The following is a 115343-nucleotide window of genomic DNA, read 5'->3' as shown; positions in this document are numbered from 1 at the left end:
CAGTTTTCGTGGCTTTCGGCATGCCATACGTCGCAGGAGAGGCATCTCAACCATGGATGTACCGCTCACTAATACTGCTTGTTGTCTCCTGTCCCAGCGCATTTGTGCTGTCTGTTCCAGCAACCTTCTTTACAGCGATAACAACGGCTGCTCGAAAAGGCATTATTATCAAAGGTGGCGTCTACGTGGAAAAAATGGACAAAGTCAAAACGGTCGTGTTCGACAAGACTGGAACGCTTACGCTGGGTCAACCTGCCCTTCGCGAAGTCAACTGTCTGAACCAGACAAACGATCAAAAAGCTCTCATGTATGCGGCTGCGCTAGAGCAGTATTCCAATCACCCTCTCGCCAAAGGATTTGTAAAGAGAGCAACTGAAAACGGCTGCCAGTACCATGGACTTGAAGTCAAAAACGTGAAGGAACTTCCCGGAAAAGGGATCGTGGGCTATGTTGGAGGTTGTCGCGTCTCCGTGGGCAACGCTGAATTCATGAGGCAAGAAGGAGTAGAAATAGCTTCAACTGGTTCGAAAGAAAATGAGAAGCACACTCGAGTTTACGTTTCAATCAATCAGTGTGCGCCACCATCCTTTTGTTTAGTCGACCAAGTAAGGAATGACGCTGCTGAAGCTGTGAAAGCGTTGAACGAAGCGAGCGTTCGTACCGTGATGCTTACAGGCGATAAGGCAGAGTTGGCTGAGGAAGTTTCAAGACGCCTAGGCGTAGACGAAACTCATGCCAATCTCTTTCCAGAGGACAAGCTGAAAATCGTTGATCAGCTCAAGGCTCAGAAAGGATTAGTTGCAATGGTTGGAGACGGCATAAACGACGCTCCAGCGCTGGCGGCGTCAGATGTGGGCATTGCCATGGGCAGCGGCGGAGTCGACGTAGCGCTTGAATCGGCGGACATAGTGCTAGTTAAGAACGAGTTAAGCAAGATCCCCTACTTGCAACGAATCAGCAAGCTGTCTGTCAAAATCGCTAAACAGAACATTGCTGTTTCATTGGGCGTCAAAATGCTATTAGGCGCGTTGGGTTTTCTGGGTCTAGTTCCGTTGTGGTTTGCTGTCGCCACTGGAGATGATGGCGTAACCATGCTGCTATTGCTCAACACTTTGCGCATACCCAGACTCAAGGCCTAAATTTTTAGGAACAATTTATTTTTGACCAGTGTCTATCGTATAGCCCATGCCAATCAAATATCATGAAGCTCCAGACGTCAAGGACCTAGTGGAACGCATAGCAACTCAGCTTCATTTTCATCATATCAACCTGAACGGAATCTACTGCTACAGAAGCATGAATTCAAAGTCCAGGCGTACAGTCGCGCGCATTCACAACTTAAGCAAGTTGTGGCAAAGAGCCTTGAACAGATCGGCCAGCTATTTGATAGAAGTAATTTCTGAACGCTACGACTGCCTAAGCCAAGAAGAGAAAGAGAAAGTCATAATTCACGAGCTTCTGCACATCCCACAAGGCTTCGCTGGAGGATTCAGACCGCACAAAGGCAACATAACTAGGAAGAAAATTGAAACACTTCACGAGCGATTTGCATCTGGCAAAAAGTGAGCTTCAACATCCTTATTCAGAGTTCATAATCCTCATAGCCTTATCCTGCGCAGGGAATTCTTGAAGGATACATCTTGCCAAGGTCAGCTTGTGCCCTCGTGTTCATCTTTCTCAGCGCTTACGCCTTTTTTGGCATGATTGCACCTGTTTTGGGAGACAATGCGAACTTCACAGTTCAACCTCTCAAGGAACACACAATAACGCTGAGTCTGCGTGAAACCGACAGCGTATCAGGCAGCTTCTCAGCGGTGAGCAATGATGAAACTGGGGTCAACTTCTACGTCACTGATCCATTCAACAACACGATTATGCACCACGACGATGTTATGCAGAGAAGTTTTTCATTCACGGCAAATGCCAATGGAGATTACCAACTGCATTTCGACAATTCGCTATCCAGTGCTCACCGCAAGACGGTTTCATTGAACTACACGGTCACAAGTTACATCATGGGTATGCCGCAGGAGCAATTCCTCTTTCTGTTTATCGCAGCCGTTGCATTGATCGGAATAGTACTTTACGTCGCGCTAATGCCGAAATAAGGGCTGAATACTCATTTCGGGACGTAAAGCTCAGGGTCAGCCTCTCGCACTACTGCCTCATCCACGTCGATAATGTAGACGACGTGTATTCGAGCGTCCTTAATCTCGTTCAATGTCACAGGCGGATTTTGATAGTATGTATCGCACAGAGTTTTTATCGCTTTCAAATCGTCTGTCTTTCTCATCCGTGGTGTTTGAGTGAAAGCTGCTGGGAATTGCAGCAGGTAATGAGGCGGCATACCCAAGGCGAATTTGCCTGCCCTATAACTGTATCGAATGATTTTGCTGGCTATTCTTGCGGAAATGTAGGCTTCTGGATCGAGAGCGTGGTCAGGCGGAACAAAACCTGTCTCTATCTCTACAATCAAGCTGCCGTAACCTTTGGTCGCATACAAGTCGCATGTTAAGCCGCCGTCCAATGGGTATTCAACCTTCACTTGATAGCCTTTCTCGATTAGATGCTTGGCGCACACCAACTCCATTACAGAATGATTTATCTTGACTATGTTTTCTCTGTGAAGCTGCACCAGATGCTCCTCAAGTTCAGTGAGCGGCTTCACAGTGTCCAGAGACATGCCTTGAGCAAGTCTAGATAGCAGAAAGCTAAGGTCGTCGTCGAACGCGTCAGTCTTCGTCATAATTACTTTCCTTGCCCACTTGCTAGGCATGTTCTCGCAACTGACTTCTAAAAGTAACGGCTTAAACTTTTAGGCTCTAATACAGGCGCAACGGGTGAAAAACGCCTAGAATCTCCAACTCGAAACCTGCTAGAAGTTAAATACCTTCCATGGAAATCCAGCTATCGCCTAAGGTATGGAGCCAAATGTCATCTCTCCTGTCAAAAAGATTTTCCATGATCAACGAATGTTGACGAAAGCTGTACAAACTCCTTAAATATCATTCTCACCTCTAACATCTTTGCCCAAGTTGAGAAGCACGCTTGGACGACCAACCCGAGCGGTTGATCCGTATCGATTGTTTGAGTCGCACCTCACGCGATGACATCAAATGAGAGCGACGCCGACGACATGTCACGGGTGACCGAACGAGCTGGAACCGTCTGGGCTTAGACTCAGCTTGGGCATTTTCATTTTTGGAGCCTTCTTCCAAGAAAGAGAGAAAGGAGACCGCGCCGAGTTCCCCGTTTTGCTAATGGTTGATTTTAAATGTTGATTCTGAATTCATAACCGCTAATACCCTTTTTCCACGAAGCCTAGACGCAGTCAGGAGCTTCGACAAAGTTGGGCAAAGACAACCGACGGGAAACATGGCTAAAAGAAATCAACAATGCAATAGTATTTGAACAGGCTTATGTTCGTGTTAAAGTCAAGGACAAAGAATTCGATTAGGAATTCACGCCTCAAAGCCTAGATTTTCTTTACAGTTTGTGGATGAATGAATTTGCGGCAGAATGGGCATTCAGCCCAGCCCATGGCTCGCCTAGCCTTCCATTGATTTCTGCAGTACGGGCACTGGATTAAAGTGGATTCGCCCGAAACGTAGAAAATCTGACGACTCAAAGCCAACACCGCTATTCCCAAAATTAAGAGAGCAGATCCCCCTATCATCAAGTAGACCAGTTTCAAGACTAGAAGCGACCCAAGATTTATCTGCCCGTTGAGAACTTGAGACCAAAGCGCTGAAAATACATCGGCGGAACCCGAAGCACTGGGCCAAGCTTTCCAGAAAACCAGCAGCAACGCTACAAAGCCGAGGAGGCAAAGAATGCTGCCTAGAATTTGACCAGATTGCTTGGTTCGGATAATCTGACGCATCTAACATCCAAAAAAGATTCGGAAACGCAAGCTATGTATTTTATGAACGCAGAGTCAACATTAAGCCTTAACGAAAACCAGCACATAATGATAAGGCAAATCCTTGGTTTTTGACAGCCTGAAACCTCTTTTCTCAAAAACTCTGACAGCCCTTTCCTTACTAACTCTTATACTGACTGGTGGACCGAAACCCGTGTCCTCTTTTTTGAAGTCAACAACAAGCAGCTTTCCGCCTTTCTTAAGGACCCGTCTCATTTCTTCGGTCATCTTGTCTCTGGCATCAAACTCGTGAAGCGCGTTAACTGACATTAAGAAATCAACGCTGTTGTCCCCAACAGGGATTTCATTGGGTTGAGAAAGCAGTAGTTTTATGTTCTTGATCTTGAGCTGTCTTATCTTGTTCTTAAGGAAGTCCAGCATTTCTTTCTGAACATCAATTGCTAGAACTCTCTTGACCTTATTGGAAAGCGGCACGGTGAAATACCCACTGCCGCAACCCAAATCCACAGCAACCCAATTCGGTCGAAGCTCGACGCCAGCTAGTATCTCGTCCGGGTTCTGCCACATCTTACGGTCTTCTGATTCTAACACAGCAATATGTGCTGGGTCAAAAATGCGAGATGGCTTCATTTTGATTTCAGCCACGCCTGAAGTTTGGGTTTTTCTTAACTCGGCATCTATCATTTTCGTGAGCATAGTTTTTGAAATGAGCACGCAGGGAACATGTCGCAAGCTGGCTAAATCAGCGTGTTTTTCATCCTGTGTCACGAGCAGCAGTCCGTTCCTTTCAGCATACTCAACAATCTTTCTGTCGCTGGCTCCAGCCAAGTTGGCATCGTGAACCGTTACCACATCCCAACCTAGAGCCTGCAGATATTCCTTTAATCCAGTGTACATTTCATCTAGGAGTAGCTTCACGCGCAATTCGCTCCTTTCAGGATGCAATGGCATTTGAACAAGGCGGCTATTAAGAGCATTTCACGACCTGTTAACAATGGCAACCATACGTGATAGGAGACCTTATTGCCTACAGCATTCTTACAGATGCTTTTGATGCTGACGGAGGCCAAATCGAAACGAAAGTTAAGACGATCAAACAGACCGTAGTTGTCTCAGCTTCACCTGAAGAGGTTTATGAAGCTTTCATGAATGCTGGAAAACATAGCGCCTTCACCGGCAGCAAGGCCACCTGCAACCCGGAAGTAGGCGGCAAGTTCACAGCGTGGGACGGTTACATTTTTGGAAAGAATTTGGAGTTGGATAAAGGAAAGAGAATAGTTCAAGAATGGAAGACAACGGAATGGCCGCGAGGCTATGCCTCTTCGAGATTAGAGTTGACTTTCAGGAAAGCTGAAGGCGGCACTCAAATAGTTATGGCACACTCTGATGTGCCAGCGAGTCAGGCGAAAGACGTAGAGCAAGGATGGATCGACTTCTACTGGACCCCTCTCAAAGAATACTTTGCGAGGTAGCCCGTTTTACGCCTAGTCTCGTAGTGGCTCAAAAGCGTTATTAACTTAGTCTCATAACTCGCTAAGCCAAAGATTGGAGCAAAGGAGAAAACTGAAGTTGGCTGTCAACTTAGATTGGCTCGCAATTCACATCGTCGTAAACATCTTAATACTCTCGCCGGTTCTCTGGCTCTCAGGAAGAGCAATTGTCGGCAAGGAGAAAGCTAAGCTTACAGATGCAATCTGGATAGTTGTTGTTGGCATAGTGGTTGGAACTCTTTTTGGCGCCTTCTTCACCGGTTTCATTGCTTCAATCATCCAGTTGATTCTGTGGCTGGTGATTGTGAAATACTTTTTCGACTGCGGATGGCTGAAGGCTCTTGCCATCTCACTGCTAGCGGTCATCATATTCGCAGCCATCGCAATAATACTTGGACTAATCGGCTTCGCCCTGTTCAAATTCAGCCTGACATTCTAGCCATCGACAAGGTGGACAAAATGCCAACGAAAAAAAGCTGGGCTGAAAAACTGCATGACAGCAAGGACCTGCCAAAAGTGGAAAAGATCACTGACAAAATGAGCAAACGCTGGGGCGCAGGCACGGTGGTCATTCCAGCGCCCATCGAAGTCGACAAACTCATGAGACAAGTGCCCAAGGGCAAAATCACCACCATCAACGAGATTCGCGTAGCTCTAGCGAAGAAGCACAAGGCTTCGATCGGCTGCCCGATTACTACGGGTATTTTCGCTTGGGTTGCAGCCAACGCGGCGGAAGAGCAGAAGCAGAAGGGCGAGAAGAGTGTATTGCCCTACTGGCGCACTTTGAGGGCTGGCGGAGTCATCAACGAAAAGTACCCGGGTGGAGCTTTAGCGCAAAGGAAGCTTCTTGAGAGCGAAGGCCACAAGGTCATTCAAAAGGGCAAACAGTTCATTGTAGCTGACTACGAGAGATCATTGGCAACGTTTTGATGCTTCGAGGCGTTTTCCCACCGTTCTTCTCGTTCTTTATGCAACGCTCAAATACTGGTCTGCATGACTGATTTCTTTTGAGGCCTCTAAATGCAGCGGGATGACATTTTGTTCGGTGTTCATGTTGCTCCCGAAGGTCGTAATTTTCATGAACTAAAGAGTTTGTGTTTGGGAGTTGAGAAGCTCGGTTTTGACTTGTTTACGGTGTCAGATCATTTCATGAATATGGCGAATCCTGACGGTTCCGAAAGGCATCCGCTGGAATGTTGGTCCACGCTTGCTGGCTTAGCTGCTGTCACGAGCAAGATCAGATTGGGTCCCCTTGTTTCATGTTATTATTATCGACAGCCTACCGTGCTCGCAAAGATGGCTACAACCATTGACATAATATCGAGCGGGCGCTTGATCTTCGGCATCGGCGCAGGATGGCACGAAAAGGAATTCAACGGCTACTTCGGACGATTTCCACCAGTTAAAGAACGCATGAAAGGCCTTGAGGAAACTATCCAAATATGCAAAAGCATGTTTACACGTGAGCGCACAAGCTTCAGTGGCAAGTTGTACCACGTTGACAACGTGTTGAACGCGCCACTTCCTATACAGAGACCTCCACCGATAATGGTTGGAGGCGGAGGCGAGACTAGGACACTCAAGATCGCTGCCAAATACGCTGACATAAGCCATTTCGCCTTCAACCCGTCGGAGGAAGTCCTAGACCAGAAGTTGGCTGCACTGAAAAAACACTGCACAACCGTCCAAAGGGAATTCAACGAGATAAAGAAGGCGATAGGCGTAACTCCCATTGTGGGGTTGACAGAAGAGGAGATCGAATCGAAGATACAGCAGCGTGCCCAGCGTCTAGGCATGGCCATTGATGAATACCGGAAAAGGATCGGATCGGCGGGAGGCACTCCTGAACAGTGGGTTGAGAAAATGCAGAGATACGTTGCGAAGGGTGTGAGCCTCTTTACAATGGGTTTTCTCAATCTTGAAGAAGCTAAGCTGTTTTCCGACAATGTTTTGCCACAATTAAGGTAGCGGTGTGAAAGCGGAATAACGCTGCTGAATTGGCGAAAAAACGAAGTGTGGTTACGAAAGCGTCGTCAGTGTTCCTACATAGGTATAGATTTTTGACACATTCATGGCTTTCAACAGCCAAGCTAGGCCGCTGCCTAAAAAGCGTTTGACCGATAACGGTCAAAGAGGAAGTGCGTGCACAGTTTATTAAGACCTCGAGAGAGTAACTGCAGATACTTTGGAGGGTCCAGTCTTGACTGAGGAAGAGATGGTTTGGGATCTTTCCCAACTTGTCGAGAACGCTGATCCCGCCCTTGTTCAAGGGGAATTGCGGCTCATGGTTGAAGAAGCAGAGAAGATTAGAGACATGTTTCATGGCAAAATTGAGAACCTTGATGCAAATGGTTTGCTGCAATTTCTCGAGTTGAGAGACGCGTACACGCTGAAGTTTGACGGAGTCAGATTGTACTGTTTTCTGAAGTATTCTGCCGATTCCACTGATAAGGTGGCTAAACAGCTTAATGATGCAGTGCGGGCTGCAATGACGAAAGTTGGCCAAGCGTTAGCTTTTGTACTCATCGAGTTGGGACGACTACTTGTCAAGAGTCCCTCTCTGGTCTCAGATTCAGCTTTGGCTGAGTACAAGCATTTTCTCGAGAAGATTCTGCGAAGAACGCCTTATATGCTCTCCGAGACGGAGGAACGCTTGACAATAATCAAAGACAAGAATGGAATTAGCTCGTGGCAAAAGCTGCAAAGCGACTGGCTCTCCACCCGAACGTTCAGTTTTGAGGTTGGGGGCACAGCTAGGATTCTTCCTTACGGTGAAATAATTGGTTTTTATCAGAATCCAGACCGCGATTTGAGGAAGCGGGCTTACCAAACCGTGCACCAGAACCTTGGGAAGGATGACATTGTTTGGGCAAGTGCCATCCGCGCTGTTTGCGAAGACCACTTGCAGATGTGCAGGTTGCGGAAGTATCCATCTCCAATGACTCAGAGCTTCATCTCCAACGATGTGGATCAGGAGACTATTGATTGTCTCCTAGCCACAGTCAAGAAGAACGTTGGTCTGCACCAAAAGTATCTTACACTCAAGGCTAAGCTCATGGGCTTGGACAAACTGGCCAATTACGATTTGACTGCCCCTTTGCCCAACGCTTCCAAAACGACATACGTCTGGAGTCAAGCTCGAAGGGAAGTTGCAGATGCCTACCATGGATTCGACTCTGAAGTGGGCAATTGGGTTGACGAAATGTTTGAACGAAGGCACATAGATGGCAAGGTGCGTAAAGGCAAAGCCTCTGGAGCCTTCTGCGCTTCTTGGTTGGCTGAAAAAAGCGCCTATGTCCTGCAGAGCTTCAACGGCAATATGGGAGACGTCTTTACACAAGCGCATGAGCTGGGGCACGCGGTTCACGCTTATCTTGGAGCTAGAGCGCAGAAGCCAGCCAACTTTGAAACCGGCAGCTGCCTAGCCGAAACTGGAAGCGTGTTCGGTGAACTGCTGTTGACTGAACGATTGCTTCATAAAGCTGAGACGAAAACGGAGAAGCAGGCCATACTCGCTAATGTATTGGACAGGTTCTTCGTTGTAACCTTTCAGGTTTCGGCGCGTGCATTCTTTGAACAGAGTCTGTACGACGCGTTAAGTCGAGGTCAAGCCTTTGATGGAGATTCAATTGCCAGCTTGTGGGTTGCAGCGCGCGATTCGCTCTATAGCGGTTCAGTTGACTGGCTGGATGAGATGAAGTGGGCTTGGGTTGTGTCGCCGCATTATTTCAGGGCTAACTATCGTTTCTACAATTATCCGTACGTGTATGCCCAACTTTTCGTCTATGCGTTGTATCAGCTGTACAAGGAGCAGGCAGAGAGCTTTGTCCCTAAGTTAAAACGACTTTTAGCCGCGCGAGGAAGCAAGTCCCCACGTGAACTCGCAGCTGAATTGGGCTTTGACATCACTCAGGAAGAGTTCTGGCAGAAAGGCATGAAACAAGCTGAACAATTCGTCAACATGCTTGAAGCAACATTAACTGAGTAAGCTTCCGACTTTGAGGGCCGGGACCGGGATTTGAACCCGGGCGCTAGGCTCCACAGGCCTATAGGCTACCAGGCTACCTCACCCCGGCCACTTCTTATGGAGTCTTGCTTAACTCCGTATCACATCAACTCATGTTGACGCTTATTTGCGTTTGCCGTAAGGCGAACTCTGTCCATAGCCTCAAAAGGGTTGTTTTGGAGGTGCAAAGTGTCTTTCGGAGAAATCTTGCTCCAATCGCTACTTTTCGCCCAGAAGCTATACCACGCAAAACAAGCCGTCACGGACATGTGCATTCATAAACATCTTAATATGTGACCAAGTACACTACATAGCAGGTAGAATTCTCGTAAAGAAGAATATTGACAAAAAGGGCTTTCAGCGGTTTTTTGTCATCTTTCCCGACCGTTCTACTGAAAAACATAAGAGGTGAAAACCATGGAATTAACCGATAAACATGCAAACACGTCAACTCAGTCGTGGATCAACAGAGCGCAGAGAAATCATCCGAATAAAGTAGATTACTCCTCTGAACTAGAAAGTTGGCTGCAATCTGCCATGTTGGAAGCAGAAGAGAAGAAAGACTTCAACAAGAAAGGAAAACTCTTGAGCCTTCTAAAAGATCTCTAGAATTGTCCAAAAATGGTTTCAACAGGAGATGACACGGAGAAGAGAGTAGAAAAACCGTGAGAAGCAAGCATCAACCGGCGTATACCTCGTTTCTCCTTCAACAGAATACAGCATGAGAAGAGCAAGAACCCAAATATAGAACCGCGCTGAAGTTGTTGCACATTTTCCCAAAATCAAAGAGCACACGCATCTTAAAAGAGAAACAGAGTCAGTGACAGAAATGAAGCGGAAACAAAGCTACAGACGCGGGTATCCAGTCGCACTTCTTGTGGGTTTTGAGAATGACCGAGCGGTTCTATGGCAAGTGTTTAGCCATGTCGTAAAATTGTACCTTACGTTGAAGCTTGGGGGAAAGAGGACAGGTGAAGGAGTTCTGTATAATTTTCACGAATCTGTAGTTGACGCGTTGAGACCAGCGCTTAGCGAAGGGATAAGAAGCATCGTGGTCACAGCTCCGATGAAAACAACTTATGCTACAGACTTTCTAGACCATGTGCGACGGCATCACGCATATCTGATTCAATCGAAGAGGGCGAATAGAGCAGCTTTTGCCGAACTAGTCGGCTCTGCTGACCAGCCGTACAAAGTGGCTGAACTCGTGAAAACCGAAGAATTCCACAAACTAATCGCAGAGACCACCTCAGAAGAAGTTGATCTTATCGTCGACGCGTTGGAGAAACGTCTCTACAGCATAAACAGCGACACAGCTGTCCTGTTTTCGCTCAAAGAAATCGAAGACATGGTCTACAACCGAAAGAGTGACGATGACTTGGGAACGAAACACCTGATCCTCACAGACAAGTATCTTGCCGAGAGCGAAGACAAGAACAGAATCAACAGGCTATTGCAGATTTCAAAGAACAAAAAAGTGAAAACAAGAATAATCAACGCGGAAACTCCCGCAGGCAAGCGAATCAGCCAACTCGGAGGCGCAGTTTTCTTTACCCTGCCAGACGAATAGACGCACGGGAAAAAGGAGAGCTGCACGGGAAACACTGTAGCGCAAGCCAACTTCACTGCGCGCACAGCCAATGAAGCCTCAACCAACATAGAAGTAGTTGTTGTAGCAAGGCACTACGGCTGGTCAAGAACGACTTCTCGATACGCCCCGCACACAAACACTCAGAAAGTCAGTGTTATTACTGTTTCTAAGCCGAAGTTAATAACATCTGAAACAGAAACTAGCTCCGCAAATGCCATCGGTGACGAAGCCATGCCTAAACTTGACGCAGGACAGCGCGCAACAGAACCCAACGCGTCATACAAGAATTCAAACAGACCCCAAAACACAATGCTCAAACTCGTTGATGTCACCGGGAGCAGTCTGACGACGATGTCCACACAGCCTCTGCCACACCAAGGACAGAAGAAGGTATAAGGGGCATAGCGCCTTCTTCTTTTGAAATTTCTTTTCCCGCAGAGCGCCAACATCCAAGCTCATAATAGCGCCGAGCGAGATCATTGACAAATCTTTTATTCAAACCACAACACACCACAACATGAGGCGTGAATATGGGCAGTCGCGGAAGTTTGTGGCTTGGCGCTTTCATGGGTTCCTCATAATCGCCATCCTCGGATTCATCCTACCAATAATTGGACACCTCATCGGCGGACTCATTGCAGGGCTAATAGCTAGAGGCGGCGCAGGAAGAGGCGCATTAGCGGGCTTTCTCGCAGGAATCTTCGGCGGCATAATCCTCACAATAGCAGCCGTGCTGTTCAGCGGCGCCATTGGCGGACTAATCGGAGGACCATTCGGACTATTCCTAGGTGGCTTGATTGGGTTATTCATAGGATTGGTGGCGCTTATCCTCAGCGTCCTCGGCGCGATAGTGTCAGCCATAGGCGGATTAATCGGCGGAGCAATCGCCAGATAAACCAACGCGCACAGGGGCTTCGAAACCAGTAAAAGCCTTTTAACATATTCCCCGATATCAACCCGATGAACCGTCATGTCGGCATCCGCACCATCCACAGACTTGGCACAAATTGAATCCGAGCTAAAGGGCAAAACCCTTCAAATCTACTGGTACATGCTAAGATCTCCCGGGTCCCACGTGGGCGTGCGCGAAATTCAGCGAGCACTTCGCCTATCCAGCCCCAGCGTCGCCGCCCACCACCTTGAAAAACTGGTTTCACTGGGCTTAGTTGACAAGACGCGCACGGGCGAATACTACATCACACAGGAAGTCAAAGTTGGCTTACTCCGGTTCTTCACCCGATTAGGACGCTTTCTAGTTCCCCGCTACCTATTCTATTCAGTCTGGTTCTCCACCATGCTGACTATATACCTCATATTCTACCGACACGACGGCAGCATCCACAACATAGTTGCAGTAATCTTCGGAGCCTTGGCCACCCTAATACTATGGCTAGAAACCGCCCGACTATGGAGACAAAAACCGTTCTAACCTGAGAACACACGTGTTCTAAAACATGGCTTTAAAAGAACCCAAACCTCAATATTCACCTAACAAGGCAGACGACAAAAAATGAGAAAAAAATTCGTTGCTTACGGCGCTGCTGCCTTGCTGATAGGCTTCACAGTCATGATGCTTCCCTTAGCTCTAGAAACTGGACCCCCAACATTCGAACCCAAACTGAAACCCAACTTCCTCACAAACGTCCTTAAGGACGACGAGAGCGCAGGCGAGCAACGAGGCTCAACGCTCGATACCTATGGACTCGCTTCACAACCATCCAACCTGCTGCCATCCAGCCTCATCTTGCTAGCAGGATTAATCGTTGCCTTCAGCACCTACATAGTTTTCAAAAGCCAGTTGAGACACGAATAGGCATTTTCCGTTCTACTTCTCGTACACACCGTTCGCAAGCCTAGCATTAAACACCTCTGTCAAAGCAGCAATAATACTGGGTGTCTAGGTTGAAAAAACCCAGCAAAAAAGAGCTACTCATAGCGCTTATCTTCTGCGTCATCCTCTTCAGCGCCACCATCCACGCCAACCAACCTAAGCCACGCCAATATCTGAGCCCAAACCTAACCGGAGCCTCAACCCAGACTCAAGAGCAGAAACGGACGCTAACAGAGCAATTCGGACTTTCAGGCGGACAGAGTCAGCCAGCGGTTTATGATGAACGAATCCGAGACATCAGACAATGGATCAAAGGCGACCTAAAAAAGGGCACTTTCGAGGATGTTGTCATGGGCATAGAGGATGAAACCGAAAACCTCAACGGCTACATAGAGTCCGAGGACGTAACCTTCACAGATGACGCATGGAACGGCGAAATCGTCTCAAAAATCCCCCAGAACAAATCACTACAATACGTCTTCAAAGTTAGAAACCTCATATCCGAAAACGGCAAAGTTGTCTCAATAAACACCAACATCAAAGACATCACGCCAACGAGCGGCGCAGCAACACTGAAACCACTCGCGCAAATCAGAGTCACATTAAGAGAATTGTCGGATAAGCCATGGCAACTCCAATGGCCAACGATTGACCTTCCCCTCTTCAACGCGATTGCTCCATTCCTGAGCTACTTCTTCATGTGGATAGTCACAGGCATAATCATAGGACTGCCAGCCTACTTCACAATCCTAGGACTAGTGCTATTCATAGACAGAGCATTGAAACCCATGGCAACCAAACTCTTCAAAAAAACTTGAAAACCCGTCACCCATCCTCCCTCTTTTTCAACAAAAACGGCAAAACACCACAACAAACCAAAGCTCTAAGCCAGAATTTTGAAGGTAAGAATCTTGGAGAAGCATCTAAAGTATTAAATAGAATCTATGCTAAACTCATGGTTTCGAAAAGGGATAAGGAAATGAAAAGAACACTACCTATAGCGGTTTTTGTCCTAGTCTTGGGATTGACTTCCGCCTTGATCGTGAGACCGGCAAGCGCAGACATCGAATCTGCCAGCTGGCTTGGCAGCTTCTTCAGCTGGGGAACAGACCCATACTACGGAAAAAGCGTCTACGGCTATGAGGAAAACTCCACAGCTACCCTACTAGTGGAAGTTGAAAACCACCTCTCCCAACAAATGAATGTCTCAGCAGTCATAGCTAGCCTCGATTGGAAAACAAACTACACCACAACGTACCTCAGCCCAGAAGCATTGAAGTCTGGAGAAACGCGCTTCTTCACAGTTGCATTCCAAGTGCCATTAACCACTACTGCCTCGAATCTGTACCTGCACGGATACACCGTGTACGTGAAATATGTGAACTCCACTGGGGGACTCATCGGCACTATGACAAGAGCATACACCAGCAGCGCTCAGAGACTGTTCGCAGTTTACTCAAAGGACCAGGTTGCAGCTCGAAAACTAAGCCAGGTAATATCTGGAATCACTTCTCCCATAGGAGGATTCAACAGCACAAATGCTCTCTTGGCGTGGGCAAAAGCCAGCAATGAAACTGACATCGCAGATACAATGTACAAGCAGGGAGATTTTGCAGGAGCCAAAACACATTACACCACAGCTTTGAACTATTTGAACCAAGCGTTCAGCGTCGAAGAGACCACCACTGGCGGAGTCCAAGACGCGCATCTCGAGCTACTTAAAGCTCAAGCTGAGAGTTTCAGGGCTCAGGCAGCCTATTTCAACGGTTTATCGAACATGTGGGTCCTGATAGGCGTTGCCGCCGTTCTATTCGCCATTGGCTACATAATTAGAGGACTAGGTTCTCTGCGAAAACCTGCGGTTGCATCCGCATAAACCCCTTTTTTTATTTTTGTCAAGAGTTGCGTCAAGTTCAGCCTAGAGCCTTTCGTGCGAATGTTATGTAGCCAGTGTGTCCTGTCATCAGCGTTTCAGGACGGGTTTTGCCTCTCTCGGTTTGCATCCCACGCATTATGCACTCAACAGTCTGAACGTCTAGGAAGCTATTTTGTCCAAGCGCTTCAACCGTTTTCACAACTTGATCTATCGTCGGGCTGAATGAAACGAGCGTGCCGCTACCTTTGAGCGCTGAAAAAGCGTGTGGCACCACCAGCCATGGCGTTGCAAGATCAAGTACGACCGCGTCCAAATCCTTTTCATCTATACCTTGAGTGACATCTTTGGACTTCAATTCCACGTACTCCAGCAATCTAGCCCGAACCAGGTTCTTTCTCGCTACCTCTATGAATTCGGGTCGAATTTCGTAGCTGTACACATGACCGTCTGGTTTAACGTAGTGTGCCAGCGCAGTTGTCAAAGCACCGGCACCTGTTCCTGCCTCCGCCACTTTGCTGCCAGGTCCAATGCCGCTGAACATAACTATCAAGGCAACATCCTTGGGATAGTTTATCTGCGTCCTGCGCTGAGCTTTGAAAATAAAGTCCGCCAGCAATGGCTTCAAAGCCGCGAATTCCATGCCTAAACTGCTGGCAATGCGTGTTCCGTATTCTTTGCCGATTAGGGCGTCGAATTCAATGTAGCCCTTGTGCGTGTGAAAAGTCTTCCCTTTCTCAACTGCAACTAGATAGGTTCGTCTTTGATCAAAATAGAGCAGAATTAAACTGCCTTCGCCAATGGTAACAGTCATGCCAGTCAGCTGGTCCTTTTTTCACGGCGAGTACTTGAACGGATGTTTGGCTCGTTCCTTGTTCTCAAGAATTTCCTGCATCGTTGGTCTGTTTTCAATGGCTTTTCGAACGGCGTGACGCATAGCCTTGTAGTTGTTAATATAGACGCGTTGACGATCAACTGCGGTTGGGTGCACGAACACGCCTGCAATTATCACGAGGTCATCTGCTGCAGCTTTGGGGAGAGTTCCGTCGGCGACGCTGTCAGCCACCGCCTTAGCTATGGCCGTCTGCGCTGGACCATAAACCATACTCGCTTGCCTCATACTCCTAATCGTGACTGTAGGTATGATAACTGTTATCGGCTTGACTGCCAAATTGGGCTCAAGTATGGCTAAGAGAGGTTCATGCCCAGCTGAAGGAGCGGCTTTTGCCCTAGCGTAAGCTTCTCCCACAGGTCCGTTTTTCTCGCCGATGATGAGGTCGATGTGGGCTACTTCAGCGTCTTTTCCAGCCAACGCTTCGCCTATACGAAGCTTGAAGTCTCGGATGACCTTGGGTGTGAGGTTAATTGCCATGAATCGCTCTTCCAGTTTCTTTTCAGCAATTTCAAACTTAACAGGCTTAGGTGTGATCTTGCCGATTTTTTCCAAGTCTAACCTGAGTTCTTCCCTCTCTTCGTAGGTGAGTTCTCCGCCAACGCTCAGCGGCAGCCTTACTGGACCTACTTTCATGCTCATTAGGTTGAGGGCTTCCTTGCTGCCAACGGCGCCGCTCTTGGCAATGATTCTTGCTATCTTCTGCACCTTGTACTGCAGTTCTCGAGCGGTTTTCAGGTCGCCCTTTTTGATGGCGTTTAGAACTTGCACCCATATGTCGGGGATGATGTTGGCGCTGGCTAGTATTGCACCAGAGCAACCTGCTGCTAGGGCGCCGACTACTATTTCGTCGTGTCCGCACATCACATTGATTTTGTCCCGCACTTTTTCCAGCACAGCGAGGATAAACGCGAGTTGTCCGCTGCTGTCTTTGACGCCGACGATGTTTGGAATTTGAGCCAAATCCTCAACCATTTGCCAAGGGAGGGGTACGCCAGTCGCTTGTGGAATGTTGTAGAGAATGATAGGCATGTCCACTTGACTCGCGATTGTGTCGTAGTGCTCGTAGATGCCTCGATCAGCTGGCTTCAAGTAGAACGGTGTGACGATGAGTGCGGCGTCGGCGCCAGCATCTTTGGCGTATCTTGTCATCTCCAAGGCTTGTCCGGTTCCTGATGCGCCTGTTCCAGCGACCACCTTGGCCTTCCCATTTGCTTCATCAATAACTGTGTCAATTACTTTCCTTTTTTCCTCAGTTGTCAGGTTGACGAATTCGCCTGTCGTACCGCAGGGAACGAGGCCGCTGGCACCCAGTTCGATGCAGCGTCTAACCAGACTACGCAAGGCCTCCTCATTCACTTGCTTTCCATCGTCCGTGAACGGTGTGACCAACGCGGGCATTATACCCTCAGGCTTGTACAAGTAAGTCACCGCTTGGTTAGATGAGTTTTGAGAAAGTGTGTTACCTGCCCCTACCATAAAACTCTTTAGCACTGCATTGCCACGGTGGTTAAGCCTGGGGCAGCTTGGGAAAAACGCTGTAAAAGAAGGAGGAGATGACCACTTAGGGCCTTCTTCTTTTGACTATCAGGAGTAAGAACGCCACCTTTGCTTGGTGATTGGTAGACGCTTTGCAGATAGAGGAAAGACATTTACGGTTTTGGTATGGCTAGGTCCTTTGCGCCGATCTTTGATGGTTTGGCTTCGGGGTAGTTTTTGTCGACTAGTTGTATAATGGTTTCGGCGTTTTTCACTTTTTCCCGTGCGCTGAAGGCTAGGCTTTCTGGGCTTACCCATGGTTTGTACATGGCGCTTACGCTGGGTCCTGGTTCGATTTTGAAGTAACAGGGAGCTGTTACCCGAGCGATTTCAGGTGTTTCCCACAGTCGGTTGAAGCCGCCGAAGGAGTCGAAGAGGTAGACGTGGACGTCGATGGGTATGTTGACTGCTTTTCGGATGGCTGCCAGCATGGGCAAGGTGACATCAGCCACTGGGTTGAATGTGTTTGCGCCTAATGTCTCCAATACTTTGGCGCCAGCGGGATTGGCGTGTCCTGCAAAGATGGACACTTTGAATACCACGTCCTTTGGTATGTCGCCTGCCTTGCGCATTTGAGCCAACAACCAGAGCAAACCTTCGTCTACTACGAGGAACCCTCTGAATCCGAAGTCTATTGCGCGTCTAATATCAGCTATTACATAGGCTAGGTTGTCGCTTCCTCTGAAACGAATGCCTGACAAGGCGCCTTCGGGTGTTCGAACCTGTCCGCCTAGATCCCATAACGTGCGCGGACCAGGTGTGATGATAATTTCCAATTTGGCGTCATGCGCAAGCTTGGCAAACTGCTCCATCTCTTTGTCGCTCAGCAATGTGGCGCCCATAACGGTTGAGATTAGTCTGTGCACGGGCACTTTGCGCTTCTCCATTTCATCAATAACTGCTTCAAGGGTGGAAGGGCGCTCAATACCTGAGATTTCAATTCGGTAATGGCATTTGTCTGGGAACCTTTTCTCAGAAGTTGGCAGACTATAAAGGTCTCGCCCAGGCACACCGTGTTTTTCCATCATCTTCCTGATCTTTTCTAAGCTCATTGCTTCTCCTCTCCAATGGGAATCCTACAGGTGTGCGATTTTGATTAATAAGAATTGGCTTGTGCGATACGTTTAAGAGCCGATCTCATCCCTAATCACGCCTTCCAACTATCTGGTGCCAAAAGGTGTCGAATAAAGCCATCATACAAACTTTTGATCTAACCAAAAAATTCGGGAAAGTGACAGCTGTCGACCACCTCGACCTATCAATTGATGACGGCGAAATCTTCGGCTTACTGGGACCTAACGGTGCCGGCAAGACTACAACTATACTTATGCTCACAACCGTCATCAAACCGACAGAAGGAACAGCCTCAGTAGCAGGATTTGACATCAAGAAATCACCGAACCAAACCCGCCAAACCATCGGCGTGTGTTTTCAAGAGCCCAAATTGCTGTGGGTGAGCACAGCTTGGGATGTTCTCAACTGGCACGCCAAAGTCTGCGGACTCTCAAACGAAGAACGTAAGCAAAGAGTCAAGTGGGCGCTGGACGAAGTGAACCTGTGGGATGATCGCCGCAAAAGCGTTCACGCGTTGTCCGGTGGCATGAAAAAACGCGTTGAAATCGCAAAAGTCCTAATTCAGAGACCAAAAATAGCCATTGTGGACGAGCCTACAGCCCAAATCGACGTAGTTGGAAAACACCGAATCTGGAACCTGCTCCGCGACTTGAGAAAAGAAGGCTCCACGATAATTCTCGCCACAAACGAGCTACAAGAAGCTGATGTACTTTCAGATAGAGTGGCAATCATGCACAAGGGCAAACTGCTGGTGTGCGACACACCCAAGAAGCTCAAAGACAGCATACCCGGCGGCGACGTAATGGAAGTCCACCTTGAGAAGGAGGCGCCTAGGAAAGTTCTTACCGAAATGGAAGCTATCAAGGAGATTGTAACCGTCAAAGAAGTGGGCTCCAACACATTGCGCTTGTACCTTAACCAAGTTGAGTCCGTCACTCCAAAGATAATGAGACTGTTCTTTGATCACAGTTTGCCCATAGCCAGCATACATATGAGCGAGCCATCACTGGACGATGTGTTCGCCCATTTCACAGGTCTGTCGCTGGAAGAAGCCCAGAGAACGGTTTAGGCGAGAGGGCTCTCATTGGGGTTTAGAAAAATCTGGCTCGTCATTGAACGCGACTTGCGCATGTTCATGCGGTACAAGTTCATGCTTATCATGCGGGGAATATGGTTTGTCTCGCAGGTGGCGCTTTTTGGACTCATAGTCAGCAAAATGGTTGAGATAGCAGCTAGAGAGGCAGGTATAAACTACTTCCAGTACTACGTGGCAGGCGTCACAATTATCACATTGTACTCAACTTCCATGTTCATAGGCTACGACATATTTGAAGAAGCTGAACACGGCGTTTTCGAATACCTGCTCACACTGCCAGTTAGCCGAAGAGAACTTGTGCTAGGGCGGTCGATCGGTGGTGGTCTACGCAGTTTCATTTACGTTGGGCCTCTTTTGGTTGTGGTCTTGGCTTTGCTAGGCGTCATGAACCCATTTCACTTCCTGATTGCGCTTTCGAGTCTATTCCTCTTCGCCTTTGGAGTGTCAGGCATGAGCATCACGATAGCAGTTGCCATGAAGTCTGGAGACAAATACGATATTCTCATCGGCGTCTTGGATGCGTTGATAGTTAGGTTAAGCACAACGATGTATCCAACCGTCTATATGCAACAAGCTATGCCAAGTTATGCTATGATAGCCAAGTTCAATCCACTTACGTATGCATCTGATTTGTTCCGCTGGGGCACAGGAGTTGAAGGCGCACTTCAAATCAGCCCGTTCATAGGCGTCTTAGCCTTGTTCATATTCTTTTTCTCCTTCACGTTTATCGGCGTAGTCTTCTACGAAAGGCGACTGGAAGGAGGCAGCTGGCAGTGAAAGCCATCCTGCACGTCATTGAATACGACTTCAGAAACTTCTTCCGCTACAGGTGGTTCATCATCGCGCTGTTAGCCATGAACCTCGCCGACCTCTTCATCAGCGCCATAGTCTTCACGCAGATGACGCGAGGCATAGTGGACTACTTCCGGTTCTTTGCACCTGGACTCGCAGTTATCGGGCTGTTTGCCTCAGCGTTTATGATTGGCAGAGAAATCAACATGGAAGTCCGCCGCGAAGTCCATCACTACTTGCTCAGTTTACCCATGACTCGAACCGAATTGGCAATTGGACGCGTGTTGGCAGGCGGCTTAAGGGGCATGCTTTACATGACGCCTCTGTTAATCACCAATTTTCTTTTGCTTCGATACCCAACTCTGCCTCAACTGCTCATTATACTCCTAGCGCTTTTCCTACTAGCGATTGGAATCTCAGGCGTCAGCATCTCAATCGCGGTGTCCACTACAAGTTTCGAGAAGTTTGTAACAGCTCGAGGCGTTGTCTACTACTTGTTTTTCTTTTGCAGCTCAGTCTTCTATCCAATGGTGATCATACAGACACTCGAAGAAAAAGGTCTAGCGCCACTGGTCACGTTTGCCCAAATCAACCCGTTGACAAACGGCTCAGACCTGATTCGCTCTTTTCTGCTTGGAGCACCCGAGTTTTCGTCACTAATGCTGTTAGACGTCGCGGTATTCTCCGTGATTTTTGCTTTCTGCGCCACGTTTGCTTACGCAAGAATCCTGATGAGACAATAAAGGCGCGGCGGTCAGGTTAACCATTAAATCTTGGAACAGGTATAATTCTCCATTTCCCTCACCTGCCACCATAGGCTGGACAGATAATGACTGGGATTAAAGCCATCTTCGAGCCTCAAACAGTAGTCCTAATTGGGTCGAGCAAGATCAGAGAAAGGGTGGGCATGACCTCACCGCAAATGTTCCAAAGCGTCATCTACAACATGACCAAGTTTTTCAAAGGCGAGACGCATGTCGTGGACCTAGACGGAAAGGAAGGCAGCAAGAAGCTCAGCAAAGTGTCTCACACGCCAGACCTTGCGGTTGTCATGCTACCTCCAAAAAATGTTTTGGCGCAAGTGCAAGAAGCGACAGTAGCGGGGATTAAGGCATTTGTCTTGTTGACCGGAGGATTCAAGCCTCAACAGCGCAAGCAATTGTCAGACCTTAGCAGCGAGTCCGGCGCCCGCATTTTGGGACCAAACACTATAATGGGCGTTATCAACACAGCGAACGGCTTGAACACGACTTTTGAACGCGACGTTATGCCGCCAAAAGGCGACATCTCAGTTGTTTCGCAAAGCGGCGGTGTAGGCGCATGTCTCCTCGACTGGGCCTGCTATTACGGCGTCGGCGTAAGTAAGTTTGCCTTCATGGGTGACAAAATAGATGTCGACGATGTGGATTTGCTGAGCTACTTTGAAAAAGACCCAAATACGAAAGTCATCTGCTTTTACATGGAAGGTGTGGAGAAAGGTCGAGAGTTCATCGAAGTAGCAAAAAGAGTAGTTAAGCAGAAGCCGATCTTAGCGTTGAAGGGCGGTGCAACTAAGGAGGCAGCCAAAAGGGCTTTGTCGCACACTGCCTCGGTTGCAGGCTCAGACGTGGTTTTTGATGCAGCCTTTAAGAAGGCAGGGATCATACGGGTTGACGACATAGAGCAGTTGCTGGATTCGGCGGTGGCGTTGTCGAAGCAACCTCCACTAAAAGGCGACAACATAGCCATTGTGAGCAATGTAGGCGGACCAGCGATTTTAGCTGCTGATGCAGTTGTGAGAAACGGGTTGAAACTTGCCGCTCTGTCTGAAAAGACCCGCCTTAGAATCGAGAAGCAGTTTCCTGGAGTTGAAGCAGTTAACCCAGTTGATTTGATTGCCGATGCTAGGAAAGACAGGTATTCGTTTGTCTTGGATGCGGTTTTATCGGATCCAAACGTTGATGGTTTGATGGTCATCAACATGTTGAAGTCAACGTTTTTTGAGCCCGAGGATGCCTTGGCAATAGTCGAGACTGTCGCAAAACATCCACGAAAGCCTGTGGTTGATGTGCCTGCAGGCGGCGAAGATTTCGCATTTGTTCAAAAGGTTTTGGGAAACACGAGTGTGCCGGTTTTCAATCTACCGGAGAAGGCAGCTAAGGCTTTGAAGGTTTTGAGACTGTACAGCGAGATTAGGGAAAAAGGTGTGGAGGGTTAGTGTAGCTTTCTAAAAGCTACTTCTTCAATAGGCCTAATATGCCACCTATGATGCCCAGTATCATGCCGATGATGAATCCGCCCATGGCGACGATGCTAATTATTGAGAATATCAGAACGATGATGCCGCCGATGATTTCTTTTCCAGGCATGTAGATCAAGAATGCTCCGACTATCACTATGATTCCAAAGACTAGCCCGATAGCGCCGATGGTTGCGAACACTGATTCCGCGAATCCTATTCCAGGTATTGTTACTGGCATGGGAATGATGTCGATGACTGAGTTGATGAATGACTGCAACGCAACTAACGCTAGTCCGCCGAGTATGATAAAGATGCCGGCGATAAATGATATGACGAATCCTGCCATGGCTCTTTTGGGCGCAGTAGGTGTTGTTGTCACGAGTTTTCCTCCCGCCCCTCTGTATCTTTTGACTTAAGATTAAAGCCTTTTGATGCCAGTAAGGGTTCAATGCGCCTCCGCGGTTGACAAAAGATAAATAGTCAGCAGTAGCAGAACAAAAGCTTGGTGAAAAATCTGGCAGTAAGACCTATGAGACCTTCGGGCGTGTCGGTTCTGTCTATTTTGGCTGGAATCTTAGGTGTACTTGTGTTGCTGGTCGGCATCGTCGCTGTCGTCGCTTCAGCTTTCCTTGCTGATATTATCGAGTCATATGCTTCAACGACGGTCCTACCGGTAGGAATTACAGCAGCGTTCGTCGCTGGAATAGTGGCAATCATAGGAACGGTGGTAATCATCATTGGTGCACTTTACATTCTAGTGGCTTACGGTCTGTGGGTAGGCGCAGGATGGGCGTGGTGGCTCACTGTAATACTCTCGATTCTTGGCATCATCCTTGGCATACTAAGTCTTCCAGGCGGCATCATTATGTTAATCATCTACGCGGTGATAATCTGGTACTTCTGGCAACCCTACGTAAAGGCATATTTCGGTCAAGCTCGCGCTCCAGCGCCGCCTCCAACGCCTCCACCGGTCTAAACCAATCTTTTTTCTTTTCTTTCTGTGTTCAGTCTAGAGTAGGGGTCTTCCATGCTGTTTTTGCAGGTATTCGTACAGTTCTCGCAGGTATTTGGAGACGCTGTCCAGCTTCTTGCTAACTTCATCCACCCTGCTTTCTAAACGGGCGACTTTTTCGCGCAATTCAACCAATTCATTTGTAGCCATTGAATACACCTGCTTCTTGAAATAGGCAAGAAACGCTATTTATCTTTGCTTTGGACATTATTATCAGGCCCCTCAGGCTTAAAGGAAAATACTTGAATGCTCCAACCCTCGACAGAGGAAGCGAATAAAGCTATCTTTGCTCTATGCAAGCGAATCGCCGGCAACCGTGAGATAACAGCGGTCTGCATTTATGGACCTTCAGTCAGCGGATACGGCAATGAGACAAGCGAAATCAATGTCCTGCTTGTTCTGAGAGGATTCGCATCTAGGCTCCAGTCATATAGGAAAAAAGTGGGTGAAAGACGAGCCTTTGTCCTAGCAGTTGATCAAGCCGCGTTTCAAAGAGATATTTCAGCAGGCTGGCTGGGTGAAATCGCTGCTGAGAAGCTTCTACTACCGTACGAGGCACTCATTAACAGTGACTACCTATTGCGTCAAGAGGTAACTTTGAAAAGGCGCGTGGTTTGGGAGCTTCTAGAAAGCCTAGTTTTGGAGTTTCCCGAACTCTCACACGAGCTCATGATCAAGCCTGAGTATTTCATGCATGAGACCCAAATGGAAAGAGCCAGATTGTTCCCGTTGATCGCGTATCGCTTTCTCAACATACTTCAAACCGACATAAGACAGAGGAATATTGAAGCAATGATGAAAGGCTACTGGCAAGCACTGGAAGATCTGGCGCAAGATAAATGGATAACGCTGACAAACGGGACAGTCAGAATTACCCCGAAGCTCGTAAGGGCAACAAAAAGTAAGAGAATACGAATTCCTGCTTTTTGGAGATCTGTTCAGAGAGCAGCGCTAATGCATGTTTTTAGCACTCTGCCACGAATGCTGGCGCCTCTCGCCTTTGAAGAAGAATACTATGCAAAGCATCATTCCAACGTGAAGGAAACGGAGAATGTTGTCTTGAAGCTCGAAGATTCAAAGGACCATGTGCTCATGCCCACGCCTTCAGGATTGGTGCCCTTATCAGATGCAACTGACATACAGGATTTCGTGAGGAAAGCTGTGCCAAGTGCTGCAGACGTTGCTGTTGAGACCAAGGAAATGGGCGGCGTTCTGAATTCAGTTTACCTGTTGACCCTAGGCAAAGAGCAGGGGGAACAGAAGATTGTTGTGAAGAAGTTCAGAGACTGGACAGGCGTCAAATGGTTTCCGTTGGCGTTATGGTCACTGGGCACGAAGTCTTTTGCTGTCCTAGGTAAGTCTAGGCTGGAGCGGGAATACGCATTGAACCAGTATCTTCGTAGTAATGGCTTGATTGTGCCCAGAATCCTGCATATTAGTCCGAAGCAACATCTGATCTTCCAAGAGTTTGTTGAAGGAAAAACCATGGTGGAGACTATCAAAAGCATTCTAACAGCTCAAGAAGATGTAGCAGGAAAACTTCAGTTAGTAAGAGAGGCAGGGAAACAGATAGCCAGAGCGCATCAACTAGGCGTCGGATTAGGAGACTGCAAACCCGAAAACATAATCGTCACGAAGGATGGCGAACTCTGTTTTGTCGACTTAGAGCAGGCATCAAGAGACGGAGACTACACATGGGACATTGCTGAGTTTCTATATTATTGTGGACATTACGTTCCACCTTTGGCGCCCACGAACAAAATCGAACATGTAACACAAGCTTTCACCGATGGCTATATTGAAGCAGGAGGCAAGAAAGAAACAGTCATGAAAGCCGCGTCGCCACGTTACACCAAGGTGTTTAGCATCTTTACTCAGCCTCAAGTGATATTAGTCATATCAAACCTTTGTCGAAAAGTGAAACAGCAATGAAGACAAGACTAACCTTCTATGGCGGCATCAATGAGATCGGTGGCAACAAGATTCTGCTGGAAGACGGAGACACTCGTATCTTTTTGGATTTCGGTTTGTCCTTCGCTGATGGAGACCGATACTTCTGCGGTTATCTGATGCCCAGAAATGTTAACGGTGCCGGCGACTACCTTGAATTCAACATATTGCCAAGACTGCATGGGCTATATGCCAAAGGCATGATAAGGAATACAAGCATCAAGTACGAAAAACCGAAATTCGACGCGATTTTCCTGTCTCATCCTCACATTGACCACGTTGGGCACTTGCCTTTCATCGACCCAGACATAACGGTGTACTGTGGCGAATGCTCAAAAACCATAATGGACGCCATGCAGGAATCAGGCAGGGTAGATCTTGGCGAACACGAGACTCGAACATTCAGAACAGGCAAACGAATCAAAGTTGACGGATTAACCATTGAGCCTGTCCACGTTGATCATTCTGTTCCTGGCGCTTACGGGTTCATTATCCAAACCTCAAAAGGCTCGATCATTTACAGCGGTGATTACAGGCTACACGGACCAATGGCACACATGACCAGAGAATTCGCCGAGAAGGCAGCTCGTACTGATCCGACTGTGATGATTTCGGAAGGTACCCGCATCCGCCCTGAGGAAGAACAAGTCATTCATTCTGAGAACCGAGTCAAAGCGGACAGCAACAAAATCGTTGCCAACGCTTCATCTAGGCTTGTGATTGTGGCGTTCTATGGTCGAGACATTGACAGGTTCAAGACTTTCTACGAGATTGCGAAGGAAAACGATAGGCAGTTTGTTATTCCATTGAAACTGGCGCATTTGCTCAGCAAACTGAAGAGCGATCCTATGCTGAAGATTCCAGACGTCATGAAAGATGACATCATATTGTTCTACAAGAAGAGGAAGAAGTCAGGCGAGTTTGCTGAGTCCGATTACTTCATGTGGGAGCGCCCCTTTCTAGCCAAGGCCGTCAACTACGATTTTGTGCACGAAAACGAGTCGAAACTGTTGTTCAACCTTGACCTTGCCAGCTTCACGGAGCTGATTGACGTTAGACCCTCCAAAGGCGGACATTTTATCCACTCGATGAGCGAGCCCTTCAGCGAAGAAGACATTAACGTCGAAGTTATGAACAACTGGCTACAACACTTTGGCTTACAGTTTCATCAGATTCACGCTTCAGGACACTGTCCTTCAAAAGACCTCGCCCAGATAATCAACCGAGTTCAACCCAAGAAACTCATACCTGTTCACACAGAGTACCCGATGCTCTTCAAAAAAATGTTCAAGCACATAGACGTCGAAACACCCGAGAAAGGAACGTCTTACATCCTTCAGTGATCAGGGCTTCAACAGAACGCTGAAGGCCTGAATCTCGTTAGCTGATATCCACTCCTCATTTCGCAGATCGTTTAGTCCCTTAATTATCCTTTCACGAGACTCTGCAGATTTCAATATGTTGGCGTCCACTCCGGCGTCATGAAGATCTTTTTCGAAAACCGGGTCGCGTTCAGTCAAAATGGCCACTTGACTCAGAACGTTTGTCACTGCCTTTGACCTAGGCTGGAACATGGAACCCAACTTCGACATGCCTAGCATACCTTTAAGTCTAGTTGTTGTCTTCATGCTTCCGGCAACGGATGGCGGATAAACTTCATATCTGCGTTCAGTTCCAGCTAGGAAGCAGGCCAAGTAGAACGGCACATATGCCAACGCATCTTTTCTCCGCTGATCCTTCATTCCGATCTTGTCCAGTTGTTCTAGCGATGCTCTTTTCTTCTTTGTCAGCGCGTCAAGTTGTCCCAGAATCGTCGATGTGGAATCCTCCAGCGATTTTGCCTCTTGCTGACCAAGCTGAGTCTTCGAGTCTCTGCTGGCTTCGAGTTCCCTCACGTCTTTCATTGCTTCTTCTGACTCTGCGTCAAATTCAGCTCGGACATTGGTGATTTCAATTCTCTTCCGGGACTCGGTCTGGTCAATTTCTTTGTCCGATGCTTCGATGCTTCTTTTCACAGCCGAGGCTTCTCTCTTCCATGTGTCTTTTTCGTCCTTCCATCGCCTCTCGCTCGCAGAGTCTTTTCGCATTTTGGAAGCTTGAATCTCGGAATCACAGCGTTCAATTTTGTTGATGGCGCGCTCTTGAGCCTTCATGAACTTAGCTCGATCCTGATGCAGGTCTTCGAGCTGTTTGTCAAGTCTTTGAGAGGTCTTTCGAATTCTTGCATCATACCTCTCTTGAATCTGACGAATTTTGTCCATGGCTCTAGCTTTAGCCTCAACTATTTTCTGATTTGCGTCTGCCTGCATCTCCTTGATTTCTTCTCGAATCATGTCCACGTGTTGCTTGGTAACACTGTTCGTTAATTTCATAGCTTCGCGAAGGCTTCGAATGTCACTTTCCAAAGATGTGCGCAGTTCTGAAAGCTCATCAAGCGAGGAGGAGATGGCTGCTTTTTCGATGATTGGCGTCAAACAGACTTCTTTAACGCCGGATTGGTCAGTCTCTTCGGCTTCCATCAAGAAGTACTGAAAGTCTTGGAGAAAGTCCACATTTGAGATCAAGCCAAGGATGGTCCTCTCTTCCACTCGCTTCACTGATTCGAAATAGTGCAAATGGTCTTGTAGAGCCGCGGAGTACGCTTCACGGGTTGAGCCGCTTCCTTGAATGTCGTTGATAAACGCCTCAATCTCTGGCAGCATGTCATGCAATATCGCGCGTGTTGAAACGCCTAAACCGTCGAACAAAAGAGTTTTGCCATTCCAAGGAGCAATCCATATCGGGTAACATGACTTGGTGAGAAAAACTAGCTCTTCAGCTGGTTTCTTTAAGATTAGGCCTTCACCTTTCTTGCGATCAGATTCAGCCATGATGAAGACGGCTGCCATTTCCATCTCTTCTGAAAAAGGAAGAGTACGATCTTTGGTTGAAGTCGAAAATGGAAGAGTTGATGTGGTCGCCTTTATCCTGTCGGGCGCTTGCTCAAGCAAACTGAGCACCGCTATTCAATATGCAGCGTAATTCCATAAAGAGATTATTGTTTTTGACGCGCAATTCTAAGTCAGTTTCAGAAAATAGGAGTGGAAATCCATGTTTCAGGCGCAAAGAAATAGCTTTCCAAATCTGCTAGTGTTGAGAGATTCCTGCATTCTCTTTAGCATGGCCCACAATGTAGCTGTGTTGCTGGACACCACGGGTTTCTCCAAGGTTTCCTCAAGTCTGCTAATTATACTGATTGTAGGTAGATTCGTGCAGCTTATGAAAACACCATCAGACCTACTTGAGTCCGCTTTCCTGACAAGGCTGATAAGTGTTTCAGGCTTTGTCTTCCCGATTTCAAGATTGTCTATCAAACCCAGACCAATCATTCTGTCGATAATGAAACCGCTTCGCTCCAAGAATTGGCGTTCCAGCTCATTGATAGCTTCAGTGTAAGGTGTGGCTACAGAGATGCGCGACAATCCTAAAGCCTTCATAGCTTGCACGACTGCACCTGCTGTTGCGACTGCGGGCTTCTTTGCCACCTTCTCGATGTGTTTCACGATTTTCTCATCATATCCATAGCCTGCGACTAAGCTTCCAGTGGTGCAGCCGAAACCTATAACATGAACATCGGCATCTGCAAGCTTGAGGGCTTCATCTCTGACTTCTTTCTCCATCGCCCGCAGCTCGGAGGCAACTACTCTCTTCAACCGTATTCTGGCTACATGAACCGATGCTTCTTGAGGCAACATCGCTCTAAACTCGTGTTCCATGGTGGTGTTTGAAGACGGCACAAGCAAGCCTAGTTTGAGCCGGTTCATGTGTCCACGTTTCCGCTAACGATCACGCATCATCATACTTCAAACGAAGCCTGATGCAACACAATATACTGACACGTTTCTATTATAAGAATGCACAGCCAGAGCAGACAAGAATTTAGCTGGCTATTTTTCAGAAAAATAGAATACGGGCACGCTCTGCCCTTTTGACCAAAGCCTACCGTATTCACCCTTCCCATGCACGGATCCAGTCAGCACGCGCAAGGACTGATGCATCCAAGGATGTTGGACTCTATGGCGAGGGAAGTGAGAGATTGCTGTGGTGCCCGCCGTTCACGTGTTTCTTGCCGTTTGTCAAGCCTTCAAGTGGCATGGTGTTTCCCGCCAACGGCATTCTGTTTGCGCTGATGGCGAGCTTTCGGTATATGTGGGTTAACGAGTCTTCAGTGCAGTTTAGCAATTCTGCGCCCTGAGAAGTAATGCCATAGACTTTGCGCGGTCTATCGTTTTCTAGATCCCAGTGGCTTTTGATGTAGCCGTTCTCTTCCAACACAGATAACAATGGGTATATTGTGCTGGGACCGAAGTAGACGCCGAACTGTTTGCGCAGACTGGTGATGATGTGGTATCCGTGCATGGGTTGGGCTCTCAGAAACTGAAGGACTACTAGGTCAAGGAGACCCCTCATCAGTTTCATCTGAACCTCCCGCGCTTTTGGTCCACCCAACTTTTTTCGCCCCTTTTTTTGTAGATTTGTTCTACAGTTGTTCCGTTTTACACAGATACAATATGTCTATTTTTAGACATATTCAAGACTGATAATGCCTAAACGCCGATATAAAGGTTCTCGCATACATGAAGCATATCGATACATAACACCATGAAAAACCATGCATAATCAAATAAGCTACATCAACAGCCATATGTACAGAACCAGACCGACCAGGAAAATCCTAATATGAGAAACAACCAGTCGGCTGAGATTTTGATGGATCAGATTGGGCGACGATTCGCCAAATCCTTCCTCGACATCCTCATACTTCAACTGGTCAAAGGTACACCTACTTGGGGCTACGACATCATCAAAAGAACTGAAAACCAATACAAAGTCAAACTTAGACATGGCGCGCTCTACCCAATGTTGAACGAGCTTGAAGCGAAAGGACTTCTGAAGAGCAGACGTGAACTCCAGAAAGGACGAGCCAGGAAGGTCTACGAAATCACCGAGGACGGAACCCAGCTCTTGGAGGCATACAACGATTTCATGAACACATATTTGCCCAAGCAACCCGCAAGATAAACAGCATGAAGGCTACGCCATGAAAAAACCAAAACAAACGCCAGAAGCCGCCATGATGCAAATACAGAAAATCTTCGAAAGAAAAGGGACAAAAGCCCTCAACATGGCAAGACAAGCAGTTAAAGAAGAGAGAATTAAGTCGAGAAAAGCCCAGCAAGCCCTAACATATTTCATCACGGAATATTGGCACGACACTGCAAGACCCTCCCTCATGGCCCTTTCCTGCGAAGCGGTTGGAGGCGACCCAGAGATTACGCTGCCTGTTGCCATTCCAATGATTCTAATTAGCGGCGCCATTGACATACACGACGACATCATCGACCAATCAAAAAGCAAGGATGGCCGCCCAACAGTCTATGGAAAATTCGGCCTAGAAATAGCTCTTCTCGTAGGAGACGCGCTTCTCTTCAAGGGACTCGTACTGCTAAACAAGACAGAAGTCGAGAAAATCCCCGCTGAAACGATGCTGCAGGTCAATGACATAATCAAAACCATGTTCTTTGAACTTGGAGACGCAGAAGCGCTTGAGCTTGAGTGTCGACGACAACTGGACGTTTCTCCAGAAGACTACCTCCATATAGTGAGGATGAAGGCGGCCGACGTTGAAGCCCACACGCGCATCAGCGCCATTCTGGGCAATGCGTCAAGTAGGGAAGTCGAGGCGTTAAGCGAGTATGGCAGACTGCTAGGCATGATGATAATCCTAAGAGACGACATAATAGACCTATTAGTGCCTGAAGAGTGCCGTAGCAGGATCACGAAAGAGTGCCTACCATTGCCATTATTATACGGTTTGCAGGACGCCGCCCGAGGACCTGAGCTTAGATCGCAACTTCAAGGCAAGACTATTAGTGACAGAAGAGTTCAAGAAATCCTGTCAACTGTTAGAAACTCCAGAGCGATCGCACGACATTGTAAGACTATGGAGAAGTTGGCTTCAAAGGCAATGCTAAAACTGAGGGTTTTGAGCCACAACACTAGAGAACTTCAACTTCTAGTAGAAGCTATGCTTCCAGCTACTGAAGAGGAGACCCGAGCTGCTAATCCGTCTATCTCCACCAGAGCCGAACCGGGATCTTAGCTTTTTTTCGCATTTTTGTTCACTGTATATTTGTTGCACATATCTCTGCATATAATACTTGTTGTACACATCTACAGATTTGATGATCGAGAATCTGAATTTGCCATGCATAATTCTCAACTAGACCGTTGCTCACAACTGTTCGATGACGTGCGAAGATTGCTCAATGCTCGTTGGTTAGCTGGGCTTGGCATTCCTCGGAAAGAGTTTCTTCTAGTGTTCACTTTGTTGTTCAATGCTTTCACGTGGTACTACATGACATTATTTATCTTAGAACGTATGCCCTCTCACATCGACGCATTGCGAGCGGTCTTCTACATAGCAACCATTGGAGCCAGCCTTGCAGGGGCAGTGCTGTCAGAGAAAGTGAGACAACTGCGTCTTCTTTACCTCTGGATGATCATCGGGGCCATTGCCTCACTTCAGCTGTCTTTAACAAATGTCGCAACTGTTGCCCACATATCCTTCATGTTTATCCTTGTTGGCATTTCCTTCGGCATTGGCATGCCATCCTGTCTAGCCTACCTAGCAAACAGCACCTCAATAGAAAATCGCGGCAAAACCAGCGCCCTCATATTCCTGTTCGTCAACTTAGGCGCCCTTCCGCTTGCTCTGGCTTTGTCCTCGTTCAGTCTGCAAGTAAACTCTTTGGTACTGGCATTCTGGCGAGCATTAGGTCTGGCAGCTTTTGCATTACTAAGACCATCAAGTAGTGTTTCAACTCCGCGTAAACACGTTTCCACCGCATCAGTTTTTCATGACAGATCATTCGTGCTGTATCTGATCCCTTGGCTGATGTTCAGCATAATAGATTCGCTTGAGACAGCGCTCCTCAAGGATTTCTTTGGCCCAGAATACTATGGACTTACTTTCACCGTAAAACCGGTTATCGCAAGCTTCTCGATGCTGGTCGGCGGTCTTCTGGCCGATAAGATCGGGCGAAAACGCGTTACAATGTATGGCTTCGTCTCCCTTGGTCTTGCTTACGCCATCATAGGCATCGCGCCAATGCTACAGTTGGCGTGGAATATCTATTTGGTGATTGATGCCATAGCTGCGGGCATCTTGTGGATAACTTTCATTATGATACTCTGGGGAGATTTGTCGACTCAAGACTCTAGAGAGAAATACTACGTCGTCGGCAGCATTCCCTTCCTAGTGACGGCAGCCATTCCTGTATCTCTTGTGCCCCTTTCGAGTCTGCTTCCAGCCAACACTGCTTTCTCACTAGCAAGCTTCTTTCTCTTTCTGGCCGTGTTGCCATTGATGTACGCGCCTGAAACGTTGCCACAGAAGAGGATAGAATTGCAGCGGCTGAGGAATTACGTTGAACACGCGAAGAAACTGGCAGGACGACACTCAGGTAAGCGTGAAGACGGCAAAGAGTAGTTTTGCAGGTTAAAGGGTTTCTATCGTTGTGGCCATTCTGTCCAAAGTCTTGACAAAGGGATGCTCTGGTTTTTCGTTGACAAACACTGTTACTCCACCCGCCCGAAGTATGTCACAGAAGCATGGGATCATCTCAATCATTGGCAGGTTATTGCTGCTCAACAGCTTCTTGGCTAGCTCAGCGCGCTGATTCTTTGATTCCAGTACATCAAACAATACCTTGTTCATCACTAGTCCGGTTTTCTTTTCGAAGAGGTCGTAGAGCTCGTCGATCATGCGTTGTGTTCCTTTGATGTCTGATATGTCAGTGCCTGAGACAACAAGAACTACGTCTGCGCTGACGATTGCGTTGATTGACGAGTATTGTAGGCCTGGGCTGGTGTCGAAGATGACGTAGTCTAAGCCCATCTCGCTTAGAAGGGATGTCTTCAGAGAAAGAAGTCGTCCTAGGGCTTTCATTTCCCATTTTCTGTCTTTGGCGGTCATTTCTCTGATGGCTTGGGTGCTTGGGTTGGCTAAGCCTACAAGTAGGCGGCCTCGCTTGGCGTGAGATTGCGATAGGTCGACGAGAGCTTTCTTGACGTCGCAGACGCCGTTGAGGTAATCGTTTATCCAGTATTCACTGTTCTGTACTTTGAGTATGGCTTGAAGGCTTGGTGCTCTGAAGTCTAGGTCTAGTAGAGCGACGCTTTTGCCGCGATTAGCGTATAGTGTAGACAGGTTGACTGAGAGAAGGGTCTTTCCAGTTCCGCCTTTGTAAGAGTGTATGGCTAGGATTTTTCCCATGGCTCTTTCATCTCCTCGTTTTGACTCTCTTCTCTTTCCACGTAGAAGTACGCCTTTCGTCCGCGTCTTTCCTTCTTTACATAACCCATCAAAACCAGTTGGTTCAGGTAGCCGCTTTCAACTGCGCGTGCACGTTTAGTCTGCCCAGACACTTCGTCGGCTGTGGCGTGGTCAAGTTTGCACAGGGTGACTGCGGTTTTTCTCAGATGGTCAGGCAGTGATAGGAGCGTCATGACGTCTAAGACGTCGGGTATCCCATCTTGTGTCGTGTGTTGTCCGTGCTTCTGGATTTCGATCATGACTTCCAGTTTGTCGTTGAGGCGGTCGAGTGATTCTTTGATCTTCTGTAGAAGTGTGGTTGACATGGGGTCTACTTTTCTGGGCAGGCTCATGCTGTTCAGTTATCCTGAGTTGTGTTATACGTGTCTACAGAAACAATGGTGATGTCGGTTCTATTAAGTCTTACTAAACTCGCTTATGGATTCTCAATTAAACGACAGAACATAGAAGCAACGTACAAGAATCAATAACCTGAAGCACTAATCGACTTTTGCCTCAGGCTGCGTCTGAGCCCATGTTAGGCCCCAGATGAAGATCAGCGCGAGCATCAGCCAGAACAATACCACAATCGTCTGTCCAGCTCCGGTTGAGAATTCCTCAAACATTGTAGGCGGGTTCTCCTTTCTCTCTTTCGTCAAATATATCTTAAGATGGCAGACATCTAATAAGCGATGTTTCACAGTCAACGATGTTACGAAAACTGGAATATGAAGCAGGCTGGCAGCAGTTTGGCTATGTGGCTATTCTCAGTGTGGGTTCGGGTTGGCGTTGGGCTGCATATGCGGCTAAGCTCAGTGCCCAGAGTTGATCATCGTGTATGCCCTGTGGATGACTGAAGCTGAGGTGTCCGGTTTTGTTGTACGCGTATTGTTGTTGGTTGATTTGGTTGATTAAGGGTCGGTTGTAGGACAGTTTCAGCCTGTGTTGTTCCATGGCTAGTTTGAGGTTGGTTAAGAGGGCTTCTTTTGTCTGCGTGGTGAAGGTTACGCCTTCGATGTTCTGGATGTCTTGGTTTCGTAGTTCTTCTTGTATGGGTTCGCCTACGCCTGTTTGGTCTATGCATAGTTTTTCGAATTGTATTCTTTTGTTGGCGTTTGCGATGTAGCCTATTACGTGGCTGTATGGTGTGCCTAGTGGGAATTCGTGTATGTGGACGAGTTTCAGTGTGGTTTGTTCGTGTTTGATGATGGCTATGGCGGTGTGGTCGTTGAGTTTGCCGAAGTCTACTCCAGCGTAGTATGTGCCGTCTGGTGCTGCTTGTGGATCGGCTATCTGCTCCAGTGTTGGGTCTATGCAAGTTCGTATCAAGTCCTGTGGGAAGAAGCAATGCGCTGCTTCGGTGAATTCGGCTAGGTATTCGCTGCGGTAGATTTCGTCTGGTAAGATGCGCTTCTGTTCGTGTAGGAATTCGGTTTTGATGAGTGGGCATTCGATTGATCGGGCGTGGTGTACGCTGTAGTCTGGGTTGGTGTAGGCTTTGTAGAAGTGGTTTTTGCCCCATGGTGTGCTGAGGAAGATGGCTGAGCCGTCTGTGGCGCTTAGCATGGGAAACATGACTTGTGTGATGGTTTCTTCGGGCATGAAGGCGGCTTCGTCGCAGATGATGTGGTCAGCGGTGTATCCTCGTAGTAAGTCTTCGCTGCACGGCAACGCCACGATCAATGAGTTGTTGTGTAAGTGGATTTCTGTTTTGGTTTGCTTGGCTACGCCTTGGCGTAGGATGAGGCTGTTTTCGATTAGTTCTTGTATTCGGTCTAGCATGATTATGCTTTGTCTGAGACTGGGCGACGCTACTAGTACGGTTGTGTTTGGGTTGGTGTATGCGTAGTGTATGGCTTTAACTGCGACTGTTGTGGTTTTGCCGCATTGCCTGCCCCAGCAGCTTACTATGCGTTTGGACTGGTCGGCTAGGAGTTTCTCTTGGTATGGGAAGGGATGCCAGTTTACGAGTAGCCTGGCAAATAGTGAAGGGTCTGCTTGGATGTTTAGAAGCGGGGCTTCAGGGTTTCTGTTTAGTTTTTGGTTGAGTGTCCATAGGGTCCAGAGGAAGCCGATTGGTGTGAAGCCGTTTTGGTGGTTGATGTTTTTCTTTATGCAGAGCAAGTGTGTCGGGTTGAGGTTTTCGTTTTGTTGTTGATTGTTGATGAAGTCTAGGTCGGCTGGGCAGCATTCTGTGGCTTGGTTGAAGTTGTATTTTCGTGGCCATGGTTGATTGAAGAAGTAGTCTGAGTGGGTGTTCATGGCTTGTATGATGTTTTTGAGTGTTGTGATGGGTTCTGTGTTTAGGATTTGGCTTAGGAGGCGGCATAGTTCTGTGAGGGGCGGGAGGGCGTTTTGGGGTATGGTTTTCATTTGTGTTTTTTCGCCAGCAGTGCGCGGAGCGTGTGCATTTCCTTTCGCCATTCGCTGAGTATGGTCTGGTATTCGATGATGTTTGGTGGAAGCCTCTGCTCGACAACCATGGTTGGTGTGTCGGTGTACATGGCTCCATGTACGGTTCTTCTTTCCCTCTGGACGATTATGGATCTGGTTGCTAGTCGTTCGAGTATGTCTTCGACGTTTACCATGAGTTGCTCTGTTTTTTCCAAGCCTTTGCGTTTCAGTCTGGAAACTGCTAGGTCGTTGAGGAATCCTCGCAGGGTGTTGTCTAGTCGGGTGATGTAGCCGCTTAGGAGGAGTGATTTTTGGGTTATGCCGCTGATGGCTTCGTATGTTTCTACTCTGGAGATCTTGATCAAGTACATGGCGGCTCTTTCAGCTAGAATTCGGTCTGCAACCATGTCCAGCTTGTAATGCTTAGTTAACTCCTTGACTAACTGTTCGAAAGCTTCTTTCTCGATTGTACAGACGGAGTTTGGGTTGAATTGTTCGCAGTTTGCGTTCATGGTGCAGCGGTCGCAGAGCATGAAGCCGATGCGCCATAGTCCATGTCTTAAAGCACTCATCTCGGGTCTTAACCTCAGTTGATGGAGAGGTGGCGAGAGGGAATATCAATGTTATCGGACAGTGTGGGACACCATAGAGGAAATAGATGAGATGCTTTTGAACAGCCCGTGACGATTCGGGCAATGATGAGAGGACTTTGGATAATCCAATTCAAGTAGGAGATTCAAAAGAGAAAGCGGCTGCAATATTCGGAGTGGATGTTAGGCAACATGTCATGCGTTATTGTTGAATGCTTCTGCTTTCTTCAAGATCCTCGCCTATGCTGTTGAATTGCTCAAGTGCGGCTTGCAGGTTTTCTGTTATGTCTCTTGCGAGTATGTCTGGGGGTGGTAGGTTTTCTGTGTCTTCGAGGCTTTCGTCTTTGAGCCAGAATATGTCTAGGTTAGCCTTGTCTCGTTGCATGAGTTCTTCATAGGTGTGGGGTTTGAAGCGTTCGGTCAGTTGTCTTTCATGGCGGTTTTGTGGGTTGTAGCATTTTATGAAGTCTTGTAGGTCTTCGTATCGTAGTGGGTTGGTTTTGAGTGTGAAGCGTTTGTTTGTGCGTAGGTCGTATATCCAGAGTTTTTGTGTCCATGGTTTTTCGCTTGCTGGTTTGCGGTCGAAGAAGAGGACGTTTGCTTTGACGCCTTGTGCGTAGAATACGCCTGTTGGTAGGCGGAGTAGTGTGTGTACGTTGCATTCGTGGAGTAGTTTTCTTCTTACGGTTTCGCCTGCTCCGCCTTCGAATAGGACGTTGTCTGGTACTACGATGGCTGCTTTTCCGTTGATTTTTAGTAGTGTTTTTACGTGTTGGAGGAAGTTTAGTTGTTTGTTGCTTGTGGTTGCCCAGAAGTCTTGTCTTTCATAGATTAGGGATTCTTTGTCGGCTTTGCCTTCGCCGTTTACTATGGTTATGCTGCTTTTTTTGCCGAAGGGCGGATTAGTCATTACCATGTCGTAGCGTGTGCCTGGGTCGCTGATGAGTGAGTCGCCGACTTCTATTGGGCTTTCGTCTCCACCAATACCGTGGAGGTATAGGTTCATTACGCATAAGCGAGCTACAGAGTCGACTATGTCTTTTCCTGTGAAGGTGTTGTGTTTGAGGAATATTTTTTGGTCTTTGTCTAGTTGATAATTGTTTGATATGTAGTCGTGTGTGGCTATTATGAAGCCGCCTGTGCCACAGGCTGGGTCGTTGATTGTCGTTCCTGGTTCTGGTAGCATTACTTCTACCATGGCTTTGATTAGTGGTCTTGGGGTGAAGTATTGTCCAGCTCCGCTTTTGATGTCCTCTGCGTTTTTCTGCAGTAAGCCTTCGTAGATTTCTCCTTTTACGTCGATGTCTATGCCTATCCATGTTTCAGCGTTAATGAGTTCGATGAGGCGCTTGAGCTTAGCTGGGTCTTGGATTCTATTTTGGGATTTTCTGAATATGACACCTAACATGCCCTTTTCTTTGCCCAGCGAATCAAGAATGCGACGGTAATGGATTTCTAGGGCTGTCCCGTCTTTTTCAAGTAGACTTTGCCAGTCAAGTCCTTTAGGAACTGTCGATGGCTTGTTGAAGGGAGGTTTGGTTTGTTCGTCTGCCATTTTTAAGAAAAGAAGATAGGTTAACTGTTCAACGTAGTCACCATAGCTTACACCATCATCTCTCAAAACATTGCAGTAGTTCCACGTTTTTTGGACAATCGAAGATGAGTCACTGGACATAACGCATCAGCCCCATTTTTCCCAGGATTATTTCTCTTTTACCTTTGGTTGCGGATTCTCTCTTTACCCTTTCTTGCTTTATTCGTTCTAAGAGTTTTTCCGCCGGTTCATCACTTGAGTCCTGAGAAACGAGCCTTCCTTCAAAGGCTCTTTTTAGAATACTTTGACGCATTTGATTTGTTTGTTTAAGGGTTCGCTCTACGCTCTTTTCAGTTTCATAAGCAATGGAAAAGGCTTCTTCGATTTTTGCCGCCACAATTTTCTGTTCGAGCAGGGGAGCCAAAGGTATCTTTAGGCTACGCACTTGTCCATAGTTCAGTCCTTGTCTTGTAACTCCAGATTCTGTTGAAAATATTTGGTCTTGACCATACGCCGAGTTAAGGAAGGAACTAAGATATGGCGAGACTAACCACCAACCAGTTCTGATTATGCAAACATGCTGGTTTACGTTGGCTTCTGTTAATCTCTCGGGAATGTACGTAGATCGCCCGATTGAAGCTCCTGTTATGTTAAGAAGGACATCGCTTGGATGGGTTTTTGTTCGTTTCATCTCTTCATGCATTTGGGGTGTTACGTAGGCGATGTCTTTGAGGCGAAGACCGTCTGGATGGACGTTTTGACTGCGAATGAAAGGAATGCCTTCATCAACGTAGACTTTTTTTCCACCTCTTGGCGTTATGCCACTTCCTATGAAAGTTTCAAATTCGCTTATTGTTGTCCAGACCCAAGTTTCTGGTAGCTTTGGTAAATGGTATGTGTCTATTGAGGGCATTTCCTCGTATTTTCCTTCTGCATTCTTTCTTCTTTCTTCTTTGATGCGTTCTAGGAGCACAGAGGCAGGTTCAATCTCGTCTTTGTGGGTTTTTCGCCATTCTTCGGTTAGTTTTCCTTCAAAGGCATATTTCAAAACTGCTTGACGGTAACGCTTTAACTGCATCTTAACCTTCTTAAGCGACTCTACACCAGCATCCAGATTAGTAAAAAGCTCCTCAACCTTAGCAACAATACGACACTGCTCAGGCAAAGGACAGAGAGGAAGAACAATCTCCTTTAGATCTTCGATATGGAGATTCTTTATGACTCCACCTTTGACAGATTGCTCTATGCTGATATTATTGATATAATTTCTCAATGAAAAAGCGATAAAATCAGAATCAATATATGCTTTGAAGGGCTTGATGAGAGCCACACTTACGAAAAGACTGAAAGGTCTATTAGTTCTAACAACAGCAGTGCGTCCAATTGTTCCACTCTTTGTGATAAGCACATCCAAATATTCAGGATTACATCTTCTTATCAGACTATTGTGTTCTTCAGCAGAGATATACTTACAATCATCAAAACTTATCTTTCTCTCATAAATGTCCTTTGCCGAAATAAATGGGACACCATTTTCAACATACTTGGGAGTGAAATGCGTTCCATCTGTTATCTTTGCACTTATCTCGCCTAACCTTACTCTTACCCAACCCTTTGGACGATGAAATGAATCGCGCTTCTCTGTCACTTTGCTAACACCATGTTCAATTCTTCGAGAATCTTGTTCAGTTCCTGTCCAAAGAGTTGGTATGCCTTGATCGCTCCGCCTTTCTGGTTGAAGGGCACGTTTTCAAAATCATCTATTCCAATGCTTAACGATGTGGCAATATGATCTTTAACCATAACCAGCCACTCCTTCTGCCCTGGCGTAAACTTCCTTCCTAACTTCTCTTGTCCAGCAAGCCATTCCTCAAACCTATGATTTACGGTTTCAGAAAACGGCTCCAAAACATCAACTGCGCCAACAGCAAACCTAACCAATGAAACGATATTCGTCAAAAGCTTCTGTGGACCTGCGCCTTTGACTTTCGATTTTTCTAACTGTTGATATGCCATCCAAAGAAGCTCAGGCGATAAGTTGTACGGCGGCTTCCTAACAGTCTCAGCAAGCTCTTTGATAGCCTCGTATGTCAAATGCCTCTGACCATAAGGCTTACTATAAATAATCTGTAAAGCAATCAACTCATCCTTATTCTTCTCAATGAAGTCCTTGAACGAATTAACCATAAGCCTCGCTTTCTCAGCAGCCTGAGCATCAGGACCCGCAAAAACAAGAACATCCTTGCTGACGACATCAATAATCTGCTCATTCCGCTTCTTAACATCAACAACAGTGTTCCTAAACTTCGGATCATCAAACAACTTACACGCATTTTTAACCAACTCCTCAGACGCCTTCTTCAACTGGTCTTCTGACGGCCTCTCTGTTCCAAAAAGCTCCTTCGCCTTAGCCAACTGCATGTCAGGATCAACCGCATCCAAAAGCTCGTTAACAACCTGACTCAACTTCTTTCCACCAGCAGCCGCCTCAACCTCCTTCCTATCCTTATCCCCTATCTCTTTATCCAAACGAGCAAGCCTACCAGCCAAAGAAGAAAGCGAGTCCTCATCTCTGACTCCAACAGCAACCGACATAATCAACTTTTCAAACGGAACGCTACGCTTGCGCTCCAAAGGACGAGAATCAGTCTTATCACTCTCACACACACCAACAGCATCAACAATCACAAACCCAGACTTATGCAATGCATCAGGAGTAACAGCATTCAAATCCGTAGAAGAAATAGTCCTCGTCCCGCGACCCTTCATCTGCTCAAAATAAACACCCGACTTAACATCACGCATAAACAACAAACACTCAAGAGGACGAATATCCGTGCCAGTAGAAATCATATCAACCGTAACAGCAATCCGCGGAAAATACGAATTACGAAAGCTAGCAATCAAATCCTCAGTCTTCTCACCAGTCGTCTTATACGTAATCTTCTTACAAAACTCGTTACCTTTACCAAACTCCTCTCTAACAATCTGAACAATATCCTCAGCATGAGAATCATCCTTAGCAAAAACAAGCGTCTTAGGAACCTCCTTCCTACCCGGAAAAATCTCAGAAAACAACCTATCCCTAAAAGTTCGCGCAACAGTCCTAATCTGATCGGGAGCCACAACATCTCTATCTAACTGACCAGCGTCATACAACAAATCCTCATCGAGCTTTTCCCAACGCACCTTCCTCGTCAGCTTATCCCGTTTGTCAACAAAAAAACCAGCGCTTACTTCACTACCCCTCTGCGTAATTTCAGTGGCAATGCGATAAACCTCATACCCAACGTTGACGCCATCCGCGATCGCACGGTCATGTCCGTACTCCATGACAAGGTTCTGATTGAAGAAACCAAGAGTCTGCTTCGAAGGAGTCGCAGTCAACCCAATAATGAACGCATCAAAATACTCCAACACCTGACGCCAAAGATGGTAAATCGACCTATGACACTCATCGGTTACAATGAAATCAAACATCTCAAGAGGAATATCAGGATTATAGCCAACTTCAACAGGCTTCATATCCTTAGGCGCAATCTCAAAAACTGACTGCTCTTCAAGCTCAGGAGCAAGCTCCTCATTTTTCAACATTGCATAGAGCCGCTGAATAGTCGTAATGCAAACACGACTCACGGAGTCAATCTTATTCGATGTCAAACGCTGCACATTATAAAGCTCAGTAAACTTTCGCCCATCATCAGGAGTCCTATACTGCTGAAACTCCTGCAAAGTCTGACGACCCAAAGTATTCCTATCCACCAAAAACAGAACACGCTTCGCATTAGCAAACTTAACCAACCGATAAACAAAAGTCACAGCCGCAAACGTTTTACCACTACCACTAGCCATCTGAATAAGCGCCCTCGGTCTCGCCTGAGCATGAGAAACCTCAAGATTCCTAATCGCATCAACCTGACAATCCCTCAAACCCTCAGTAATCAAAGGCGGCAAATTCCTAAGCCGAGCCCTCAATGTATCTTGCTGCGACAACCACTCACGAAACATCTCAGGCTTATGAAAAGCAAAAACCCGGCGAGAACGAGAATCAGGATCACGCAAATCCCTAAAAAACGTCTCAGAACCCGTACTCTCATAAGCAAAGGGCAACGGCTCACCAACATGCGGAATACTACCCGGCAAACCACGCAAATACTTCTCAGACTGCTCAGCAACACCGCCCAACGTAGTCCCTTCAGGCTTAGCCTCAACAGCTCCAACCGCCTTCCTATCAACAAAAAGCAAGTAATCAGCAAACCCAGACATCAAAGGAAAATTACGCACAACAACACCCAAAGAAGCCCCAAGACTAAGGTCACGGAAATCCTGAACCCGCCAACCTGCCGTCATAAGCAATTGATCAATCTTCAGCCTTGCCTTGTCCTCAGGCTTCATGCCCCACACCCCGGCTATTTAACATAGAAAACAATCATCCGAATAAATCTTGTCAGCAATAGTAGGATCAACCACTCCCACGATTCAATGATGCGTTCACAATATATGTCTAAGCCTATCTGTAACCCAGCATTGCTCTCAGCAATGATACGCGCTAGGAGTTATGTGAACTCAGGCTCAACTTCCCGACTTGATAAGTGAACGGAGAAAGGGTTCATCTACAATATTGCGCTTTCCCTGGCAGATTCCTCTTAGCCGAGAAATACCCAGAGTACGAAACCGCAATCAACGAAACAATATCATAAAGACAACATCACACAAACTAGTTCCTTCTCACTCATGGGGCTGACATCCATTTCTTGGCCCAAGAAGAAGTAATTCCCAAAACGTAACGCTCATAAATTGTGCATGACATTAGACGCTCGACTTCGAATAACAATCACTGCCCAGAAAGTGCACGATCTTCAAAGACTCTATCCAGCGCTCAGGCATAACCTGCTGCTTTGCTCATGGAATTGTTCAATAAAATCGAACATACGTAAAAATAGTGAACTTGTTCATTTCTACGGAGCCAGAGGGATAGCTGACAGCGGAGGCGACAAGGCAATGACAGTTTCAGACGTTCAGCTCATCTTGGACCTCTAACAACTACACAGATTAGCGAGAGAAGCAGCTAAGCGACTTCTGAAAGATAGTTGCAGTTCTCGGTCCAAAGATGGCACAAATGCGAAACGCGGCTGGAGACATAGGTCTTAAATAGTTGAATCTAAAGTAGGATACTTATGATTCAACTATTTGTGAACAGAGAAGAAGAGCTTCAATTTCTCGAAAACCATTTTTCCTCAAAGTCCGCTGAGCTTATTGTCATATACGGAAGAAGAAGGGTTGGCAAGACCGAACTCTGCTCAAATTTCTCAAAGGCTAAACCTCGTATATACTTTCTCGCAGATCGCAGACCCGAATCTGAGCTGTTGCAGGACCTAAAACTGAGAATGAGCGATTTTCTCAGAGATGAAAGCTTCGCAAAACTAGACATTAAGAACTGGATAGAACTCTTCCAAGAATTCTGGAAATGGAGAAAAAACGAAAAAACACTAATCATCCTCGACGAGTTTCCCATGCTAATCGAGGGAAACCACGCCATCCCATCAATCTTCCAGAAAATATGGGACCTAAACCTCAAAGACAAACACGTAATGCTCATAATACTCGGCTCATCCGTAGGAATGATGGAAACCGAAGTCCTAGGCTACAAAAGCCCCTTGTACGGCAGAAGAACCGGACAATGGAAACTGGAACCCCTAAAACTACCCCACCTCAAGCAATTTTTCCCAAACTATAACCTCGAAGAACTCATAAACGTCTACGGCTGCCTCGGCGGCATACCCGCCTACCTACAAAAATTCGACCCACACAAAGACTTCTGGCAAAACTGCGAAGACAAAATCCTGAAAAAAGGCGAATTCCTCTATGAAGAAGCCGAATTTCTCCTAAGAGAAGAACTCAGAGAACCCCGCAACTACTCAGCCATCCTCAAAGCCATAGCCCAAGGAGCAGAAAACTACGGCGAAATCCTCAACCTCACAAACATGGACAAAAGCATACTCTCAAAATACACCAGCGTACTAGAAGACCTAGGCTTCATCCAAAGAACATACCCAATAGGCATCAAACCCAAACCAAGAAAAGGACACTACACCATAGCAGACAACTACCTAAAATTCTGGTACAAATACATCTTCCCCAACAAAGCCGAACTAGAAATCGGAAACACAAACCACATCCTCAACAAAATAAAAGAAGACTACAACACCTACCTAGGCTCAACATACGAGCAAGCCGCCCGCGAACTCCTAACAGAAATGAAAAGAAAAAACCAACTACCCTTCACCTTCCAAACCATAGGAAAATGGTGGCACAAAGACACAGAAATAGACCTCATCGCACTCGACCAAGAAAAAACCACAGCCACCTTCATAGAAGTAAAATGGAGCACACTAAACAACAAAGACTGCCAACGAATCCTAAGCGACCTAGAAGCCAAAGCCTCAGCCTTCAGATGGCCACGAAAACAAGAAAACTACGCAATCATCGCAAAAAAAATCACCCACAAAAAACAACTCCAACAAAAAGAAACCCTCCTACTCGACCTAGACGACTTCAAACAACTCTAAACCCCAAGCCACCTCATCCCTACTTCAAACCCTAACTTCTCCGTCTCGCTTTCTCCTTATGCGGCTTCTTTTTGATCACTTGGCTTATGCTTACGCGTACGTAGTCGCCTTCCTCAATCCTCAACACTTCACGCACCAACAAGGGAATAGTAACTTTACCACCAACCACAACCCGAGCCACAAAAACCTCACTTGCTTCACCCAAACCCGAACCAGCCCCTCAACCTAAACCAAACCACACAAACAAGAACCCACACAACACTAAATAAAGTTACGCAAAATCACACAAAATCACGCCAAGTGATTTCCAGCAACACAGAACAACGCAGAATAACCTAGCGTCACACTAAACTACCAAATTGACGAAACCTAGACCCCTAACGAAGCTTAATAGTTTCAAGCAGACTGGGCACAAGAACATCAGTCTTGTAAGCCCTCTGAAAGAAACCAGCAAGGCTGTAGCTCTTCGACTTCTCACCATGGCACACGATTATTCTCTCTGGCTTCGGCGAAAGCCTACGAATATAATTAGTAATCTGCCTCCTATCCGAATGCCCAGAAAAGCCCTCAATAGACTCAACGCGCAACCTAACCTTGAGAATCTCAATCTTCCCCTCACTGCTCATAATCGGCGTTTCACCCAAACCCTTCTGAACCCGCCTCCCCAACGTGCCCTCAATCTGATAACTCACAAAAATCATCGTGTTACGCTCATCAGACGCCAAATGCTTAAAGTATTCAATAACCGGTCCGCCCTCAAGCATCCCAGATGTAGCAATAACAATACAGGATTCGCCTTCTATTATTTCCTGCCTCGCACTCGGATGCTCCACAATCGTAAAGTAATCGGATTGGAAAGGATTCACACCTTCATGAAGAATGCTATCACGCACTTCCCGAGCCAAATACTCAGGATAAGCAGTAGTAATAGCCGTAGCCTCAGAAATCATACCCTCAATAAACACAGGCGCCTCCTTAATCCGACCCTGACGCATATACCCGTCCAGAATCAACATAATCTCCTGAGCCCTGCCCACAGCTGGCACTGGAATCAAAACCTTGCCACCTTTCTCAAAAGTCTGATTCACGACCGAGGCAAGTCTTTCCTCAGCCTCAAGCCTAGAAGGCATAATATCCTGAGGCGCACCATACGTGCTTTCAGTAATAATAGTCTCAACTCTAGGGAACTCTGTTGCCGCAGGCTCAAGCAACATAGTCTTCGCATACTTGTAGTCGCTGGTGTAAACCACATTGTGTAATCCTTCACCGATGTGCAAATGAACCACAGACGAGCCCAGAATATGTCCAGCATTATGCAGAGTCAAGCGAATGTCCGGAGCGATGTCTGTGACTACGCCGAAGCGTATCGGGATTGTATGCATGACCACGTCGCGCACATCTTTCTGATCGTAAGGAGCCATCAACCCCTGCTTGCTCAACACGTCCAAGTAGTCAAGCTGCAACAGCGTCATGAGAGTGGAGGTGGGCGCCGAACTGTAAACCGGTCCGTCATAACCGTACTTGTACAAGAAGGGAACAAGAGCGCAGTGATCCAAATGAGCGTGACTTATGACTACAGCATCTAAAGCGTCCAAGTCGAATTGAGGTGCATCAAACCTGGGAAAAGCCTCAAGCGGATTCTGTGCGCCGGGGTTGATGCCTGAATCCAGAAGGACGCTGCTTTCTCTGGTTTGGATTAGAACGCAGGATCTGCCCACTTCTTGGAAGCCGCCTAACGCCGTTAAACGTATGTCTCCGACTCCATGGATTGCGGGTCTGAAAATCCTTTCACCCACATTGCGCAGTATGCGGTTTCTCTCTTTGCTCTCAGTGTGTAGGAAATGGCGCATGTGCATCATGATTTTAGACGGAATGGGTGGGCTTCTCAATACGCGTGGTCGCCAACGAGTCTGTTTTATGACTTCGTGGAGCACAGCGCCGTTTTTGCCTATAACTAGGCCGGGTTTTTTTGCTTCTACTATGACTTCGCCGAGGCTTGGGTCGAAGTTTATTCCGGTTATTTCGGCTTCTTTGGCGACTATTTCTTGGATGAGCTTTTCGGTTTCCTTTTCTGTTAGTCTTACTGAAGGGTCGGATCGGACTACGATTCTTTTTCGTATTATGTTTACTATTTCTGCGACAACGTGGCTTTGTTCGATTAGGACTTCTGGTTTCTTGGTGTAAACGGCGAGGGTGGGGCCTTCGAACTCTATACGGGTTACTTCAGCTTCTTTTGGAACATGTTCTAGAATTGTCTGGCTTATTTCGGCTTGGTCTTTGCCGCCTACTGTCACGCTTGTTCATTGCTCCGCTTTTTTTCTGTGTCATGAGGCTGTTGCTATGTTGCGTTTCTCTTTTTCATTTAGCTCTCGGTAGCCTTTTTTGTCTATTATTGTGATGTCGAAGCTGTCGCCGCTTGCTGCGTCTCTTCTCATTGCTGATTCAACGGCTTTCACGACTACGCTGACCATGTCTTTGACTGATGCGTCTTGTTTGTATTTGTCTTCGAGGACGCCGTAGGCTACTGGTGAGCCTGATCCCGTGGCTACCATTTTCTCTTCGGTTATGCTTCCGAATGGGTCGACTGAGTATACGTGTGGTCCTGTGTCGTCGAATCCGCCGATTAGTATTTGTGCGATCAGTGGCGCGTAGCGTGATGAGAACAGTAGGTTGGCGACCAGGCGGGCGGCTGAGCTGATGGGCATGGGTCTGGATGTGTTTAGGCGGTAGAGTTGTGCGTTGGCTTTTAGGATGTCTACGGCTTTTTGGGCGTCTGCTACCACACCTGATATGGTCATGGCGATGTGGTCGTCGATTTTGTAAACTTTCTTGCCTTTGTGGTGTGCGACGAAGAAGCCCATGGTAACGCGGGTATCGGAGGCTAATATGACTCCGTCTCGGCATGTTATGCCTATTGTTGTTGTTCCTTTCAGGACTAGTTCATTTGGGTTTTGAGTGTTTGTCATGTTTATTGTTTCTCTCCCGAAACTTGTTCCTAATTGCGGAATGGTTAAAACTCGTCGGGAACTGAGAGAATTGTATTCACGGGTGACTTGTTAATTAGCGTTACGGTAGAGTAAGTCATTACTGAATGAATGGGGGGTTACTATGAGTGCTGAAAAAATTTTTTGCGGTGATGGTTAGGCTCTTCTGTTGTGGTCTGGGCTCAGTTTGGTTTCTGGTTGGTGTTTCTGGTTCTGTTGGCTTGTGTCTTAATGGCACTTTCAACATAGTCATGCGTGACGTTTAATGTTGCCCTGCGTGGCTTTTGGGATGATGAAGCTCGCGATGTTGGCAAGCACCGCGGGAAGAGAAATTTCAAAAAGAAGAAGGGAGCAATCGCTTAGCGCCTTCTTCTACTATGTTGGAGCGTATTACTGGCTGAAGCTGTGTGGACATCGTCATACAAGTGTTCTCGGTGACATCAACGCCCAGCATGGCTACGGTGGCTTGGACAGTTGCAGGTTGAACATGCAGGCGCAGACTGTTTGTGGTCGTTGAAAAGGGCTGTGGCTGTTTTGAAGTTGTTGTTGACGTTGAAGGTTTTGCCACAACAACTTCTTGGATGTTGAAAGCGGTTTTCTTTTCAGATGTTATTAACTTTCGCTTAGGATTGGTGATAACACCGAAGCGGGTTTCTGCTTTAGAAGTAGTCTGCCTCGCGTGTTTGATGGACTACTACTTCTATGTTATAGGCGGCTGGCTGTGTGGGTGTTGATGCCCAATCGTTCTTAGTGTCATCAACAAGCATTGAGCATTGTTTCTTTGGGGTCTGTTTGGGTTCTTGTATGGTGCTTATAGGCTCTGCTAGCGCACTGTTCTGTGTCAGGCTTCGTCAAAGATTAGGCCTGGCTTTGCCAAGGACGGGGTGTAGGCTGGTTTCTGTTTCAGATTAACTTCCGCTTAGCTCAAGTAAATAATGACTTCTTGAATGTTGGGGTTTTGTTTCATTAATGGTCTGCTTCTTCTTTTGAAATTTCTTTTCCTGCAACCGCAGAGCTGCAACATGGAAACAGAATCAAGAATAATACAAACTCAGCCTAAGCCGCAGTAGGCAAGGCTCCTCCAGCAGTCGCAGTCTTCTCACGCCAAATCCGAATGAACGAAGGCGTAATTACAACCCGCTCCTCACCAAGCCTAGCAATGTCCCCGCCCACAGACTGCGTAAACTCCATAAGCTGACTCACAGCCATCTTCACGTCGTCAATGCTCTTCTTAGCCAAAGGACTCACCTTCAAAATCAACACGTTGCCCAACTTCACCTCCTGCTTAATCATCTCCACATCCTCCAAGTCTCGAAGCGGCAACGCCTTCAAATACACCTTCTCAGCAGGGGCACCCACAGGGACAACAGATTTCTCTTCCCCACCACTCGCAGACTCCCCAGCTTCCTTCCTACCCCTTCCAAAAACCTTGCCTAAAGTCTCACCCAATTTTGGCAACTTCAATTCAGCTCCACACAGGTTTTAGAGAACCTTAACCGACCTCACATATCGATTTTCCGAGCTGTTTCGAATGATACCAAATACATGATGATACACTTAATATTTGTGAATCCTTTGGTACCCCTACACAACATAAGAAAACCCGACCACACATCAAAACTGCCTTTCAAACAATGTTAAGAAATAACATCAACGCCAACAATTCAGCCGACACAAAAACCAAAAATTAACATTTTCCTTACAAAACGAGCAAAACCAACGAATCAAACGTCAAATCCGGCTTAAACTTCGCCTCTCTCCCGCTTCCTAGCATCAATCAAACCCTTACACTTCTCAGCAAACTCGCAATAATCGAGACACGACTGAACCTTACCCTTCGAAACCATGGTTCCACAACGCGGACACGAAGCACACTCCTCATCACTCCAAATCTCCACATCACCCTGACAATGAGGACACTTGAAATACGACGGCGTAGGCCTCATAAACTGAGACAAGCCGGGGCAGCTTTCAGGAGTCTTAGCCAAGTTCCCATCAGCGCCTACCGAGTTCTATGTTCACCCTTGTCTCCACAACCGTATAAATATTATTTTTGTAACACAAATAACCAAATAATCGCCTACTCTCACCCCTTCTTCAGCAGGCTCCATAGCGCATCACCCACATAATGAAGATTCCCCGCAACCTTACCCCGAGCCAATCCGCGAATAGCTTCCGAGTCAACCAGAGCGATAACCACAGCCAACGGCTTCCGATGCCGCTCATCAACCACAACCGCAAAGTCGTTTGCCAAGAAAGCCCCATCAACTTTAACCACGCCAGGCGCCAGAACATCCGCACCGTTACAAATGTGCGGCACCGCACCCATATTCACCACGATCTTAGGAAGACGCAGCAACGCCTTCTCAAACAACAAAGTTGGAACAAGCACGCCCTTGAGCCTAGCAGCCAACGGTTTACCACCAAGATAAATCAGTTCAGCATCCGGGTTCTCAGCCACTTCCACACTCGGCTTCTTCGTCTGCAGCAGCTCTTTCAAGTCGATTCTCAGTTTCCCTGAAAACTCATCCAACAGCTTTGCGGCGTCTTTCTCTCTCAGAAACTGTCTACGCATAGTCTCGGGCATAACGCTCTCATCAACCCGTGTGCAACAACCTTTAAATTATGTTGGCATCCTCTATAAAAGGCAGATTTACAACGATACATCGAGAAGGCATTGCACATGAGCGAAATGACCACACAAATACTTGAAGAAAGCCTAGGCAAAATCGTACTCGTACGGCTAAAAGGCGGCAAAAGCCTACGAGGCAGACTCAAAGGCTACGACCAACACCTCAACCTAGTCCTAGAAGAAACCGAAGACACCACAAACACCGAGAACCTACGAAAGCTCGGAGTCATCATTGTGAGAGGCGACAACGTCATCCTAATTTCTCCGCCTCCACGCTAAGAGTGAAACCCGACCATGCCACGCATAAGCAAGGGCACATCTTCATTCGGACGCCACATGGGCAAAACCGTGCACATAAAATGCCGACGCTGCGGCAGACGAAGCTACCACGTCACCAAAAAACGCTGCGCAGCCTGCGGCTACGGCGAAACCACACACATACGACGCTTCAGCTGGCAAAACAAGAAACTAACCGGTCTGAGACTCCGCTAATTTTCTGTTCGTCACCACTTGCCCCCCGCGCCACCACCGCCAGAACGACCCCCTCCACCTCTACCTCCACCTCCAGACGGTGACCGCCCTCCACCCCAACCGCCTCCACCTCGACCAGTAGACCGCCATCTCTCCGGCCTTATTCTACCTGTTCTAACCAGATACACCAGAACTATGACAACGACAACTATGACTGCGCCGACAACGACGGCAATTACAGCAATGAGCCAAAGCGGAAGCTCAATCCCCGCTGGCGGGTTAAGGTTCTCGTAAAAGTATCTGCTCCTTAATGGCAAGCCTGGAACTGGGTTAGGTATGGGAATCTCCTCTGACAAAGCAACCACGGTGTCATACAAGCCCTCGCCATAGTTGCCTTCCTGAAATCTTGGAACTAGGTAAGTTTCAGCTATCATTTTGGCCTCTATATCAGTAATATCTCCTCCTAAGCCATAGCCCACTTCAATTCGCCACTCGCGCTCCTCCATGGCGATCAAGACGAGAACGCCATTATGCAAGTCTTTCTTGCCTATTCCTACCACGTCTCCGTTCGGAGTGGGCAAAGGCACTTCATTAAAGATGTGAACACCAAGCTGGACTATCTCATTAATTTCGTTTCCATCGCTGTCCTTGATGCCGTGTCCTCGAAGCGACTGCACAATGTACACGACAATCTCAGCCGTTGTGTCATAATCCACTTGGAAAAGATAGGTCTCAATTTCGTCAACCCACAATTCATCGACGACTTGCGCGGTGGTCAGTGGTGCAGCGGCAAAAATGAGGACTATGAAAAAGGCAAAGAAGAATCGGCGCCTCGATGATTCGGGCATTCCGCGTCCTTCTTCAACGAAGCTTAATCAGATGGTACTGGCGGCGGTTCTTCTGCTCCAACTTTAGCTTGGAAATACTCTCTCCTCTCGAATCCCCAGCCACCTGCCCAGAGATTAGCTGGGAAGAGTTTGATGCCACGGTTGTAATCCCTGACAGCCTCGTTAAACCTCATGCGTTCGGTTTGGATCCTGTTTTCTGTGCCTTCTAGCTCGGATATAAGACCCACCATGACCTCTGAGGCTTTAAGTTCAGGATATGACTCGACGACCACGATCAGTCTGGACAGGCCGTCTTCCATATTCCCCGTCGCATTGGTGATTGTATCAGGGTTTCCCGATTGAAGGGCAGCTGCCCATTGGCTTCTAAGCGCAGTTATCTCTGTGAGGATTGCTGCTTCATATCCCAAGTATTGTCTTGTTACGTTGACAACCCTTGGTATCAGATCATAGCGCCTCTGAAGCGCCCCCTGCACTTGCGCCCACTTTTCGTCAACGGATGCTTCATAGCCGACGAGACTGTTGTAGGTTCCGTAGTAGAGAAAGGCGAAGATGCCGACTGCGATGACGACAGCTAATATTACTCCAACTGCCAACAATTTTCCATTCATGCTATTTTTCCGTCCTCTTTTCCCGAATATTGAACATTTGCCTAACTTGTAGATATATGTGTTGGAAGCTCACCCGCACTCTTTAGCACCAGGTCTGGTCTCATGGTGGCCAACTCTTTGCGGCTAAATAAGCCTGTCAATACAGCAATGGTCTTAGCTCCCGCCGCTTTTCCCGCTTGAACATCCACGATTGAATCGCCCACTATGGCGCATTGGCTGATGGGAACGCCAAGTTTTTTGGCAGCCACGAGCAATGCGTCTGGCGACGGTTTAGGCTTCTCTACGTCTAGGGCTGTGACCACAACTCGGAAGAATTTCCTCAACCCCAAATGCTCCAGTTCATCGATTATCTGTTCTCGGACAACGTAGCGCAGAGTTATCAAGCCTAAGGGGAAACGCGTTGAGAGAGCCGCCAACGTTTCTCTAATCTTGGGGAAAGGCTTACTCTTCGTTATGACTGCCGAATAATAGGCGTCCAAGTATGCTGGAAGAAACCTCTCCTCAGCTTCCTTTCCCATGCGAAACTTGGAAAACAACTCATCTATCGGCAAGTCCTGTTCAAGTCTGCGGGCAACCTCAAACGCTGTTTTGCCATAATCGACATTGGACAAGCCCAAAGCAATGAATCCAGCTCTGCCAGCTTCTTTAAGGGCTTCAGTAGAGTCTACCAGAGTGCCGTCCAAATCTAGGAGCAAAGCCTTCACTTTCAGTCTGGCGGGCGACAGGGGTCTCACTTCACACGTATAGGTTCGGTTTTATTCGTATCTTAAAGCATCCACTGGTTTAAGTTTTGAAGCCCGCCAAGCTGGGTACAACGCGAAAATCATGCTGACCAGCAAGCCGAAGGAAAAAGCTCCAACAAAAACCGTGGGCGTCAGAACAGGCGTTATCGTAAGATCAGTTGTATCTTGATTCATGGGTCCGCCCTGCCTGAAGCCTTGCCCTTCCATGGCTAAGAAACCGAATCGTGCAACTCCTTCAGCCAAGCCTACGCCTAACGCAATGCCGATTATTGCTCCCAAGAGACCGATGATTATGGCTTCGCTTAGGAAGATCAACAGAACGGTTCGTCCTTTCATTCCGAGAGCTTTCAGTATGCCTATTTCTCTTGTCCGCTCCATTAATGACACGATCATGATGTTCATTATGCCTATGCCAGCCACCAGAAGCGAGATGCCAGCAACGCCCGCGAGGAAAAGCTCAATGAAAGAGAAGACCGACGCAATAGTGCCCAAAACAGCGGTTGACGAAGTCACAGACACTTGACCACCGAAAGCATTTCTGATCGCTTCCGAAACATCATTAATAGTAGCGTCTTCACTGTCCTTCAACTGCGCAATAATTGAGTTGACTTCCTGACTGCCAAAGAAGTCTTCAGCCTTCGAAATTGGAATGTAAACGCCTATGTCTGAAGGCCCGCCAAAGCTGAAGCCGCCAACCTCTTTCAAAACAGCTACAACATGGCCAGTGTAGGTTTCATTCTTGCGTGTGAAACCGCTACTGAATGTGGTCCAGATGATTTCTACGGAGTCGCCTACATTGGCCAGCGTTGTGCCATTCTGCCATGGATCGTGTATGCGTGCGCCAACTACGATCGCGTCGCTTTTGGGGTTCGATGGAATGTTTCCGCTTTCAGCAATGAAGGTAGAGTCGAAAATGCCGCCGTATTCTGAAAAGTCGACTCCTGCCACATTGATTATGAAGGTTCTTTCGCCTATTTTCGCGTAGACGGTCTTCTGGATCACCGGCACCGCCAAGGTCACGTTTTCAATGCTCTCAATTGTCGCGGTGTCGTTTACAAGCAACTGGTAGCTGGACTCGCCCTGAAAGCCGCGTGGAGAAACAATCAACGTGTTCGTCGCAAAGCCTTTCTCAAACTGCGCTGTAATTGCATCTTGGAATCCTTGTCCAAGCGACAGCAAAGCGACTATTGCAGCGATGCCGATAACCACGCCCAAGGTTGTCAAACCGGCACGCAGTTTTCTCAACTTGATCGCGCTGAAAGCATACGAGAAGATGTCATTTGCTTTCATGTTCATTAACCGTCTCCTGCACTATGACGCCGTCAAGCATCTGCACCATTCGCTTGGCTTTAGCCGCCATGTGGGCATCATGGGTAACCAAGATTATCGTGACTCCTTGCTCTTCGTTTAGCCGCTTAATCAACTCAACTATTTCGCCAGCTGTTTTGGAGTCGATGTTTCCCGTGGGCTCGTCCATGATCAAGAACTTGGGATTGTTTGCCAACGCTCGTGCAATCGCAACTCTTTGCTGTTCGCCGCCACTCAGTTCAGTTGGCTTGTGACTTGTTCTTTCTTTCAAGCCCACAGATTCAAGAAGCTGGTCAGCTCGTTTTTTTCTCTCGTTTCTACCGATGTCGGTGACAGCCATGGCCAGCTCAACGTTTTCGCGGGCGCTGAATCGCGGTATGAGATTGAAGAATTGAAACACGAAGCCAATATTGCGCCGCAAATCTGCCAGTTGATTGTCGCTTAGTGTTGAAACGTCAATGCCTTCGATTAGGATCTTGCCGTTAGTCGGTTTGTCCAAGGCTCCTATCATGTTTAGTAGCGTGGATTTGCCGCTTCCAGAGGGGCCAAGGATGGCTAGGAAATCGCCTTTATCAACCTTCAAGTCAATGCCGCAGAGAGCATCTACAGGTACCTTGCCAAGCACGTAGGTTTTCTTCAGGTCAACTGCTTCAACGACTGTTGTCATTTCTGGTCACGCCTATACTACCGGGTTAGGTATTTCCATGAGAGCAATATGCCGATTGATGTGAAGACTAATGCGAATACGCCCAAGTACGTAAAGTCAAAGAGAAGTTTCTGCATGTCTAGTTCGTAGAGGATGAGTTGCCGAGTTGCATCATTAACATAGGTTATTGGGTTTACTCTCGCTACGGTTTGCAGCCAGTCAGGCATCAGGTGAATCGGAAACAACGTATTGCTTGAGAATAGCAGAGGCAGGTTGAGCAGATTCATAACAGCCATCTGAGTTTCCCATCTCGTCGAGCGTATGGCAATCAAAATGAAAATCGCAGACAAACCTATGCTGATGAGGAATAATGCTGCGAAAACTCCTAGTAGATTTATCGGACTGAACGTTGCGCTTGGTGTCAAGCCTAGGAGAGAGGCGAAGCCTAAGATTATGGCTGCTTGCAGTAGTGAGCGCATCACAGCTGACAACACTTTAGACATTATTATCGAGCCTCTAGCCACGGGTGTGCTTAAGACTTTGTTCAAGAAGCCCAAGCGGCGATCCCAGACAATTGATATGCCGCTGAACATTGTTGTGAACAGTACGACAAATGTGAGTATGCCCACCGACATGTAGGAGAAGTAATCCTGAGTACCGAATGTGTCCACAAGCAATTGCTTTGACAATTCAGACATTGCCTGCTCAATAAGGGGTCGAACTTCGACGGGAACTGTGGGTGGCAAAGTTGGGTTGAAGTTGGTAAACACCGCGCCTAAGTTCATGGCTTTTCCGAACAAGCCCATCCAGATTATGGGTTGAAGTATACTCATGAACAAGAGAAACGGGTTCTTGTACCATTTTTTCAGCTCTCGGTTAGTTAAGGCCCAAAGCCCATGTAACGGATTCCTAGAATTGCCGCTGTTCTTGTCACTCATCTTCGTTCACCTCTTGCCCGTCTCATGGTGATTCTCTGCGTGAAAATCTGTTCTTTAGCTTCCTCTTCCTCTCGCATGGTCTTGCCTGTGAATTCAAGATAGACTTCGTCCAGTGTTGGCTTTGTCAACGAAAGCCGCGTGACTGTGTATCCTTCTGCTCTCACTGCATCAATGATGGTTGGAGCTGTTTCCTCGCCGTCCTGCAATTTGATTCGGTAAGTGCCATCCTGCTTTCGCACTTCCTTCACTTTGGGAACCTTCTGAATTACACCAGTGATGTCGGCTTTGGCGTCTTTGATGCTTAGGGTCATGATGTCTCCGCCCAAGCCTTCCTTCAACTGCTCCGGAGCGCCCACTGTGACGATCTTTCCATGATCGATTATGGCTATGCGGTCGCAGAGCATGTCTGCCTCCTCCAAATAGTGTGTAGTCATGAAAATGGTCATGCCGAATTCCTTCTTGAGCAACCTGATATAATTCCATGTGGCTGCCCTAGTCTGAACATCCAAGCCAAGAGTAGGCTCATCTAAGAAAAAAACATGAGGGCGATTGATCAAACCGCAAGCAAGTTCAAGCCTTCGTCTCATGCCCCCCGAGTACGTAGCCACCTGCTTGTCTTTGAACTTAGTCAACTCAATAAGCGCTAAGAGCTCCTCCGCTCGTTTCTTTGAGACTTCGCGTGGTATCCCGTACAGGTCAGCGCAGAGCAAAATGTTCTCTAGACCTGTTAAATCCTCATCAGCTGTGTATTCCTGCGGGACTACGCCTATGCAGTTTCTGACTTCGCTAGATTGCTTGTTTATGTCATAGCCGCAGACTTTGGCGTTGCCTTCGGTGGGCTTCAGTACGGTTATGAGCATGTTGATGGTTGTGGTTTTGCCTGCCCCGTTTGGTCCGAGGAAGCCCAAGATTTCCCCTTCTTGAACGCTGAAGTTGATGTGATCTACGGCAACCAAGTTCTTGTTGAAGACTCTGGTCAAACCTTCAACCATTATGGCGTCATGCGACAATTAGCTACTCGCCTCTAAGCTTCCCTGCTATTTCCTCAATCTTTTTGGCGGTCTCTTCTAAAGCTTTCGCGGCATCTTGAACAGCTTTTTCAGAGTACTCTTCTCTAATCTTATCGCGGAGCTTCCAAATGGCCATGGCCAAGTCTTTGGTGGCTCGGCGCAGCTCCTTAGCCCTCTCAGGATAGAACTCAAACCACATTGGCCCCATGAAGCCCGGACCAGGACCAAAGTGCGGGAACCGCTTGCGCATTTCTACTTGCCTTTTGCCATGTTCGACGAGCAAAGCTTTCCCTGAATCTGAAAGTGCGTAACGCTTTACTCCTGCTTCCTGACCGTCAGCTTCTTTGATGTAGCCTTTATCTTGTAGCCACGAGAGTAGTGGGTAGATGGAGCCAGGGCTTGGTCGCCAACGACCTTCGGTCTGCTTTTCGATTTCAGCCATCAACTCTGAACCCGACATAGGTTTTTCATCAAGCAACTTCAAGACTTGATAGCGTAAGAAGCCTTTAGGGACCATCGCCATGTGTCTCATCCAATGCCTGAATGGAAACAATATCGATATCACCTCCGATATCAATATCGATATCAACAATGACATTTCCTTATAAACCTTCTGCAATTCGGACTAGAAAAGGGGCATATGCTCGTGTCCTGAAAGTCCAAAGAAGCACCTGAGAAAAATGCGCTCAGCAGTCGCATGCGGAACTTAAAGGAAAAGTATTTAAAAGGTGGGGTTGTGGAGTTAACGCAACTTAGAATGAGGAAGCGTGGCGATGGCTAGAAAAGCACGGATTCGCTTAACAAGCACTGACTTCAAGAAGTTAGAAGAGGTGTGCATGGAACTGAAGGCCATCGCCGATAAAACAGGCGTCAAAATGGTTGGACCCGTACCACTACCAACCAAACACTTGCGTGTGCCCGTTTTGAAAACACCTTGCGGTGAAGGCACACAAACATGGGACAAATGGGAAATGCGAATTCACAAACGCCTCATCGACATAGATTCTGAAGAACGAGTCATGCGCCGCATCATGCGCATCCGCGTACCCGAAGAAGTTTTCGTAAGCATCGAGCTACTGTAAAACTTGCACGTCGCCCTTCAAGAGACAATCTTCTTTTCAGAACCGGATAAAATCAGAATACAACCATAAGATTTCAGCCAGCAAAGCAACCGCGGAAAGAAAAGCCAAGACCCAGATAAGTCTGCTCCATTGAAAAACCTTCCATCCATCAAGCATCCCAAACGGAAGCAGGTTCAAAGCAGCAATGAAGGCGTTGAAAGCCGCGGAGAACAATGCCACTTCAAAGAAGGGATTGCTCCAAGGGATTATGAAAGTAAACGCGAAAGAGACAGCGCATATTGTCAGATTTGTGACGGACCCGGAAACTGCGGTTTTCCCAATTGTATCTTTACCAGCAGATCCAGCAATCATTACTGCTCCTGGAGAGATGAATTTGAAAGGCAAAACAATCGATATCAAAGTTAGAAGCGCTCCAAAAAGCGTCAAGCGAAACTCAGCCCACAACCCGTAACGTTGAGCAACAAACTTGTGCGCCATCTCATGTACAAGAAAGGAGCCAGTGAAAACAGCCACCAATACTGCCACAATGTGTGGTGGACTATCCACAAGACTCAACCCCAAAAACGAAAGCCCCACACCAGAAACCAACAACGCACTCAGCGCCAAGTCTCTAATCTCAGTTGGGCTAAACCTAAACCTCAGCGCGCCTCGCCGAGACTGGTACGTAACCTTAAACTCATATGACGGCGGTGCCTCCTCCTTCGGCGTTTTCGCCCTCCAAATCTCCGAGCAATTATGGTTTTCTGGTAAGCGATGCTCACCGCAGAAAAGCCCACTACAGAAAGGGCATTTGAAGGGTAAAACCTCTTCCTTGCCGCACCGCTGACACTTCAAATAATCCTTCAACCCACAAACTTGGAGTTATCTTGTCATTTAAGCCTGAACTAATAGGCATTTAAGCAGGGTGCTCAGCCTCCGCCAACCGGCGGCAGAATAGCCACTTGATCGCCATTGTTCAATTGTGTTCTCAGGTCATTCATGGTTGTGACGCTTTGTCCGTTAACCAAGACCTGTAAGTGCCCTCGCACGTCGCCTAACTCGTCAAACATGTAGTCGTCAAAGTCCTTTCCATACTTCTTAGACAACTGCTTCAGCACAGCGTTCACGTTGATGGGCTTGGAAAACTCGATCTGTTCCTCTTTCTTTCCAACGATCTCCCGCAGCGTGGTGAAAAACTTAACACTTACTTTAACGGTCAACTTGTCTTCCGCTGAAGCCTATTCAGCTTTGTTAACGGTTTGGTTGATGCTCTCTTCCATTGTATGTCCATGCACATATACAAGGGCTTTCTTAATGCCCGCCACCGTTTTGGCAGTTGTCTTAATGTCCAAGGCGAATTTGAAGGCAATTGGGCAGAAGGGGCTGGTGGGTACAAATTCAATTTTAATCACGCCTGGCTCCTGTTCTTTCACGCTTTGAATTAGCTCCATCTGTCCAAACGTTAAGCCGGTTTCGGGGTCGATGATTTTTTCAACTTCGCTTTTGACTTTGGTTTCCAGTTCAGTCAAAGCTCATCCCTATGCCTTGAGCCTAAACCTTAGAGGCGGCGGCTTTAATAACATTGCGATTTTGATGCATACGCCAGCTCAAAGCCATGGTTTTCGGATGCGAAGCCTTAACCTCGTCCAGCCGAGTTATAGCCGCGTTGTAGGGTGCATTCTTAACCAAGTTGGGATCAGAATAGGCTTCGTCAGAAATCTGCCTCAAAGCCTCAACGAAGCGGTCCAACTCTTCCTTTTCAATGGATTCAGTTGGCTCAATCATCAACGCCTCCTCTACAACTAACGGAAAATACGTGGTAGGCGAATGCAAGCCATAGTCGAGTAGTCTTTTGGCCACATCCGCAGCTCGTACACCCGTCTCTTTGCTCATAGGCTTCACGCTGAAAACGCATTCATGCTTTCGTGGACGACCTTTCGCATAAGGTAGCTCAAAGCCTCGAATCTCGCTTAGCTTCTTAACCAAGTAGTTGGCGTTCAACACCGAAATCTCAGCCGCTTCCTCCAAGCCTTCAGCTCCCATGCTCAAAATGTAAGCGAAAGCGCGCAGCAAGACTGCCACACTGCCATAGAAACCTCGAACCTTGCCCACACTCTCAGGTCGGTTGTAATCCAAGTGGTAACGCTTGCGCTTCGTATCATAGGCGATTTGAGGCACAGGCAAGAACTTGGCTAACTCCTTGCAAACGCCTATTGGACCCGCGCCTGGTCCGCCTCCGCCGTGAGGTGTCCCAAAGGTCTTGTGTATGTTAATGTGCACTACGTCGTAGCCCATGTCACCTGGACGCGTCTTACCCATGATTGCGTTGAGGTTGGCACCGTCATAATAGAGCAAGCCACCAGCCTCATGAATGATATCAGCGATTTCAGCGATGTCTTCCTCAAAGATTCCCAGCGTATTCGGATTTGTGAGCATCAAGCCAGCGGTTTTTTCTGAAACTGCTGCTTTCAAAGCCTTCAAATCCACTGTACCATTCGAATTAGAGGGCACGACGACGATTTTGAAGCCAGCCATGGTTCCGCTCGCAGGATTAGTGCCATGAGCTGAATCTGGCACGATCAGTTCAGTTCGCTTGTCAGAGTCACCGTTCCGTTTGTGGCAAGCTCGCATGAGCAAGGCGCCGAGCAATTCGCCGTGTGCGCCAGCTGACGGTTGAAGGCAAACTTCGTCGGTGCCCGTGATTTCGGCAAGCCACTGAGAAAGCGTGTACAGGATTTCCAGTATGCCCTGAACAGTCTCTTCACTTTGATCCGGGTGAAGCTCGCTTAAGCCAGTGGCTCCAGCCAACAAGTCGTTGATTTTTGGGTTGTATTTCATCGTGCAACTGCCCAAAGGATAGAAGCCTGAATCAACGCCATAGTTCATCTGTGAAAGCCTAGTGAAGTGGCGCACCACCTCAACCTCTGAAAGCTCGGGCAACCGGGGCCGTTGACTACGCCTAATGGATTTGGGCAATGTGTCTGCAACGTTGCCAACGAGCTTGCCCACATCATCATCAACGGTGGGCAGAGTGCATCCTCGTCTGCCTTTGCCCCCAAGCTTGAAGATGACTGGCTCGTTCCACTGCGCTTGTCTGTACAAGGGTTTCACCTCTTCCTCCCTAAGACAGCTTTCAGGCTTTTTGCTAGGCGGTCGATTTCGTTTCTGGAGTGAGTTTCTGTGATGCAGTAGAGCGAGGTTTGTCCAAGCTCTGGGAATTCCTTCGAGATGTCTTTGCCTCCGTGGATCTTATGCTGTTTCAAGAGTGCCTCATGTATGGTGTGAACTTTCTTTCCGGTTTTGTCAAAGTTAACTGTGAATTCTTTGAAGTGTGCTGAGCTGAATAGGGGCGCTTTGACGCCTGCCATCTGGTTTAGTTTGTGCATTGCGTATTGTGAGCGGGTCATTATGGTTTCGCCGAGTTCCCTTAGACCGTCTGGTCCGAGTAGAGCTAGGTACACGGTTGAGGCAACGGCGCATAGGGCTTCGTTTGTGCAGATGTTCGACGTTGCTCTTTCGCGGCGTATATGTTGCTCGCGAGTCTGCAAGGCCATGCAGAAGCCTGTTTTGTCTCCCTTGAGCGTTGTAGTCATGCCGATGACGCGGCCTGGCATCTGTCTAATTAGCTCTGTTTCGCCTTTGCAGGCGAATAAGCCGAGGAGTGGTCCGCCGTAGTTGAGGTGGTTTCCGAGGGGTTGTCCTTCGCCTATGGCTATGTCGGCGTCGTAGTCGCCTGGTGGTTTCAGGATTCCGAGTGAGGTAGGGTCGACGCCCACGATGAATAATGCTCTACGGTCGTGGGTTATTTCTGCGATCTCGTTGACTTGAGATTCGATGAATCCTAGGTAAGATGGATTCTCTATGTAGACTGCGGCGGTTTTGTTTGAGACAAGTTGCTTTAGGTTTTCAATGTTGATCAAGCCGGTTTCTCGGTTGTATTCGGCTTTTCTTATGTGCATTTTGAGTGGCTCAACGTAAGTTTGGAGAGTGGCAAGTCTTTCTGGGTGTATGAGTTTGGGCACGATTGCTTCCGTGCGGTTGTTGACGCGCACGGCCATGCGGACTGCTTCGCCTAGGGCTGAGGCCCAGTCGTACATGGATGAGTTGGCGGCGTCCATGGCGGTTAACTCGCATATCATGCTTTGATACTCGAATAACGCCTGAAGCATGCCCTGTGAGATTTCGGGTTGATAGGGTGTGTATGAGGTTAGCAGTTCGCTTCGTTGCATAATGTTGTCGACAGCGGCTGGAACGTAGTGTGGCCAGCAGCCTGCGCCTAGAAAAGTGGGCATGTCGCGTGTGCTTGTGTTCTTGCTTAGAAGAGCCTCAACGTGTTTTTTGACCTCTTGCTCTGACATGGCTTTGGGCAGGTTTAGTTTCCGTTTTAGGCGGAGTTTTTGTGGCACGTCAGAGTAGAGTTCGTCTATTGCCTTGATGCCGATTTGCTGCATCATTCCTCGTTTGGTTTCCGGCGTAGTGTTGGGTATGTATGGGTGAGCGTGCGTTTTGGGCAAGTGTGGCTTTCACCGAGGGCTGGTAGAACGGTAGTATTTCGGCTGAGCGGGTTTTAAGTTATCGCTTCATTGGCGCGGGCTAATCGGAGCGCTGTGAGTTGGCTGAGCATGGCGACCTGTTCTGTTGAGAGGTAGTTGCTGATGGTGGAGTCGAAGAGCATGTTGGCTGAGGCTGAGAACTCTGGTGACGCGGCGCGCAAGATGACAACGAGAGGCACAAGTGGTAGAGCGTGGATTTTCGCTGAGCAGTCGCCGTAGTCTAGTTTCTCGGCGTCAAAGAGCTGCGCGGCAGTCCATAAGCGCTGGACGTTTGATCCGAAGATGCGTTCCAGTGGCTGCACGGCGCGGCGGATGAAAGCTGCATTGTAGCCTACGCCTCCGGGCACTTGAGAATAAGAGATCAGCTGCTTGGTTTCTGGGGTTGGTTTGGCGTCGGCGTATCCTGAGAGTATGCAATAGATTGTTGGTTTTGCTTCGGGGTATGGCTGGTTTCTCATTTCGTCCTGCATTTCTCCAGTTTCGAGTGATAGCGCCAGTTTCAGAAAATGCAGGTTTGTTGAGTCTGGGAAGCCTAGTCTGCCTCGTAGCGTTTTGAGTTTGTTCTTGCATTTTTCCCATGTCCAAATGTCGGCGCCCATTCGACTGTGTTCCTTGCTGAGTTTAGCTTGGCATGAGTGTTTTGAAAATATTTAAGTGAAGGTGGTTGCCTTTAAAGGATGGTTCGTTAACGTTCGTGTATGATTGGATGGAGAGTGAGCTTGATGCAAAGCGATTATAGGGAGCTGCTTAAACGTGCGCATAGTCAGTTGCCGCGTGAGATTTTTGAGCATAAGCGGTTTGAGGTTCCTAGGGTGAGAAGTGGGAATATTGGTATGCGCACTTACATTGTTAATTTCAGGGAGATTGCTGAGGCGATGAATCGTGATCCTCTGCACTTACTGCGTTATTTGTCTCGGGAGATGGCTACTGCGGGTTCTATGGATAGTGCTCGCGCGATTTTTCATGGGAAGTTTAAGAATGACAGTTTGGAGAGTTTGGTTCAGCATTATGCGCAGGCGTATTTGATCTGTCCTGTGTGTAAGCGTCCGGACACGAAGATTGTTAAGGAGAAGCGTTTTTCGTTTTTAGCCTGTGAGGCGTGTGGAGCAAAATCAAGCGTTAGAACCATTTAGAACAAGAGTTCTGGGATGATTTAGAGAAAGAAGGGTTAGGCGGTTTACATCATTCGGTTCGTGTAGAAGCGAGCTTGGGCTTCCGCCTTGGCCCATTCAGCTTCCATCTGTGCAGCGTCGGGAGCTGCTTTCCATCCGTTTCGAGTTATGGTTGCCATGTTGTTTCACCTCTTTGTGTTGTTTTTTTGTCTGATTGGGTGGATGGGCGTTGGAGGGTATAAAAGGCGACGCATATGGGGAGAACGCATTTTGCGGTTACAGGTGGGGCTCATCGGTTGTAGCCACAAGTTGTTAGTTTCACGAGATTGTGCGGGAAAAGAAATTTCGGAAGAAGAAGGTGCCATTTCCCTTTAGCCTTCTTCTACCTTTGGTGTGGCAGAGGCTGTGTGGACATCGTCGTCAGAGTGTTCCCGGTGACATCAACAAGTGTGAGCATTGTGTTTTTGGGGTCTGTTTGGGTTTTTGTATGATGCTGTGGGTTCTGTTTGCGCGCTGTCTTGCGTCAAGTTTAGGCATGGCTTCGTCAACGATGGCGTTGTGGAGCTGGTTTCTGTTTCAGATGTTATTAACTCACGCTTAGAATCAGTAATAATACCGAGGTTGTTTGTCGGCGGCTGAGTTCCTGTTTGGAAGTAGTCTGTGTCTCGTGTTTGTTGAGAACTACTTCTATGTTGTGCTGGAAGGCTTGGTTGCATGGAGATAAGGGGTTCCGAAAGCTATATTGTCGCGTTTATGCGTATTTCAACATGGAAATAGCAGTGTAGATGGCAATGATGTTGACGGATGTTTACGTGAACGTGCGCAGACACGGCAACCAGATTATTTTAGCCGCTTGTGACTGCAATTTGTGTGGTAAGACGTTGCGTGATGGTAAGATTGTGTTTGAGGTTCGTGAGGATTTCTATAAGGGTATGAAGGTGACGGTTGAGGAAGCCCTTGATTTGTGCAGGCAGTCATCTATTGTGAACATGGTTGGCAAATGTATAGTGCGCCACGCTGTTAAAGCTGGGTTGGTGCATCCTGATGCCGTTCTGAAGATAAATGGGGTGCCGCACGCGCAAATAGTCAAAATATAGTGCATTGTTCACGAATCGTTCGTGGATGTTTCCTTGGGGTTTTGCGTTTTCAAGCCTGTGGTGCGGACGTTTTGGGTGACGATTATTTCTTGTTTTGTTGGTTCGTGTTGTGGCTCAGGGTTTGCTAGGTTTAGGTATTCTTTCTCGGGTAGTCCGGGTAGAATTGGTGGTTCTCTGGGTTTTTGGTGTTGGGCGGTTCGTTCTCTGTTTATTTCCTCTTGGACTGCGGTTACGAGTTGTTGTACTTCTTTTCGTTTGAAGGCGAGTGAGTATAAGTGTACTCCTATGGCGGCGATTATGTTGAACCATCCTAGGGCGAATATGATTTTTGTTAGGGTCCAGTAGGATTCTGCCCAGTTGCGGTTGAATTGGAGGCCGTAGTCGTAGAGTTCGCCGTGGACGATCTGGTCTAGTAGGAGCATGCTTATCATTGACATCATTGAGGAGGCTGCCATTAGGACGACTACCAGTGAAATTGGGCTGGCGTCAGTGGATTTCGTGGCGAACCACCTTTTATTGATACAGTTGGTTAATCTCTTTGCTTTTCTTGGTCGATTAGGGTTGCGTCTTGGCAATATGAAGTTCAGATAAGGATTGAGCTGAATGCAGGGTGCTAGGCTGTGGCTGTGTGTTTGGAGGTTGCAGCACCTGTTGTGCAATGCGTGCAGACCCTGCGCATATGATGGCAAGCCCGGTGGGACCGGTGTTTAGGTTATGTCTAGGAGTTTCTCGTTGCATGAGGCGCATGATTTGAGAACGTTGAGCATGGGTAACTTGCCGTTGACCTTTGGGATCTTGTCAGGCTTACACCATGATTCTCCGCAGGATTTGCAGATATAGACTTTGGCTTTGTCAGTCTGCTCACCTGTGTGTCTGATGGATAGGTAGCCGATGGAGGCGATGATGATCATGGTGATGCCGAGAACTCCTAGGCCGAGGCGAATGGTTGTCCAGTAGGGTTGTGCCCAGTTGGTGTTGAATGTGAGTCCGTATTCGTAGAGTGTTTTGTTCACGATGAGGTCTAGTTGTAGGAATATTAGTGCGGCGGATGCCAACAACGTGTCTGCAAGTAGGAATGGAGCGAGTGGCCAGAGCCATTTGCTTTTCATAAATTAGTAAGCATCCCCTGAGGTAGAGGTTTGCGGTCAATAAAATATGTGTTTTGGTTAACCGACACAACTGGGAACTGTGTACGGTTAGGGTTAGTATGGGTGCTGGAAAATTTTTTTGTGGTGAAAGTTCTGTTTTTCTGTTGGTGTTTTGGGTTCTGTTCTTGCTTTGATTGATGGGTTGGGGTCTGTTGGCTCGTGTTTTGTGGTGACTTTCAATGTTGGCATGCGTGACGTTTAATGTTGGTATGCGTGACGTTTGAGTATGTTGAGCGGCTCTGCGGGAAAAGAAATTTCAAAAGAAGAAGGCACTATACCCCTTACACCTTCTTCTATCATGTTGCTGGATATTTAGCTAATGTTGTATGTGTCCTTTCTCGATTAGGTAGTCTCGGAGGGCTGTTCTCCATTCTCTCATCGTTATGCCGTTTTCTTGCAGTGGTATGCTTTTCAGAGCTGAGAATCTTGGTCTTTGAGCTTTGGCTTGTAGTTGATTTGTTTTTGAAGGCGTGAGAGTGGGTTTTTGGCCGGTAGCTTTGAATATTTCTGTGGCGAATTCAAACCATGTGCAGTATCCTTGGTTCGTTGCGTGGTAGGTTTCGAATGGCAGTCTGTTCTCAATTATTTTTCTTATTGTTTCGGCTGCGTCTTTGGTGTATGTTGGGCTCATCCACATGTCGTCCACTACGCTTATGGTTTCGTTTTGTTTGGCTTTTGATATCATTGTTTCGACGAAGTTTCCTCCTTTTCCGCTTGCTCCTGCGGCTCCGAACAGGCTCGCAACTCGGATGACATAGTACTTGGGGTTTTGCTTTGTGTAGAGTTCGCCTGCTAGTTTCGAGATTCCGTACGTGTTGATTGGGTTTGGCGTGTCGTCTTCTGTGTAGGGCTGGTTTTTGGAGCCGTCAAAGACGTAGTCTGTGCTGATGAAGATGGTTGTGGCGTTGAGTTCTTTGGATATTGTTGCTATGTTTCTGGCGCCTATGGCGTTTACCGAGAATGTTTTTAGGGGTTCTTCTTCGCATTGATCTGTTTTGTGGAATGCTGCGGTGTTTATTATGATGTCTGGTTGGTGTTCCTTTAGAATTTGGCAGCTGTTGTGGTCTGTGACTTCTAGGTTTTGGTGTGTTAGGCTTGTGATTTGATGTTTATCGTTGAGCGTCTTGACGAGGTCTGTGCCGAGTTGTCCTGTTGCGCCGATTATGGCTATCTTCATAGAAGTGCTCCGTTGATTTCGGTGTTCTTCAGGAAAGCGTGCATTTCCAGCAGGTGTTTGTACCATTTGACCGTTATTGTTTTTGGGTCGTCTGGGTTTAGTTTTCCTTCTTTGAGTGCGTCGAATACTTCTTTTGCTCCTTGGTTTAGGGTGTGGTTTGGTTTGAAGTTTAGTGTTTTTTGGATTTTGTTGTAGCTTACTTTGTAGCTTCTGTTGTCCGGTGAGCCGTACCATTCGTAGTTGAAGGGCATGTTGATGGCTTCTGCTACGAGTTTGGCTAGGTCAAAGATTTGGATATTTTGTTCGTTGCTGCCTGTGTTGAAGATTTGGCCGTTGACTAGTTCTGGGTCTGATTCTAGGGCTTTTATGAAGGCGTTGGATGTGTCTTTTACGTGTATGAAGGGGCGCCATTGTTTTCCGTCTCTCATTATTGGGATTTTGCCGTTTTTGAAGAAGCCTAAGACCATGCCGTTGATTGCGAGGTCGAATCTCATTCTTCCGGATGCTCCGTATACTGTGGCTTGTCGTAGGGCAGTTACTGTGAAGTCTCTGTCTGCTAAGGGCAGGATTTCTTTTTCAGCCATTAGGTTGGCTTTTGCGTATGTTGTTAGTGGGTTGGGTGCGGATTCTTCTGTGATGAGATCTTCTTGAAATCCGTAAATGCTGCAGGTGCTGGCTAAGATGTACGTGCGAACGCCGTGTTTCTTAGAGAGTTGGGCGACTCTGACTCTTCCTTTGTGGTTTATTTCTAGGGTTTTTTGTGGGTCTAGTTCACCGGTGGGATCGTTTGAGAGTGAGGCTAGGTCGAGTACTGCGTCAATTCCTTTTAGAGTTTCAGGTTTGAACCATCTTATGTCGTCTTTTATCAGAGTTATTTTGTCGACTATGTCATTGATTGGGTCGTAGCCGAAGAAGAGCCTGTCGAGACATGTTATGTTGTAGCCTTTTTCTAGTAGGAGCTTGCATAGAATTGAGCCTATGTAGCCGGCTCCGCCTGTTATTAGAATTTTCATTTTTTGTCGCCTGTTATTTGTGAGGTGGGTAGAACCAGTCCCAGGGCTTGTTTGTGCGTGGGTCGTCTTTTTTGCCGTTTATTTCTTTTGGAACTATTGTTGGGTCGTTCCATGGTCTTCTTTCTTCGTCTGGTTGTGTGTAGTTGTATAGTTTTGTGACGAAGTATATTGTGATTGAGGGTTCGTTTCCAACGGTTTGAGTTCCGTGCCAGTAGTGTCCAGGGATTCTTATTGCTTGGAGTTTGTGTTCGCTGGCTATTATTTCATCGAGTTTTTGTGTTTTGTCTTCGTAGGCGCAGATTTTTACTGTGCCTTTGGCTACTACGAAGTAGTCTATTTGTCCTTTTAGGTGTCGGTGCCATGCTCTTATCATTTCTGGGTAACTGTAGGATAGGTTTGCTTGGGTTATCCAGTCGTTTTCGAGTAGGTCTTTCCAGTCTTGTCGCAGAATTTCTGAGAAGAATCCTCTTTCATCGGGGAATTTCTTAAGCTCGAATATTCTTATTCCGTCTTGCATAAAAGGCGCCCTTGAAGTTACGTGCATTCGGTTTTTCTTGTATCTTTGCTGAACATCATATTAAGATTGCCTATCGAACAAAATCTGTTTTCAGGCGTGCAATTAATTGCGATTTCTGGCTAAAGTTTACGCAAACAATAAAAACTTACTGTGTAAACTGTCTTTAGGGTGTTCTGATTTGAAGGGTGTTATTTTGCACGGTGGGCATGGGACTAGGCTTAGACCTTTAACTCACACTGGGCCTAAGCAGTTGATTCCTGTGGCGAATAAGCCGATTTCTCAGCATGTGCTGGAGAGTTTGCGGGAAGCTGGGATAGTTGATATCGCGATTGTGCTTGGTGATGTTTATTCTGAGATGGTTAAGGAGTATTATGGGGATGGAAGTAGGTTCGGTGTTAAGATAACTTATGTTTATCAGGGTAAGCCTCTAGGGATTGCCCATGCTGTGGGTTGTTGCCGGGCTTTTGTGGGTGACGATCCCTTTGTTGTCCATCTTGGTGATGACTTGATTAAGGGAGGGGTTTCGAAGTATGTTGAGGAGTTTAAGAATTCTTCTTATGACGGGATGGTTCTTCTGTGCAGAGTTGATGAGCCGCACCGCTTCGGTGTAGCCGAGTTCGACGGCGGTGGGAATCTTGTTAGGTTGGTTGAGAAGCCGAAGGAGCCATTGAGCGACTATGCTCTGAGTGGGGTTTACTTTTTTAGACCAGCGTTTTTTCAAATGATTGAGAAGTTGAAGCCTTCGTGGAGAGGCGAGTTGGAGATTACGGATGCGATTCAACTTTTGCTGGATAGCACGGGAAATGTAGGTCACAGGTTTGTTGAGGGCTGGTGGAAGGACACTGGGACTCCTGAGAACATTTTAGAGTCGAATAGACTGATTCTGGACGAGCTGAAGTGTGAGATCTTGGGCATTGTGGAGAATGATGCGTCAATTCAGGGCAGAGTGTATGTTGGCAAGGGCTCGGTGATCAAGCATGGAGCAATTGTCAGAGGACCTGCTTCAATTGGGATGGATTCAATCGTTGAAGGAGGCGTGTATGTGGGTCCTTATACGAGCATAGGTAACAATGTGGTCATCAAGCGGGGAGAGATTGAGAATTCAATTATCATGGACGATTGCGTTGTCGAGGTTGATGATAGGATTACGGACAGTCTTGTTGGCCCACATTCGGAGATTCTTAAGAATCAGACTCACAAGCCAAAGGGTTACAGGTTTGTGATCGGTGAACGATCGAAGATCACGATATAGGTTTGGGTCTATTAGTATGAGTGGTTCAAGGTCTTTTGTGAGCGGTAGGTTTCTGGGTTTTTGGGTTTTTTTGCTAGGTTTTATTCTGAGGGGCTTGCCTGAGTTATTGAGTGGTCCTTATCCTGTTGGCTTTGATGTTTTGGCGGGTTATGTTCCGGCTGTGATGGCGCTGCCTGATGTTTCCCCTATGAGGTTATTTGGCTGGGCTTGGTCGCCTTTAGCCTTGGTTTTGTTGTGGTTCATCCGGCTGTTAACTGGTGTTGACGTTTATCTGTTGATGAAGGTTGCTGGTCCTGTTTTTTATGGTTTGTTTGTTGCTTCTTTTTATTATATGGTTTTGAAGGGGCTTGGTTGGGGTGTTAAGAAGAGTTTTTTTGTGGCTTTGATTTTTTTGTTGCAGCCTGCGGTTTTGAGGACGGGTTGGGATCAATTTCGCGAGGAGTTGGGGTTGGTTTTTTTCTTTCTTTTGTTAGCTAAGACTAAATGCGACGTTGTGGGCAGTGCGAGATCCAAGTCTCTAACGGTTCTTGCTTTTTCTTTGCTGATTGTGTTTTCGCATCAGCTTGTGACGATTCTATTGTTGGTTGTAGTTCTTTGGCAACTAGTTGACCCGTTAATGAAGAGGCAGGGTTCTTTTTGGAAGAGTTTTGTTGTCTTCGTTCCCGCTGCTTTTGTTTTTGTTTGGCAGCTTTATAGCCAGTTCGTGAATCCGGGCTTCAGTTCTCATTTTGCTCCCATTCAGTTGCCTAATGGCACTGGCAATTTCATTTTCACTAATTATTTTCTTAGTGATCCACGTTTTCTAGATGGAGATTATTGGAAGGTATTGAGTTATGTGACCAGTCTATCGTTGTATGTTGTTGTTCCTTTGGTTCCCATTGCCTGGAAAGGATTTTCTAAAGATAAAGTTTTTACTCCAATCTTGGTTTGGTTATGTGCAGCATCTTATGGCATCGTTGTATATCCCGCATATGCCTTTTCGAACTATTGGTGGTGGACCTTACTGCTGCCGGTTCCTTTAACGGTCTACTTTGGGAAAGGTCTTGAGAATCCTAGAATTTTCAGTAACACAAAACTCTTCAAGACAGCTGCTGCAGTTTCTGTTTTGTTAGGTTTGTTGGCTTTTGGTTATGCAACATCCAATATTCGTATTGGTTATTTCCACTCTAATTCCTACATTCCTTCAGGGCTTGTTGAGTCTTCAATTTCTTTCGGGGACATTCCCAACATAAGAAATGCGATGGAATGGATAAATGATAATGTACCACTAAACTCGCAAGTAATTGTACAAGAAAAATTCCACGGATTAGCCTTTATTTTCTTACGACGCGACCTGAGAATACTTGTCGCTCCCGCTCTGATGAATCTAAGTACTGCAATCAACATTATCAGTTCAAGTGAACATTCAGCTTACGCGCTGTACTATATTGATGATATAGGAAATAATACCAGTATTGAAGCCTTGGTGACAACAGATAGGCTGGGAGTATGGTATATTAATCTTATAAAGTGATTGAATTTGCTCCTAGAAGAGTTGACCGAGGCGAATCTTCATTCACTTTTCGCGTTTCCTTAAACTCAATACTGCCCGCATGGCCTCTGACCCTAGCCACAAAAGCGCCACCGTGTTAACAAGCGTGCCCAAGGTGATAAACCAGTCGGAGATGTAAAGTTCAGTAAAGAGCCTAGTCAGTGGGTTGATGGAAGGCTGAAGCAATGATGTCGGAGGGAGAGCTGGAGGTATGCTCCCCCACATAGTTAGCAGTGTCGTTATGCTCAAGATGAGAAATATTGAATGACGTTCATATTCTTTCAAGGATTTTATAGAAATAAGCACCAGCGGTAAAGCTAATGTGAAGTGGTGCACGGAGCCACCCGTCCTTATCATCGTAAACGCCAACATCCCTGTAGCTACGAGACCAAACATGTCGCCTCTCAGCTGTCCTGAATTACGTTGCGCAAGAATCGTAATTGCTAATAGTGCAAACACGACTAAGAAAATCGCGTTAGAAACATCTAAGAAAGTTAATGATCCAAGAAAAGGAGTCCTTGATGGCAAATAAATCCGTGATGGTCCTTCGAGGCCTGGCGCTAAACGGGTTACAAGAGGCCATATGTTATATGCATCATTTGAAAGGAACATGTATCTTGAAACCGCAGCGTCCCCTGCCTGTTGAACGGCACTTTGGTGAGTGTATAAGTCCGAAGGTAATGACGGACTAAACGCCAATAAAAAGGGTGCAAGCATTATGAAGGTAGTGATAACTCCAAACGAGAACGCAAGGAAAGTTTTCCTTAACGAGAAGCTCTTCAGATATATAAGACCCAAGAGAAGTGCAGGCACAAGCATCTGAGGTCTTGTAAGTGCCGACGCGAACAAGCTTGCCCATGCTAAACTTAAAGTGCCTAGGCGCGCATTTTGTGCCAGCCAGATAGACCCAAGCAGAAAGAAGGTACTAATCGTGTGGGTTTCGCCCCACACGGAGGCCATGAACCAGATAGCTGGATTGAATAGGTACAGCATTGCACCTATCAGACTCTGACGATCGCTTCCTCCTGCATGACGTAAGATTGAGTAGATTAGCATGCTGGAAAAAAGGCCGAATAACACGTTCGTCAACTTTATGGCTATATCAAATAGGAAGCTGTCTAAATGCGTCTGACTTGGCAAAAGAGCATTCATTATCGACCCAATTGCTGTAAAAACATACGCCATTGCTGGCCCATAAGGAAAAGCTGCAGACCCGACGGGTTCTCCGGTAATGTGGTGAGGCAGAGTCACAAGACTGGACAAATGATAGAGCTCAGCAAAGCCGTATTTGGCCGTGATGTACGTCCAGATTTTGGAAGAAGTGAAATCGTAAAAGTGACTACCTAATTTGAAAAGCAAAATATTCGGAACAAGATAAGAAAACAATGAACCCAATATCAACAGTGCCCGAGCTCGGCTTCTAACGAAGAAAGGCTTACCTAACAATCCAACTATTCGGTTTTTCTTAAGCAGACGCCTAAGCGAAAGAAAGCCGTAGATCGTAATCAGTATCCCCCCTACAGCCCCAAGGATGATTACCATTGTCTGAGCCAGAGGTTCCTCTATTCTCATCGCACTCATCCTCTGCGATGGTACAACGACTTTGAAATTCTCTACGTAAACATTAGTGGCACCGGAGGTTGACGAACTGGCTAAGGTAATGCTAACTGGCAAAGGAGCAAATAGTAGAGGTGCTTGATCAATTGTTATGGAGTCGTTCATTTCTGGTAAATTATTCACTACTTGGGGTCTTTCGCTTGGTTCTATTGGCTCATTTCCAACCAGAAACCATCCACGGTCTCCTTCGAACGCAGCATTTCGCACAAAGTTAACTCCAGGCTCATTTGCTTTCCTTAGGAATACATCGCTCAACAATATGACGGTTCTACCATTCCCTGCACCGAGTCTTAATTCCGCAAAGGCGGCAGCTGGGGGCGCAGTTCCTTCAAAGGTCATTGCTTTCCACTCGGGGAGTTTGCCGAGAAGTTGCCAATCATTGGAGGAAGATAGTTTTCTACCCTCTTTGTCTAGCCAATCAACAACTAGCTTATACCAGCCCTCCCCAGACGCCAATTTCACTACTGCTCCAAATAGGTACTTTTCTCCTCCTTCGATCATCATACGCTCTGAGACAACCTCACGATAACCAGGTTCGTTGGGGCCTCCTACGAGCAAAAGAGCACCGTGCCCAGATGGGGGCTTTTCAGCGTCGGTCCCCGAAATCTCGACAGTTATTATGCCTGCTTCTTTGTGACGACTAATCTCCGCATGATAAAGATAACCTCGCGTGTAGTTGCCCAATATGCGTTCCCTGACGACCGCATCTTCAATTGTTGTACGTGCAATGAGTAAATTAGTAGGTGAAGAATCAAAGTCCAGAGAATACTTCACTCGGTCTCTCCAATTCCATAGAATAATACTTAGCGGTTTCGAGACTTGCTGGTTGTCAAGAACCTGCATATCAAACTCCGCTCTAAGATCCCCTCCATAAGAAAATGTCAGCAAGTTAACATCTAAATTAGAATTGTGTAAGGCTTTAAGCCTCACCGCATTTTCCGAAACGTCTACGACTGCATCAACTGGGGAACCTGTTTGTCTCAAAAAAATAAGGTTTGGATCAAAGCCCTCATATACCGCTTGGTTTTGCGGTAGCCGCCAAGTGTCTAAAGGCATCACTAAAAGAGCAAGCATGAGCAACGCTACGAGAATTGAGGCAACTTCTAGACCTAGGCGAAAGCAATCAGTCCTCACCTGCATTCTCCGAATCATGAGGCCCAAAGCATTCAATCCTCTTATGAATTTGTTACCATTTGGATGCTCTTCTTGAGTTCAGTCAGATATCTTGAATTCTTGAAGTTGCCTTGAAGGCACTTTCATAGACCTTTGTGAAGAAGCATTTCTCAAGTGTTTGCCATCATTTTCCTCTTTTGAAACACGATGTTGGAGGTTTTCAGCATTTACAAGTCCCCTTCTTAGCTCCCAGAGTTTGATATAAGCAGTGGACACATAGAGGGCTTGAATACGCGCCCAAATGAGTCCTATATAGCCATCCCTGAATCCCTGCAAGATTACATAGTCCCAGACAAATTTTATCTGAGGCTTAAAAGGCATGGAATTGAACAACCCCTTCAGAATCCTCTTACGCATTGAATCATCAAACTTGGCAGGATATAGCCCCTCTCCGGTTCGATACATCCTGATAGCATCTAGGGTGGTATAGAAATTCAGTTTTGCCAGCGTTTCGGACATTGACGACCGTGAAATATGTATGAACGGACTCCGCAAAAATCCGACCTTGCCCCATAATTTAACGTACTCATGTACCTCATGATGGTTCGAGTAGTACGCTTTTCTCTTTCTAAATAACCTTAGTACATAGTTGGGCCAAGCTTCACCATGCTTCAACCATTGACCCCAAAAATATTGCTTCATCGGTATGTAGTATCCATCAGCGGCCAAACGTTGCGTGGAGATGGTTCTAATTATTTCCTTCTGCAATTCAGGAGTGATTCTCTCGTCACTATCAACGAAGAGTACCCACTCGGCGCATATGGGTAGGTTATTCAGCGCCCAATTTCGTGATTCAAAGAAGCTTATGAAGGGATGCTTAACAATGTTTTGAGTATATCGCATGCAAATATCCAATGTATTATCCGTGCTACCCGAGTCTACTATCCAAACCTCATCACACCATGTCAGAGACTCAAGACAGTCTCGGATATGACATTCTTCATTGTAAGTCAGTACGATGGCCGCAATGCCAGCCATAGCACCCCTGCCTACTCTTGCCTTTGAAGTAATAGGTTGTATGTCGTTGAACTTCTGTTTGGAAAGTTTTTTGCAACGCCAAACGGCTCCATCTTGCGCTCAATTACATACCCCTTACGAAAATCCAAGCTTAAGAGTACGGCAATCAAGTCCTCGCGTGTAGTGCCGAACCGATGCAGAGCATTCAGGTTGCACTCCATAATAAGCAATATTTCAGGGTTCCTTCGACAGATTTCTCTCATGCCCTCGATAGCTGCTCTTTCTCCACCTTCGATATCGGCCTTAATCAAGTCTATGCGAGGCCATTCCTCATCTTTAAGAAAACTATCTAGTCTCACAGTTTGAACCATAACGGAGTTCTCCGATGCAATTGTTGACAAGTGACTCTGGCCATGGTATGGATCGACCGAGAAATAAGCCAGTCCAGTTCTATTGGAAACCGCCTTCCTTACAGCGATCACATTTGAACAATCATTCCTTTTGATATTCTTCAGCAAGTAGTCCATATTAAAGGGGTCTGGCTCAAATGCGTACACTTTCCCCTTAGGTCCGACCAATCGAGATGCCAAGACCGTGTAGTACCCGACATGTGCGCCCAAGTCGACGATATTCATCCCATTTTTGGCCAATCGCATGAACAAAAGCGTAAGTTCCTTCTCGTAAACCCCTGCGGCCAGATCACGAAAAACTCTGCAAGATTGCGGTATCATTAGTTTCAGTCTCAGAGGTAAAGTTGCCTCGGTTTCATGCGAAGGCGGCCTAAACGTATAATCGACGAGTTTGTCTATCATAGGATCCATTGTACCCAAGATGCCTGAGTTTCTGACGCCATCTCTTAGCTTCTTTACATTCTGCCAGAGAATCTTGCTTAACTCCACCATATTACCTCATGCCAGAGTATTTTCGGTCAAAACGTATTTTCCTCAGAATTTCTGTCACTTTCTCAAATTTTTCTTGTCCCATAGCAGTAAGGACTGCATTTTCGGGAGTTTTTCGGCTGGTCTGTATTTTGTATCTCTCTTTCATTGTGCTGGGTAAGTTTGCTATGTTCCACGCCAGAGCTTTGAGGTTGAAATAGAATGCAAGGGTTTTTCTGAATACTAATGAGAAAAGCATAGTCTGTACTAAGCCATTCAGGATGAATAACGGCGCATTTTTGCAAAGAGAAGATAGAGAATAATTTTTTCCCATTGCGCGTATTAGGTTTCTATTTGACAAATACATCTTGTACAGTCCATATGAGTGCCATGAGGCAGAAAAAATATGATGAATGGTCACCTTTGGACAATAAACAATTCTGAACCCAGCTAGTCGAAATCTCCAACACAAGTCCAAGTCTTCAGAGTAAGCAAACATTTTGCTGTCAAATCCCCCAACAGACAAGAAAATGTCACGCCGAAGTAACATTGCTCCGCCACAATTGTAAAATGGCTCTATTGGAGGTCGGTCATATTGACCAAAATCACTCTCCCGGGCTCCAATATCAGCTGCTCCACTCCACCTATACAACCTCCCTCCAACAGAATTGATTATGGAAGGAAAATTCGCAAATATGAGCTTAGCTCCGACAGCCGCTATCTTATCATCACCTTCAAGGACTTCAACAAGGTTTATCAACCAGTCCTTCTTCAAAACTTTGATGTCATTGTTAAGCAACATAACATACTTTGCATCAATCTGTCGAATGGCTTTGTTGTAACCCTCACAGAACCCATAATTTTTTCGATGTTTTATTATTTTCACCCAAGGGAAATTTTCCTGTACGTATTCAACTGAATTGTCGCTACTTCCGTTATCCACAAGATATACCTCGTAACAAGGGTATTCTGTGATTCTCAAAGACTTGAAACACTCTCCCAAAAATTGCTTGCCATTGAAGTTCAAAATCAAAACTGCAACTTTAGAAATCAAATTCTTACACTCGAATCTTCATTTAGCACGAACTCTGGCCGAATCTGCATTAACTAGCTTCAAAATTCTTTGGAACGTGAAAACTGAACGTTCCCAATTGAACTGCTGAGCCCATTCGTGGGCGTTTTTCGACATTTTGTTCCAGATAGCATCATCTTTCATCAATTCAGTAATAGCGGAGGCTAAAGCCTCAACATCGCCAAAAGGATAGACAAGCCCGTTATGACCATTGACTACAACGTCGCTTGGAACTCCATCGCTGACAACAACGGGAGTACCGCACCTATTAGCTTCCACAACAACAATGCTAAAACCCTCAACCGGAGAAGGCTGAACCAAAACCCGCGCCTTCTCTAACAATTCCAGTTTCTCTTTCTCTGGAATATTAACCTTAAACTCAACAAGATCAGCAACACGAAGCCGCTCGGCAAGATTATGCAACCCGTCAACATAGCCCCTGTCTATTTCACTAACCTTCCCAGCGATAACAAGTCTACAAGGTCTATTAGCCTGATGAACAACACGTTCAAGAGCCAAAATCGCATGATCAGCCCGCTTATATCTGCGCAGCTTCCCCAAACAAACAATCAAATCCTCCCTTTTCTCGTTTGGCATAGCATCATGAAAAATCTCATCGACTCCATCATAGACGACCTTCAAATTCTCCCTTCTAAACCCAAGCTGCATAAGCTTCTCTCTCGCACCCTTAGAAGGAGTCACAACAGTACGACTCCGATACAATCTGGCCAGAAACCTTTCAAAAAAAGAAAGAACAACCGCGACAGGAAACGGATACTGCTCACGAAAAATCTTATCATGCCTCTGATGCCAAACCGCAACCAAAGGCTCCCGAACATAAGCCCCAGCCAAAAAAGGAATCCGCTGACCACCAATCGCCTCCTCAACAACAACATCAACTCGACCCCTAAACCTCTTCACATACTCATTCAAAATCCTAAAAGGCAAACTCAGCCCGCCAGCGAATCTGACAACTTCAACACCATCAACAATTTCACTAGGTCTCGAACCTTCAAACCTACTGCAAACAAAAGCAGCACTGTGCCCTAACCGAGACAAACCCTTAGCCAACTCCCAAAGATAAAAATCTCCACCAACCGCAGCCGGATTCTTCAAATCACGAAAAGCAAGAAACAAGAAACGCAAATTCCAAGAGCCTTCCGAAAAACTGTCAACCAGTCAAGATGTGCCACAACATCTTGAGTCCAACCTTCATCGCTAGTTTTTTATTTCCTCCGGCGCCTTTCGACACTCCCACCCTTCTCCTAAACGTCAAAGGAACCTCCACTACCCTCAATCCTCGCTTAAGCGCCACCAAAGTCATGTGAGGAGAAAAATGATGGCCTCCCACCGTCAACTCATTAATTATCTCAGCCAAAGCCTCCGTTCTAATAGCACGCATCGTACACCCAACATCAGTCAAACGAATCCTCCCAAAAAACTTCAAATCAAAAAACCTAAACTGCAACACCTTAGCCAAAAACAGATTCCCCCAAATATAAAACCAATCCAACTGCGAGTCACGATCAACCAACTGACTATGCGTCCTACTCCCCACAACCATATCCACATCATCCAAATAAGGAAGCATCTTCCAAACATCACCAGCACGAAAAGTCATATCACCCTCTGCCAACACAACAACATCACCATCAGTACAACGCAAAGCCTCACGTAAACCACGAATACACGCAAAACCATAACCCTGCTTCCCCTCATGAACCACACGAGCACCAGCACCTAACGCCTCTGTGGTCGTCCTATCCAAACTATTATTATCAACAACAACCACCTCAACAACATTCTTCTGAGAAAGAAACTCCCTCACAGCCCCAGAAATCGCCTCCTCATCATTAAACGCGGTCAACGCAACACAAACCCGCCTATCCAAGAAAGAATGAGAAACCAATGAACCCTCAACTGCAGGATGCTTCCTTTCAACCAAACTCAGTTCAGTCAAGCTCTCAACCGCACAAATCAAGCAGCTTCATGCTGCACCAATCTCAAACCCAAATCACCCTTCGCCACTATCTTTCCAGTTTTGTGTGTTCTGTGGAAGTATCCTTTCCTTGTGAACAATCCTTTCAGCGCCGCATAAGCCACAACTGGAGCCATTAGCAAATTCAAAAACCAAGCATACCCAATCTTCCTAAAATCCCCCTTAGCATCCTCAAGCCAAAGAGCAACCAAAGAAGAAAAAACCCCAGATGGCACAATAGCCAAGAACAACAATAAACTAGCCTGCATTACAGGCTGAGGCAGAAAATACGCAGGAAACAGAAAAGTCATCAACCAAGCCACCATCAAGCCAGCCACCAACACATTATTCAAAAAGGAAAACCCAACAAACACAAAGTTCACTTTATCACGCAAACTAATAGAACGACAACACAAAATCTTCAAAAAATGATCCCGATAAGTCCGCGTATGCCCCTCAGCCCAACGCATCTGCTGCCTAAACAAACGACGCAACGTATTCGGACACTCACCAGACGCCGCCAAACCCGAATCAAAAACAACCCTAAAACCAGCCTCATGTAGACGCACAGTCAACTCCGTATCCTCAGTTGTCACCTCACCAAACCGAAAACGCCTAAGCACACCCGTACGAATCATGTACACACTGCCAGTTAACAAAGAAAGCAAACCCAAACGACTCTGCCCATTCAACTCAACCATATTATACAAACTATGCCACACGCGCACACCGCGAGTAACCCAATTCTCATCACCATTCAAATCATGCCGCTGATAACCCTGAACAGCCACAACGCTCTCGTCACCATTCAACTCCTCGAACCTGCCAACAAAACGACTAATCAAATCACTAGGCGGAACAAAATCCGCGTCGAAAACCAAAACATGACTGCTGCGAGGATCTAAATGATCCAAACCAACATTCAAGGCGCCACCCTTCCAACCCTTCCGAGAATCACGATGAACAACCTTAACACGACTAACGCGCATTTCCCAAGCCCGCAATCGCTCAGTAGTTACGCCATCATCCGAGTCATCAACAACAACAACCTCATACGGAGGCGAATTAAAACTCGTACAAGCATTCAACAAACGATCAACAACATTGGGTTCATTATAAACAGGCAATAGAACACTAACATAACAACCCTCACTCGACACGCGCTCGCATTCACTGCTCCCAGAGGAATTCACAACCCGACCAGCCCTCAAAGCCGCAAACGAAAACAAATACCACCGCACCGCATACAAGAACAAAACCACAGTTTCAAAAAACCCAGCGAACAGAATAAACTCAAAAAAATTCAAAGCCTAAGATAACCTACTAACCCAATATGACAAACAACGCAAACCCGACGAGAACCACGAAGTCAACTCTAACCCCTGAACGCAGCTGGCAAATTCATGTAACTCACAGCTAGAAACCTTGCAAACTGAGAGTCAGCTCCCCAGCTAGCAGCTGACTTGTTGCCCCAAGACTGGGCAAGAGAGCCAAGCCTACCCGCTGCTGTCACACCAACACCACGCATCAAACGAGCCACCCCGCTCTCCACAGCCTCCTCAAGCTTCTTCAACACCGAAAACAACACACCCACGAGAGCTTGACTACGCACTTCATCCACAACCCGAATCGTCAAATCCACACAACTCCGCTCAATTCTAGTCAAGACACGATACCAAACACCTCTCCGCACAGCCAACGTCCTCATCTTGACAATCTCCAAACGCGAAACACGAAGCTGCGCTGAACCTGTGCGAATCATTTCTTAGACTTCACCCTCTCAATCTTGCACCGCACTAGACTGCCCTCTTCAATGCCAAGCACATCTCTGACCTCCTTTGGAAGCGTTATCCTACCCTCCTTACGCACGTACGAAGTGAACTCAACAGAATCACTAGTCTCAGGCAAAATCATCACGACGCCAAGCGACATTTTTTAACGTTTTTCGACAGCAAAAGACTAGCTAACATGATGCAGTATGCCAACATAACATGAACACCCTCGAAACGCCATTGCAATGAACCAATTCATGCCTAAAACCCGAAGCAGCTGTCCGCAATTTGACACGTCAAGTAAAAGACATCAAACCTGAAACACAGAAGCTTACGTGCCTCGTAATCCGTATTGCGAGTTCATAATGTTTTAATCATTTACAGATCAAGTTGTTTCATGAATCAAGGCGAACACTATGACCATACCGATCTTTAGACCATACGTTTTTCTTCGCTGCAAGAAATGCAATCGCAAAACTGACCACGTTCTAGTGAGCAGCGCCACAGTCAAGAAAGGCGAAATTGAAGAAAAATACGAGTGCCAAGAGTGCGGCGAAACAAAGGTCATCTACGAACTGGCTTCACCTTCGCAGCTCACTAATCATTTAGAGGCGTAAACGGACTGATAAGCCCATGATAAAGCGTGTATTGCTCGCCATCATCGCGTTAGCAGCTACAGCTGGCGCAGCATACACCTTGAACCTGCTAGACCAAATCGTCCATGGCACCCTCTACTATTACGGATTACAGTTTAGCTATGACTGGGCAAATCAATACTGGTTGCTGCTAAGAGTCGTACAGGCCCTCTTGATCATCACCATCATAACCACAGTTGTAGGCATGGCATTCTCGCTTCGAGGCTTTCTCAACGCTGTGAAACAACCCATTAAGATCGCACCGATCCCAAAAACAACGAGGAAAGCCCCAGCTGTAACATATAATGTGGAGAAGCCCTCACACACGTACGCCACACCGCCCCCGCAGTCATCACCTGAGACGGTAACTCCGCCCCAACGCCAAACACAGCAACAAACTTCAGAGACCCCACAATGGCATGGACCCTCCACCACACAGACGCCAGTAGTTCCCTCGTCTCCACATATGTCTTCAGATGCAACTGAAGCCAGTAGGTGCCCACACTGCGGCAAGTCGTTTACCCAACCCCTACGCATGCTTGACTTTCAAGGTGACAGACCCCGCGTGGTAAATATCTGTCCATTCTGCAACGAGACCATGCCCTCCGGTGCACGCGTCGAAGGACGAAACCAAAACGGAGACAAAAAGCCATCGTCCAGAAACGGCAACTCATTCCCGTCGAAGACAGTGACACAATAATTTAGCGACCAACGACCATACGACAGACGACTTGATTGAACGCCTGCGGACTTGGCTTCAGTTAAGATATTTAAGCTAGATTTGTTGTTTGTGTTGTAGCATAGGCTATCACGGTTACAGTTGAGGTGACTGGTTGGGCAAAAAGAAGGTCGTAAGCGAGACTGACTTTCAAAACATGATATTGCCTGCTACGACTGATGTTCTAGGCGTGGCTGTGAAGATGCTGGGTTTCGACCGCATCATGGTCAAGTGCCAAGACGGGCATGAACGCTTGTGCCGCATTAGAGGCAAGATCAAGCGGCGTGTATGGATTCGTGAAGGCGACATAGTCCTAGTTTCGCCATGGGACTTTCAAGCTGACAGTCGAGGCGACATCATCTGGCGTTACACGAGGGGACAGGTTGACTGGCTTAGGAAGAAGGGCTACCTCGCGCTCTAAGTTCTCTTGAACGTTTAGGAGACTGGTTGTGTCTTTTCGGAAACGGGTGGATGCGAAGCTTAAGCGGAAAGAACGGCGCTACGAAACTGAGCAGTTGATGAAGACGAAGCGCAGCGAGGAATATGAAGCTCTTGAAGAGGTTTTCGACCGCTCAACGTTAATGACCGTGTACGGTTTTCTGAACAAGGGCATAATAGACCAGATTTTTGGCGCAGTTAAGGCTGGAAAAGAATCAAAACTCTACTGGGGCAAAGATAGAGAGGGCAACACTTTAGCTATCAAAATCTTCCTCACCATTTCAGCTGAGTTCAAACGAGGTATGATACCATACATTGTAGGTGATCCACGTTTCTCGCATGTTAAGCGTGACACGCGTTCGCTGGTTTATGCTTGGGCTCAGAAGGAATTCAAGAATTTGACGCAGGCTGTTAAGGTTAGCGTCAGGGTGCCTAAGCCAATAGATGTGAAACACAACGTGTTGATTATGGAGTTCATTGGAGACGAAGGCGAAAGTGCGCCTTTGCTCAGAGAAACCGAAATCAAAAATCCAGGACGCGTCTACAATCAAGTTCTCAGCAGCGTGAGAAAACTGTATCAGAAGGCGAAGCTGGTGCACGGAGACCTAAGCGAATACAACATAATGCTTTGGAAAAACCAGCCAGTCCTGTTCGACGTTTCGCAGGCTGTCCCTTTGGAGCATCCGATGGCAGAGCAGCTACTGCGCAGAGATCTGGAGAACTTGAATAGATTTTTTAAGCGGCTGGGCATAGAAGTGCTTTCTCCAGAGGAAGCTTACAGGAAGGTGACAAGTAGTGGCGCGCGCTAGCACGTTCATAAAGATTCCAAGAGACCGCATAGGCGCCTTGATCGGTCCAGAGGGCAAAGTCAAACAAGTCATAGAGAAACGACTCAAAGTTGAGCTAGCAATTGACAGCGAATCAGGCGATGTAACCATCATGCTGGCGTCTGGAGCAGAAGACCCGTCTCAACTCTTCAGGACGCAAGAGGTCATAACCGCCATTGGACGCGGCTTCTCGCCTGAACGAGCCTTCCGCCTAATCAATGATGAAGACGCGGTGCTTGAGGTAATTGACCTGCGCGAAATGTTCGGCAGCTCACAAGCTGAACTGCAGCGAGTGAAAGGCAGAATTATAGGGCAAGAAGGCAAGACAAGGCGCATAGTGGAAGAGTTGACCGAGGCTGATGTGTCGGTTCACGGTCACACAGTTGCATTAATCGCCAACATGGATGAGATGGAAGTAGCCCGAGAAGCCATCAAAATGCTTCTACGAGGAAGCGAGCACAGCACAGTCTACCGCTACCTGCACAGAAAAAGACGAGACTTGAAGAAAAAGAAACTGGAACTATGGGAAAAACTGCCTGAAGAACTTAAAAAATGATGTGTAAGCGTGTGTCCATACAAGGTTGTATTTGAGAGTTGTCCTTCCTTTTCCAGCAAGCGAAGCCCTAGTGCAGTGTTTTGAAAATTGTCGACCAGTCGTCCAGAACTGTCCAGAAACGTTTTCGCGCCATGTTCTCGGCTACGTAGGAGAGCTCCACAAAACATTGGTTTAGGCATTGGAAACAAGGGTCCTTAACCAATGGAGCATCAGCCAGATGCGTGACGTGGCATAACGGGGTCTTCTTGTTGAAGCACGCTGTAACATTGCCATTCCAGTCCACGTTTAGAACGTGGTAGCCACCGTAACAAGTTATCCGCCTAGGCTCACCCAAATAGGTACGCTTAACGTCTAACAGGTACTCCGTAGCGTTGAATAAACGATAGCCGCGTTTTTTCAAGTCAATCAAGTCGTCAACCAGCCGAATCAACTTGTTTCTATCAATGGCAGGTATCAGCGAGCCGTTCACATCTAGCGGATGCCCCAGTATCTTGTCCAAAGGGCCAACACCCCAATCAGGAAAGCAGAGGATGCTCGGAGCATCATATTTCTCGTCCAATTCAGTAATCATTCTAACATAATCGTCGATGTTATAATTGGAGAGGACAAGAATGGCAGCTCTGGGAATCCCATGTTTCTTCAGCAGCTTCAATCCATTCAATGCCTTACTTAGTTGGTCGGGGTAATGCCTAATGAAGCCAGCGGTCTCCGCCTTAAGCGAGTCAATGGAAACAAAAATCGAGTCAACATTTGCCTCCCTTAATCTCGACACATTTTTTTCATTCAATAGTGTTCCATTAGTAGGCGAATTAGTGTAGAGCCCTCTCCTGTCCAAGTACTTCATGTAATCGAAGTACTTTGGGTGCAGAAGCGGCTCTCCTCCTGTCAAAGAAAAATTGTAGAATCCCAGACTCTCGAGAACTTCCACCGTGTCATTGAAAGTCTCATCAGAAATGTAATTGGCACCTTGCCTCCAAACGCCACACATGATGCACTTGCAGGTGCAGGCGGAAGTCACGAAAAGATTCACAAAACGACTCGAGTGTAAGCACTCGCGCAGAACCTTCCTAATGTACTTGGCCTTGATTGCAAGTCACCGTTTACATTCGTGTTTGAGTCAGTTATAGAAAGCCACGTTTTTCGGATTTAAATCTTTGAGCAAGAAGAGCTATCCAGTGAGGCAGTCGAATTGCTGCAGATATCTTAGCTAAGACACACCCACGCTGGAGGCGTTTGTGGCGTTTTTAGCGTTTTTTGTGTTAAAAAGTTAAAAAGAAGCGATCTGCATATTCTTGCGGATTAACTGACGTAATGGAACTTTCACCATTCGAGCGGATACGTGTGGCTGAAACCACATTTGAAGAGATCTCAGCTGCCGACTTCTTCTACAGAAACAGAGACATCGCTGGCTTTACTAACCCCGCGCGCGCCATTTTCAGCTCAATACGTGAACTGATTGAAAACTCTTTAGACGCGGCAGACGCTACGGGCATCCCCCCAGACATCTACGTTCGACTCTCATATGAAGACCAAGAGAAATTCATAAGCGCACTTGAAAACGAAAAAAAAGGCGAAGACGAAGAAGAGGAAGAAGTAGCTGAGACCTTCGAGACGGGCGTTTACCGACTGCGCATAGAAGACAACGGCTCAGGCGTTCCCGCAAGGCACATACCAGCCGCCTTCGGCCAAGTCTTATTCGGTTCAAAATACAAGCTGAAGCAGGCACGAGGCACGTTTGGTTTAGGCGGCACCATGGCGCTGTTGTACGGACAAATCACAACGCATAAGCCCGCATCGGTGATTTCGGGCACAGGCGGAGCCAAGATCTACTTCTGCAAGCTGATGGTGGACATCCAGCGTAACCGCCCAGTGATTTTGGACCGCAAAATCCTTTTCAATAAGGAAGGCTGGCGTGGCACAGTCGTCGACTTCACACTTGAAGCTGACTACAGCAAGGCCATGCCACGCATAATCGAATACCTCAAGCAGACCGCATTAGTCAACCCATACGCTAATATCACTTTCATCGACCCAAAAGGCAGGCTGTACAAGTTCACTCGGGCAACAACAAAGATGCCGCCGCCTCCCAAAGAAACGAAACCGCATCCATACGGCGTTGATGTGGAAACGATACAGCGCATGATGCGCATAACACCGTGCCGCAACATGGTTGACTTCATGCGATACCACTTCCTCCGCGTAGGCGAAAAAACAGCACACCGATTCCTAGAATTCTCAGGCCTAGGTAAAACCAAAGACCCACGCAAACTCAAACCCGAAGAAATCGTGCGCCTAGTCCACATGCTGAAAAGATATGACGGATTCCTGGCACCAGACGCCAGCTGCCTCTCCCCGCTGGGCACTGAGCTGTTGAAGACAGGCATACTCAAAGAACTTCAGCCCGAATTCATCTCCATCAGCCAGCGGCCACCTGCAACCTATTCGGGACACCCATTTATCGTCGAAGCCGCAATCGCATACGGCGGCAACATACCGAAAAAAAACGACTTCGTTCTCTACAGATTCGCAAATCGCATTCCACTTTTGTACGATGAGGCCAGCGACGTGAGCTGGAGAATCATCAAATCAATGAATTGGCGCCGATATAGAGTATCGCCAGACCTGCCCATTGCCATACTGGTCCACCTGTGCAGCACTAAAGTGCCTTACAAAACGGTGGGCAAAGAATTCATCGCTGACCGACCCGAAATCAAAAGGGAAATACTAAACGCCATACGAGACGCCGCACGTGACATCCAGCATTTCCTGTCGCGACGGGAGAACGTGGAGCGAGAAAGAAAACGATTAAGCACGTTCTCCAAGTACCTGCCCAAAATCGCGCAGTTCTCAACTGAACTTGCCAAGAAGAAGTATCCACCTGACATAAGTAAGTTGTTGAAGAGTGTGAAAGTGTATGAAGAAACGGAATAAGTACTCAGCGGTAGATCGAAAAAAAGAGGTTTTGGCCAACCTCAAAGACTTCGGCAGTACTCTATATGGACAGATGGAGAAGGGCACGTTTCCGTGGATAAAGATGCCCAGCCGCAGCATAGAAAACATATACTACGACCAAAAACTCAGACAATACGTGCTAGGCGACAAATCAGTGCGCCGAACCAGCAGAAACATACGCCACATACGCCCCTTCACCCAACTCGTATGGGTAGCACGCTTCGCAGACGAATTGACCAAACACAGAAAAACGTCTACGTTGAGGGACGTCTATTATTCAGCCCAAGCCTACGAAATGACCTTCAAGGACCAGGCGGAATCCGACAACGTCATTACAGACCTTGAAACCGTGTCCAGATACGCCCGAGAAGACTTCAACGTGTTTCCAGAAGAACGCTCAGCCATATTTGGCGACTTGACAATCGAATACACTGTGCCCGGCTATGAGGGAAAACGCCTCAATCTAACCTCACACCCCGACGGCGTTATGATAGGCCCAGCATTAACTTCATCGGAGTTTGTCAAAACAAGCGCCGACAAAGTCATAGCCATCGAGAAAGGCGGCTTATTCACAAGATTCATCGAGGAGCAAGTGCACAAAAAATACAACGCAGTACTGGTGCTCACGGCTGGACAGGCGCCGCGAGCCACACGCCACATGATACGAAGGCTAAACCAGGAACTCGACCTGCCAGTCTTCATTTTCACCGACGGCGACCCATGGGGAATGCACATCGCCATGGTCATAATCTCAGGCTCAGCCAACGCCGCACACCTGCGGGATTTAACCACACCAGACGCCAAATGGAGCGGAGTCTGGGCCACTGACATTGTTGACTACAAACTGCCAAGTGACCCATTAACTGACATGGACATCAAACGCCTCAATGAGTTACAAAAGGATCCACGCTACGACGGCGCCCTGTGGCAACGAGAAACAAAAACATTCTTCAAGATCAGGAAGAAGGCGGAGCAAGAGGCGTTCAGCCGCTACGGTCTGACCTACATCGTTGATGAATACCTGCCCGCTAAACTAGAGGAATCTGAAAAACTTTAAAACAAAGCCTCACAACGTAGATACGCGCACAAACCCTGAGGTATGAGAATTGAGCAGTGAAGCACCAGTTGGTTTAGCTATCATGGAAAAACTCATCGGCTTAGTCATGATAGCCATAGGAGCAATCACATTTTACGTAACTTACACCAACCTCGGCAGCGCTCCTAACCCCGTGCCATTCCTAGCCGCAGGCGTAATCCTCGCAGTCCTTGGCTTTTTGCTCCTCATGGCAAGGGCTGGAGAAAAAGAGAAGTAACACACAGCATTTCGCGACCCGTTTCTCGGGGGATGGCGCCGCCGGTAGGACTTGAACCTACGACCAACTGGTTAACAGCTTCAGCCTCTCACCAACTTGGTTTGAAGTCAGCTGCTACTACCGTGCTGAGCTACGGCGGCAAATCCATGCGTTGCTAATCTTGAGAACCTTCAATCATATTTAAGTTTACTCAGCAAGCGAACATTGTTCAAAGCCTCTATCGATACTTAATATGGGCGCCCTGAATACTAGCTAAGCTCAGAGGAGCATTGTCCAGCAGTTGCCTCAACAAGCGTTTGACACCGTTATCGTCCGTTTCGGAGGCGAGATAGGCATCAAAGCCCTGTGGACGAGGAAGCAATATGAACGCCGCCTAACCAGTAACATAAAAGCAGCACTGAAACACCATGCCATCCAATGTTCCGCCTTTGTCAAGAAAGCAGGGCGACTCTACATAAAGACAGACCGGGCTGCCGAAGCCACGGAAAAGCTCAGCCAAATTTTCGGAGTTTCATCCTCGTCACCAGCAATAGAGACGTCTTCCCAACTCGACGACATTCTCACCACCAGCGCTGAACTTGCAGGCTCACAGTTCAAGCTAGGAAAGAGCTTCGCTGTGCGTTGCCGCAGAGTTGGAACACATCTCTACACAAGCCAAGATGTCTGCGTGAAAGTTGGAGAGCGCATAAACGCGTCTCTTCCAGATCTGAAACTGCACGTTGATCTGACCCGCCCAGAACAAACGCTGCAAGTCGAAGTCAGAGAAGAAAAAGCCTACCTGTTCACCAACACGGTCAAAGGCGTAGGTGGCTTACCCTTGGGCACACAACCCAAACTCGTTTGTCTGCTCAAAGGCGATGTGCAATCAACAGTTGCCTGCTGGATGACGATGAAACGCGGTTGCCCGCCTGTGCTAGTCCATTTTGGAGAGCCCAGCCTCATCCAAAGGCGTTCAAACGCCGAACAGGCTGTAGCCCTCGCTCAGAAACTGATGGAGTGGAACATTGGGTTTCCGAGAAAACTGCACGTAATAGAAAACAGTTCACCTTTTCAGAGGTTGACTCAGACTTCTCCAAGTGAGTTAGTTAGCCTTGTGCACAAGCGCCTCATGTTTCGAATAGCTCAGCGCATCGCAGAAGCAATCGGGGCAGAAGGCATAGTCACGGGCGACTCGCTTGAGAACGATGCAAAACACGCTGTGCACGCCATCAACTTGCACGATGAAGCAGTAAGAGGCTTCCCCATCTATCGCCCACTGTTAGGGTTCGACGCCGCCGTGATCGCGGAGATGGCAGTAATGGTCGGTTTGAAGGAAGCTGCGCCTAGGCGAAAAAAAAACAGAGCCAAGGTCAAACAGGTCAAGGTAAGCCAAATCAAGCTTGAAGATGTCAGGCGAATTGAGAACAAGTTGAATATTGAAATGCTGGTTGGCGACGCCGTCAAGTCACTTCGAGTTTTGAAAATCTAAGCTCATACAAGGCTACATGGCTGGTAGTTAGTCTTAAATGGTCTCGCAGAGCCTTCCCTTTTCTTGCCATGTCAAGCGCTGATACTGCGGTTAAAGCAATCCGCCAACTGCAACCTGAAGACTTTCGCGTACTGCAAGTCATCGAGGCACACATGGCTCGTCACAGGTATGTTCCAGAAAACGATTTGCCGAGACTTACCAAACTCACTAAGCGAGAGCTTGATTTCAGATTGCCTCGATTAACCAAATTCGGTTTAGTGGAACACTGGGTTGGACCCTACACTGGCTACGTACTCTACACTGCAGGCTACGACTGCCTAGCCATAAACGCTCTAGTCAAAGCCGGCGTGCTCGAAGCCTTCGGCAAACCATTAGGCGTTGGAAAAGAATCAGACGTTTACGACGCACTTGCACCAAAAGGCGAACAGGTGGCAGTCAAATTTCATCGGCTGGGAAGAATAAGTTTCCGCACAACCAGACGAACACGGGGCTACGTAGCTCAACGCCACCACATAAGCTGGCTGTATCAGTCACGATTGGCAGCTGAGAAGGAATTTGAAGCCCTAAACATAGTCTACCCTCACCATGTGGCAGTGCCAAAACCAATCAGTCAAAACCGCCACTTAGTCGTTATGGGAATGATTCAGGGCGCCGAACTTGCTGAATTCAGTGAAATCCCAAATCCTGAAAAAACACTGAAGGAAATCTTGTCAAACGTGCGCAAAGCCTACCATAAATCTGGCGTGGTTCACGCTGATCTAAGCGAATTCAACATCATCATGCAGCCCGGCTGGCACACACTCATTATAGACTGGCCACAATACGTGAGAAAGGAGGAACCCCACGCTGATCGGCTACTTGAACGAGATGTGAAAAACGTTGTCGTATTTTTCAGAAGAAAATTCAAGACTAGAACTACGTTGGAAGATGCGCTGAGCTATGTGAAGGCGTGATCTCAGCCGCACATCATTTCTTACTGACAAAAACATCCAGCACAACTTGATGCCAGTTAGGTCCAATAGACTGCACAACTCGACCAAAGGAAACTTTGAAGCTCAAGCCAAATTTTCGCAGTTTCTCCTCTACTCTGACCTTAACTTTCTCTACTGGATCCCCTGTTTTGGAAGCATGTTCGAAATCGTAGTTGTGAATCCAGCCGCCTGAAGGTTTCAGAGCCATAACGGCGTGGTCAAGATAAGCATAGGCTTTCATGGGCAATGGCATGTCGCCGACGACATCATAAGATGACGGTTTGACGTCTCGCTTAAGCGGTTTAGACTCCACTTTTCTTGGAGGTTTCAACTGGTTTTCCAATCACGTATATCCTATAAAATAAAGGACTATTTTGCTGACGCGAATCGACTTGCCCATGTCGCGACCCATTTCAGTTTGCCCGGCAGATAATCTTCGAAAATTTCTACATCGTGCTGCTTGATGGCTTTCAGCAGGACTAAACCGATGGCATAAGCCGCGGCGCCTGCCAAGACGTAAATTGGAAGCAGATGAAGTCTGATGACAAGAAACTGATAATCTGAAGGCGACAGCAACATTCGTACCAAGTCAACTCCAATAATAGCTAGAGTCAGCAAGGCTGAGGCGACAAGAGACTTCCAAATGGCTTCTCTGTCAAAAGCTATCTTGACATAGCGTGTGACAGCGTACAGTGTCACGAGTAAACCAATTATGGCAGCTAAGGTTCTTGCCCATGCAGCTCCAATCATGCCTAAACTGAGCAAAACCACTGTAGCATATGACAGAGAAAGATTGAGCGCCACGCCGATAACAGACAGCATGGAAACAACAGATGTGCGTTCCAGCGTCATCAAGATGGGACCTATGGCTAATCCTAACGTTCCAATTAGGACTCCTAGTGAAATGATAATTAAGGGTTCAGCTGCGCCGATGTACGACCATCCGCCAAACAGAATTATCACTGGAAACGCTAACGTTGCCACACCTGTCACTAGTGGGAAACCTAATAGAACTGCGTAGCGAGTTGACATGCGAAAAGCATCTTTCAAACTGCCCAAGCCTTGTTGCGCATAAAGCCCCGAGAGAGAAGGAAACAGCGCGGTGACCACAGCGTTTGAAAAAATACTTGGGACAACCGAGGCGCGTATGGCTACATAGTAGATTCCAAGTATGCTTTGAGCTTCAATTGTGCCGTGGAGCAGACTCATGTAAGACACAAGAAGAAGCTGATCAGCCCAAGCTATGAAGAACCCTAAGTTCGTTGAAATATACAACGGAAAAGAGAAGCTCAACAGAGGACGTACGGGATGAGGTTTTCCACGAAAGCCGAGATACCTATATGACAGAAATAGACTACATGCTGCTGTTATGACCCAGCCCGCTAGCCACCCGATAACCACAGCGTACAGCCGCCAACCGGCAAGGAGTAGGCCAATGCCTACAAATGTATGAGTCAGGCTTATCGTCAATCCCAAGAAGGCTACTTCGCGCATTCGTTGCAGTCCTTGGAGAATACCTGAAGCACTGGTCTGCAATATCGCAAATATGGAGCAGACGGCAACTACGCGAATGAGAAGGGCGTGGTCTGGCGTGTTGAACAGCAAGGTCGACAGCCATTCGGCTGGGAAGAACAAGGCGGAAAACGCGACAACCGATGTGAGCAAACCTATCTGCAGCACTCGCGCAGCGACTCCCTTAGCCTTCTCCATCTCGCCCTGCGCCTGATATTGAGCGATGTATTTGACTGAGGAATACTGAAGCGCAAGGGTGCCCAGAACCGAAGACAGAGACAGAATAAAGGACAATAACGCGTAGGCGCCCATCTGCCACTGCTCAGCAGGAGAACCGAAGGTGTGGGCTAGAAAAGCAAAGTACACTAAGCCGATGAAGGCTGTGGCGAATCCTTGCAGGAACAAGTATGTTGCGCCGCGAGCCACACGAGCAGTTGGACGCAGATTGGACAAGGTTTAGCTCACCTAGTTAGCGGAGTTGGCATATAGGTATCATGGGGGCAATTTAAACTCACTTATGCACAGTAACTCTTGGGAAAGCAAAAGCGCTTGGGCAATGGTTCAAGATATTCAGGATTTGGAAAGCTTATTTTCCACTCTTGCCTTTTGAAAATCAATGGTTCTTTTGACGCCTTCCTCAAGAGTTGTAATGGCTTTCCACCCCAGAATCCGCTCGGCTTTCTTACAGTTGTAGCGCATTCGTCTTATGTCCCCAAGTTTCTTCGACTCACGGATCGGCTTTACGTTCACTCCAAGAATTCTGCTGACAGTGCTGTAAAGCCCGTTTATGCTTGTTTCGATTCCAGATCCCAGTATCATGGTTTCTCCGTTTGCGTTCTTGTTACTTAGCGCCGAGACTAGGGCTTTCACGACGTCGCTAACGTAGATGAAGTCCCTTGTTTGTTCACCATCCCAGTGAATGACTGGTTGTTCACGTTTCAACAGAGAGGTGACAAACTCTAAAACCACGGGCTTCCATAGCGGAGACAGGCTTTGTCGTGGTCCGTAAACGGTTGCAAAACGAAAGATCACGTGTTCTATTCCGAATGTGTCGCGATAGAGCTTCAAGTATTTCTCAGCTTGTAGCTTATCCAAGTCATAGGGAGTTTTTGGGTCGTCAGGAGTATTCTCGTCGATAGGCATCTTTGAAGTATTGTATATCCCAGAATTTGAACTGAAAATGACCTTTGGCTTGTCTTTCTTCGCTAGCTCTAGAATGTTCACCATGCCGATAACATTGACTTCGACGTCGCGTTTAGGGTCGTCGAAACTTCGACTTCTAGGAAAACAGGGCAGATGGTAAATCGCGTCGAATCTGAAGTTGGGCAATTTCTCAACTAAAGATTGAGAAACATCGAGTTCATGGAACCGAATTCGTTTCCATACGGTTTTGAGGTTTTCTTTCTTGCCATTGCTTAGATTATCTAGAACATCAACTTCATGGTTTGAAGTCACCAGTTTTTCGACAAGATGGCTGCCTATGAATCCTGCTCCGCCGGTCACAAGAATCTTCATTTTCTTTGTTCACCAGCGCTTCGCCGACTGGTTTCAAAATGTATCAAGGGAATCTTGTTTGAAGTCAGGCTCATGTTCACAGTTAACGGTGGTCCATTATAGTCCTGCAATGTCATGGGTTTGACTTCGGGGTCTGTAAGCTTAGCAAAATTGAACATATTCATTCTCTTGTCTCCACAAACATGAACTAGACCCGCTGTTCTTGTGTCCACCAGACCCTTGATAGCTTTGGCTACCTGATCGGAATACAAATAGGTTGCAAATCTATCAGTGAAAGCCTTTGGATACGGCCATTTCATCCGTTCAATGAAGTTCGTTCTAACAACAAGCACTTCGAGGCGTTTCGACAAGCTGTTCGAAATACACTCGCCAAAGAGTTTAGTCACTGCGTAGAAATTCTTCGGATACGGGACGTCCTCCTCAGAATAGTATTTGTCCGGGAGATCTCCGGGAAACACACAAGCTGTGCTAACATATACGAAATATGGTCGATCAACGCTCGAAGATTCCAAGGCTTCGAGCAGGAATCGAGTACCGTTAACGTTGACGTTGAACGCTTCTTCTCGATGTTCCTCGCAGTATCTAATGTTGGTCAAAGCCGCGCAATGTAATACGGTGTCTATGGATTCCTTGCGTAAATAGTGGGCTGTAGCGTCCTTATTCGTGATGTCTAGGCTTTCATGAGTTGGGGAGAGACCGTTTGGAAACACAAGCTTCAGCTGACTTCCAAGCTTGCCTGAGCCACCTGTGATGCATATTCTCAGCTGATCAACTCCTTTATTTCTTCAATCTTCAGTTGGGTAGTGTTTTCGCTTGTGTATTCTTCAAGTAGTTCCTGAGTTTTTGCCGAGCCGTGTGGTTCTATGACGAAGTACTTCTCCAAATCCTTCGTTCTTCTAATTTCCTCTTCGGAGATGAGCACTTCAGCGATTTTCTCGCCAGGTCTAATTCCAGTTATTGTAATTGGGTAATCGTTTCCACCCATGGCTTCAGCCAAATCGGTTACTTTACATGCAGGAATTTTGGGCACAAAAATTTCGCCCCCAACCATCGTTGCCGTTGCTTTGAAAACCAAATTGATTGCCTGCTTCAATGTTATGAGGAACCTGCTCATCCGACGATCAGTTATAGGAAGCGGCTTTTTCTGGGACATTAGGTTTTGGAAGTAGGGAACTACTGAGCCTCTTGACCCCACGACATTTCCATAACGAACCACACTGAAGAGCGTGGACAATCCTTTCATGTCGGAGATCCAGATCTTCTCGGCTAGCGCTTTCGTCATGCCATAAGCGTTCACGGGTTTAACAGCCTTGTCAGTGCTTATGAGCAAGGCTTTGCCTACATCTTTCTCAAGACATGCTTTTCGCACATTAATAGAGCCAAGTAGATTCGTTTTGACTGCTTCCAACGGGTGCTTTTCGCACGTTGGAATGACTTTCAGGGCAGCCGCATGATAAACGATGTCAGTTCTTGGCTTGATGGTCTCTCGGAGTCGATCGTAGTCCCGGACATCTCCAATAACAAAGTCTAACCTCGGATCTGAGAACTCCCCTTCCATATCAAGCTGTTTCTCCTCATCTCTACTGTAAACAGTGACCTTCGAAACATCAAGCTTCAGCAATTCGCCGACAATTGTGTGTCCGAAGCTTCCGGTTCCGCCAGTGATGAAAATGTGTTTTCCTTTGAAGAACTTAGGCATTAGTATTTTCTCCTGTGTCTTTTGGCTCGCCATAATATGTCCCTCCTATTTGCCATCCTTCTCGTGCGAAGTTACAAGCGCGACATTGTTGAAGAGGCGAATTGCATGTCGCAAGGTGTTTGCGAAAAGATCTCGCCCTCGGACTGTTCCAAACTCTAAGCGGATTCTCAGCAAGCACATTCCCCAAAACGTTTCTGTAGTCATAACAGAAGTATGCATCACCATTAGGCTCAACCCACATTGTCAACCAGGTAAGGCCGCAATTAGCCCAATTGTAGCTGGGAACAAGCATGTAGTCGAGACAACAACCTGCAACGGAGACTTTTTCGCAATTTTTCGGTACTTGTTTATTGATTCTTCAAACTCTTTGTTGTGAACAAGAGCCAACGGCTCTTCAAACTTCGAGTAGTCCGGTCTAGAAACCGGGTCAACCATCAAGTACGTTAGATCTTTGGCATATGGTTCAAGCATCTTTATCAGTCCTGGGATCTGATGAAAGTTGAGCGTGGTTATCACTGAGTTTATGTGGATAGGCGGGTTATCGTATCGACCAAGACCTCTAGAGCGTTTGAACTCTATGACGTTCTCTAGGCTATTCATAACCCTGTTCAGATCAGCCCCACCTCTGAGGTGCTTGAATGTTTTGGAATCATACGTGTCTATGCTAATAACGAAGTCGTCCACTCGAAGAAGACAGTCTAATCTATCCTCAGTTAGAGGCACCATTCCATTGGTTGTCAAGGCCATCTTGTAACCGCCCACATCTTTGAGCCAACGCACGATCTTCGGCGCTTCAACGTTCATGAAAGGTTCGCATAAGCCCATGACACAAATACCACTAATGTATGGCATTCTATGTAACATTCCCTTGACAATGTCTCGAGTCAGGGGCCCCTCTTGCGGATGGAAGGATTCTCTCATACAGTAAGGACATCGGATGTTACAGAGGTGAGTAAGACAAACACCCAAAGTTGTCGGGATGGCGTATTCACTATGCATCTTATATAGGAAACTTGCAGCTTCCCTCCACATTTTCCTGTAGACCTTGGTGTGAAACTTCATCTCAAGTTTTGCTTTCTTCGGTTTTTTCTCAGTCATGATACATCGCCTGATATTTCTCTAAACATAGCTTCGCACAGATAAGAGAATCATGCATTCTGGCCACATAATCCCTTGATCGAGCGCCCAGCTCCCGACGGAGATCATCATCCTCAACCAATCTGAGTATTTCCCTCTCAACAAATTGTTTTTTCTTGGCATTGATGAAGGGGCAGCTAGGAACAAAGGCGGACGCATCCTCACCAATCTGAGTTATCACGGGTATTCCCATAGCAGCGGCTTCGATGGCACTGAATCCATAAAAACCCAATCCAACACGATCCACCCAGATGTCAATCAAAGCATAATAGCTTTCCATATCATTATGGTTCATGACTTTCTCCAACGGGCGATCCAAAGCTTTGTTGGACTCCTCTATGGCAGATTTTATTTCAGCGATTGGAATGAAAGGCTGTTTCACAGGATCAACTTGCTGGGCGCAGTAGCCAACGTTAACGCCTTCATGTGCAACGAGTTTCTCGGGTGAGAATCTTGCTGTATCCACTGGAAGAGGTATCCAAGTTGCTTCAGGAACCACTTTTAGCAGACTTGGAAGGGACACGAATGATGGCACTTCATAACCGTACAGATGCTTAGTCGTGTTAGGGTCGTGATAATGCTGAATGAGCCTGCTTTTCCAATGTTTTTGAACAAAGCTAGGAAGACGTCCTGTGTGATGACTGTGCAGAATGTCGAACTTGAAGAATCGCTTCCAGTCGAAGTATCTAAGAGGTCTCCCAAGCTTTGCCCGTCTTGGAAGGAGAAAATCCTCATTGAAGCCAAAGGGATGAGGAGCAGCCGACAGAACATGACTCTCCACGCCAAGCCGTCTAAGAGCTTGGGTCAATATCACTCCGACTCCCATGTGCTGGTAATGAAGAATCTTCATGATCTATGACCTCCGTTTACTCTCATTTCATGCACTCTATTGAATGGAATGATGTGAAGCCGCCTTGAGTCCACAATTTTCTTAGCCTCCAAGCATTTTCACATAAATTTCCATATGCTTCCTAGCAACCACAGCAGAATCATGATGTTTTGCCACCCATTGCCTCGACCTGCGCCCTGCATCGTCTCTTTTCTTTTTGTCGTTGCAGAGACTGAGAGAAAAAAGGATCTCCTTTTCAGTTCCTGCATTAAGGACAGGTGGAAACTCATCATAGACCCTAGAGAAATGCGATTTAGAAAGGAAAATGATTAACGGTTTTCCGCATGCCATGGCCTCAAACCCAGCAGTTCCGCTGCTTCCTAAGTTGAACTGATCTGCAATCACTGTGGACTTGTTAATCCATTCCACAAGGCAAGGTTTGCTCATCAGAGGAACCCAGTGAACATGTTTTTCAATGCCAAAGTCTGCTATCAGGCTCTTCGATTTTTGCTGGTCAACCCCCCAATTAACCAAGACAAGTAGAGAATCCGCTTGTTCCTTCAGAAAGGCAGCGAAGGCCTTGATCATTTTGTCCTGGCCCTTTTCTTTCCAGTCTTGTCTCGAATAGCAGAATATCACGTTTTCATAGTTCAATGGGTCAACTTTCATGGGTCTATATCTTTGCATGTTGATGGCGAAGGGCATAAAAACCCAGTTTAACCGGTACTTATCGCATAGGTCAAGCGTGTCGGGGTTTGTCATGAGGATCATCTTAGCGTGTTGGTAGCTTTTTTTCATCAGCCAATATCTAATTCCCTTGTACGAGATCCTAGCTTCCCCGAAGTATCTTATCGCTCCAGCTTCAAATGGAATGTAGTCGCGTCTCAGCAGATAGGAGTATATGAAAAACGGAACGTGAGCGACAATCAGATCATATTTTTTCATCTCCTTTCTTATTCTGTTCAGTTTGCTCATTATGTTGCTTCTCAGGTCAAGAAAATGCAGCCAATCAGGCTTGACAAAGTCTTGGTTTAACCTTTCCCAGTTCGGACGGTAAGGTTCACCAATATCTTCAACTTGGAATTTCAGCAGTTCCCACTGTGGTAGCGCCGTGACGTGGCTTTGGGTTGGGATGTAAAGTTGCACATTTTCCCCCAAAGCCTGCAATTCTTCAACGACTGGAAAGGCGTCGTTAGCCAAGTTGCCAAAGTGAGCCACGGTTTTGTCCAGTTTTTCGCCCGCCGTCATCTTCTAAGTATTTTTCTGATTCTTTGGACCTGACTTCTACCCACGAAATCAGAGATGTCCAATTTAGGTTTTCTTTTCAACTTAAACTCCAAGAAGCCGCCGAGCATTGTCAGCTGCTGGAGTTTGTTAGGCTCAGTCATGATGTTCTTTGCGAGCCTTACGAGAATAAACCAGAAAGGGTAACCCAACTCGTACATGCTTTGCCCAAATGTCCAAACAGAACTGCTGCCATAAGGTCTCAGGTGTTGATAAGACGCACTTGCAATTCTCTTGATCCGTCCACCCTTCTGCTGGGCCTTGAACAGAATCCAACTTTCCCAACCGATGGATTCAGGAAAGGGGAGAACTTCCTTCAAGAAGCTGTATCGAATTATTCTGCCAGACCCGTGAGGACTAGCTTGATCGAATACCTTTTGCTTAGTGTGGCTTCCAGAGCACACATAGAGTTGAGAATCTTTCTTGAACTCTTCCAGTACAAGTTGAACATAGTTGTTTGGATATAAGCTGTCGTCTCCAGAAATCATCACGTAACTGCATGGTTCTGATACGCGGCTTAACCCCAGATTAATCAGTTTGGGGACCCGGGCAAAATCTCTGGGCAGCTTGTGCTCTAATCGAATCTTGGTTACTTGAGGAAACCTCTCAAGAATCCGCGGCGTCGCGTCGGTTGAAGCGTCATCGATGACAACTATTTCCCGAGCTGAAACAGTCTGAGAAAAAACAGACCGCAGAGTCTGTTCAATGGTTGCTTCCCCATTCTTAGAGGGGATTAAAACCGCATAAGAAGCTTCAACCCTGGGTCCTTGCCGCCCTGACGACCTTGACCTTTCCCTCACAGTTTATCGCTTGCCTTCAGTTCCTTGGTGACGAAAAGCCTCAGCCAAACTTCAAGCGCTAGAATCATGAAAAGCCTAGTAACATAACGCAGCCTAGTCCCGTCTCTTCCTGAATCAGCCTGCTTCTGGGCTTTGACCAGCCATGCTTTGTTTATTAGCTCCATTTCACAGCATCGGGCATCGTCGAAAAGCCCGATTGCGCTGTCCCTAGTTTTTTGCCACATCTCGATTCTGTTCATGCCAAAGCCTATTTTTGGTTTTGTCGCCGACTTGTATGCAAAATTCTCCATGAGGATTTGCCTAAGAAATATCTTTCCAACGTTGTTCTTGTGGTCGTATTTCAGGTGATAGGGCAAGTGAGCAGCTGTGTAAATGACCTCGTTGTTGAGCAGTGGGGCGAACATATTCTGTTTGAAATGCTTTGCGAACGCGATGTTAGTTGGGGCAAAATCGTAAAGGAGTTTGCCATTGTAGTCAGCCAAGAAAGTCTGTCCTAGTTTGCTGAGCGGGTTTTTGAAATGCTCCGAGAGAGTAGCATAGATGTCTTCCCACCGAAACTTGATTTTTGAACCAAACATTCTCTCTTGATCGGGTACCCAATCCATTTTGTGAGTATTCACGTAGGCTTTTGAATCAAGTGTTCTTGCGTTTGAATCGAGGATTTCCTTGTAACGAAACGCGTAGCCTCCAAACATTTCGTCGCCACCATCTCCAGTTAGAAGCATGTCCACCTTGTAACGGTCAAAATACTCGAAAATATAGTAGGTGTACGCATTCCAGCGTGGCACACCGAGCACTGCGATTTGTTGAGGGAGTTCTCTAAGCGGGTTCTCTATATGGAAGTGAAAGTGATGTGTTCCAAACACGTCGGACACCTGCTCTGCATCTTGAGATTCCCGCTCATCCTCGCCAAACGTAATGCACAAAGTCTTGATGTTAAGTCGCGGGTAAAGCTTTCTAGCCAACGCCAGAACTGAAGTGCTGTCAACGCCCCCGCTAATAGCTATGCCGACTTTCTTAGGGTTTCCATAATCGATGGCTGACTTGATTGCGCCTTCTATCATAGGCTGCAAGCCGGCTTCGATGCCTGTGTAAGGCACAAAGTCTTTCCAAGTCAGCTTTGGCAAGAATGTTGAGCCTTTCGGATAATAGCGCAATGTCAGAATGTAACGCAGTTCATCCAAGTTGATCAAACTGGAATCCTCAACTCTCTTAGACTTCATCAGTTCTTGTTCACCCAAACGATTAGACTCCTTTCGAGAATTTCAAACAAACTAGAGTAGAGATTCTTCGCCTCATTAAAATAACGTTTGCTCTTAGGCTCTGCCTGTAACCTCTGCGCCCACAGGTTGCAGACAAAAACTGATCCCCACACGATTCAAAAATTTGGCAAAAACAGTCTGAAGCCGCCTAAAGCGATTTCGTCTGAACAGAAACCAGCTCCGTATTATTACTGATTCCAAGCCGAAGTTAATAACAACTGAAAAACCCCTCAACCCACAAACAGTCTACGCTGCGTGTTCAATTACAACTGTCCAAGCGATCCCAGCCTAGCATGCTGGATGATGATGTCACTCGGAACATTCTGACGACGACATCCACACAGCCTTCACCCTGCTAAACACAGCCGAAACATGGTAGAAGAAGGCTAAAGGTAAAAGCCGCCTTCTTCTTTTGAAATCTCTTTCCCGCAGAGCAGGCAACATACGCAAACGTCACGCTTGACAACATTAAACGTCACGCATAACAACATAGAACGTCACACTAAAACACCAGCAAACAGCGACCAAACCACAAATCAGAACCAAAAACAGAACCCAGAACGCACCCAGAAAAGCCCCACTTTCACCACAAAAAAATTTTTCAGCACTCAACGTACTAGCCTCTAACCACAAACTAAATAAAACCGAATCATTGTCTTCATGCCAGAGGGAGCAAAAAATCATGAGCAGAATTCGGAAGGTCTTCAGCCGCGAAAATATCACGGATGCATTTGGACGTTTAGGCTTTATCCGCGTCAGACTGACGCACGCTGCCTTATTGGAGCTCTCCCTTCTAACCCTAATTCTCATGCTCGCCTTCACAGTTAGACTTCTCCCCATGCGATGGGGCTACTACCTATCAGAATTCGACCCGTACTTTCAGTATCGTTTGACTAAAGACATTGTACAGAATGGCTACGGTCATTGGTTGACTTGGCAAGACACAATGAGTTGGTGGCCTTGGGGACGAGACGTAGGCTATACAGCTTTTCCTGGACTAGCGATTGTTGCAGCCACACTCTACAATATATTCAACGCGTTAGGCGTGCCCATGGTCCCATCTTATGCAGCGGGCCCGCTTGCCTCTGACCCTGTCTATAACTTCGTAATTATGTTCCCGGTGGTGATGGCAACTCTAACTTGCTTAGCCATATACTTCTGGGGCAAAGACATCGGCGGAAAGGAAGTTGGGTTATTCACGGCCTTTTTCCTGGCGTTAAATGGATCTTACATAGGCAGAACAGCCCTAGGATTTTTCGACGACGAAACCATAGGCGTCTTCAGCATCATCATGTATTCTCTATTCTTCCTGAGAGCAGTAGAGAAAGAAAGACCGATCAAAAGCAGCATACTCTACTCAATAGCAGGAGGCCTTTCACTTGGTCTCCTGTTCACTGCGTGGGGCGCCTCAAGGTACCCGGTTGGAGTGACTTTGTTGTTCGTTATGGTTTTGCTTTTCTTGCGAAGATATTCAACTAACCTGCTTGTATCTTATGGCATAACCTACGCTGTCGCATTGGCAATCGCCATAAACGTGCCACACCTGCAGGGTATCAGATTTCTGCTGGAGATAACTAACATTGCAGTGTTTGGAGTATTCGCATTACTCTGCGCATTTGAGATGGGCCATCGAATAAAGACGCCCAGAATGAAGAGCATCTTTGTGCTAGGCACGATTGCTGTGGGCGTAGCAGCATTTGCGACACTCTACGCGTTTGGATACATACAGCCAATAGCTGGCAGGTACCTGTCAGTTATCAACCCCTTTGATGTAGGCGCGCGCGAGGCAAACCCAATTATTGTTTCAGTGCAAGAGCACAGACCCGCTGCGTGGGGAACACTCTATTACGACCTTGGAGTTGGCATACTCTTCATTCCCGTAGGTTTCTACTTCGCTGCCCAGAACCCAACAAACCGCAACATATACCTGATTCTATTCGGCTTGACTTCAATATACTTCGCCAGCACCTTTGTCCGCTTAACACTAATTCTGGCTCCAGCCCTGTGCATCCTCTGGGCGCTGGCACTCACAAGGGTCTTAAAACCGTTCATCACACTTCTGAGAGAGAAACCACTAACGTTTAAGGCTAAGATGCGGCTGGAGGGACATGTAGGAAGAGAATTCAGCGCTGCACTCCTAATACTCATATTCCTTCTGCTCACAGTGACCTTCGTCTTCCCAAGCACTGAATCCAGAATAAGAGGAGACCCCTTCCCAAGAGTCATGGAACAGGCCTACGTGCCAGTTACGATAGCAGCAGCAAGCTTGCCGATTAAGCCCGATCAAACAGTGCCCGACTGGTTTGACGCATTGAATTGGATGTATTATAACCTGCCGTCAGACGCTGTTATTGCAAGCTGGTGGGACTATGGCTACTGGATCACAACCATTGCAGACAAACGATCGCTTGTGGACAACGCAACCTTCAACACAACCCAAATAGAACAGGTCGGCTTGATGTTCATGTCAAACGAAACTGGCTCAATAGAAGTGCTTGACAGGTTCAACGAATTGGGTCAGAATCGCGGATCCTCATCCAAGGTTGATTATGTCGTAGCATTCTTCACTTTTGACAATCAAGGCAACGACGTGGGATATGGCGAAGAAAGCAAGTGGCGATGGATGGCAAACATTGCTTTCAAGAATTTGACAGCTCACGAACGCTACGGCAACTTCTCCCTAGGAAGAAACTGGACTGACAAGAACCAAAACGGACAACCTGAACAAGATGAGCTAATCAGTAATCCACTCGGCGAGAACACCACCATGTACAAGATGATGCAATGGGGAAAGAAACAGAGAGTTGAATCAATCACTGCGACCGAACCCGAGCACTTTGAACTCATCTTTTGGTCTCAAAAAGACAGGTCTCCAGTGGTCACCGCTGGAGGCGTACACGCACTCGTGACTGTATGGAGAGTAAAGCGCTAGCAGAAAGTGAGCCTATGGCTGATCCACAAAAGGGACAAGACGAACAGGGTATTGCTTACGAATGCGTCAAGTGCGGCGCTGTGGTTTCAAACGATGAACTTGAGCTTCGCGGCGGCGGAGTCAAATGCACATACTGCGGTTACCGCGTGTTGAAGAAGATCAGACCACCCATTGTGAAACGCATAAAGACGCAGTAGTCCTAGCAAGTCTTTTATGACTCCTTCTCTAAATCAGATTCATTTGGAGGGACAATAGTATCAAGCGCAAGTTGATGGACATTCTTGCTTGCCCGATCGACAAATACTACCCACTCGAACTTCATGTTTTTGAGGAAAAAGACGAGATCGTTGATGGAGTCATAATCTGCCCAAAGTGCACGCGGTGGTATCCAATCAGAGATGAAATCCCCGAAATGTTACCAGATGAACTTAGAGAAGAAAAAGATGAAATTCCTTTCATGAAGAAATGGAAAGACAAGTTTCCACCAAAAATCGTCAGCGAAGGCAAACCGTTCAATCTAAAGAAATAGCACAAAAGCTGCAAAACAGAAAACCCCGTCTCTACTTGAAGAACACCAAATGACTCGAACCTCTACAATCGAGTCGCATGTGCACTTACAATGGTTTGAGTTTGACAGCTGAGCCTTTCCTTGCTGATTTCAGCGCTGCTTCAGCTATCTGCAGGGCTTTCAAGCCGTCCAGTCCTGTGATGATGGGTCTCTTGTCGTCTAAAACGCTAGTTGCGAAGTGTTGCAGTTCAAGCTTCAATGGTTCTTTCACATCGTATCGAGGCGCCATAGTTTGCCCTGACGTTTCTATTATTATCTCCTGAGTAATGTAGTCCAGCGTCATTATGGCTTCGCTTCCAGTCACGGTCAACTTTCTAATCTTGTACGGCGTCAACCAATTGGCCTCGATGAAAGCAGTTTTCTTCCCCTTGAATGTTATCAGTATCTGAGCGTGGTCTTCAAATTTCTTATGGCGAAAACTGCCGGCTCTAGCGTAGACCTCTACTGGCTCATCATTGAAAATGTATCGCGTAATATCTATGTCATGTATTGCCAAGTCTTTGACCACACCAACATCGCCGATCCGCTCAGGCCACTGCGAAACCCTTCGAGCCGTGGCATAAACAACAGTGCCGATCTCGCCCTTTTCCACAGCCTGCTTGATACGCTGCAAGCCTGGAATAAACCTCATCAAGAAGCCCACCATTAGATGCTGCTGCTTCCTCTCCGCCAAAGCAACGATCTTCCTAGCTTCCTGCAAATTGTTTGCCATCGGTTTTTCGACTAGCACGTGTTTTCCAGCTTTCAGTGCCGTCATAGCCTCTACTGCCAAGTTAGTAGACCACGTGCAAACAGTGACTGCTTCCACATCTTTTCTTTTCAGCATCTTGCGACTGTCACTGTAAGCGTCGACTCCGAAGAGTTCAGCAACTGCTTTGGCTTTGGCTTCGTCTTTGTCACAGATAGCAACCAAACGTGTCTCGCTCAATTCTTTCAAGTTTCGAGCGTGATTTCGTCCCCAGAATCCAGCACCGATAACAGCAATACCCAATTTTCTCATTTAGTCCACACTCCTCTACCCACTCCACGATAAACGAAACCTGCTTTTTCAGCCCTTTCAGGTTCAATGACATGCCCCATGTCAACTATAGCCGCACTTCTAGTCATAAGCAACTTCAGCCTTTTCAGGTTCAACTGCTTGAAACGATTGTGTCCCACGACGATGATTATGCAATCCGTTCCTTCAATGGTCTTCGCTATGGTTCTTTCAGCAGAATAGCCCAGATCCTTCAACTCCTTATACGTGTAAAGCGGATCAAAGACGCGCACAACCGCGCCCTTATCGGTAAGCATCTTAACCAGTTTGCCAACTGCGCTTCCCCTATGTTCCTTAGTATTCGAAGAGTACGAAACACCCAACAAAGCAATCTTTGACCTTCTGAACGGCTTCTGATACTTACTCAACGCGTCACGCGTCAACTGAACAGCGCGCGCAGGCATTTCATCGTTAACCTTTCTAGCCAAGACCACCAAACTCAGTTTGACGCCAGCGGCTTCAGCCTCTTCCAAAAGAAGGTACGGGTCTTTGGGGATATGCCCGCCGACGATTCCCGGACGAAGCAAATGGCAATACGGTTGTGAGTTGGCAGCGACTTGAGCTTCCAAATAGTCCACTTTGATCTTCTCGCACAGCACACTGAAGTCGTTGGATAAGGCTAAACAAACATCACGATACACGTTTTCGAAAAGTTTAACCGTTTCCGCAGTTTTCAAGTCCCGAACTTTGACTATACTGCCTTTTGCTATGGTTCTCAGGAAAAGGCTAGCAGCAATGTAACTCTGCTCGTTTATGGCGCCTACCACACGTGCATAGTTCGTCAAGTCTTGCAGTATTCGCCCTGGAGCTGCACGGGTTGGGCTGTTTACAAGTCCAAAGTCTCTTCCAGCCCTCAAACCTGAAGCATTTTCCAAAGCCTCTTTAACCAGAGTCTCAGTGATTCCAGGGCCTACAGTGCTAGCAAGAATTACCAGCGAGCCACGACGAAGTCCCATGCCAACGTCTTTACAGGCTTTCTCAACATGGGTATAGTTAGGTTTCTTTTTTTCATCAACAGTCGTGGCGACAACAATGACGATTACGTCACTTTGCGACGCAGCTAGTTGCGCATCGGCTGTCACCGTTAAGCGGTTGATTTTCACATATTTTTTCACAATCGCGCTAAGATCCGTCTCGACAAATGGAGTTTTACCCTTCTTCAGAAGGCTGATGACGTTGGGATCTGCGTCCACGCCGATAACTTGAAACCCAGCCTCTGCAAAAGCACATGCCGTAGGCAGTCCTATTCGTCCGCATCCGACAATTGAAACAGTGTATTTTGCACGTTTCCCCGGTGTGTCCAAGTCTCTGGCGTCGAGTTTCATAGCCCTTGAGTCAGGTGCGGACGCAGCCACGATGTCACCATGCTTGATTGGTTTTTTGTATAGTATCTCAGTCGCTATTGTATAACAGTTTCGAAAATTCTGAGAATCTAGTTCTACGACATTTGTTCAATGGCTTTTACAATAGCCTTGATCGGGTCTTCAAAAGTGTTCGTTAGTTTTCTCGCCTTCATCGCCTGCGTCTTCCTTACTGTCTCAATGTTATCTAAAGTCTTCAAAACCTTCTCTCTGATTCTCATGCAATTTGTTTCTCGAATAATTAACCCCTTCTTGACAAGGTAATCTTCAATAAGAAAAGGTTTGCCGGGATAACATGAGAATGTGGGTACTCCAAGCAACGCTGCCTCAGCGGTCATGGTTCCACCTGCACCCACGAAAACGGAGGTATATGACAGTAGGCTGGGGGCATCAACTGTGGACCTGCATATAACGGCATGTTGTCCGAATTTTTCTGTTAAGAAATCGATCTGAGACTCGTAGCGGGGCAAGACTACGGCTTGAAGGTTTAGATTCGATTCCAGCATATTCTCAAGTAATGGTGTCCACGTTGGATTCTTCGATGTTCTTCCCAAGAGGTAGCTGGCAAACGACTCCTCGGCTCGAAACACCACTATAGGTTGGGACGCCACCAATCCTAGTCGTCGCAAGACCTTCTCGTCTGGTTTGAAGTCTTTCAACCAAGCCCACGGGTCTATCGCGTTGTACTGAACTATTCTGCTTGGTACGATGCCAAATTTGGTCCAAGCCGTCTTAGGAACAAATTTCGGCGTTAATAGCAAGCTGACAAACGGAACGGTTAGACGTGCAACCGCTTCAGAGTGAGGCGAATCGTTCAGACAAACATGGGGAAGATGCAAGCCAAAGGCTACTCGGGACATCTCAGGCGAAGCGAAGGAAACAACAACGTCAGGCTGCGACTCGGCAACGATTGAAGCCAACTCAAGTGTTCGTTGGGCGCTTGCTTCAAGTTTATCCTTAAGAGCTGCGCCACCATGTCTCCCCACAACGCGGGCTTCGATGCCCTTCATTTTCAACAGTTGGTTTACTTCTCTGTACTCTCGGGTTGTCTCAGAGACTTTGTGACCTTCACTGCGTAGTTGTTCTGACAGTTCTGCAAACAGCATGCACTGTTTGGGTGTGAGTATGTCAATGAATACGTGCATTTGTGACGACTTCGCCGCTTCTTGCTTGTTCCTCAGATAAGAGGATAGTACTATTAAGCGTTGGGAAAATGCGTCGCCTACATTAAGCATTTGGATATGCGAGTGTCTTCGGTGACCTCCTTGTGGGGGCAGAGCGTAACGCCCTTGGCAATCTTCACCCCGTCATGAATGGTAACGTGGTCCCCTATTAGGCAGCCTTCAACGATCTTGACGCGCTTGCCAACAGAGACTCCTTCGCCAATGATTGCGTCTTTGATACGCGAAAAATCTGAGACCACTGTTCTTGGAAAAATGACAGAATTCTTGACTAGGACGCTTTTTCCAATAGCCACGCCTTCACCTAGGGTCACATGGGGACCAACTGTCGATCTTGCTCCGATCTTTGTGCGCTCCCCGATGGCCACGGGATTGTTAATTATTGCTGTGCTCGCCACTCTTGCTGTCTTTGCGATGCTCCCTTTCTTGAGTTCAGAATCGAGTAGAAGCCTATTGCCCTTCAGGAAATCAGCTGGTTCGCCAATGTCGATCCACGGTCCACTGAATTCATAACCGAACAATTCGTTGTCGCGAGCCAAAGCTGGAAAAACTTCACGCTCAATAGAGACGCGCCGCTTGCTCGGTATGTAATCAAGAATTTTGGTGCTCAGGGCATAGACGCCTGCGTTAATGAGGTTGCTAGGAGCTTTTCCATGCGGCGGTTTCTCGACAAAGCGTTTGACGCGGTTTTTGTCAGCGAGTTCAACAACGCCATATCGAGACGGGTCGTCAACTCGATGTAGAGCGATCGTTGCTATGCCCCCGTTCCTTGTATGCTGAGCAAGAAGATCCGCGTAATCTATTTTTGAGAGAATGTCGCCGTTCAGAAGGAGGAAAGACTCATTGTGTCCAATGATCCTTTCGGCGTTTTTGACGCAACCGCCTGTTCCAAGAGGCTTTGATTCGCGGCAGTAATGGGTTTTCGTGCCGTAGGCAGATTTTCCATATTGCCTGACAAAGGCTCCAGACATGTAGTTGACTGCGAATACAATTTCTGTTACGCCAGCGTCTGCTAGCCGCTCAAGGGTCCAGTCTAAAAGCGGTTTGCCACCTATTGGGAAAAGATGCTTTGGGCGAGTGCAGCTTAATGGGCGGAGTCGAGTTCCAAAGCCACCTGCAATGATTACAGCCTTCACGCGATGATCCCTTGGTGCAGATGATCTACTTTTCAATGCTATTCATTAAAGCTTTTATGAAAGATCTGGTGCGCCACATGGTGCTTTGCTTCAGAAGCTACTCCCATTCTATCGTTGCTGGCGGTTTGTGGGTGATGTCGTAAACAACTCTCACGATTTGCGGAATTTCGTTCGTTATTCTTGTCGAGATTCTCTCCAGAACGTCATAGGGAATGCGTGCAAAGCAGGCAGTCATGGCTTCTCGGCTTTCAACTGCTCTAACAGCAACAGTATAGCCGTATGCTCGAGCGTCGCCCTTCACGCCTGTGGACTTTGTTTCAGTCAGAACCGCAAAGTACTGCCACAAACTGTCTTGCAAGTGCGCTTTCTCAAATTCGTCTGTTACTATTTTGTCAGCCTTGCGCAGAACCTCGACTTTCTCGGCTGTAATTTCGCCAGTCACGCGCACAGCCAGACCTGGACCTGGAAACGGTTGGCGCCAAGCAATTTCCCGTGGCAACTTCAACTGCTCAGCGACTTTTCTGACTTCGTCCTTGTAAAGATCTCGTAATGGTTCAATCACGCTTTTGAACCCTATTTTCGTGGGTAGGCCCGCTACATTGTGGTGAGTTTTGATCTTGTCAGAGTGCTTGCGGAACCCTGATTCGATGCGGTCTGGATATATCGTGCCCTGAACTAGATACTCAGCGCCCACTTTTCGAGCTTGAACTTCAAAAACTCGCACGAATTCTCGGCCTATAATCTTTCGTTTCTCCTCAGGGTCAGTGATACCTTTCAGCTTCCGCAAAAACTGTTCATGGGCATTTACAGAGACGAAATCGATGCCGATGTCGCCAAAGGTTCTTTCAACGAATTCGGGTTCCCCAGCCCTCATGAAGCCGTGGTCTACAAATACTGCTGTCAAGTTCTTGCCCAAAGCTTGCGCAGTCAAAGCTGTGGCAGTGCTCGAATCTATGCCACCGCTGAGTGCCACTATTGCCTTGCCCTCATTGGCATTTTGCTTTATCTCTTCAACCGAAGCCTTAATGAAATCCTTCATCTGCCAGTTAGGCTCACATTTGCATACTTCAAATAGGAAGTTGCCCAACATCTGGCTGCCGTGTTCTGTGTGGATCACTTCGGGATGCCACTGTAACCCGTACACGCGCTTTACTTCATTTCCGAATGCTGCGACCGGGGAGTTTTCTGAACGTGCCAGAATCACGTAGTCTTCAGGCATTGCGAAGACTGTGTCTCCGTGGCTCATCCACACTTTTTCTTTTGGTCCCAATTCCTTCAGCACGCCTAGAGGCTTGTCAATAACTGCTGTGGCGACGCCATATTCTTTGTGTTGGGCAGGTTCCACCTTTCCGCCAACCATTTGTGCGATGAGTTGATGACCATAGCACAAGCCCAAAATGGGCAGGTTCAACTCTAATATGCTTGGGTTGCACCTCGGCGCGTCTTTTTGGTAGACGCTGTCTGGTCCGCCAGAAAGAATCAAGCCTTTAACGTTGACTTTTTCGCCTAATGCCTTGATTTCTTTCGGAGTAATGTCTTGTGGCACGATTTCCGAATAGACACTTCGCTCACGCACTCTTCTGCCTATCAGATGGCAGTATTGCCCGCCGAAATCAAGGACAAGAACTGTGTCGTATCTCATCTTTTGAAGCCTTGTGGGTTTGGAGGGTCTACACGACTACTCAAAGAAGATGTAATATGCTTTGCGTTTTACTGAATTATGCCCAGCGCTCTCAGTCGTTCTCTAGTGTAGCTTTCGAATTCCCACATCATGCGCAGTTCAGAACCTGCCAATCTGCCGGTTTTCTTGCGTCTTTTGCGGTTCAACTGTGTCGCTCCTATGCTAAGAGATATTTTTGCACTTCCCATTTTGTTACCTTGCTGGTAGTTGCGGGCTTTGCAGCCAATTGGTACTCGCGCCATTCTTCCATCTTTAGTCTCCTGTATTTCTCGGCGTTTTCTCTGCCAAGCGCTCTGATGCATATGTCATCGTTGTTCCATTCGTCCAACGCTTCTTTGAGCGTTGCTGGCAGAGTCTTTATTCCCAGTTGCTTTCGTCGTGACTCTGTTAGGTGGTAGACGTTTTCATCAACAGGGTCACCTGGTTCGGTTTTCTTTTTTATTCCTTCTAAGCCTGCTTCAAAAAGAACCGTGTAAGCTAGGTATGGGTTGCACAAGGGATCTGGACTTCTGTATTCTATACGAGCCTCATTCTCTTTGCCTGGAAAATACTCGGGCACTCTAACTAGGGCTGAGCGGTTTTTTCTGCTCCATGCCAAGTACACAGGCGCCTCATAGCCGGGTACCAGTCGTTTGTAACTGTTGACTGTAGGAGCGGCAATCGCTGACAATGCTCGTGCGTGCTCGAGCACGCCGCCTATGAAGTATCTGCAGGCTTGTGAAAGGCAAGCGTATCCTTCTGGATCGTAGAATAGGTTCTTGCCCGTTTTTGTTGAGAACAAGCCTAAGTGTACGTGCATGCCGTTTCCAGCTTTGCCGAATAATGGTTTTGGCATGAATGTGGCTGTCCAGTTGTATTTTCGATCGGCGACTGCTTTGGCTGCTAGCTTGTAGCGGGTTATGTTGTCCGCTGTAGTAATCGGGTTGGAGTATTGGAACGTGATTTCGTTTTGTGCTGAGCCGACTTCGTGGTGTTGTCGCTCGACAACGATGCCCATTGATGACAGTGTATCACTCAGGTCCATGCGGTAAGGTTCCGTAATGTCTCTGTTTGGCGCTATGTCGAAATATCTCGGGTTTTCTTTGACTCTATGTTCTACAGGTCGAAGCTCTCGGCTTGTGTCCTTTTCGACTAGGTAGAATTCGAGTTCCGCAGCGGCTGTAGGCTCGTAGCCATGGCTTCGTGCCTCTTCAGCCTTTTTTGAGCAGATGTATCGCGAGTCGCCTTCGAAACGTCTCCCGTCAGGTAAGTACGTGTCGCATAGGAAGCTTACAACTGCTTTGTCATAGAAGTAGCGAGGCAGGACCGCAAATGTGGAGATGTCGGGTTTCATGACCATGTCGCTCTCGTGAATGCTGAGATAGCCTGGAATCGAGGAGCCGTCGAAGCCTACTCCGTCTCTGAGAACGGATTCTGCCTCTTGCGCGGGCACTGTTCGGCCTTTCAAGGCTCCCAGCAAGTCTACAAAGTGTAGCATTATGTGGTCGGCGTGTTTGATGAGAGATAGGCAAACAGCCATGTTTTCTCGTGCTTTGAAGTCTTGACCGTTCATTCATATTCCTCTCTATCCGCAAGTTTCAGTGTTAATAGAAAGATTTATTTGCTGATAGAATATAAAGATTTTCACAGGTTTAGAGTGCAAATGTTGAAAAAAACCGCAGCTGACCGAATGAATGTCAAATGGAGGTGATAGCTGCATGGTTATGGATGAGACAGATGTCAAGATTCTGAAAAACTTGATCTCTGATGCAAGGCTTTCCTCGCGGCAGATCTCAAAGAGCGTGGGTGTATCCATTGGCACTGTACTCACGCGGATCAAGAAAATGGAAAAGGATGGTATTGTCAGAGGTTACTCCGCGGTGGTGGAACATGAAAAACTGGGTTACATGTTGACTGCGCTAATTGAAATCACAGTGTCGAAAGGACGCTTACTGGAAATGGAGAACGAAATCGCGCGTATGCCCAACGTTTGCGCCGTGTATGATGTCACGGGCTTGACTGACGCGTTTGTCATAGCTAAGTTCAAGAGTCGTGAGGATCTGAGTGCTTTCGCAAAGCGTTTGTTAGCCTTGCCATACGTTGAGAGAAGCAACACGCACGTTGTGTTGACTACAATCAAAGAGGACTTCCGGCTTGTGTGAGGCTCAAGTTTCTCTGAATATTTTTTTTCCGCGTCACTCATTGTTTGGCGTGGAGTTGTTGCTGAAATGCGAGTGCATAGTGTCTGTGGTTATGGCTGATGCCCTGCGGGAATGGAAATTTCAGAAGAAGAAGGCGCCAATTCCCTTTAGCCTTCTTCTACCATGTTGCGACTGCGGCAGAGGCTGTATGGATGTCATCGTCAGAGTGTTCCGGGTGACATCAACAAGTTTGAGCTTTGTATTTTGGGGTCTGTTTGGGTTCTTGTATGGTGCTCTGGGTTCTGTTTGCGCCCTGTCTTGCGTCAGGTTTAGGCGTGGCTTCGTCAACAATGGCATTGCGAAGCTGGTTTCTGTTTTATGTGTCGTTAACTTCTGCTTAGAAACAGTAATAATACCGACTCTTTTTGAATGTGCTTGATTGGCTGTGTGGGCGTCGTCGTCAAACTGCGCTCTAGTGACATCATCATCCAGATAGCAGTAGCTTGGATGCTGTAGTTGAACACGCAAGCTCACAATGTTTCTGCAGAATTTGGCATCGCTGGACACGGGTAACATTTAACTGAAAGTGTTGAAAGAATCAGTTAGTCGCATTAGTAAGCGGGGGTTGCCAAGCATGGCCAAAGGCGTAGCCCTGAGGCGGCTATCCCGCAGGGGTTCGTGGGTTCAAATCCCACCCCCCGCACCAGAAATTAGGCTGATTTAGGAGTTATTTTGACTGGAAAAAGCTTAATTTAGGGGCTTTGTAAGTGGGGGCTGCAATTTGAACACCAGTTTACCGGTAAGAGGCGCTATGATCTTTTTCGGAATAGAAGCAATCGCGATTCAGGTCTCCAGTTTGTCTTAGAGCTTCTGTCACATGTTAACTAGTTTATGGCTCCCCAACCCTTTTTGCGTTTTTCTTTTGCGTCCAAGGATACATCGTGCTGCAAATTTCCAAGATAAAGCGAGCCTTTTTTTGAGGTTTTAAACAGACGATTGTTGGTATCGTTTTGCAGAATCACTTTTCAAAATCGGTAAAGGTTTCCAACACTGTTCCAGACGAAGGCATGCGGGAGTGCTTCAGCCATGGCGTGGGTTCCTCTCCAGCCGATACAGTGGGAAGGTGCCACGAGATCAGGGTCTAGTAGTTGCAGTTGTTCGACTGTTTGGCTTATTCTTGGTTCGTATTCTGGAACTCGAGGTTTTGTGGACAATTCTGACAATACCTTGCCTGAAGTTTTCGCTACAAGAATGTAGTGAATTTTGGCTTGAAAACGCCTTTGTTTATTAATACGCGTTTCGCCGCTAAAAAGATTAGCGCGCGTGTGAGACCCAATCAAAGCCTTAAAGGAAAGGCTCCCGCGGAGATGGCAATAGAACGGATTTATCAGTGAGATTGCTCTTTTTATAAAAGAGCGTGAACATCAGAGATGACTAAGATAGGCGACCACTCTAGATGTCCGAAATGCGGTGGAAGCGCCCGTGTTGTTTGGGTTTCGCAAGACGGGAAACTGGCAGCAATCAAATGCATGCGACCTCATAGTCAGCTTAGTTCCTCCACAAAAGCCATTCCAGATTTCAAAACTAAAAAGAAATCTGCCAAAGGAATGGTATTTCTCGTAGAGGTAAGCTAGAAGCTAGAAACCTCATTTTGCAACACAGCACTCAATAATAGAACAGAACCTCTCTTCAGGATTTTTTTTGCTTTATAAGGGAGCGATATGGATTTCCTCTTCGAACCTTGAAGAAGACGCGATTTTACAAAGCTTTTCAACGGTCATTCTCATCTCCTCATAAGTTTTTGATGTTTCTTCCAGTGCGCGAGATACATAGACGTGGAATGGGCTACGCAGACAGCGGTGTTAGTGAACGGGTGATTAGTCAACTTCTAACCGAGATGGATGGAATCATGACGCTGGAAGATGTGGTGATTATTGCTGCGACCAATCGCCCAGACATAGTTGATCCTGCTGTTCTTAGACCTGGTAGGTTTGATCGTTTGATTTATGTTCCTGAGCCTGATGAAAAAGCAAGGCTGGAGATTTTCAAATTATACACGAAAAACATGCCTCTGGCTAAAGATGTGAACATTGAATATATGGCTAATACTTCGAAGGGTTATTCTGGTGCGGATATTGATGCGCTTTGCCGTGAGGCTGCTATGCACGCGTTGCGTAGAGATGTTAAATCAAAAGAGGTTACGCTTGCTAATTTTCAGAAAGCCATGGAAAAGATTGGACCGAGCATCTTGCCTGACATGGAAACATGGTATAAAGGGTTTATGAAGCAGGTTAGACGAGTTCAGAAGCCTACAACGTTCATTGCATAATAATTTGGAGCCTAACACACATTGGTTATCAAGACTTGGAAGCTTCATCCTTTAGAGATCATATATTTAATAGACTATGATATTCCTCAATGGTCTGAAGGTCATAAGACACCTAGAGAACTGAATGAGATTGTGGATAAAGCTGATGCCTATGTCTTAGGAGCTCCATTGTACTATTTGGATGTAAATGGTTTAACCAAGGACTGAAGGAACGGGAGGAAACATGATATCGTCCAAGGCGAAAAATCGAATGAAACGTGAGCTAAGCTTAGAGCAGCCAACAATATGGGTTGG

Annotated in this window: 122 protein-coding genes and 3 tRNA genes (1 of these 125 running past the window's edge); 51 read left to right on the top strand and 74 right to left on the bottom strand. The window is 47.0% G+C overall.

All coding sequences use genetic code 11. From position 1 onward, the window contains the following. The 3 genes from VJ249_10455 to VJ249_10445 all read left to right on the top strand — a co-directional run. Positions 1 to 1139, top strand: partial view of a cation-translocating P-type ATPase gene (locus VJ249_10455; protein ID HKZ94981.1) — the 3' portion only. Its footprint begins 826 nt before the window's first position; only the last 1139 of its 1965 coding nucleotides appear in the window; its start codon lies beyond the left edge, outside the window; its stop codon occupies positions 1137 to 1139. 46 nt (positions 1140 to 1185) lie between these two features. Then, positions 1186 to 1566: a putative metallopeptidase gene (locus VJ249_10450; GenBank protein HKZ94980.1), complete on the top strand. Its 381-nt coding sequence runs from the start codon at positions 1186 to 1188 to the stop codon at positions 1564 to 1566. 74 nt (positions 1567 to 1640) lie between these two features. Then, positions 1641 to 2108, top strand: coding sequence for an emp24/gp25L/p24 family protein (locus VJ249_10445; protein HKZ94979.1), 468 nt, complete (start codon positions 1641 to 1643; stop codon positions 2106 to 2108). An 11-nt stretch (positions 2109 to 2119) separates the two neighbouring features. Here VJ249_10445 and VJ249_10440 read toward each other — a convergent pair whose 3' ends face one another. From VJ249_10440 to VJ249_10430, 3 genes are all read right to left on the bottom strand, one after another. Then, the gene (locus VJ249_10440) at positions 2120 to 2746 is read right to left on the bottom strand and encodes a hypothetical protein (protein ID HKZ94978.1); all 627 of its coding nucleotides are present in this window, start codon (positions 2744 to 2746) and stop codon (positions 2120 to 2122) included. Positions 2747 to 3475: 729 nt separating this feature from the next. Beyond that, a complete protein-coding gene (locus VJ249_10435; GenBank protein ID HKZ94977.1) occupies positions 3476 to 3883 on the bottom strand; it encodes a hypothetical protein in 408 nt (135 codons plus the stop codon). Positions 3884 to 3943: 60 nt separating this feature from the next. Then, on the bottom strand, positions 3944 to 4801 hold the full coding sequence (locus VJ249_10430) for a DUF5615 family PIN-like protein (protein ID HKZ94976.1): 858 nt from the start codon (positions 4799 to 4801) through the stop codon (positions 3944 to 3946). 89 nt (positions 4802 to 4890) lie between these two features. Here VJ249_10430 and VJ249_10425 point away from each other — a divergent pair, with 89 nt between their 5' ends. The 5 genes from VJ249_10425 to VJ249_10405 all read left to right on the top strand — a co-directional run bounded on the left by VJ249_10425 (position 4891) and on the right by VJ249_10405 (position 9361). Continuing rightward, entirely contained in the window at positions 4891 to 5355 is a 465-nt protein-coding gene (locus tag VJ249_10425) for an SRPBCC domain-containing protein (GenBank protein ID HKZ94975.1), read from the top strand. A 97-nt stretch (positions 5356 to 5452) separates the two neighbouring features. Next, positions 5453 to 5812, top strand: coding sequence for a hypothetical protein (locus tag VJ249_10420; GenBank protein HKZ94974.1), 360 nt, complete (start codon positions 5453 to 5455; stop codon positions 5810 to 5812). Positions 5813 to 5832: 20 nt separating this feature from the next. After that, positions 5833 to 6303 (top strand): hypothetical protein, encoded by a 471-nt coding sequence (locus VJ249_10415; protein HKZ94973.1) that lies wholly within the window; start codon positions 5833 to 5835, stop codon positions 6301 to 6303. Between the two features lie 90 nt (positions 6304 to 6393). Next, positions 6394 to 7341, top strand: a complete 948-nt coding sequence (locus tag VJ249_10410; GenBank protein ID HKZ94972.1) for a TIGR03560 family F420-dependent LLM class oxidoreductase — start codon at positions 6394 to 6396, stop codon at positions 7339 to 7341. A 232-nt stretch (positions 7342 to 7573) separates the two neighbouring features. Next, positions 7574 to 9361, top strand: a complete 1788-nt coding sequence (locus VJ249_10405) for a M3 family oligoendopeptidase (GenBank protein HKZ94971.1) — start codon at positions 7574 to 7576, stop codon at positions 9359 to 9361. A gap of 15 nt (positions 9362 to 9376) precedes the next feature. Here the strand turns inward: VJ249_10405 and VJ249_10400 are convergent. Further along, positions 9377 to 9449 (bottom strand) — tRNA-His (locus VJ249_10400). Positions 9450 to 9796: 347 nt separating this feature from the next. Between VJ249_10400 and VJ249_10395 the strand changes: the two genes are divergently transcribed. The 8 genes from VJ249_10395 (at position 9797) to VJ249_10360 (ending at position 14677) form a co-directional block, all read left to right on the top strand. Then, the gene (locus VJ249_10395) at positions 9797 to 9988 is read left to right on the top strand and encodes a hypothetical protein (GenBank protein ID HKZ94970.1); all 192 of its coding nucleotides are present in this window, start codon (positions 9797 to 9799) and stop codon (positions 9986 to 9988) included. 211 nt (positions 9989 to 10199) lie between these two features. Further along, positions 10200 to 10949: a hypothetical protein gene (locus VJ249_10390; protein HKZ94969.1), complete on the top strand. Its 750-nt coding sequence runs from the start codon at positions 10200 to 10202 to the stop codon at positions 10947 to 10949. Positions 10950 to 11201: 252 nt separating this feature from the next. Then, a complete protein-coding gene (locus VJ249_10385) occupies positions 11202 to 11366 on the top strand; it encodes a hypothetical protein (GenBank protein ID HKZ94968.1) in 165 nt (54 codons plus the stop codon). Between the two features lie 121 nt (positions 11367 to 11487). Next, the gene (locus tag VJ249_10380; GenBank protein ID HKZ94967.1) at positions 11488 to 11865 is read left to right on the top strand and encodes a DUF5518 domain-containing protein; all 378 of its coding nucleotides are present in this window, start codon (positions 11488 to 11490) and stop codon (positions 11863 to 11865) included. 75 nt (positions 11866 to 11940) lie between these two features. After that, positions 11941 to 12399: a hypothetical protein gene (locus tag VJ249_10375; GenBank protein ID HKZ94966.1), complete on the top strand. Its 459-nt coding sequence runs from the start codon at positions 11941 to 11943 to the stop codon at positions 12397 to 12399. A gap of 81 nt (positions 12400 to 12480) precedes the next feature. Continuing rightward, the gene (locus tag VJ249_10370) at positions 12481 to 12783 is read left to right on the top strand and encodes a hypothetical protein (protein HKZ94965.1); all 303 of its coding nucleotides are present in this window, start codon (positions 12481 to 12483) and stop codon (positions 12781 to 12783) included. 89 nt (positions 12784 to 12872) lie between these two features. Then, positions 12873 to 13619, top strand: coding sequence for a hypothetical protein (locus VJ249_10365; GenBank protein HKZ94964.1), 747 nt, complete (start codon positions 12873 to 12875; stop codon positions 13617 to 13619). A gap of 161 nt (positions 13620 to 13780) precedes the next feature. Continuing rightward, on the top strand, positions 13781 to 14677 hold the full coding sequence (locus VJ249_10360) for a hypothetical protein (protein ID HKZ94963.1): 897 nt from the start codon (positions 13781 to 13783) through the stop codon (positions 14675 to 14677). Positions 14678 to 14714: 37 nt separating this feature from the next. Here VJ249_10360 and VJ249_10355 read toward each other — a convergent pair whose 3' ends face one another. The 3 genes from VJ249_10355 to VJ249_10345 form a co-directional block, all read right to left on the bottom strand. Further along, the gene (locus VJ249_10355) at positions 14715 to 15488 is read right to left on the bottom strand and encodes a tRNA (adenine-N1)-methyltransferase (protein HKZ94962.1); all 774 of its coding nucleotides are present in this window, start codon (positions 15486 to 15488) and stop codon (positions 14715 to 14717) included. Between the two features lie 21 nt (positions 15489 to 15509). Beyond that, on the bottom strand, positions 15510 to 16988 hold the full coding sequence (gene dapA, locus VJ249_10350) for a 4-hydroxy-tetrahydrodipicolinate synthase (GenBank protein HKZ94961.1): 1479 nt from the start codon (positions 16986 to 16988) through the stop codon (positions 15510 to 15512). A gap of 230 nt (positions 16989 to 17218) precedes the next feature. Further along, positions 17219 to 18157 (bottom strand): hypothetical protein, encoded by a 939-nt coding sequence (locus VJ249_10345; protein ID HKZ94960.1) that lies wholly within the window; start codon positions 18155 to 18157, stop codon positions 17219 to 17221. A 125-nt stretch (positions 18158 to 18282) separates the two neighbouring features. Between VJ249_10345 and VJ249_10340 the strand changes: the two genes are divergently transcribed. The 4 genes from VJ249_10340 to VJ249_10325 all read left to right on the top strand — a co-directional run bounded on the left by VJ249_10340 (position 18283) and on the right by VJ249_10325 (position 22264). Then, positions 18283 to 19248: an ATP-binding cassette domain-containing protein gene (locus VJ249_10340; protein ID HKZ94959.1), complete on the top strand. Its 966-nt coding sequence runs from the start codon at positions 18283 to 18285 to the stop codon at positions 19246 to 19248. A 15-nt stretch (positions 19249 to 19263) separates the two neighbouring features. After that, a complete protein-coding gene (locus tag VJ249_10335; protein HKZ94958.1) occupies positions 19264 to 20052 on the top strand; it encodes an ABC transporter permease in 789 nt (262 codons plus the stop codon). Further along, positions 20049 to 20810 carry an ABC transporter permease gene (locus VJ249_10330; protein ID HKZ94957.1) on the top strand — a complete coding sequence of 254 codons (762 nt, stop codon included), beginning with the start codon at positions 20049 to 20051 and terminating at the stop codon, positions 20808 to 20810. Before VJ249_10335 ends, VJ249_10330 begins: the two co-directional genes overlap by 4 nt. A gap of 86 nt (positions 20811 to 20896) precedes the next feature. After that, complete coding sequence (locus VJ249_10325) at positions 20897 to 22264, top strand: CoA-binding protein (protein HKZ94956.1); 1368 nt, start codon at positions 20897 to 20899, stop codon at positions 22262 to 22264. A 16-nt stretch (positions 22265 to 22280) separates the two neighbouring features. Here VJ249_10325 and VJ249_10320 read toward each other — a convergent pair whose 3' ends face one another. Beyond that, positions 22281 to 22667 carry a DUF6114 domain-containing protein gene (locus tag VJ249_10320; GenBank protein HKZ94955.1) on the bottom strand — a complete coding sequence of 129 codons (387 nt, stop codon included), beginning with the start codon at positions 22665 to 22667 and terminating at the stop codon, positions 22281 to 22283. A gap of 123 nt (positions 22668 to 22790) precedes the next feature. Between VJ249_10320 and VJ249_10315 the strand changes: the two genes are divergently transcribed. After that, the gene (locus tag VJ249_10315) at positions 22791 to 23264 is read left to right on the top strand and encodes a hypothetical protein (GenBank protein HKZ94954.1); all 474 of its coding nucleotides are present in this window, start codon (positions 22791 to 22793) and stop codon (positions 23262 to 23264) included. A 33-nt stretch (positions 23265 to 23297) separates the two neighbouring features. Here VJ249_10315 and VJ249_10310 read toward each other — a convergent pair whose 3' ends face one another. Beyond that, entirely contained in the window at positions 23298 to 23450 is a 153-nt protein-coding gene (locus tag VJ249_10310; GenBank protein ID HKZ94953.1) for a hypothetical protein, read from the bottom strand. A gap of 96 nt (positions 23451 to 23546) precedes the next feature. Here VJ249_10310 and VJ249_10305 point away from each other — a divergent pair, with 96 nt between their 5' ends. Next, the gene (locus tag VJ249_10305; GenBank protein HKZ94952.1) at positions 23547 to 25232 is read left to right on the top strand and encodes a lipopolysaccharide kinase InaA family protein; all 1686 of its coding nucleotides are present in this window, start codon (positions 23547 to 23549) and stop codon (positions 25230 to 25232) included. Next, positions 25229 to 26593, top strand: a complete 1365-nt coding sequence (locus tag VJ249_10300) for an MBL fold metallo-hydrolase (protein HKZ94951.1) — start codon at positions 25229 to 25231, stop codon at positions 26591 to 26593. The genes VJ249_10305 and VJ249_10300 overlap by 4 nt, the downstream gene beginning before the upstream one ends. Here the strand turns inward: VJ249_10300 and VJ249_10295 are convergent, their stop codons facing one another. The 3 genes from VJ249_10295 to VJ249_10285 all read right to left on the bottom strand — a co-directional run bounded on the left by VJ249_10295 (position 26594) and on the right by VJ249_10285 (position 29738). Next, positions 26594 to 28240 carry a hypothetical protein gene (locus VJ249_10295; GenBank protein HKZ94950.1) on the bottom strand — a complete coding sequence of 549 codons (1647 nt, stop codon included), beginning with the start codon at positions 28238 to 28240 and terminating at the stop codon, positions 26594 to 26596. It abuts the gene before it with no gap. A gap of 105 nt (positions 28241 to 28345) precedes the next feature. Next, the gene (locus VJ249_10290; GenBank protein HKZ94949.1) at positions 28346 to 29053 is read right to left on the bottom strand and encodes an aspartate/glutamate racemase family protein; all 708 of its coding nucleotides are present in this window, start codon (positions 29051 to 29053) and stop codon (positions 28346 to 28348) included. A 250-nt stretch (positions 29054 to 29303) separates the two neighbouring features. Continuing rightward, a complete protein-coding gene (locus VJ249_10285) occupies positions 29304 to 29738 on the bottom strand; it encodes a PadR family transcriptional regulator (GenBank protein ID HKZ94948.1) in 435 nt (144 codons plus the stop codon). A gap of 231 nt (positions 29739 to 29969) precedes the next feature. On the opposite strand from VJ249_10285, the gene VJ249_10280 reads away from it, so the two are divergent. The 3 genes from VJ249_10280 to VJ249_10270 all read left to right on the top strand — a co-directional run bounded on the left by VJ249_10280 (position 29970) and on the right by VJ249_10270 (position 32781). Next, positions 29970 to 30311 (top strand): PadR family transcriptional regulator, encoded by a 342-nt coding sequence (locus tag VJ249_10280; protein ID HKZ94947.1) that lies wholly within the window; start codon positions 29970 to 29972, stop codon positions 30309 to 30311. A gap of 19 nt (positions 30312 to 30330) precedes the next feature. Further along, entirely contained in the window at positions 30331 to 31392 is a 1062-nt protein-coding gene (locus VJ249_10275; protein HKZ94946.1) for a polyprenyl synthetase family protein, read from the top strand. A gap of 216 nt (positions 31393 to 31608) precedes the next feature. Next, positions 31609 to 32781, top strand: coding sequence for an MFS transporter (locus tag VJ249_10270; GenBank protein ID HKZ94945.1), 1173 nt, complete (start codon positions 31609 to 31611; stop codon positions 32779 to 32781). 9 nt (positions 32782 to 32790) lie between these two features. Here VJ249_10270 and VJ249_10265 read toward each other — a convergent pair whose 3' ends face one another. From VJ249_10265 to VJ249_10230, 8 genes are all read right to left on the bottom strand, one after another. After that, positions 32791 to 33567 (bottom strand): MinD/ParA family protein, encoded by a 777-nt coding sequence (locus tag VJ249_10265; GenBank protein HKZ94944.1) that lies wholly within the window; start codon positions 33565 to 33567, stop codon positions 32791 to 32793. Further along, the gene (locus VJ249_10260; GenBank protein HKZ94943.1) at positions 33552 to 33959 is read right to left on the bottom strand and encodes a transcriptional regulator; all 408 of its coding nucleotides are present in this window, start codon (positions 33957 to 33959) and stop codon (positions 33552 to 33554) included. The genes VJ249_10265 and VJ249_10260 overlap by 16 nt, the downstream gene beginning before the upstream one ends. Before the next feature lie 147 nt (positions 33960 to 34106). After that, a complete protein-coding gene (locus tag VJ249_10255) occupies positions 34107 to 34232 on the bottom strand; it encodes a hypothetical protein (protein ID HKZ94942.1) in 126 nt (41 codons plus the stop codon). 127 nt (positions 34233 to 34359) lie between these two features. Continuing rightward, on the bottom strand, positions 34360 to 35979 hold the full coding sequence (locus VJ249_10250; GenBank protein ID HKZ94941.1) for a terminase family protein: 1620 nt from the start codon (positions 35977 to 35979) through the stop codon (positions 34360 to 34362). Then, the gene (locus VJ249_10245; protein HKZ94940.1) at positions 35976 to 36572 is read right to left on the bottom strand and encodes a hypothetical protein; all 597 of its coding nucleotides are present in this window, start codon (positions 36570 to 36572) and stop codon (positions 35976 to 35978) included. Before VJ249_10245 ends, VJ249_10250 begins: the two co-directional genes overlap by 4 nt. A gap of 220 nt (positions 36573 to 36792) precedes the next feature. Beyond that, complete coding sequence (locus VJ249_10240; protein ID HKZ94939.1) at positions 36793 to 38265, bottom strand: class I SAM-dependent DNA methyltransferase; 1473 nt, start codon at positions 38263 to 38265, stop codon at positions 36793 to 36795. Further along, positions 38255 to 39772, bottom strand: a complete 1518-nt coding sequence (locus VJ249_10235; GenBank protein ID HKZ94938.1) for a restriction endonuclease subunit S — start codon at positions 39770 to 39772, stop codon at positions 38255 to 38257. Before VJ249_10235 ends, VJ249_10240 begins: the two co-directional genes overlap by 11 nt. Next, on the bottom strand, positions 39769 to 42519 hold the full coding sequence (locus VJ249_10230) for a type I restriction-modification enzyme R subunit C-terminal domain-containing protein (protein ID HKZ94937.1): 2751 nt from the start codon (positions 42517 to 42519) through the stop codon (positions 39769 to 39771). Before VJ249_10230 ends, VJ249_10235 begins: the two co-directional genes overlap by 4 nt. 782 nt (positions 42520 to 43301) lie before the next feature. Between VJ249_10230 and VJ249_10225 the strand changes: the two genes are divergently transcribed. After that, the gene (locus VJ249_10225) at positions 43302 to 44693 is read left to right on the top strand and encodes an ATP-binding protein (protein HKZ94936.1); all 1392 of its coding nucleotides are present in this window, start codon (positions 43302 to 43304) and stop codon (positions 44691 to 44693) included. Between the two features lie 31 nt (positions 44694 to 44724). Here VJ249_10225 and VJ249_10220 read toward each other — a convergent pair whose 3' ends face one another. The 3 genes from VJ249_10220 to psmB all read right to left on the bottom strand — a co-directional run bounded on the left by VJ249_10220 (position 44725) and on the right by psmB (position 47659). After that, positions 44725 to 44898 carry an AbrB/MazE/SpoVT family DNA-binding domain-containing protein gene (locus VJ249_10220; protein HKZ94935.1) on the bottom strand — a complete coding sequence of 58 codons (174 nt, stop codon included), beginning with the start codon at positions 44896 to 44898 and terminating at the stop codon, positions 44725 to 44727. Positions 44899 to 45070: 172 nt separating this feature from the next. Then, on the bottom strand, positions 45071 to 46987 hold the full coding sequence (locus tag VJ249_10215; GenBank protein ID HKZ94934.1) for a beta-CASP ribonuclease aCPSF1: 1917 nt from the start codon (positions 46985 to 46987) through the stop codon (positions 45071 to 45073). Positions 46988 to 47017: 30 nt separating this feature from the next. Continuing rightward, the gene (psmB, locus tag VJ249_10210; GenBank protein HKZ94933.1) at positions 47018 to 47659 is read right to left on the bottom strand and encodes an archaeal proteasome endopeptidase complex subunit beta; all 642 of its coding nucleotides are present in this window, start codon (positions 47657 to 47659) and stop codon (positions 47018 to 47020) included. Between the two features lie 307 nt (positions 47660 to 47966). Between psmB and VJ249_10205 the strand changes: the two genes are divergently transcribed. Then, the gene (locus VJ249_10205; protein ID HKZ94932.1) at positions 47967 to 48194 is read left to right on the top strand and encodes a hypothetical protein; all 228 of its coding nucleotides are present in this window, start codon (positions 47967 to 47969) and stop codon (positions 48192 to 48194) included. Positions 48195 to 48733: 539 nt separating this feature from the next. Here the strand turns inward: VJ249_10205 and sepF are convergent. From sepF to VJ249_10190, 3 genes are all read right to left on the bottom strand, one after another. Next, on the bottom strand, positions 48734 to 49141 hold the full coding sequence (gene sepF / locus VJ249_10200) for a cell division protein SepF (protein ID HKZ94931.1): 408 nt from the start codon (positions 49139 to 49141) through the stop codon (positions 48734 to 48736). A gap of 278 nt (positions 49142 to 49419) precedes the next feature. Beyond that, the gene (locus VJ249_10195) at positions 49420 to 49665 is read right to left on the bottom strand and encodes a hypothetical protein (GenBank protein ID HKZ94930.1); all 246 of its coding nucleotides are present in this window, start codon (positions 49663 to 49665) and stop codon (positions 49420 to 49422) included. 98 nt (positions 49666 to 49763) lie between these two features. Beyond that, complete coding sequence (locus tag VJ249_10190; protein ID HKZ94929.1) at positions 49764 to 50264, bottom strand: DUF1947 domain-containing protein; 501 nt, start codon at positions 50262 to 50264, stop codon at positions 49764 to 49766. A 96-nt stretch (positions 50265 to 50360) separates the two neighbouring features. Between VJ249_10190 and VJ249_10185 the strand changes: the two genes are divergently transcribed. After that, positions 50361 to 50588: an LSM domain-containing protein gene (locus VJ249_10185; GenBank protein ID HKZ94928.1), complete on the top strand. Its 228-nt coding sequence runs from the start codon at positions 50361 to 50363 to the stop codon at positions 50586 to 50588. Positions 50589 to 50603: 15 nt separating this feature from the next. After that, positions 50604 to 50801 (top strand): 50S ribosomal protein L37e, encoded by a 198-nt coding sequence (locus VJ249_10180; GenBank protein ID HKZ94927.1) that lies wholly within the window; start codon positions 50604 to 50606, stop codon positions 50799 to 50801. Between the two features lie 11 nt (positions 50802 to 50812). Here VJ249_10180 and VJ249_10175 read toward each other — a convergent pair whose 3' ends face one another. The 8 genes from VJ249_10175 to VJ249_10140 are packed head-to-tail and all read right to left on the bottom strand — an operon-like array spanning position 50813 to position 57479. Then, on the bottom strand, positions 50813 to 51628 hold the full coding sequence (locus VJ249_10175) for a TPM domain-containing protein (protein HKZ94926.1): 816 nt from the start codon (positions 51626 to 51628) through the stop codon (positions 50813 to 50815). Between the two features lie 23 nt (positions 51629 to 51651). Continuing rightward, positions 51652 to 52236, bottom strand: a complete 585-nt coding sequence (locus VJ249_10170; GenBank protein HKZ94925.1) for a LemA family protein — start codon at positions 52234 to 52236, stop codon at positions 51652 to 51654. Positions 52237 to 52277: 41 nt separating this feature from the next. Continuing rightward, positions 52278 to 52931, bottom strand: coding sequence for an HAD family hydrolase (locus VJ249_10165; GenBank protein ID HKZ94924.1), 654 nt, complete (start codon positions 52929 to 52931; stop codon positions 52278 to 52280). 60 nt (positions 52932 to 52991) lie between these two features. Beyond that, positions 52992 to 54275, bottom strand: coding sequence for an ABC transporter permease (locus VJ249_10160; protein HKZ94923.1), 1284 nt, complete (start codon positions 54273 to 54275; stop codon positions 52992 to 52994). After that, complete coding sequence (locus VJ249_10155) at positions 54256 to 54954, bottom strand: ABC transporter ATP-binding protein (GenBank protein HKZ94922.1); 699 nt, start codon at positions 54952 to 54954, stop codon at positions 54256 to 54258. Before VJ249_10155 ends, VJ249_10160 begins: the two co-directional genes overlap by 20 nt. Positions 54955 to 54971: 17 nt before the next feature. After that, positions 54972 to 55871 carry an ABC transporter permease gene (locus VJ249_10150; GenBank protein ID HKZ94921.1) on the bottom strand — a complete coding sequence of 300 codons (900 nt, stop codon included), beginning with the start codon at positions 55869 to 55871 and terminating at the stop codon, positions 54972 to 54974. Next, complete coding sequence (locus VJ249_10145) at positions 55868 to 56863, bottom strand: ATP-binding cassette domain-containing protein (GenBank protein ID HKZ94920.1); 996 nt, start codon at positions 56861 to 56863, stop codon at positions 55868 to 55870. The genes VJ249_10150 and VJ249_10145 overlap by 4 nt, the downstream gene beginning before the upstream one ends. Before the next feature lie 22 nt (positions 56864 to 56885). Beyond that, positions 56886 to 57479 carry a PadR family transcriptional regulator gene (locus VJ249_10140; GenBank protein HKZ94919.1) on the bottom strand — a complete coding sequence of 198 codons (594 nt, stop codon included), beginning with the start codon at positions 57477 to 57479 and terminating at the stop codon, positions 56886 to 56888. A 175-nt stretch (positions 57480 to 57654) separates the two neighbouring features. On the opposite strand from VJ249_10140, the gene rpsJ reads away from it, so the two are divergent. Further along, positions 57655 to 57963: a 30S ribosomal protein S10 gene (gene rpsJ, locus VJ249_10135; GenBank protein HKZ94918.1), complete on the top strand. Its 309-nt coding sequence runs from the start codon at positions 57655 to 57657 to the stop codon at positions 57961 to 57963. Between the two features lie 36 nt (positions 57964 to 57999). Here rpsJ and VJ249_10130 read toward each other — a convergent pair whose 3' ends face one another. From VJ249_10130 to VJ249_10105, 6 genes are all read right to left on the bottom strand, one after another. Beyond that, positions 58000 to 58809 carry an AN1-type zinc finger domain-containing protein gene (locus tag VJ249_10130; GenBank protein HKZ94917.1) on the bottom strand — a complete coding sequence of 270 codons (810 nt, stop codon included), beginning with the start codon at positions 58807 to 58809 and terminating at the stop codon, positions 58000 to 58002. Positions 58810 to 58871: 62 nt separating this feature from the next. Then, positions 58872 to 59162, bottom strand: a complete 291-nt coding sequence (locus tag VJ249_10125; protein ID HKZ94916.1) for a ubiquitin-like small modifier protein 1 — start codon at positions 59160 to 59162, stop codon at positions 58872 to 58874. A gap of 18 nt (positions 59163 to 59180) precedes the next feature. Then, positions 59181 to 59471, bottom strand: coding sequence for an iron-sulfur cluster assembly protein (locus VJ249_10120; protein HKZ94915.1), 291 nt, complete (start codon positions 59469 to 59471; stop codon positions 59181 to 59183). Positions 59472 to 59493: 22 nt separating this feature from the next. Next, a complete protein-coding gene (gene gcvPB, locus VJ249_10115) occupies positions 59494 to 61044 on the bottom strand; it encodes an aminomethyl-transferring glycine dehydrogenase subunit GcvPB (GenBank protein ID HKZ94914.1) in 1551 nt (516 codons plus the stop codon). Between the two features lie 5 nt (positions 61045 to 61049). Further along, positions 61050 to 62456 (bottom strand): aminomethyl-transferring glycine dehydrogenase subunit GcvPA, encoded by a 1407-nt coding sequence (gcvPA, locus tag VJ249_10110; protein ID HKZ94913.1) that lies wholly within the window; start codon positions 62454 to 62456, stop codon positions 61050 to 61052. Between the two features lie 53 nt (positions 62457 to 62509). Continuing rightward, entirely contained in the window at positions 62510 to 63094 is a 585-nt protein-coding gene (locus VJ249_10105; GenBank protein ID HKZ94912.1) for a DUF3786 domain-containing protein, read from the bottom strand. Positions 63095 to 63217: 123 nt separating this feature from the next. Between VJ249_10105 and VJ249_10100 the strand changes: the two genes are divergently transcribed. Together VJ249_10100 and VJ249_10095 are read left to right on the top strand one after the other, a co-directional pair. Then, positions 63218 to 63628 (top strand): translation initiation factor IF-2 subunit beta, encoded by a 411-nt coding sequence (locus tag VJ249_10100; GenBank protein HKZ94911.1) that lies wholly within the window; start codon positions 63218 to 63220, stop codon positions 63626 to 63628. A gap of 764 nt (positions 63629 to 64392) precedes the next feature. After that, positions 64393 to 64704 carry a DUF424 family protein gene (locus VJ249_10095; GenBank protein HKZ94910.1) on the top strand — a complete coding sequence of 104 codons (312 nt, stop codon included), beginning with the start codon at positions 64393 to 64395 and terminating at the stop codon, positions 64702 to 64704. Positions 64705 to 64712: 8 nt separating this feature from the next. Here VJ249_10095 and VJ249_10090 read toward each other — a convergent pair whose 3' ends face one another. The 5 genes from VJ249_10090 to VJ249_10070 all read right to left on the bottom strand — a co-directional run bounded on the left by VJ249_10090 (position 64713) and on the right by VJ249_10070 (position 68559). Further along, complete coding sequence (locus VJ249_10090; GenBank protein HKZ94909.1) at positions 64713 to 65159, bottom strand: hypothetical protein; 447 nt, start codon at positions 65157 to 65159, stop codon at positions 64713 to 64715. 252 nt (positions 65160 to 65411) lie between these two features. Next, positions 65412 to 65813, bottom strand: a complete 402-nt coding sequence (locus VJ249_10085) for a hypothetical protein (GenBank protein ID HKZ94908.1) — start codon at positions 65811 to 65813, stop codon at positions 65412 to 65414. A gap of 355 nt (positions 65814 to 66168) precedes the next feature. Continuing rightward, the gene (gene rfbD, locus VJ249_10080; protein ID HKZ94907.1) at positions 66169 to 67029 is read right to left on the bottom strand and encodes a dTDP-4-dehydrorhamnose reductase; all 861 of its coding nucleotides are present in this window, start codon (positions 67027 to 67029) and stop codon (positions 66169 to 66171) included. Continuing rightward, entirely contained in the window at positions 67026 to 68042 is a 1017-nt protein-coding gene (locus VJ249_10075; GenBank protein ID HKZ94906.1) for an SDR family oxidoreductase, read from the bottom strand. Before VJ249_10075 ends, rfbD begins: the two co-directional genes overlap by 4 nt. 13 nt (positions 68043 to 68055) lie before the next feature. Then, positions 68056 to 68559 (bottom strand): dTDP-4-dehydrorhamnose 3,5-epimerase family protein, encoded by a 504-nt coding sequence (locus VJ249_10070; protein HKZ94905.1) that lies wholly within the window; start codon positions 68557 to 68559, stop codon positions 68056 to 68058. A gap of 178 nt (positions 68560 to 68737) precedes the next feature. Here VJ249_10070 and VJ249_10065 point away from each other — a divergent pair, with 178 nt between their 5' ends. Together VJ249_10065 and VJ249_10060 are read left to right on the top strand one after the other, a co-directional pair. Further along, positions 68738 to 69811 (top strand): glucose-1-phosphate thymidylyltransferase, encoded by a 1074-nt coding sequence (locus tag VJ249_10065; protein ID HKZ94904.1) that lies wholly within the window; start codon positions 68738 to 68740, stop codon positions 69809 to 69811. A 37-nt stretch (positions 69812 to 69848) separates the two neighbouring features. Beyond that, positions 69849 to 71324: a hypothetical protein gene (locus VJ249_10060; protein ID HKZ94903.1), complete on the top strand. Its 1476-nt coding sequence runs from the start codon at positions 69849 to 69851 to the stop codon at positions 71322 to 71324. A gap of 42 nt (positions 71325 to 71366) precedes the next feature. On the opposite strand, the gene VJ249_10055 is transcribed toward VJ249_10060, so the two are convergent. The 9 genes from VJ249_10055 to VJ249_10015 all read right to left on the bottom strand — a co-directional run bounded on the left by VJ249_10055 (position 71367) and on the right by VJ249_10015 (position 80925). Further along, complete coding sequence (locus tag VJ249_10055) at positions 71367 to 74093, bottom strand: hypothetical protein (protein HKZ94902.1); 2727 nt, start codon at positions 74091 to 74093, stop codon at positions 71367 to 71369. A 78-nt stretch (positions 74094 to 74171) separates the two neighbouring features. Then, positions 74172 to 75110 (bottom strand): glycosyltransferase family 2 protein, encoded by a 939-nt coding sequence (locus VJ249_10050; protein HKZ94901.1) that lies wholly within the window; start codon positions 75108 to 75110, stop codon positions 74172 to 74174. An 11-nt stretch (positions 75111 to 75121) separates the two neighbouring features. Beyond that, on the bottom strand, positions 75122 to 75991 hold the full coding sequence (locus tag VJ249_10045) for an FkbM family methyltransferase (protein HKZ94900.1): 870 nt from the start codon (positions 75989 to 75991) through the stop codon (positions 75122 to 75124). Position 75992: 1 nt separating this feature from the next. Then, a complete protein-coding gene (locus VJ249_10040) occupies positions 75993 to 77000 on the bottom strand; it encodes a glycosyltransferase family 2 protein (protein HKZ94899.1) in 1008 nt (335 codons plus the stop codon). Between the two features lie 39 nt (positions 77001 to 77039). After that, positions 77040 to 78185: a glycosyltransferase family 4 protein gene (locus VJ249_10035; protein ID HKZ94898.1), complete on the bottom strand. Its 1146-nt coding sequence runs from the start codon at positions 78183 to 78185 to the stop codon at positions 77040 to 77042. Positions 78186 to 78210: 25 nt separating this feature from the next. Then, positions 78211 to 78999 (bottom strand): glycosyltransferase, encoded by a 789-nt coding sequence (locus tag VJ249_10030; protein ID HKZ94897.1) that lies wholly within the window; start codon positions 78997 to 78999, stop codon positions 78211 to 78213. Positions 79000 to 79016: 17 nt separating this feature from the next. Next, on the bottom strand, positions 79017 to 80144 hold the full coding sequence (locus tag VJ249_10025; protein ID HKZ94896.1) for a glycosyltransferase family 2 protein: 1128 nt from the start codon (positions 80142 to 80144) through the stop codon (positions 79017 to 79019). Positions 80145 to 80392: 248 nt separating this feature from the next. Next, positions 80393 to 80779, bottom strand: a complete 387-nt coding sequence (locus tag VJ249_10020) for a hypothetical protein (GenBank protein HKZ94895.1) — start codon at positions 80777 to 80779, stop codon at positions 80393 to 80395. Beyond that, positions 80776 to 80925 (bottom strand): AbrB/MazE/SpoVT family DNA-binding domain-containing protein, encoded by a 150-nt coding sequence (locus tag VJ249_10015; protein HKZ94894.1) that lies wholly within the window; start codon positions 80923 to 80925, stop codon positions 80776 to 80778. The genes VJ249_10020 and VJ249_10015 overlap by 4 nt, the downstream gene beginning before the upstream one ends. Positions 80926 to 81205: 280 nt before the next feature. Here VJ249_10015 and VJ249_10010 point away from each other — a divergent pair, with 280 nt between their 5' ends. The 5 genes from VJ249_10010 (at position 81206) to VJ249_09990 (ending at position 83963) form a co-directional block, all read left to right on the top strand. Then, positions 81206 to 81406, top strand: a complete 201-nt coding sequence (locus VJ249_10010; protein HKZ94893.1) for a hypothetical protein — start codon at positions 81206 to 81208, stop codon at positions 81404 to 81406. Between the two features lie 16 nt (positions 81407 to 81422). After that, complete coding sequence (locus VJ249_10005; GenBank protein HKZ94892.1) at positions 81423 to 82124, top strand: hypothetical protein; 702 nt, start codon at positions 81423 to 81425, stop codon at positions 82122 to 82124. Between the two features lie 133 nt (positions 82125 to 82257). Next, positions 82258 to 82563 carry a translation initiation factor eIF-1A gene (gene eif1A, locus VJ249_10000; GenBank protein ID HKZ94891.1) on the top strand — a complete coding sequence of 102 codons (306 nt, stop codon included), beginning with the start codon at positions 82258 to 82260 and terminating at the stop codon, positions 82561 to 82563. A gap of 28 nt (positions 82564 to 82591) precedes the next feature. Continuing rightward, the gene (locus VJ249_09995) at positions 82592 to 83389 is read left to right on the top strand and encodes a serine protein kinase RIO (GenBank protein HKZ94890.1); all 798 of its coding nucleotides are present in this window, start codon (positions 82592 to 82594) and stop codon (positions 83387 to 83389) included. Continuing rightward, positions 83376 to 83963: an RNA-processing protein gene (locus tag VJ249_09990; GenBank protein HKZ94889.1), complete on the top strand. Its 588-nt coding sequence runs from the start codon at positions 83376 to 83378 to the stop codon at positions 83961 to 83963. The genes VJ249_09995 and VJ249_09990 overlap by 14 nt, the downstream gene beginning before the upstream one ends. A gap of 67 nt (positions 83964 to 84030) precedes the next feature. Here VJ249_09990 and VJ249_09985 read toward each other — a convergent pair whose 3' ends face one another. After that, a complete protein-coding gene (locus VJ249_09985; protein HKZ94888.1) occupies positions 84031 to 84981 on the bottom strand; it encodes a radical SAM protein in 951 nt (316 codons plus the stop codon). 293 nt (positions 84982 to 85274) lie between these two features. Between VJ249_09985 and VJ249_09980 the strand changes: the two genes are divergently transcribed. Genes VJ249_09980 through VJ249_09970 form a run of 3 tightly spaced genes read left to right on the top strand, consistent with a single transcriptional unit; the run spans position 85275 to position 88228 of the window. Then, entirely contained in the window at positions 85275 to 86894 is a 1620-nt protein-coding gene (locus VJ249_09980; protein ID HKZ94887.1) for a DNA topoisomerase VI subunit B, read from the top strand. Beyond that, positions 86878 to 87972, top strand: coding sequence for a DNA topoisomerase IV subunit A (locus VJ249_09975; protein HKZ94886.1), 1095 nt, complete (start codon positions 86878 to 86880; stop codon positions 87970 to 87972). The genes VJ249_09980 and VJ249_09975 overlap by 17 nt, the downstream gene beginning before the upstream one ends. A 49-nt stretch (positions 87973 to 88021) precedes the next feature. Continuing rightward, positions 88022 to 88228, top strand: coding sequence for a hypothetical protein (locus VJ249_09970; protein ID HKZ94885.1), 207 nt, complete (start codon positions 88022 to 88024; stop codon positions 88226 to 88228). 33 nt (positions 88229 to 88261) lie between these two features. Here VJ249_09970 and VJ249_09965 read toward each other — a convergent pair. Further along, positions 88262 to 88368, bottom strand: a tRNA-Asn gene (locus VJ249_09965). 140 nt (positions 88369 to 88508) lie between these two features. On the opposite strand from VJ249_09965, the gene VJ249_09960 reads away from it, so the two are divergent. Together VJ249_09960 and VJ249_09955 are read left to right on the top strand one after the other, a co-directional pair. After that, positions 88509 to 89696 carry a THUMP domain-containing protein gene (locus VJ249_09960; protein HKZ94884.1) on the top strand — a complete coding sequence of 396 codons (1188 nt, stop codon included), beginning with the start codon at positions 88509 to 88511 and terminating at the stop codon, positions 89694 to 89696. A 68-nt stretch (positions 89697 to 89764) separates the two neighbouring features. Continuing rightward, positions 89765 to 90649, top strand: a complete 885-nt coding sequence (locus tag VJ249_09955; protein ID HKZ94883.1) for a serine/threonine-protein kinase RIO2 — start codon at positions 89765 to 89767, stop codon at positions 90647 to 90649. A 13-nt stretch (positions 90650 to 90662) separates the two neighbouring features. Here VJ249_09955 and VJ249_09950 read toward each other — a convergent pair whose 3' ends face one another. The 10 genes from VJ249_09950 to VJ249_09905 all read right to left on the bottom strand — a co-directional run bounded on the left by VJ249_09950 (position 90663) and on the right by VJ249_09905 (position 100684). After that, positions 90663 to 91010, bottom strand: coding sequence for a hypothetical protein (locus VJ249_09950; protein ID HKZ94882.1), 348 nt, complete (start codon positions 91008 to 91010; stop codon positions 90663 to 90665). Between the two features lie 26 nt (positions 91011 to 91036). After that, positions 91037 to 92632, bottom strand: coding sequence for an oligosaccharide flippase family protein (locus tag VJ249_09945; GenBank protein ID HKZ94881.1), 1596 nt, complete (start codon positions 92630 to 92632; stop codon positions 91037 to 91039). 117 nt (positions 92633 to 92749) lie between these two features. Next, on the bottom strand, positions 92750 to 93694 hold the full coding sequence (locus VJ249_09940; GenBank protein ID HKZ94880.1) for an NAD-dependent epimerase/dehydratase family protein: 945 nt from the start codon (positions 93692 to 93694) through the stop codon (positions 92750 to 92752). Next, positions 93691 to 94446, bottom strand: coding sequence for a sugar nucleotide-binding protein (locus tag VJ249_09935; protein HKZ94879.1), 756 nt, complete (start codon positions 94444 to 94446; stop codon positions 93691 to 93693). The genes VJ249_09940 and VJ249_09935 overlap by 4 nt, the downstream gene beginning before the upstream one ends. A gap of 8 nt (positions 94447 to 94454) precedes the next feature. Beyond that, positions 94455 to 95426 (bottom strand): polysaccharide biosynthesis protein, encoded by a 972-nt coding sequence (locus VJ249_09930; GenBank protein HKZ94878.1) that lies wholly within the window; start codon positions 95424 to 95426, stop codon positions 94455 to 94457. 210 nt (positions 95427 to 95636) lie between these two features. Next, complete coding sequence (locus VJ249_09925) at positions 95637 to 96491, bottom strand: radical SAM protein (GenBank protein HKZ94877.1); 855 nt, start codon at positions 96489 to 96491, stop codon at positions 95637 to 95639. Beyond that, a complete protein-coding gene (locus VJ249_09920; protein HKZ94876.1) occupies positions 96484 to 97380 on the bottom strand; it encodes a hypothetical protein in 897 nt (298 codons plus the stop codon). The genes VJ249_09925 and VJ249_09920 overlap by 8 nt, the downstream gene beginning before the upstream one ends. Positions 97381 to 97461: 81 nt before the next feature. Continuing rightward, a complete protein-coding gene (locus VJ249_09915; GenBank protein ID HKZ94875.1) occupies positions 97462 to 98607 on the bottom strand; it encodes a glycosyltransferase in 1146 nt (381 codons plus the stop codon). Beyond that, a complete protein-coding gene (locus VJ249_09910) occupies positions 98604 to 99443 on the bottom strand; it encodes a glycosyltransferase family A protein (protein HKZ94874.1) in 840 nt (279 codons plus the stop codon). The genes VJ249_09915 and VJ249_09910 overlap by 4 nt, the downstream gene beginning before the upstream one ends. Then, positions 99440 to 100684: an asparagine synthase C-terminal domain-containing protein gene (locus VJ249_09905; protein HKZ94873.1), complete on the bottom strand. Its 1245-nt coding sequence runs from the start codon at positions 100682 to 100684 to the stop codon at positions 99440 to 99442. The genes VJ249_09910 and VJ249_09905 overlap by 4 nt, the downstream gene beginning before the upstream one ends. A gap of 703 nt (positions 100685 to 101387) precedes the next feature. Between VJ249_09905 and VJ249_09900 the strand changes: the two genes are divergently transcribed. The 3 genes from VJ249_09900 to VJ249_09890 are packed head-to-tail and all read left to right on the top strand — an operon-like array spanning position 101388 to position 104166. Next, positions 101388 to 103637: an STT3 domain-containing protein gene (locus tag VJ249_09900; GenBank protein ID HKZ94872.1), complete on the top strand. Its 2250-nt coding sequence runs from the start codon at positions 101388 to 101390 to the stop codon at positions 103635 to 103637. Between the two features lie 14 nt (positions 103638 to 103651). Beyond that, positions 103652 to 103834: a DNA-directed RNA polymerase subunit P gene (locus VJ249_09895; protein ID HKZ94871.1), complete on the top strand. Its 183-nt coding sequence runs from the start codon at positions 103652 to 103654 to the stop codon at positions 103832 to 103834. A gap of 59 nt (positions 103835 to 103893) precedes the next feature. Beyond that, a complete protein-coding gene (locus VJ249_09890) occupies positions 103894 to 104166 on the top strand; it encodes a Trm112 family protein (GenBank protein HKZ94870.1) in 273 nt (90 codons plus the stop codon). Between the two features lie 85 nt (positions 104167 to 104251). Here VJ249_09890 and VJ249_09885 read toward each other — a convergent pair whose 3' ends face one another. From VJ249_09885 to glnA, 6 genes are all read right to left on the bottom strand, one after another. Beyond that, positions 104252 to 105205: a Gfo/Idh/MocA family oxidoreductase gene (locus tag VJ249_09885; GenBank protein ID HKZ94869.1), complete on the bottom strand. Its 954-nt coding sequence runs from the start codon at positions 105203 to 105205 to the stop codon at positions 104252 to 104254. Beyond that, positions 105202 to 106596: a nucleotide sugar dehydrogenase gene (locus VJ249_09880; GenBank protein ID HKZ94868.1), complete on the bottom strand. Its 1395-nt coding sequence runs from the start codon at positions 106594 to 106596 to the stop codon at positions 105202 to 105204. The genes VJ249_09885 and VJ249_09880 overlap by 4 nt, the downstream gene beginning before the upstream one ends. An 83-nt stretch (positions 106597 to 106679) precedes the next feature. Further along, on the bottom strand, positions 106680 to 107837 hold the full coding sequence (locus VJ249_09875; protein HKZ94867.1) for a DUF354 domain-containing protein: 1158 nt from the start codon (positions 107835 to 107837) through the stop codon (positions 106680 to 106682). Then, entirely contained in the window at positions 107825 to 108919 is a 1095-nt protein-coding gene (locus VJ249_09870; GenBank protein ID HKZ94866.1) for an NDP-sugar synthase, read from the bottom strand. Before VJ249_09870 ends, VJ249_09875 begins: the two co-directional genes overlap by 13 nt. A 97-nt stretch (positions 108920 to 109016) precedes the next feature. After that, a complete protein-coding gene (gene guaA, locus VJ249_09865; GenBank protein HKZ94865.1) occupies positions 109017 to 110561 on the bottom strand; it encodes a glutamine-hydrolyzing GMP synthase in 1545 nt (514 codons plus the stop codon). Positions 110562 to 110757: 196 nt separating this feature from the next. Next, entirely contained in the window at positions 110758 to 112152 is a 1395-nt protein-coding gene (gene glnA, locus VJ249_09860) for a type I glutamate--ammonia ligase (GenBank protein HKZ94864.1), read from the bottom strand. A gap of 145 nt (positions 112153 to 112297) precedes the next feature. Here glnA and VJ249_09855 point away from each other — a divergent pair, with 145 nt between their 5' ends. Then, positions 112298 to 112741, top strand: a complete 444-nt coding sequence (locus tag VJ249_09855) for an Lrp/AsnC family transcriptional regulator (protein ID HKZ94863.1) — start codon at positions 112298 to 112300, stop codon at positions 112739 to 112741. Between the two features lie 120 nt (positions 112742 to 112861). Here the strand turns inward: VJ249_09855 and VJ249_09850 are convergent, their stop codons facing one another. Next, positions 112862 to 113254 (bottom strand): hypothetical protein, encoded by a 393-nt coding sequence (locus VJ249_09850; protein ID HKZ94862.1) that lies wholly within the window; start codon positions 113252 to 113254, stop codon positions 112862 to 112864. A gap of 84 nt (positions 113255 to 113338) precedes the next feature. On the opposite strand from VJ249_09850, the gene VJ249_09845 reads away from it, so the two are divergent. After that, a tRNA-Leu gene (locus tag VJ249_09845) sits at positions 113339 to 113426 on the top strand. A 319-nt stretch (positions 113427 to 113745) separates the two neighbouring features. On the opposite strand, the gene VJ249_09840 is transcribed toward VJ249_09845, so the two are convergent. After that, positions 113746 to 113934 carry a hypothetical protein gene (locus VJ249_09840; protein HKZ94861.1) on the bottom strand — a complete coding sequence of 63 codons (189 nt, stop codon included), beginning with the start codon at positions 113932 to 113934 and terminating at the stop codon, positions 113746 to 113748. Between the two features lie 602 nt (positions 113935 to 114536). Here VJ249_09840 and VJ249_09835 point away from each other — a divergent pair. After that, on the top strand, positions 114537 to 115049 hold the full coding sequence (locus tag VJ249_09835) for an AAA family ATPase (GenBank protein HKZ94860.1): 513 nt from the start codon (positions 114537 to 114539) through the stop codon (positions 115047 to 115049). Positions 115050 to 115343: the final 294 nt, after the last annotated feature.

This window comes from Candidatus Bathyarchaeia archaeon (assembly GCA_035283685.1).
GTDB lineage: Archaea > Thermoproteota > Bathyarchaeia > Bathyarchaeales > Bathyarchaeaceae > DATETJ01.
Note: the sequence above shows the minus strand (reverse complement) of the source record. Positions and strands in the feature narration are given on the sequence as shown.

Excerpts from the sequence above, each read along its gene's own strand:
- VJ249_10450 (HKZ94980.1), top strand. The coding sequence starts at position 1,186 with ATGCCAATCAAATATCATGAAGCTCCAGACGTCAAGGACCTAGTGGAA.
- VJ249_10440 (HKZ94978.1), bottom strand. The coding sequence starts at position 2,746 with ATGACGAAGACTGACGCGTTCGACGACGACCTTAGCTTTCTGCTATCT.
- VJ249_10435 (HKZ94977.1), bottom strand. The coding sequence starts at position 3,883 with ATGCGTCAGATTATCCGAACCAAGCAATCTGGTCAAATTCTAGGCAGC.
- VJ249_10415 (HKZ94973.1), top strand. The coding sequence starts at position 5,833 with ATGCCAACGAAAAAAAGCTGGGCTGAAAAACTGCATGACAGCAAGGAC.
- VJ249_10410 (HKZ94972.1), top strand. The coding sequence starts at position 6,394 with ATGCAGCGGGATGACATTTTGTTCGGTGTTCATGTTGCTCCCGAAGGT.
- VJ249_10395 (HKZ94970.1), top strand. The coding sequence starts at position 9,797 with ATGGAATTAACCGATAAACATGCAAACACGTCAACTCAGTCGTGGATC.
- VJ249_10385 (HKZ94968.1), top strand. The coding sequence starts at position 11,202 with ATGCCTAAACTTGACGCAGGACAGCGCGCAACAGAACCCAACGCGTCA.
- VJ249_10380 (HKZ94967.1), top strand. The coding sequence starts at position 11,488 with ATGAGGCGTGAATATGGGCAGTCGCGGAAGTTTGTGGCTTGGCGCTTT.
- VJ249_10375 (HKZ94966.1), top strand. The coding sequence starts at position 11,941 with ATGTCGGCATCCGCACCATCCACAGACTTGGCACAAATTGAATCCGAG.
- VJ249_10370 (HKZ94965.1), top strand. The coding sequence starts at position 12,481 with ATGAGAAAAAAATTCGTTGCTTACGGCGCTGCTGCCTTGCTGATAGGC.
- VJ249_10360 (HKZ94963.1), top strand. The coding sequence starts at position 13,781 with ATGAAAAGAACACTACCTATAGCGGTTTTTGTCCTAGTCTTGGGATTG.
- VJ249_10355 (HKZ94962.1), bottom strand. The coding sequence starts at position 15,488 with ATGACTGTTACCATTGGCGAAGGCAGTTTAATTCTGCTCTATTTTGAT.
- VJ249_10345 (HKZ94960.1), bottom strand. The coding sequence starts at position 18,157 with ATGAGCTTAGAAAAGATCAGGAAGATGATGGAAAAACACGGTGTGCCT.
- VJ249_10325 (HKZ94956.1), top strand. The coding sequence starts at position 20,897 with ATGACTGGGATTAAAGCCATCTTCGAGCCTCAAACAGTAGTCCTAATT.
- VJ249_10310 (HKZ94953.1), bottom strand. The coding sequence starts at position 23,450 with ATGGCTACAAATGAATTGGTTGAATTGCGCGAAAAAGTCGCCCGTTTA.
- VJ249_10305 (HKZ94952.1), top strand. The coding sequence starts at position 23,547 with ATGCTCCAACCCTCGACAGAGGAAGCGAATAAAGCTATCTTTGCTCTA.
- VJ249_10300 (HKZ94951.1), top strand. The coding sequence starts at position 25,229 with ATGAAGACAAGACTAACCTTCTATGGCGGCATCAATGAGATCGGTGGC.
- VJ249_10290 (HKZ94949.1), bottom strand. The coding sequence starts at position 29,053 with ATGAACCGGCTCAAACTAGGCTTGCTTGTGCCGTCTTCAAACACCACC.
- VJ249_10280 (HKZ94947.1), top strand. The coding sequence starts at position 29,970 with ATGAGAAACAACCAGTCGGCTGAGATTTTGATGGATCAGATTGGGCGA.
- VJ249_10275 (HKZ94946.1), top strand. The coding sequence starts at position 30,331 with ATGAAAAAACCAAAACAAACGCCAGAAGCCGCCATGATGCAAATACAG.
- VJ249_10265 (HKZ94944.1), bottom strand. The coding sequence starts at position 33,567 with ATGGGAAAAATCCTAGCCATACACTCTTACAAAGGCGGAACTGGAAAG.
- VJ249_10260 (HKZ94943.1), bottom strand. The coding sequence starts at position 33,959 with ATGAGCCTGCCCAGAAAAGTAGACCCCATGTCAACCACACTTCTACAG.
- VJ249_10255 (HKZ94942.1), bottom strand. The coding sequence starts at position 34,232 with ATGTTTGAGGAATTCTCAACCGGAGCTGGACAGACGATTGTGGTATTG.
- VJ249_10250 (HKZ94941.1), bottom strand. The coding sequence starts at position 35,979 with ATGAAAACCATACCCCAAAACGCCCTCCCGCCCCTCACAGAACTATGC.
- VJ249_10245 (HKZ94940.1), bottom strand. The coding sequence starts at position 36,572 with ATGAGTGCTTTAAGACATGGACTATGGCGCATCGGCTTCATGCTCTGC.
- VJ249_10240 (HKZ94939.1), bottom strand. The coding sequence starts at position 38,265 with ATGTCCAGTGACTCATCTTCGATTGTCCAAAAAACGTGGAACTACTGC.
- VJ249_10230 (HKZ94937.1), bottom strand. The coding sequence starts at position 42,519 with ATGAAGCCTGAGGACAAGGCAAGGCTGAAGATTGATCAATTGCTTATG.
- VJ249_10225 (HKZ94936.1), top strand. The coding sequence starts at position 43,302 with ATGATTCAACTATTTGTGAACAGAGAAGAAGAGCTTCAATTTCTCGAA.
- psmB (HKZ94933.1), bottom strand. The coding sequence starts at position 47,659 with ATGACAAACACTCAAAACCCAAATGAACTAGTCCTGAAAGGAACAACA.
- VJ249_10205 (HKZ94932.1), top strand. The coding sequence starts at position 47,967 with ATGATGAAGCTCGCGATGTTGGCAAGCACCGCGGGAAGAGAAATTTCA.
- VJ249_10190 (HKZ94929.1), bottom strand. The coding sequence starts at position 50,264 with ATGCCCGAGACTATGCGTAGACAGTTTCTGAGAGAGAAAGACGCCGCA.
- VJ249_10185 (HKZ94928.1), top strand. The coding sequence starts at position 50,361 with ATGAGCGAAATGACCACACAAATACTTGAAGAAAGCCTAGGCAAAATC.
- VJ249_10180 (HKZ94927.1), top strand. The coding sequence starts at position 50,604 with ATGCCACGCATAAGCAAGGGCACATCTTCATTCGGACGCCACATGGGC.
- VJ249_10175 (HKZ94926.1), bottom strand. The coding sequence starts at position 51,628 with ATGCCCGAATCATCGAGGCGCCGATTCTTCTTTGCCTTTTTCATAGTC.
- VJ249_10170 (HKZ94925.1), bottom strand. The coding sequence starts at position 52,236 with ATGAATGGAAAATTGTTGGCAGTTGGAGTAATATTAGCTGTCGTCATC.
- VJ249_10160 (HKZ94923.1), bottom strand. The coding sequence starts at position 54,275 with ATGAACATGAAAGCAAATGACATCTTCTCGTATGCTTTCAGCGCGATC.
- VJ249_10155 (HKZ94922.1), bottom strand. The coding sequence starts at position 54,954 with ATGACAACAGTCGTTGAAGCAGTTGACCTGAAGAAAACCTACGTGCTT.
- VJ249_10150 (HKZ94921.1), bottom strand. The coding sequence starts at position 55,871 with ATGAGTGACAAGAACAGCGGCAATTCTAGGAATCCGTTACATGGGCTT.
- VJ249_10145 (HKZ94920.1), bottom strand. The coding sequence starts at position 56,863 with ATGGTTGAAGGTTTGACCAGAGTCTTCAACAAGAACTTGGTTGCCGTA.
- VJ249_10140 (HKZ94919.1), bottom strand. The coding sequence starts at position 57,479 with ATGTCATTGTTGATATCGATATTGATATCGGAGGTGATATCGATATTG.
- rpsJ (HKZ94918.1), top strand. The coding sequence starts at position 57,655 with ATGGCTAGAAAAGCACGGATTCGCTTAACAAGCACTGACTTCAAGAAG.
- VJ249_10105 (HKZ94912.1), bottom strand. The coding sequence starts at position 63,094 with ATGGGCGCCGACATTTGGACATGGGAAAAATGCAAGAACAAACTCAAA.
- VJ249_10100 (HKZ94911.1), top strand. The coding sequence starts at position 63,218 with ATGCAAAGCGATTATAGGGAGCTGCTTAAACGTGCGCATAGTCAGTTG.
- VJ249_10095 (HKZ94910.1), top strand. The coding sequence starts at position 64,393 with ATGGCAATGATGTTGACGGATGTTTACGTGAACGTGCGCAGACACGGC.
- VJ249_10090 (HKZ94909.1), bottom strand. The coding sequence starts at position 65,159 with ATGGCAGCCTCCTCAATGATGTCAATGATAAGCATGCTCCTACTAGAC.
- VJ249_10085 (HKZ94908.1), bottom strand. The coding sequence starts at position 65,813 with ATGAAAAGCAAATGGCTCTGGCCACTCGCTCCATTCCTACTTGCAGAC.
- rfbD (HKZ94907.1), bottom strand. The coding sequence starts at position 67,029 with ATGAAGATAGCCATAATCGGCGCAACAGGACAACTCGGCACAGACCTC.
- VJ249_10075 (HKZ94906.1), bottom strand. The coding sequence starts at position 68,042 with ATGAAAATTCTAATAACAGGCGGAGCCGGCTACATAGGCTCAATTCTA.
- VJ249_10070 (HKZ94905.1), bottom strand. The coding sequence starts at position 68,559 with ATGCAAGACGGAATAAGAATATTCGAGCTTAAGAAATTCCCCGATGAA.
- VJ249_10050 (HKZ94901.1), bottom strand. The coding sequence starts at position 75,110 with ATGGCTGGCATTGCGGCCATCGTACTGACTTACAATGAAGAATGTCAT.
- VJ249_10045 (HKZ94900.1), bottom strand. The coding sequence starts at position 75,991 with ATGGTGGAGTTAAGCAAGATTCTCTGGCAGAATGTAAAGAAGCTAAGA.
- VJ249_10020 (HKZ94895.1), bottom strand. The coding sequence starts at position 80,779 with ATGATTCGCACAGGTTCAGCGCAGCTTCGTGTTTCGCGTTTGGAGATT.
- VJ249_10010 (HKZ94893.1), top strand. The coding sequence starts at position 81,206 with ATGACCATACCGATCTTTAGACCATACGTTTTTCTTCGCTGCAAGAAA.
- VJ249_10005 (HKZ94892.1), top strand. The coding sequence starts at position 81,423 with ATGATAAAGCGTGTATTGCTCGCCATCATCGCGTTAGCAGCTACAGCT.
- VJ249_09980 (HKZ94887.1), top strand. The coding sequence starts at position 85,275 with ATGGAACTTTCACCATTCGAGCGGATACGTGTGGCTGAAACCACATTT.
- VJ249_09975 (HKZ94886.1), top strand. The coding sequence starts at position 86,878 with ATGAAGAAACGGAATAAGTACTCAGCGGTAGATCGAAAAAAAGAGGTT.
- VJ249_09955 (HKZ94883.1), top strand. The coding sequence starts at position 89,765 with ATGTCAAGCGCTGATACTGCGGTTAAAGCAATCCGCCAACTGCAACCT.
- VJ249_09940 (HKZ94880.1), bottom strand. The coding sequence starts at position 93,694 with ATGAAGATTCTTGTGACCGGCGGAGCAGGATTCATAGGCAGCCATCTT.
- VJ249_09930 (HKZ94878.1), bottom strand. The coding sequence starts at position 95,426 with ATGGCGAGCCAAAAGACACAGGAGAAAATACTAATGCCTAAGTTCTTC.
- VJ249_09925 (HKZ94877.1), bottom strand. The coding sequence starts at position 96,491 with ATGACTGAGAAAAAACCGAAGAAAGCAAAACTTGAGATGAAGTTTCAC.
- VJ249_09920 (HKZ94876.1), bottom strand. The coding sequence starts at position 97,380 with ATGAAGATTCTTCATTACCAGCACATGGGAGTCGGAGTGATATTGACC.
- VJ249_09915 (HKZ94875.1), bottom strand. The coding sequence starts at position 98,607 with ATGACGGCGGGCGAAAAACTGGACAAAACCGTGGCTCACTTTGGCAAC.
- VJ249_09900 (HKZ94872.1), top strand. The coding sequence starts at position 101,388 with ATGAGCAGAATTCGGAAGGTCTTCAGCCGCGAAAATATCACGGATGCA.
- VJ249_09895 (HKZ94871.1), top strand. The coding sequence starts at position 103,652 with ATGGCTGATCCACAAAAGGGACAAGACGAACAGGGTATTGCTTACGAA.
- VJ249_09885 (HKZ94869.1), bottom strand. The coding sequence starts at position 105,205 with ATGAGAAAATTGGGTATTGCTGTTATCGGTGCTGGATTCTGGGGACGA.
- VJ249_09875 (HKZ94867.1), bottom strand. The coding sequence starts at position 107,837 with ATGCTTAATGTAGGCGACGCATTTTCCCAACGCTTAATAGTACTATCC.
- guaA (HKZ94865.1), bottom strand. The coding sequence starts at position 110,561 with ATGAGATACGACACAGTTCTTGTCCTTGATTTCGGCGGGCAATACTGC.
- glnA (HKZ94864.1), bottom strand. The coding sequence starts at position 112,152 with ATGAACGGTCAAGACTTCAAAGCACGAGAAAACATGGCTGTTTGCCTA.
- VJ249_09855 (HKZ94863.1), top strand. The coding sequence starts at position 112,298 with ATGGTTATGGATGAGACAGATGTCAAGATTCTGAAAAACTTGATCTCT.